Source organism: Silvibacterium bohemicum, from assembly GCF_001006305.1.
Classification (GTDB): Bacteria; Acidobacteriota; Terriglobia; order Terriglobales; family Acidobacteriaceae; genus Silvibacterium; species Silvibacterium bohemicum.
In genome coordinates this window covers 269,853-385,195 of record NZ_LBHJ01000012.1, presented here as the reverse complement: position 1 = coordinate 385,195, position 115,343 = coordinate 269,853, and the positions used below count along the sequence as shown (strand labels likewise).

Below are 115,343 nucleotides of genomic sequence, written 5' to 3'. Positions count from 1 at the left end.
GGCGTAAAGAAAACCCTCATCGAGAGGTTCACCGAGGAGAACAACGGCGTTCCGCTCGCCGGCTGCACCGTGGAGTCGCTGGTCAACGAGATGTACGAGCACCGCGCGTCCCTGAACTTCAACGATTTCGCATCCGATCTCAGTTCGAGGCCGGTGCTGGTCATCACCTCGGATGATGGTCTGGGGCCTGCCGACCAGACCTTTGCCACGGCATTGAAGAAGGCGGGAAATGCGAGAGTTACCGAAGCGCATTTCCCCACCGATCATGCTTACTCCGATCACCGCCTGGCGCTCACCACCGTCGTTCTCAACTGGCTGGCGACGCTGCAATAGCTACTGCTTTTCCATCTCCAGCAATTTCTCTTTCCGCTCCACTCCCCAGCGGTAACCGGTCAGCTTGCCGTCTGAGCCGATGACTCGGTGGCAAGGAATAACGACGGCGACCGGATTCGTGGCACAGGCCCGTGCTACTGCACGAACCGCGGAGGGCTGCCCAATTTCGCGTGCCAGTTGAGCATAGGTCCGAGTCTCGCCGCGTGGAATGCTTTGCAGCGCCTGCCACACACGCATCTGGAAGGCGGTAGCGCGGAGATCCAGTGGCAGGTCCAGAGCTGCGGGGTGCTCGGTGAGCTGCGAGAGCACCTGCGCAAGAACTGATGCGAGCGCCGGCTGCTCCTCGATTTTGGCTGCGGGAAACTGCGCCTTCAACTGCTCTGTGATCTCGGCATCGCTCCTGCCGAGGATCACGGCGCAAAGTCCGCGGTCGGTGGCAGCGATGAGGATGCGGCCCAGGATCGATGAACCGGTGGTGAAGCCAAGGATAAGGTCGCGGCCGCGGCTGCGGTACTCCTGCGGGCGCATCCCGAGCTGCGCTTTGGCATAGGCCCGCGCTGGACCTGAGTACCCCGCGTCGTAGATGGCGTCGGTGATGCGGGTCGAGGGATCGGTCAGGCGAGCGCGAAATGCAGCCGCGCGCTTCTGGGCCTGGTATTGGCTGGGACTGATGCCCAGGACGCGGCTGAAGGCGCGTTGCAGGGCGAAGGTCGAGAGGCCAGCGATCCGCGCCAGCTCGGCCAGCGGCACCGGACGATCAAGATTGCGGTTGAGATGGTTGGTGAGCGTTTCCATCAACTGTGCTTCGGCATGGAGGCCAGCCGGATTGCAGCGTTTGCACGGACGGTATCCAGCACCAAAGGCGGAGATCAGATCGGAAAAGAACTCCACATTCTGGCGGGAAGGCCGGCGGCTCGGGCACGACGGACGGCAGAAAACCAGCGTGGTGCGAACTCCGTAATAGAGCTGCCCATCGGCGCTTGAATCGCGCGAAGAGACGATCCTCCACGCCACCTCGGCGTCGGTTGCCACGTCGGAGTTCAGAGACGGGATTGCAAACTGCTTGGGCATGGAATCACTCGAGAAAATTGTTGCTGCAGCCATGGTACTCACCTCCGAATACAGCTTCGATTCTCCCGCCTGCGGATTCTTGCCGCTATCCGTTTCTTGCCGTGGAAGTTCGATACATCTTCAAGTTTGCTCGAGCGCGATTGCGCCATAGATTCTCCTTCGGGCCAACTCCAGGCACCGGCTATCCATCTCACTGAATGGCAGAAGGTAATTGCCAATGATGGACAAATCGAAATCACCTGAGAACGCCAGCACTACGAGCGAACATGAGCGCCGCAACGAGGGCGGAGGCGAGTTCGGCCACGTTCATCAACCAACTCAAGCGCAGCAGGCCAGCAAAAACCGGGGATTGGCCGACGGTGCAGCTGGGCGGGAAAGCGAACTCAAGAGGGTGCGTGAGGGTGTGAAAAAGACGGCATAATGCCGTCCGGAACGAGAAAGTCCACGGAAAGGCTGCGGAGTTGACCGCAGCCTTTTTGACGTTTGCGTGTTGATACTGCTGCACGAGCTTCTCATCCATTCATCTCGTGCTTCAATTTGCGCTTTTGCAGGCACGCTACGAATTGCATCAAAAGCTTCCGTAGATAGAATGATTTGCGCGTCAGGAATATCGGAGAAAACCCACATGAGCACGACAGACAAAAAAACCACCCTCAAAGCGATCCAGGCGGCATCGGCGCTGGGATTCGCGCTTGCAATCGGGATAGCCGGTTGCAATAAAAATGCCACTCCAGATCAATCGACAAATTCTGCAGCCACCCCGGATGCCACCCAGGTAGCCGACGACAACCAGGATCCCGCATTGCAGGCAAATCTGGCGCCGGCTGTGAACACGACACAGGGCGCACCGGTGCAACAAGCGGCTCCCGTGCGGTCGTCCAGCAGCTCATCCCAGGAAACCGCGCCGCCTCCGCCGCCAGACCAGGAGCAAGCCACTTCGTCCGCAGCGCCCAGCGGGTCGGATTACGACTACAACGCTCCGGACTCCAGCTACCAGGATCAGGCGCAGCCCGTGGAATATGCTCCCGAGCCGCCTCCCGCGCTACCCGAATACCAGCAGCCGGAGTGCCCTGGCGACAACTACATCTGGAACCCCGGCTATTGGGGATACGCGAATACCGGCTATTACTGGGTGCCTGGCGTGTGGGTTGTCGCTCCTTATGTCGGCTCGCTCTGGACTCCGGGATATTGGGGCTTCTACGGCAATCGATACGGCTGGCATCACGGCTACTGGGGCCCGCACATTGGCTTCTACGGCGGAGTGAACTATGGGTACGGTTATGTCGGCGTCGGATACGTCGGCGGGTATTGGCACGACAATTCGTTCATGTATAACCGCTCCGTCACTCGCGTGAACGTGACCGTGGTCAAAAACGTCTACGTGCACAACGTCACCATCATCAACAACACGCGGGTGAGCTACAACGGCGGCAACGGCGGGTTGCGGTCGCGTCCGCTTCCGTCGGAGAACATGGCGTACCGCGAGCAGCATCTGGGACCGCTCCCGGAGCAGGTGCAGCACGCGCGTTCGATGGCAGCCAATCGTCAGCAGTGGGCATCGGTGAATCATGGCCGCCCGGCGCTCGCGGTAGTGGCACAGCCTCTGCAGTCGGCCCGCAGGGCTCCTGCTCCGATGCCGGCAGCGGTGCAGCGCCAGGTCAGCGTGGAAGCGCAGCGGCGGCAGGAAATGGCAAATCACCCGGCCAGCCCGGCGCTCGTGAACCGGCCTGGAAATGAAGCACGTCCCAACGAAGCGCGTCCGAATGTGGCCCGTCCGAATGCACCGGCCAATCAACCTGGCCGCCTCGAGGCACGACCGGCCGTCCAACCCAATCGCCCTGCCGCCGAGCCGAATCGGCCGGCTGCTCAACAGCCACGGCCCCAGACCAGGCCCACTCCTCAAGCTCAGCAGCGGCCTGAGGCCAGGCCGGCTCCGCAGCAAAAGCCCGAAGCAAGGCCAGCTCCCGAAGCGCGGCCGGCTCCTCAGCCGGCTCGTCCCGCATATCAGCCAGCCCGGCCGGAAGCGAGACCAGCTCCACAGCAGGCGCGTCCGGAAGCCCGGCCTGCTCCCGAGCAACGCCCGGCGGCAAGACCCGCCCCCGAACAACGGCCAGCCCCGCAACAGCGGCCTGAGGCTCGGCCTGCTCCTCAGCAGCAGAAGCCCCAACAGCAGCACCCTGCGGAGCATCCCGCTCCGCAAGAGCACCGGCCCAGCTAGCGCAGCGCTACGAAGGCGGGCAAAACACAAAGGCGGAGTGCGCTCACAGCGCACTCCGCCTTTTATTTGAAGAAGAAATCTGGGGTATGGATTGGAAATCCGGTCAAATGGTCGGGACGGGCAGATTCGAACTGCCGACCCCTCGCACCCCAAGCGAGTGCTCTACCAGGCTGAGCCACGTCCCGACGGTAGGAAATTACTGGTTTAGTTTACATCATGACGCCGGTTACCGAACCGAAGCTGCGCATACCTGATGCGGCCGGATCATCGGCGCATCAGTGGCTGGGCGGAACGTATTCCTTGGGCAGCGTCGCACCCTCGCCGAAGAAGTATTGAGTCATCTGCTCGACCAGAAACTCCTGCGCCTGAGGAGTCCACGGCTGGAGGCGGTATTCGTTCAGCAGCATCTTCTGGTGCTCGACCCACTCTCCCCATGCTTTCTTGGAGACGCTTTTGTAGATCTTCTGGCCAAAGTCGCTGTCGAAGGGCGGCTCTTCGAGACCCTCCAGCTCCTGTTTATAACGCGCGCAAAATACGGTGTGGGCCATTCGTTTTCTCTCGCTTCTTATTGTAATTCGGAATGAGCGTACGCTCCGGTCAGACAGGCCGGGTGCCGGTCTGGGCCTGAGCGGCATTCACCGCTGTAGGGAAATTAGAGCTGGCCTCACGCGCGGCATTCGCCATCACGATCGGCTCGGTATTGCGGACCGGAGCCAGACCGCGAGTCTGCTGGTAGGTATAGCGGATGCGATGGATGACGGTAATCGTCGAAAGTATGGCCAGCACCCAGAGCACCGGAGCCATCACGCCCCAGCGATTGCAGAGCGCTCCCAGGATGATCAGAACGATACGCTCCGGACGCTCCATGAAGCCCACCTTGCACTTGCCGATAAGCGCTTCGGCGCGGGCGCGCGTGTAGCTCACCATGAGCGAGGTGATCATGACAAACGCGGCGAGGAATACATAGAAAAGCCGGTTGCCGCGCGCGTAGAAGACCAGCAGTCCGAAGAACAGCACCACATCGGAGTAGCGGTCGATGACCGAATCGAAGAACGCCCCGAAGATCGTTACCTGGTCGGTCTGCCGTGCGACGCGGCCGTCGACCATGTCGAAGATTCCCGCGCCGATAATCACCAGGCCCGCGTAGAGAAACATGCGGACGTAGTTATTTTCGTTGGCAAAGCCGAAGAGCACCGCCGCGCCGGTATTGATGATGAGCCCAACGAAGGTAAGAACATTCGGCGAGATCCGGGTGAGCGCCAGACCATTGACGATGGCCTGCAGCAGCACACCGCAGGCGCGGCCAAAGGCGCTGGTCCACGTATGGGAGTGGGTTTCGGGATGTGTGTTGGCCGGCGTCGACATGCAGCTATTCTTCAGGAGCGTCGTGAATTGTCGTTAACTTGAGAATTTCGAGGTCCCGCTTCCCGCTCGGCGTAACCACCACGGCCATATCCCCAACCTGCTTGCCTATTAGACTCCGCCCAATAGGCGAGGTTGTAGAAATCAGCCCCTTGTTCACATCGGACTCTTCGCTGGTCACCAGCTTGTACTCGATCTTCTCGTCCTTCGACGAGTCGTAGACCAGAACCGTGGAACCAAAGGCTGCGCGGTCGTGAGGAATGTTGGCGAGGTTGACGAGGGAGAGCTCGGCCATGCGCTTCTTGAACTGGCCGAGACGCGCGTTGACAAACTCCTGGCGCTGTTTTGCCATGTGATACTCGGCGTTTTCGCTCAAATCACCGAGGGCCGCAGCCTTTTTGATCTCGGCGGGAAGTTCATGGGCGAGTTCGTGCTCGAGCTTACGAATTTCTTCCTGGAGCTTCTTCTTAATGTGTTCAGGCATTCGACAAATCCGTTACGCGGCTCAGTGGGTGTGAGCCGTTGCAACCATCGGCTAAGACCATGGAGACCGCAAAGAATCATTATAGCTAAGTGGCAGGCCGCCATGGCCCGGGCGGCTAAAAAGCGGATCGCTGAGAAGCGGGTCGCTCAAGGCCGGACAGCTAAAGTGCGGGTGGCAACTTCTTGACGCCCGGTAGTCAGCTTCACTGTCAACCTGCAAAGTGCCCCGGCCGGCCGGAGTTTAGCTGACCGCTTTTTAGCCCCCCCGGGCCAAAGCGGCCCGCTACTCAGCGACCCCGCCTCTTCGCGCCTCAAGAAAACTTTCCAGGGTCAATACAGGCTGGACGGTGAAGCCCAGAGGGTCGGAGACGGCGACTCCAACACGGTAATCGCCAACGTCGAGCCCCATAAGTCGCGGGGCAAGCTGATCCACAAAGAGGATGTTGCAACCCCGAACCCGCATTCCGGGAATCGCCTGCTGGAACCGGCATTGCGAAGAAATTCCGTCGGCTGGCAACGACGGCAGGCGCAAAAAAAGACAGCATCATAAAATTGAGGGTTGGAATCTAACCTCAAGGTTCGAGTGAGTGAAACGTCTTTTCTTTCTGCTGGTTTTAGCCGCAGCCGCATGGGCTGTCTTCTCCATCCAAGTTCCCACCGGCCCGGAAAGCGAGAGCTTTCTGGAGATCGCGCCTGGAACGCCCTCGATGAAGATTGCCGCCCTCTTGAAACAGCAGGGGCTGATTCGGAGCCAGTATCTTTTCGAGGTAACGCATCTGGTCAAGGGTGGAACGCTGAAAGCAGGGGAATATCGCTTCGACCACCCGGCAAAGATAGCGGAGGTCTATGACCGTCTGCGGCGGGGCGACGTCTATACGATCAGCCTCACCATCCCGGAGGGCTCGAACTTGTTCGACATCTCGGAACGGGTGGCTGCAGCGCACTTTACGAGCAAGGAACAATTTCTTGCCACCGCGCGTGCAGACGTAAAACTCATCGCCGACCTGGACCCGGCAGCAACCAGCCTGGAAGGCTATCTCTTCCCCAATACCTATCGCTTCGGGCGCAAAACGACAGCCGAGCAGATTCTGACCGCCATGGTGAAGCAGTTCCGCCAGTCGGCCGCCGGACTGGGATTGCACGCCAACTACCGTCGGGTGGTGACGATGGCGTCGCTGATCGAGCGGGAAACCCCTATCGATGCCGAGCGGCCGCTGGTGGCCAGCGTTTTCGAAAACAGGCTGGCCAAGGATATGCCGCTGATGACCGATCCGTCGGTGATTTACGCGGCGCTCCTGGACGGGCGATACCGGGGTACAATCTACGCTTCCGACCTGGAAGCTTCTTCGCCCTACAACACCTACCGGCACGCCGGCCTGCCGCCCGGTCCCATCTGCAATCCAGGCAAAGCTTCGCTCCAGGCTGCAATGAATCCCGCGCAGACGGGTTATTTCTATTTTGTAGCGGCCAGCGCAAACCCCTCGGGAGTCTCCAAGTTTTCGGCGACCCTGGCGGAGCATGATCGCAACGTGCAGGACTACAGGAAGGCACAGCGCGAAGCCGGAACGCGTTGAAGAGACGCGAAGTGCGGGACGCGGTGAAGAACGAGGAACGATATACTCGCAATTTCGTATGTAGGTGTGTTGATTAGGCAGATGCAGAAACGGGTCATTCAGAGTGGGCTGCAGCGGTACGACTGGCTGAAGATGCCGGCGATGCTGCTATTGCTGCCTATGCTGAATGGCTGCCTGGTCCATACCCGTACTCTGAAGCAACCGATTATCCCCAGCGTGGTGATGACCGCGACAGCAGATCAGCTGGTCAAAACCATCAACGATGGCTGCGACGATATTCACTCGCTCACCGCAACAGTGGATTTTCTCGCAACCGAGGGTGGACCCCGCAAAGGGAAGGAGCGGACTTTCACCTCCTTCAGCGGCTATATCGTGCTGCGGAAGCCCGAGTCGCTGCGGGTCATCGGCCTGGTGCCGGTCCTACGCACAAAGGCCTTCGACATGGCGACCGATGGAACCACCTTCAAACTGCTCATTCCGCATTACAACAAGGCGATCGAAGGTCCCAACACGGTAACCAAGGAATCCTCTAATACGTTGGAGAATTTCAGGCCGAACGTTTTCTCGGATTCGCTGCTGATCAAATGCATCAGCCCGGACGATCTCGTTACACTGACCTCCGAGACCAAGACGCAGCTCGATATCAAGTCGAAACAGATGGTCGAAAAGCCTGAATATGACCTGACCGTGGTACGGCGGAAGGAAAATAGCCAGGAGCTGACACCGGAGCGGGTGATCCATTTCAGCCGGATCGATCTCCAGCCATTTCAGGTCGACATCTATGATCCCAAGGGCGCGATCCAGACCATTGCGACCTACGGCCCTCTGCAAACCTTTGGAGCGACGAAATTCCCCGGAACAATCACCATCAAACGCCCGCTGGAAGAGCTCCAGATCGGAATCACATTTTCAAAGCTAACGGTGAATCTACCCCTGCAGGACAACCAGTTCGATCTGGATATTCCCAAGGGAGTAACGGTCCAGAAACTGGAATAGGCCGGAGAGAGCCGGGAATATCAAGACACTTGCAAGGATTCCCGTGCTTCGATCGGAAAATTTCCAGAATCAGAAGCGGTCGAGACCGGCGCGCTGTGCGTGCTCCGCGATGGCGGCGTTAATGTCGAGGGCCAGAGCCAGCGCAGCCTGCCCATCCTGAGCCGAGACTCGCGGCGTCTCTCGTGTTCGCACCGACTCCAGAAAAGACTCGATCTCCAGCAGCAGCGGCTCGCCCGGTTGAACCACCGGCTTGTGGAAGGCCAGGCCTGCGGGCAGTCCGCTGGGATTGGGCGCGGCTTTGGGATCGACATCGATCACCAGCAGGTCCCGGCGGGCGTAATCGATCGAGATGTACTGGTGCGGCTGAAAGAAGCGCAGCTTGCGAACCTTCTCCGTGCTGACCCGGCTGGCCGTGAAATTCGCGACACATCCGGACTCGAACTCAATGCGTACGTTCGCGATGTCCACCTTCCCGGAGAGGATGGGCAGACCCACAGCATGCAGATCGCGCACCGGCGACTGCGTAATGCTGAGCACGATGTCGAGGTCGTGGATCATCAGATCGAGGACCACATCGACATCTAGAGCGCGGGGCGTGAAGATGCTGAGGCGATGAGCCTCGAAGAACATCGGCCGATTCAGCCACGGCCGGATAGCAACCACCGCTGGGTTGAATCGCTCAAGATGCCCCACTTGCAATATCCGCCCGTGCTGTTGGGCGAGGGCTGTGAGTTTCGCGGCTTGCTCCTTGGTGGCGGCAATGGGCTTTTCAACGAGCAGGTCGATGCCCGCTTCCAGCAGCGGAGCAGCCACCGCTTCGTGCTCCGAGGTCGGAACGCAGACCGACGCGGCATCGATTTTGATCTCCCCGTTGCCGCGCGCCTCCAAACAGCCTGCCAGGGTTGCGAAGGCCGGAACGGAAAATTCCTCTTTGAGCGCAGCAAGACGCGAGGCATCGGAGTCGACGATGGCCGAGAGGCGGACAGGCTGCCCGCCCTGCTGGAGTTCGCGATAGATGCGGAGATGGTTGCGGCCGAAAGCGCCGGCGCCGCAGACAACGACATTTACGGTCGGAGAGCTCACTGATCGCTCGCGCTAAAGCGCCGGCTCCTCGCCCTCTACGACCTTCAGGCACTTGGTGTAAAGCTCGAGCAGATGATTGACGTGATCCTCGGCCTTGGCGGCGCTAGGCACGGCGAAGCCAGTGGACGGAGCGGCCGCGCGACCGACACCTGCCGTGGACGCCACAAACTTGAGGAGATCGAGAGCGATGTCCTCGTTGCGACGCGCTCCACTAGGGGAATTTGCTGCCTGTTCCATGAAGATCCTCCGAAGGCGATGCTATCAAAATTCGAGCAGCGGCGTGGCAAGAGCCGGAAGCACTCTTTCCGTCTCCATAGCATCTCTTCGCAATACCACCCGGAAGCGCAAAGCAATTGCGCCAGTTCCCGCCTACAGCTGCGAGATGCAAATCGCCACGCGCCCGACGATGAACTGATACGGAGATCTGCCGTCACCGATCTCAAGCAGTTCTACCGGATATTTCAGCACGTGAGGACGCAGGATGAGACACCGCGGATCGAGCGTCAAATAGCGAAAAACAACGGAGCCATTCAGAGTTACTCCATAGATGGTTGGCTGGTGCGGATCGTGTGGCGTAAGCGAGATGTAGTGCCGGTCGACAATCACGATGGACTGCGGCCGAAGGATCGGAGACATGGGAAGCGCTTGATCGGCACTGAGGCGAAGAGCCACGAAGCGCTGCCAATTCCGGCGAACGTGGCTTAGGCCAGGCCGGAGATCTTCGAGCCTCATGCCGGTAATTTCGATGCTCTCAAGCGTGAGCGAAGGAGTAATAAGCGGGGAGTTTGCTGCGACTGTAGGCGAGACCAGAGGAACATGATTGACGGGACCATCGGAAAAACCCGGAGCTCCCCGCGAGTGGCTCGGCTCGCGAGACGGAATAAGGTGATCGACGTCCATCGACAGCGCCTCCAAAACCCGATCGAGCGCGGATGAACTCAGGTTGCGCTTCTTATGAAGAAAGTTGGATATGTGGGATGGTTGCAAACCTGTTCGAGCAGCAAGCGAAGTGCCGGTAAGGTCTCCGCGATCGATGGAACGTTTGATTTCAGAACGAAGACGCTCATGGAGTTGTGTGAAATTCATGGAGGGAGTTTTCTTTGAGCTATACACCGCAGTCTGCGGGTTTGCTCAAAGAAAAGCAGCCGGCGCAAAGCCTCAGAATTTGAGGAGTAACCAAAGATTTTTCCCTCTTTAGCCGCCCTGCTGCCACTTCCCTTATTGACTTCGAAAATCCTCTCTCTATAGAGTCGGACAACTTTGCCAACAAACTCCGTCGCTTTCCTCATGCATGCCGAGAGAGGCGCTTCCGTTCTTTTCAATAGCCCGGAAATGCTCCTCGCTGGAATCCCCTGCTTCTCTTCTAAGGCGAAGAGATCGAGCATCGGCGAACAGCTTGTAAAAAAAAGAGGCGGGCGAGGACAGGACATCACGCAAGCTATGCGTTCATCGATAACCCATCAACCCGGAAACTACCCGCCACATAGACAACGCAATCAAAGTCGTGTCGGTGGGACATCCATTTCCCGCGAATAGAAATCATCGATCGAAGCTTCGCGGCACCGTATTCGTTGGGAGGTAAGAATGACTTATCTAAGAGTGTACTTAAAAGTCTGCGAAGCATGCGGCTGCCTATGGTTTCGTAGACAAGACAGGATGGACATCTACTGCGCCGCCTGCGCCGGTAAGTTGAGTAGCTTTCCCCGCATGATAAAGCGAAGACGCGGCAGGCCGTGCAAGCACACAATGCAAGCTACTCCCGCACGGGGAGGTGTGCAATGAGCACGGCGCTGACGCTCCCCCACGTGTGGGCCAGCACAAATTCATGCGTCCGGCCGACATGTCTACGGCCAGCTCCGCTCAGCGGCGCGGCCTTTTATCGCAAGCATACCGAAGCGCTGCTGCGACGGTATCTGCGTATATCCATGGACATGGGAAGAGTTCCTTCCCTGCTGAGTCGAGGCGTCTTTCGAGGCAGGGCATCGTGCAGCCGGGTTAGAAACTTCGAAGACGCGGTTGTCTTTGTGATCGACGTGGAGAGATGCCTGATGCGCTTGGATGCACCATCGCAAGAATTGGTGGCGCGGATCACTCTTCAGGAGTACACGCAGGCCGAGACCGCAGAACTAACAGGCCAAAGTTTGCGCTCGGTAACTCGCAAGTACGCCGATGTCCTGGACCGCCTCACCGCGATTTTCATTGAAGCAGAATTGCTGGACCCGGCTTATGGACAAAGCTGTCAAGATAGTTGACCACCGAACTACCACCGCAAGTAGCGGATAGTTAGCAACTTATAGGAATAAAAATGATTGGCCTAGAATTAGGTAATAACTTGATATTCTAAATTTAAGAGTGAGAAACAAACTAAGGGAGACGCAGAGCAGGCGTCTCCTTTTCTTTTGTCGTGTAACGAACGAAGGAGCCACCTTGACCACAAGATCGCAACGACGCGCATGGACAACAATGAGCCTGGGGCTAGCGTTAGTGATGTCGATGTTGCCCGAAAGGCTCAGCGCACAAGTTATGACCACGTCGGTACAGGGGATCATCTATCGCGCCGACGGATCTTTGGCACAAGGCACCTTAGTCGTGAGTTGGCCGGCCTTCTCGACAGCCACCAACCAGGCCGTGGCAGCGGGCAGCGTAGCGTCGACCATCGGCACGAATGGATCCGTAACGCTCAATCTTGCGCCGAATCAGGGAGCGTATCCCGATGGCACCTACTACACCGCGGTCTATCACCTGAACGACGGGACAGTGACCAAGGAATATTGGGTCGTACCAGCAGCAACCGCCGCCTCAATCTCTTCGATTCGCGCACAACTTGCTCCGGCCACCGTTGCCGTGCAGGCGGTGTCGAAGTCCTACGTCGACAACTCGATCAGCGGTATCACAGGCAGCTATCTCTCGCTTGGCGGCGGCACGATGAGCGGATCGCTGTTACTGAACGGCGATCCAACAAGCGGCAGCCAGGCCGCCACCAAGCATTACGCTGACACGCTGGCGGCCGCGCAACTTCCGCTCACGGGAGGCGCACTCACTGGGGCGTTGAATGCGCCCAGCCTGTCCGTCACCAGCAGCGCGGAGATACGCGGTCAACTGAATGCCGCAACCCTCAACGGCGAGATCACGGTAGACGGCGCGACTTATTCGACATTGAACTCCGCATGGAGCGCGGCACTTGGTGCTGCGACCTCATCGGGGAAGAATTCGACGGTGCGTCTCGGGCCGGGTACGTTCGCGGTCACCTCGACATTGACGGAGCCGACCAACGGAGCCTGCGTCAATCTAATTGGCTCCGGCGGCGCAACGGTGAATGCCGGAAGTGCCGCAGCCACAACATTGAGTATCACCACCAATCTCAGCGGCGATCTGTTCTACCTCGGAAATGCCGCGCAGGCCCAAAGTTGCACCTTCAAAGATTTCGTCGTCCTGGCCGCCACCAATGCCACGCACGGATTCGAGATGCAGTGGTTCCGCGGCTTGCTCATCGACAATGTGACGGTGAACGATACGACAGCCGAAGGCATTCTGCTCGGCGAGGAGACGACAAGCAGCGGGCATCAGTCGAACTTCCTGCTGAGAAATGTAACCGTCAGCTATAACGCCTCCCTCTTCACACCATCCAGCCGCCCGGCCTACGGCATCCACATGCAGAAGACTGCGATTGACAGTCATCTCGACGATATCGTCGTCCGCAATGCGCTGACCGCTGCGGTCTACAACGAGGGAACGGGAATCACCGGCTACCTCATTCACGGGTTCGGATATCCCTATACCTGCACGACGGGCCCCTGCGTCAACAACGCGTCTTCAGGCTCCGCTGCGAATGCTTCCTACGCTACGAATTACGTGATCGACGACGTAGGCGGATCGGGCAGCGTCTGGACCGACACCTACGCCGACAGCCCCGCGATAGCCGGCTTCTACATCGGCGCGAATGGCATTGCGATTCACGGCGGGCATATCCAGTGGCCGGAGTTGACCAGCTTTCCCGGCGCGAACCTGGCTTATGTAGCATCCACGGTTACGAATAACATGCTCATCGCCGATGTCGACTGTCTGGGCATGAATTCCGCAGTCAATTGGATCACCTACGGCGGCGCTTCCGGCAATCCCCCCACCTTCACCAGCGTTCATCACCTGACCGGCTGTGGCAATTACTTCCAGGCGCTGGAGCCGGCCGAGGTTACGGGTTTTTCAAGCGGAGGCGCGAACATCAACGACACTTCGAGCGCGGTGCCGCGGGTGTGGTCGACACCCATCGCCTCCGCTTCTTCTTATCCAGCCTTCGCCGCGCAGATGTACACGGGCTATCAGGGCGACATCTTTCAAGGGCACTTTTCCGGACTCAACCCCTTCTTCAACGTGACGTACCAGGGGACGATCAAGAGCAACGGCGGCATTGCCTTGAGCACGATCTTGAACACGGCCTCCACTCTCACACTCACCAGCGCCAATAAGAATGTAATCGCCAACGCAGCGAGCGGAGCGCAGACGCTGACCCTGCCGAGTTGCTTCACAGCGTGGCCGGACAAGGCTTCACCGGCGGGACTCGAATTCACCATCATCAAGTCCGACACCTCGGCGAACGCGGTAACGCTGCAGACGGTCAGCTCGCAGGCCATCAACTATGCGGGAGCGACCGCGACTACGTTGACGATTTCCGCCGCCGGTAAGCGGACCCTGGTCTGCGGCACGGACTACAACTGGTATGCCTTCTAATGCGAGACACAACCCGCCGAACGATGAACTCGACCAGCTTTTGAAGCTGGGAAAGCTACTGGATTACCGGACGGAAGCCACGACCGCGGGAATCATCCTCGCCGAAGCTCTGCTGAGGATAAGAGACCGCTCGGGCAGAGACGTCCCGCTGCTCCCCAACCGCGTTCAGCGCGAATACGAGCAGCGGCGGGGAACGCGCAACATCGTGCTGAAGGCGAGGCAGATGGGGATCAGCACCTGGGTTACGGGGCGCATGTTTTTGAAGACCATCACTCAGCCGGGTACGTTAACCGTGCAGGTGGCGCACACGCAGGAGGCGGCGGAGTCGATCTTTCGCATCGTGCATCGTTTTGTGGAACATCTGCCCAATCGAAAATGGGGAGCGGCGCTGCGCACCGCCCGCTCGAATGTGCGGCAGATCACCTTCCCCGCCCTGGATAGCGAGTACCGCGTCGAGAGCGCCGCCGACTCCAACGCGGGGCGCGGATTGACGATTACGAATCTGCACTGTTCGGAGGTAGCGCGCTGGAAGGGCGACGCCACCGAGACGCTGCAGGGACTGCGCGCGGCCATGCCTCCCACCGGTGACGCAGCGGGTCCGTGCCTACTTCGCTCCCGTGAATCGCGCGGGTGAGACACCAACCGTCTTCGATCCTTCTGTGAACGGACAATTCCCACTCGACTCACCACCTGCGCCGTGGATCGATCTCGGCTGGATCGAAGATTTCAGCCGGAAATCGCTGAGCAAAACATCGGGACTCGTCACCGGCTCGCCCGGCGTCACGCAGTTCCAGGTGAAAGAAACGCTCGATGCGACCGTCTCTCTGCGCTTCAAGACCTGGAGCAAGCTCACCATGGCGCTCTCCGCAGGCTCGCAGCACATGAACCTGCTGGCGCCCGCAACTGGCGTGGCTCCCAATGGATCAGGCTCGAAGGCCGCAACCGCGGTCAACCTCGCCGCTTCAGGATCTACGGCCAATTTCCTCTACATGAGCAGCACCACCGGATTTTCCGCGGGCATGATCGTCGCCGTAGATGCCGATTACGCGGGACAAACTGGCTTCGTCGGAAGCGGCGTCTCCGCAGCCTATGTGCAAAGCGCCACGGCGGTGAACAGCGATCCCGATTACATTCGCCGGGTCACCTTCAACGTGGCTCGCGTCTCGCAGGCCACATCGAGTGGGCTGCAATTAGCGGAGCCGCTCATCGCAGGCGTGCCGGCCGGCACCATGCGCGTGCAGCAGGTGTTGGGATTCGTCGACCGCGAAGGTGGAACCTTCTTCCAGGAGTGGTCCGGACTCTTCGTGATGCCCGGGGAACAGGGCGAGCGCATTCTCTTCTACTATCCGCGTCTGCAGGCAACCGGCGGCGCAGCGGAGGCAACCACTTCGCTGGTCGCGCCGCTGGAGCGCGTTGCATTGAGCGCGTCTTTCCGTGCGCTGCCCGTCGTCGACGCGAACGATGGCCAGCAGGCCGTCTGCTTCCGCAGCTTTTTTCCCAGCGCCATGACGCTGGCTTAGGAAGGAATCGAGTGAAGCTGACCATTGACAATCTGGACGGCCATGGGGCGGTCGATTATTCCTCCGTCGTTGTTACAAATGCAAAATTCAGCATCGCGCGCAAGCTCAACGAGCCGTCTCTCTGCAGCTTCACCGTTGCGCCGGCCACATCCGTCCTGCCCACACCCGCCCGCAATGGCCGCGTCATCGTGAGCGACGACAGCGGCATCGTTCTGTTCACCGGCTATATTCCCACCGAGCCCGCGCTCCAGCTGTTAGGCCAGAATAGCCAGGGAGCAGCCTACCAGGCCTACGTCGCAGCGGTTAGCGACGAAGTACTGCTGAGCCGATTGCCGACTCCACAGTCGCAGGCCGCATACTCCCAGCCGGCCAGCCAGCTGCTGCAGACGCTTAATGCGGGCGTGACATCGACCGCGATCTCGTTTGCTACCTCGGCATCCAGCGGCACCATCGGCGAATTCCAGCCCGATCCTGCGCAGACCTGGTCGGAAAACGCAGGCGCGCTGGCATCCATAGCTCGAAGTGCTTATCGCGCGTTGAATAACCAGGTGACGATAACGCCCGTCGGCAGCGTGGTTCACACGCTCAGCGAAGCCACCGGCACGCTGAGCCTCGCGCAGCTCGAAGCATCACAGGTGAAGGCATTGGCCAACGACGTCACCGTTTGCGGCCCCAGCGAGCCCGCAGCCTACGTCACCGAATTCTTCGAGGGCGACGGCATCACGGTCCTCTTCAACTTCACCCAGCAGCCCTACTTCCCTCCCGCATCCAAGAGCAAGCCGCTCATCGATCTCTTCCAGGAACCCACGATCAATCCACAGCTCTGGCAGGTCAGCGATCCCGGCTCGCATCTATCGATCACCGCTGCGGGCCTCACCTGCACCGGCGGCGACGGCATCATGGGCGATACGCTGGTGTCGACGGTGAACCAGCTCGAGCTGGGAGGCTCGCTGGTGCTCGAAGCCGGCGGCGTCCAGTTCGGATCGATCACGTCGGGAATACTGAATGGCCTTTACAGCGGCGCATTCATCGCCGCCGATTGCCTGGCCGGCTTCGAGATCACCACTGCAAGCGGAGTGGCATCCATCGCACCTCTGGTCAACGGAGTAATCGCGGGAAGCTCGTTCACTCCGACCGCCGGACATATGTACACGCTACGGTTACGTATTGCGGCGAACGAGATACAGCGCGTCCTGCAGACCTACAACTCGGTCGATAACACGGGCGCGCATACCTACGGCGGAACCTATCTGCAGTTAGCGATGAACCTGCTATTCGAGGTCCAGGACACCACCGGCGGAGTGGCCGCCGCGCCGGTAATTCTCTACTCCGGCTCGATCGCCGCTACGCCCGGAGTATGCACGCTCGCCGTCTTGAACAGCAGCAGCCTGCAGTGCAGCATCGCCAGCATCGAAGTCTCGCAACAAGGCCCGGTGTGGGTGGAGAGCACGCCGCCCGGCGCGACCACCATCGTGCACCGCATGGGAACCACCGCCCAGGGCGCGGACTGCAGGATCGAGCGCACCGGCCGCGTTCACTTCTACACCACCAGCATCCCGCAGATAGGCGAGGTCATCGCCGTCTCCTATCGCACCACGCATCGCGCCGTGGCTCGTCTCGCCAACGCAGCCAGCATCGCGCAGGAGAGCGTGAGCGGCGCCATCCCCGGCACCGCGGCATGGATCGGCGCCGTCACCAGCCCCGCCGCGCGCAGCTCCGTCGATTGCGAGAACGCCGCGACTGCGATTCTCGATCTCGCCACCAATCGCGCCGCCGCATGGAAGGGCACATACACCGGATGGAACCTCGAGACGCAGAGCGACGTCTGGCCCGGCGATGTGCTGGCCATCGATTCCGCCTCGGCCAATCTGAATGCCGTCCTCGTAGTGCGCTCGGTCGCCATCGAGCTCCTCTGCACCGCGCCGGGAGTGGTCAAGTACGTCATCGCCTTCGCCAATGATTGGGCCGATGCCCTCGCCATCAAAACATCGAGCGCGATTCCAGCCGACGTCTGGCTGCCGCAGCAGGCGGAGACCACGCTCCCACTCGCCAATCTATCCAGCCTCGCCATCACTGGAGTCAGCACCAGCGCGATTGCGGTTAGCGCGAACGCCACCCCACCCACAGGCGGCGGCTTTGAAGTCCGGCGCAGGGACTGGGCCTTCGGCCCCGGCACCAACTCCGATCTCGTCCTGCGCAGCCCCGTGGCAAATTTCAGCATTCCCCGCGAAGCCGTCACCGAGCAGTACTACATCCGCACGTACGACGCCTCGACCCCGCCGAACTACTCCCGCTTTTCGAGCGCCGTCTTTGTGAACATGCCGCTGTAGCTCCAAGGCCGCGGATCGGCCTGTTGATTTGCCCCATCAACGGCTTCCGCACCCGCTTCACGCACAGATTCTTCATAATCTTGTAAAAATGAAGGAGCAAGTGTGAGAGGAAATCCATGGCCGCTACCAAGCCCATCGCCATTTATTACGAGCAGCAGAACTGGTTCAAGCCGCTTTTCGCCGAGCTCGACCGTCGCGGAACGTCCTACGTAAAGATCGACGCCACTGCGCACGCCTACGCCATCGAGGAGCACCCGGAAAAAAGCTTCTCCCTGGTTGTCAATCGCATGAGTCCTTCGGCGTGGAACCGCGAGCATGGAGATTGCATCTTCTACACGCTCGGCTTCCTCGATCATCTCGAACGGCGCCGGGTGCGCGTCATCAACGGCCAGAAGGCATTTCGCACGGAGCTGTCCAAGGCAGCACAGCTTTCTCTGCTCGATTCTCTCGGGTTGGCCTATCCCAAGGCGCGCGTCATTCACCGCCCCGAGCAGGCTGTCGCCGCGACGGAAGGTCTTCGCTGGCCCATCGTGGTCAAGCCGAATATCGGCGGCTCCGGAGCAGGTGTGAAGCGCTTCGATAATGCCGAATCGCTTGACCGCGCGGCCCAAGCCGGCGAGCTCTCCTTCGGCCTCGACTCCACCGCGCTCGTGCAGGAGTTCATCCCCGCGCGCGACTCGCACATCGTTCGCGTCGAAGTCGTCAGCGGCAAATATCTCTACGCGATCAAGGTGCACATCACCGGCGAGACCTTCGACCTCTGCCCCGCCGATATCTGCCGCACCACCGATGGCGTCGACCTGAATCGCGCGGCCTGCCCGGTCGATGCGCCGAAGAGCGGCATCAGCGTCGAAGGATACGACGCTCCTCCCGAGGTAATTGCCGATGTCGAACGCATCATGAGCCATTGCGGCATCGAGCTCGGCGGCATCGAGTACATCGTCGACGACCGCGACGGTCAGCGCCTCTATTACGACATCAACGCGCTGTCGAACTTCGTTGCCGATGGTCCCCGTGTGATCGGTTTCGATCCCTTCGTGAAGCTGGTGGATTGGCTCGAAGCCGAGGCCGCCGCAGCTCAGCCCGCGGAGCCGGCTCTGGCAGGGGCCCGCTGATGCGCTTCGGTTTCTGGCTTCCGGTCTTTGGCGGTTGGCTTCGCAACGTAGAGAACGAGCAGATGGAGGCGACCTGGGACTACGCGCGTCGCCTCGCCCTGCGCGCCGAAGATCTGGGCTACTCGCTCTCCTTGATCGCCGAGCTGAACCTCAACGACATCAAGGGTGTCGAAGCTCCATCGCTCGATGCGTGGTCGACTGCCGCAGCGCTCGCCGCCGTAACCAAAAAGCTTGAGCTGATGGTCGCCGTGCGTCCCACCTTCCACAATCCCGCACTGCTGGCCAAGCAGGCGGCGAACATCGACCACATCTCGAATGGACGACTCACGCTGAATGTCGTCTCCAGCTGGTGGGCGGATGAGGCTACTAAGTACGGCATCGCCTTCGATCAGCACGACGACCGCTACGCGCGCACCTCTGAGTGGCTCGACGTGATCGACGGCTGCTGGTCGCGCCAGAACTTCAGCTATTCAGGCGGCTACTACAAGATCGCCGACAACGTTCTGTCGCCCAAGCCGGTATCGCAGCCAAGGCCGCGGCTCTACGCCGGCGGCGAATCGGAGACGGCAAAGAACCTCATCGCGCAAAAATGCGACGCCTACCTGATGCACGGCGACGATCCTGCAACCGTGGGCAAAAAGATCGCCGACATGCGCATCCGGCGCGAAGAGCTTGGACTGCCGCCCTTGGTGTACGGCATCGCCGCATACGCCATCGTCCGCGATTCGGAGGCGGAGGCGAAGAAGGAAGTCGAGCGCATTACCAACGTGCAGCAATCCGCGCGCGGGTACGCGAACTATCAGCAGTGGATCACCGGCTCCAATCTGGAGCAGAAGATCTCGCTCGAGGATTACTCCGTTTCGAATCGCGGCCTGCGCAGCGGTCTGGTAGGCACGCCAGAGAAGATCGACGAGCGCCTCCAGGAATTCGCCGACGTAGGCGTCGATCTCGTCCTGCTCCAATCCAGCCCGCAACTGGAAGAGATGGAAAGATTCTCCGCACAGGTCATGCGCCCAGGCATTTGAGAATCCACCAACCCGGGTGCCCCATATCTCGATGTTGAGATGTGGGATTCCACTTCCGGGAGGGAGCAGGGGCCTTCAGGCCCCTGAATCCTGCCCTGCAAAGAAGGGGCTTCAGCCTCGGGCTCTCCCCCGCCAGCAGCATCACCGCAACAGGCTTTAATTATTAAAATGCTCCTCAGCCATCAGCAGGTGAAACTCCTGCGTCTCTCGCAGGCTGGCGAGCTCCTTATCCGCCATCAGCTTCTTGCGGTCATCGAAGCCCTCGCTGAGAGCCGTGCGCAGATAGAGCAGCGCAGCCTTCATATTCCCCGCCTGGGCATAGATCTTGGCCAGGGCATAGTTCAGCTTCGCCTGCTCCTCGACCGGACCTAATTCCGCGATCCTCTCCAGCGACTCGCGGATAAATACCTCCGGGTCGATTGAGAAGGCGTGCTGGTAGGCTTCCACGCCCTGCTTGTACTTGCGGTCGGCGAAGTAGGCGGTGCCGAGATTGCTGTAGAACGACGCCGTCTGCGGCTTGTAGCGAAGCGCCTTGCGATAGCAGCTTTCCGCCTTGTGATAGTTCTTCTCTCCGTAGTAAATCGTGCCGAGATTGTTGATGGCCTCGGCATACTTCGGATCGAGAGACACCGCTTTCTCATACTGCAGCTTCGCGAAGTCCAGCGCGTACATGTGCTGGTAAGCGATGCCCAGCTTGTTCCACACCACTGGCGAGTCCTGCGGAGCATGCTTGTAGGCGTCGATCGCGGCTAGATATCGCTCGCGAACCATCAGCAGGTCGCCCTGCGTCTCCGGGCTCAACGAGGAAAGACCGTAGCTCACAGTGGAGACAGTCTGGAATTGCGGCTGAGCCGCAATATGCGTGGGAAAATCCTGCGCGACATCCGCCGAAACATAAGTCGATTCGGAGACTCGATCAAGATAAGGGCCGGAGCCCTGGGCGGAAATGCTGGGGATAGGACTGCACGCGGTAACGAGAAGGACAACCAACACGCGTGGTGTGATCGGTGAAACTGGATGCCTGGTGAGCATACTCACCTCCTTCGAGCATCGAGCAACTTTTGTGGCCGTATTCTCCCTCTTTTCGCCTAGAACTGCCAAGTCCCCATTTGCGACCGCATGAAACTTTAGTGTTACTGCATGAAATTGAGACATGCCGAGGCGAACCGCTTCCCAAGCGAAAACCGGAAGGCAGGCATGTCTTTTTTAAAAATGTCGGATGAAACTGGCCCGATGGACTATCTGCGCCGAGAGCCGATACGCGCTGCAATCCCCAGGAAATTGTCTTCTTCGGGCTCAGCCAGCGCTACCGCCGAGCTGCGGCCGTGTGGACCTCGCCTCAAGGGAACTCGAACACCAGCATAAGGATCCTGCGGTTCGGCATTGCGCCGCCACAGGCGTTGAATCTTCTTCCACAGATGAGAAATGGTATCGAGCACCGGGATCCTCCCGAGTATTGCCTGGTCTAGGTTTTATCTGGCCCGCTCTTGTCGTCATTGGAAACCACGTCAATGCCCGAATCAAGTCTCTTTTCTGCGGCAGAACTGCAAAAGTTCTTCATCCCGGCTCGGTACAATTGGCCGAATCAAACTCACGAAAAGGGGTTCGACGGATGGAGATGGCGCGGGTGATCCTGTTCACCGGGCAGATGGACGAGATGACCCGATTCTATGGAGAAGTGCTCGGCCTTCAACAAGTTACAAGCGAGAAAGGCTGGCGTGACTTCGCCGCCGGCGGTGCGCGGATTGCGCTGCACTCCGGCCCCGCCTCACCCGGCAGCAAGGGACCTAAAATCGTCTTTCACGCCCAGGATGTCGCAGCGACCCGTGAAATCCTGGGCGCACGAGGCGCACGCTTCGGGAAGGTCCGGCAGGGTGAGGTCTTCTGCCTGTGCGACGGAAAAGATCCCGACGGCAACCCCATCCAACTGTCTAACCGCTGATTTCACCACTGCGATGGAATCGTCTATGAACCTGGCGAGGTTAAAGAGAACGGCAAGATTGGGTTCTGGGCGGAGGCCAGCCAACGGTCGTGCATAGCCTCAAACGCCTCCTCCAGGGCTCGCGCCAATCCCTCTCCGTCGCATAATTCACTAGCCAGCATCGAGGCGCGAAGGCTCTTTCGGAGCTTCGCGCGACCTTCGGTATCATTCACCAGCTCGCTTACGATGGCCACGTACTCTTCCTCTGTTTGAGCAACCCACTCAGGCTTCCCCAGGGCTTTCAAGATCGAAGCCGCCATCCTGCCACTGACCCGACTCCCCTCTAAGGCCACCAGCGGGACTCCCATCCACAAGGCGTCAAATGCCGTTGTGCCGCTATTCGTGGGTAGGGTGTCGAGTGCGATGTCGAGGCGGTCGTAAAGGCGCATGTGGGTGGGAAAATCGGTGTTCAAGACACAAGGTAAAAAGGCGATGCGATCCGAGGCGATCCCCATCTCCTGGAAAGCCTTCCGAATACGCTCGTGGGTTTCTTCCTGAAACTCCGCTCGATCCTCAAGCAGTAATTTCACCTTGGGAATCGCTCGCAGAACTTTGGCCCACAGAGATAAAGTCTCGTTCCGGATTTTGTTGTAACGATTGAACGACCCCAGCCAGATAGTTCCGTCCGGGTCAGGAGCCCATGCGCTCTCAGGCAGAGACTCATCCCCCTTATAGCAATGAGCGACGTGGGGCAGCTTCCATAGCCCCTCCGTGAAATGACCGTCGCATTCGTCAGCATAATTCTCGTCGGTGATATACCAATCCATTTCAGTCAGGCCGGTTGTGCTCCAATACCCGATGTAGGAGCACTGCACCGGAGCCGCACGGTGCGCGAAGATGCCTAGGTGGCAATGCGAGGTGTGGCCCGTGGTGTCGATTAGCACATCGATCCCTTCCTGCCGTATGCGATCCGCCGCCAGGCTATCTGGGACTTCGATCAAGGGAACATAGGCGTCTGCTTGGGAGCGAAAGTGCTCGGCCAGGACGTCATTCCTCATCACCGTAGGAAAGAGTGTGAGGTGTATGCGACGGTGATTCAGATGGTCGAGAAAGGACTGGAGAAACACCGCTACCGCATGTCGTCCTAACTCAGCCGATACGATTCCCACGCGTAAGGAGCGGCCCTGACGCGGATCGGTGGAGAATACCCCACCCCTCACCGAAGCGCGGGAGCGGGCCAACGCGCGTTCCCCGTCGCTGAGCAGCGCTCTTTCCCAACCTCTCGCGGCCTCGATTTCTTCCTGAGGGGAAAGGAAGTGAAATGTGGAGTACATGTATAGCATGTTGCTATACGCATCGTTTCTACCGGTCCGAAGCGCGATCGCCTTCAGATAATTTTCATTCGCTTCTTCCGGCTTATCCTGCTCGGCCAACGTTCCCGCAAGATTGGTGTGGGCGAGTGTGCTTTGCGGATTCAGCTCCAGGGCGTTCCGGTAAGCGTCGACGGCTTGCTGCAACAACCCCTGATCCTGGTAAACGTTCGCGAGGTTGATATGGGCGGAAGGGAAGTCGGGTCTTAGGGCGATTGCCTCCTTACAGCGAAGGATCGCCTCTCTCAACTCACCCTTTTTCCGCAAAACCTCCCCAAGATTGTTGGTAACTTCGGCGGAGCTGGGATTATGTACCAGGGCCTGCCGGTAGCAGTCAATTGCCTCGTCAATCCGACCAAGCCGGGAAAGTACAACTCCGCAGTTGTTGAGCGAGGAGGCGCTGGCAGGCCTGATCGCGGTGGCTAGTTGAAAGCAAACAAGAGCCTGCTCGAACCTGCCTAATTGTTCGAGCGCCCTGCCCAGGCCATTGGCGGCGTCATACGACCTTGGCTGGAGCTTTAAGGCGGCCGTGTAGATCATCGCCGCCTGGTCGTGCAATCCGCTCGCGGCCAGAACCTGGCCGAAATTTTCATAATGATGAACGCTGGTAGCTCCCATCTCCCGGGCGCGCCCCATCAGCGTGATGGCTTCCTCATTATTCCCTGTCTGGTGAGCCGCCAGTCCTGCGAAATGCAGGGCCTCGGAATGAGCGGAGTCGTTCCTTAATATCTCCGCATATATTGCCTGTGCCTCACGAACCTGACCCGCTTGGTGTTTTGCGAAGGCTTGCGCCAGGAGCTCATTTTGTGCCGACAGTTTCAATAGCCTCCAAAGCGCAGTGGCATGTCAGTTTACGTCTTGCGCGGCATGAACTACATCACTCGGAGGATGCACTCTACAGAGCGCAAAGGATCATCAAAAAACCACCAAAAACATGTCCGACAGCTGATTCTCAACTGTGGGAAAAGATTTTCTGCCAACAGGCACAGCCGGCCCCGGACTGGCTTCGTTGCCCCGCCCAGCCCGATAAGATATACTCAATCTTTGTCCGGAAGTGGCATTTTGTCCTGTGCCTGCCGGCTTATTACTTCTTAAAAGCTATAGGAGCGCAGTTCCATGCCGAAGCGCACATTTCAACCCAATCGCCGCCGTCGTTCGAAGGTTCACGGCTTCCGCACCCGCATGAAGACCAAGAGCGGAGCAGCCGTCCTTTCACGCCGTCGCGCCAAGGGCCGCAAGCGCGTCTCTGTCAGCCCTAGCTACCGCGACTAGCCCCTCACTTTCGTTTCTTCCCACCCTGAAAGAGTCTGCGTTCTATGAACAACGGCAGTCAGGCAATCTGGACTGCCGCGGTCATTCCTGTCTGGAGTGCGCCTCCCGACTTGCGCGACAATAGTCCTATGCCGGACGACTCTCCCGATCAGCGCGGCAGCCGCCTGCGAAAGCATGCTGACTACCAGTGTGTCTACAAGGAGAGCCGCAAGCACTTTTCCCCCTCCATGAGCTTCTTCTTCCGCAAGCGCGGAGTGGACCTGGCCGGGAACAGTGCGATTTCAGCTCCGCGTGTGGGCCTCACCGCAGGCAAGGTGCTGGGCAAGGCCGTTGATCGCAATCGCATCAAGCGGCGCATGCGCGAAGCGGTGCGGATGAACCTGGCACGCCTGCCGCAGTCCGTCGACGTCGTCCTCCATCCGCGCAAGTCCGTCATCGACATGGAATTCGGCAAGCTCTCCGACGAGGTCGCCCGCGTCTTCTCGACCGTCTCCTCGCATATCGAGAAGCCGCCTGCAGGGGCCGGCAAGCGGTCTTCAGCGGCGGCCGACAAACGTTCTTCAGGAAACAGCCCAGCCCGGAAACATGGGGCCCAGCGATGAGCCTGCGCGACCGCTCCATCTCATTCGTCTTCGGCGCCTACAAGCTGGTGGTTTCGCCCCTGCTGCACGCCCTGAGCGGACAGTCGGGCGCATGCCGCTTCCGGCCCACCTGTTCGGAGTACGCAGCCACGGCCGTCAGCCAGCACGGCTTTCTCCGCGGCGGATGGCTGGCCCTGCGCCGCCTCGCACGCTGCCACCCCTTCGGCCAAGGCGGCTTCGATCCCGTTCCCAACACCCTTTGCCGGCATCGGGAAGAAAGCGATGACTCGCTCTCCCACGCCGGCGCACCAACATCCACACCCAGACCCGCGCATTGATCGCGCCAATTACCATTGGAGTGCGGTCGTTTCGATATTTACCGATCGGATAGGACAGTAGTTTGGCAGAGATAAAAAACCCGAATCAACAAGGTGCCGGCGGCGGTCAGGACTCGCGCACCATCCTCGTTTTCGCCGGCCTCTTCATCCTGATTTTCTTTGGCCTTCAGTATTACAAGGGCAAGAAAGCGCCGGAGCAGCCGACGACCACGCAGCAGCAGGCGCAATCGTCGAGCTCCACGTCGCCAGCTTCCTCGGCCCCAGCCGAGGGTGCCGCGATGATGATGATGACCGCCGCTCCGTCCGCCGGAACCGTCTCCGCAGCCTCTGAAAGCCAGAGCGTCATCGAGAACGAGCTCTATCGCATCACCTTCACCAATCGCGGCGCCCAGGTGAAGTCGTGGGTTCTCAAGAAATACACAGACGACGAGGGAAGACCTCTCGACCTTGTGAATCATGAGGCCGCGGCCAAGTTCGGCTATCCGCTCTCTCTCTACGCCTACGACGCGAACCTGCGCGGCAAGCTGGCCAGCGGACTGTATGTTCCCTCGGCAACCGGCTCCATCGCCGAGCCCGGATCATTGAGCTTCGACTACTCCGCCGGCGGACTGACTGTTCACAAGACTTTCAGCTTCGATTCCACCTACGTGATCCACGCCACCGTGACCGTGACTCAGAACGGCGCACCGGTCACTACGCTTCTCTCGTGGCCCTCCGGCTTCGGCGACCAGAGCACGCTGCCGCAGTACGCCAGCGGCATGCTCGATCTCTCGCAGAGCGGCAAGGACGACCAGCTGCCCGCCAAGAAAGTCGTCGGCAACGACACGCTGCACGGACCGTTCGACTATGCGGGCATCAGCGATCTCTACTTTGCGACCGTCTTTCTTCCCGACACCCCGTCCGATGCGACAGTGGTCAGCCTGCATAATTCACTGGCCATTCCACGCAACCGCAAGAAGCCGGATCCCAACGTGACCGACTCCGCCTCGGTGCTGGGCGCGGCGATCGGCGATAACTCGGGTCAGATCAATACCCGCATCTTCGCCGGACCCAAGTCTCTCGACGTCTTAGGCTCGATCCACACCACCAGCGGCCTGAACCTCGAAAAGGTTGTGAACTTCGGCTGGTGGGGAATCATCGCCAAGCCGCTCTTCCTCTTCCTGCGCTTCCTTCACGAGCACGTAGTGCCGAACTGGGGATGGGCCATCCTGCTGCTCACCATCATCCTCAACCTGGCCATGCTGCCCACCCGCCTGCAGATGATGAAGTCGTCGCTGAAGATGCAGCGTATCCAGCCGCAGATGGACGACATCAAGGCCAAGTACGCCAAGTACAAAACCACCGACCCGCGCAAACAGGATATGCAGAAGGAGATCTTCGATCTGCAGAAGCGCGAGGGCGTGAACATGTTCGGCGGCTGCCTGCCCATGCTCATCCAGTGGCCGCTGCTCTTCGGCTTCTACCGCATGCTGAGCAACGTGATCGAGCTGCGCCACGCGCACTGGCTCTGGCTGCCCGATCTGGCCTCGCCCGATCCCTGGCACATCCTGCCTATCTTCGTGATCGTCTCCATGTTCCTGACGCAGTTCCTCACGCCCTCACCCGGCATGGACCCGGCGCAGCAGAAGATGATGGCCTTCACCATGCCCGCCGTCTTCGGATTCATGATGTGGAACTTCGGCTCCGGCCTGTCGCTCTACTGGGCATGCAGTAACTTCATCGGAGTAGCCCAGCAGATGGTGATGAACCGCACCAGCCTCGGCCGCGAAATCCGCGAGATCGCCATTCGAAGAGCGGCTAAAAAGAACGGCAAGATCATCAACGCTCGAAGATAAACGCAAAGAAAGTCCACCCCAAAGCGCCCGGATTCGTCCGGGCGCTTTTGCTTTTCAGAAGCGACCTGACGAAATCCGGACGGAGTGAGATACTAAGTCGATGCCCATCGAGGACTATTCTGCTGCGGCACAGAAGATAGCCGCCTTTCTCAAGACCCTTACCACCACAGGCGGTCTCAGACTGAAATACAGGATCACCGCCGGAGCTGGCGCGGCCGATCCCGATCAGCTGGAAGCGCGCGAGATCTACGTTGAGCTCGTGGGTCCCGATGCAGGATTGCTGACCCAGCGCGGCGGCGAGTTGCTTCGCTCCCTCGAGCATGTAGCCGCGAAGATCATCCGCCTCGAAAACGAAGAGCACGACAAGGTATCGTTCGACGCCAACCACTTCAAGGCCATCCGGGCGCGTGAATTGAGACTGGCCGCCGAGACTGCTGCCGAAAGAGTGCGCCACACCGGACAGCCTTATAGCTTCGCTCCGATGAGTTCGCGCGAGCGCCGTATGCTGCACCTCGCCTTCCGCGACTATGACGATCTCGCGACATCGTCGACCGGCGAAGGCCTGCGCCGCTTCGTAGTCGCCCATCCCAAAGGGTACGACACCAGCAAACTAGCCGCGCTAGCCGGGCCACCCGCCCCGTTAACCAGCGGCCGCGGCCGCCGCTAGCCTCGCGCCTTGCTCATGAAGAAGCCGGTTTCCGCAGGGAGCGTGAGGCTTCAGCCTCACGAATAAGTCGCAAAGTTCACGGGGCTTTAGTCCTCGGCCCTTTGCATCCGCCCTCTAACCTCGAACATCTCAATGCAGCCTCATCCCCAAGTCGCCGAACAGGAATCGATTGCCCACGAAACTATCGTGGCTATCTCAACCCCGCCGGGACGAGGCGGCATCGGCATCGTGCGCCTCTCCGGCCCCCACGCGCTGGAGATCGCCAACGCGCTGCTGACCCTGCGCAGTCCACTCGCGCACGCACTCGCTCGCTTCGCCGAGATTCACGACCCCGAATCCAACAGCAAACTCGACGAAGCCATCGCAACCTGGTTCGCGAAGCCGAAATCGTACACCGGCGAAGACCTGATCGAGATCGCGGCCCACGGCTCTCCCGTCATCCTCGAATTGCTGGTGCGCCTGGCATTGCAGCATGGCGCCCGCCTGGCGCGGCCCGGCGAGTTCACCGAACGAGCCTTCCTCTCCGGACGCATCGACCTCACGCAGGCCGAAGCGGTGCGCGATCTCATCGAATCGCAGACCCTCTACCAGGCGCGCACCGCGGCCGAGCAAATGGATGGCGCACTCTCCCGCCGCATCCGGCCGGTGAAACAGACTCTTGTAGAGCTGATCGCAGTGCTCGAAGCCGGCATCGACTTCGCCGAGGACGATGTCGATCTGATGCCGGATGCGGAAATCGTAACTCGCATCGATACAATTTCGGTGGACCTCGAAAAACTCGCCCGCTCCTTCGAGCACGGCCGCATCGTCCACTCAGGATTGACCATGGCCATCGTAGGCCGCCCGAATGTCGGCAAGTCGTCGCTCTTCAATCGCCTCGTCGAGCGCGAGCGAGCGATCGTCACCGCAACGCCCGGCACCACACGCGACCTGGTGACCGAGCGAGTCTCTCTGGGCGGCATTCCGCTTGAGCTCGTGGACACCGCGGGACTGCGCGAATCGACCGACGAAGCAGAATCGATCGGCATCCAGAAATCGCGCGAGGCATTGGCCGATGCGGATCTGGTCCTGGTCGTGATCGAAGCCGGAGTACCGCTGCGCGAAGATGAAGCGCAGATCATCCAATCGCTCGCCGGACGCAAGGCTCTGATCGTTCGCAACAAGATCGATCTGGATCTGGAAGACAATGCGGTAGGCGAATCAACAATGGCCGTAGTCGGCACATCCGCAAGAACCGGCCAGGGCATCGACGATCTCCGCGCCGCGCTGCTGAGCATGGTGCGCGCACCAACCGGAGAAAGTGAAAGCGGAATCCTCACTAACCTCCGCCAGCACCAGGCAGTGACCGAGGCATTGAGCGGACTGGTAGCCGCGGAAGAAGCCGTCGCCAGGAAGACGCCGCACGAGATGCTGCTCCTTGACCTCTACAGCACGCTCCGCCAGCTCGACAGCCTGACAGGAGAAACCACAGCCGACGACATCCTCAACCGCATCTTCTCCACCTTCTGCATCGGCAAGTAATATCGCGTGGCCGCACCCAACCTGCACGACTAATCAGCCCAGCAGGAAAACGGAAAAGGCCAGAGCGGATAACCACTCTGGCCCTTCGCGTTCCAAGACGATGGTTGTCGCCTTGGCTCTTTCTTTGCAGGACTAGCTCATGCTCAACAGTGTCGGCTCATCGTGAACTAGCCTGCAAAAGCAAAGCTATTTCTCGGTCAAAACCGTCACACCGGTTCTTCCCGTCACGTAGACCTTCGCGGTAGCGAAGTTCAACGCTACATAGTTTGCCGGAACACCCTGGATGGTCGCCGTGACAGTGTTGTTAGCACCGCTGATCACGTCAACGGCATCCTGCGCCGTGGCGGCCACAAAGGCAAGGTTCGTGACCGGATCCACATCGACGCCCAACGGAGCGTCACCCACGGTGGGGCTGGCAAGCAGGGCACCTTTGTGGCTGAGCACTCCGGTCATCGACAGGCCGGAGGGCTCCTGATCCGTTACGAACACGTTGCCGGTGACGAAGTTCGCCGCTGCGCCCATAGTCGAGGATCCAAAAACGGTGTTAGCGATGATCTTTTTCGCTCCGGCTTCGATAACAGCGGTCAGGTCAGAGCCAAAAGGAACATAGAGACGGTTGAGGATTGGATTAATGGCGATCGCGACCGGCTGGTTGCCATGCAGATCGATGGAGTCGCGAAGCTTCGCCGTAGAACCGTTAATGATGTTGATGACGTTGTCGCTGCCGTTGGCTACATAGACCTTGCCGTCCAGCGGGTTGGCCACGATTCCGGTGAGTCCGAAGCCGGGGGTGGTCGTAACCGGAATCGTGCTCAGCGTCTTATTGCTCTTGCCGTCGATCACGGTTACGGTGCAGGGCGAGGGGTTCAGGTTGGTGTTGCAGCCGGCTACGTAAACGCGATTGGCAAGATAGTCGACCGCAACAAACAGCGAGCCCGAGGGAACAGAAACGGTTTGGGCCAGCGTATCGGTGCTTCCGTTAATCACCCCGAGGTTGTCGGTGGCTGCACCGTTGTTGGGAGCGACAGCGTACACGGTGTTCGTGATCGGGTTCACCGCTACACCCTGAGCGCCAGAGGGAAATGCGATGGAAGTCTTGATGGTCTGCGCACCTGCCATCGCAGAGAGGCTGGTAGACAGTGCGGCCATGGCCAGAAGTTTGCACAGTTGGTTCTGCATCGAAATCTCCTTATCGGGGTTGAGGGCACGCATATCTCTATGCGAATCGGCTGCGAGCGCATGCAAGCGGGTAGGAGTGTGGATAAAAAAGACAACCGGGCCCGGTGGTTGTTCGGTGCTCCTTGGCGGCGCTGCACAAAAGATGAAGAAGCTGGATCATGCGAAGTAATGTTTGCGAAGAGCCTTCGGGGTAGCGGCTCTTATCTGTACTGTTGACTGCCGGGGCCACCTCTCTTCAACGCGCCGCGGTCAATATTCGATGAAACGCGCGGAGAGCTGCGGGGTAGCCAATCTCGTAGACAGGAACATCAGCTCGATCTCATCACCGCGAACTGAAATTTCCCGGATTGCAACACTCGGTTCCCGGAGCCGGCCTTAGTTCGACTGCAGCAGATAGATCGCCCATGGCTGCGTCGAGTCTTCTCCAATCACGAAGATCGCGTACTTGCCATTGAGCTGTCCGGCGATCGCGACTGCCGGGAAAGAATCGGTTGCGCCGGTGGCGTTAGCCGCGTACCCGCCTTCAACTGTGACCTTGGCATTGGGATACAGACCAGCGTTGCTGGAATCCTGGCTGCCGAGATCGATGGCGAAATCGCAATTCGGCGGAGCCGAGGGATTGTCCTGTCCGTTGAGCTGCGGGAAGTCGCCGCCATAGATCACGGTGCTGGTGCTCGGGGCAACCGAGGTGCAGCCGATCTGAGTGGGAGGAAAACCAAACGACGCCAGGTGCGAAGACACGATCGGAGTAGGGACGGTGTACTGACCCGCGCCATAGATGAAGCCGAGATACTGCGCGCCGACCACGGTGCCGGTGTCCAACGCGGCGGAGGGCTTGGGAAGCCCCACCGCACCGGTTCCCGCTCCCAGGGCATTCTCATAGGGCAGCGGAGGGGATGAGTTGGCAAGAATATCCTGCGGGTTGGATCCATTGCCTTCCACCAACAGGCCGGAGGGACCGATCCCGATGGTGGCCTGGGGGGAGTCAACGTTGTTGCCGCTACCTCCTACACCAGGAGTGGTAACAACTTCCGTTCCTGGAACCTCGATGGTCGAGCCGTAGGCGGAAGGACCGCAGACGCCCGTAAGCGAAGATGGCGGCGGCTGGAGGGGCGCTGCGCTTCCACCCGGTCCGCTTCCATTGACTGAGGCAGAGGGCAAAAGGAACTGCTGGATGTTCTTGAAATTGACGGTGCTGCCGCTGGTGCTGATGTCGACGCTTCCGAACGCGGTTTCGCTGGTCGGATCCCAGCCGAGGGTTGCCGGCATCGCGCCGGCAGGCAGTACCCCTGCGGGGATGGTAAGGAACTGGTAGGTTTGCGCTGTGGAGAAATTCGGGCATGCGTTCGCTGCCACCAGAGGCGTGACCGGCTGTTGAACCAATTGCGTTTGGTTCTGCAGCACGACAGGGACTTGCACGAAGCCGCCGGCCTGCCCCGCAAGTTCCAGCGCAAAACCGCCGGTTCCCGGTGTCGGGCTGGTGGGAACAAGCCCGAGCGAATTACCGCTGGAATTCTCAACGTAAAGCGTGGAGATGCTCAGGCTGCGCAGGCCCCGCTGCGACACGCTGAACGTACCGGCGCTGAGGATCTGCGGCGGCACGCCACCGATGGTTTGCGAGAAGCTCGGCATTTTCACGGGAGACTGCGGCGCGTCGTCAAAGGTGTAAATACTCAAGCCTGTGTTTCCGGCTACAGAGCCGGCGAAGTAGTTCTGCGGACCCGTCGGCTGCGCCGCCGAAGCAGGCGCAGTTGCAGTCGACGGAGAGGTCGTTGTCCCGCAGCCAGCGAGGCAGAGCAGGAGAAGGATAGCGTTCACAGCGGCGGACGATCGGGCATGATCGCGAAACGGACGCTTCAGTGGTTTCGAGTTCTGCATCAAGCATCCTCCAGGAAAGTGAATGGGTTCGAAAAACAACCGGGAAACGAAGGGGCGCACCCCCATCCGCCCCTAAAACGTGCCCTTGAGAGCGAATTGCAGGATGCGTGGATCGTGCGCATCCACCGGATGCAGAAACGAATTTCCCTGCAGGCATCCCGAGGCTCCGGCAGAGTAAAGCTCCGTCTGGTCGCCGTAGCAGTTGATGACATTGTTGCCAACATTGCCGGGGTTGGCCGGATCGGTAATACGGAACTGCGTGTGATTGAAGACGTTGAAGGCCTCGGCGCGAAACTCGATGTCGAGGTGCTCGGCAAACGGCTTGAAATGCTTGAAGAGCGACATGTTGAAGTTGACCCGGCCGGGATTGCGAAGATAGTTGCGGCCGGAGTCGCCGAAGGTCAGGCCGCGGGGCGCGGCAAAGGCGCCGGGATTGAGCAGCAGCGGGCCGACATTGTTTTTGCCCTGCGCAACGAAGGGCTTGCCGGTATGTGCCGAACCTATGATGTCGGCATAGGAGCCCACACCCAGCCCGTCTCCCACTCCGGCGTTGTCGGCCGCCCCGGTGCCGTTAGCGCCGCCTGCGTTGATGACGCTGAACGGCGTGCCGGTGTCAACCGTGGTGAGGCCGCTCCACTGCCAGCCGCCTAACACCGTCTTTACGATAGGCGCGAATTCCGCCGCCGGCGCCGCGGCCGCGGGAGTGGTCCCCGCCTGCTCATCCGCGTCGCTGCCGCTGCCCACCAGGTGCGTAAAGCCGCCCAGCAGCCGCAAAATCGGCAGGTCGTAGATGTAGCTGAGATTGAAGATGTGTTTCTGGTCGAAGTCCGAGCTGGCATGGCTGGAATGGATATTGAGAGAGTCCGCGAAGTTCGCGCTGGCGCGGTCGGAGGCGTCGTCCAGAGAATGGCTGTAGGTGTAAGCCACAGCGATAGTGAGCGGCCCCGTAGTCTCGCGCAACGAGGCCTGCAGAGCGTTGTACTCGGAATCGGCGGTGTTCTCTACCGAGATAATGTTGCTGAAGCCAAGATAGGGCCGCTGGGTATCGGCGCTCACCCCGAGTTTCCCACCCCCGTTGGCGAATCCCGGATTGCCGGTGCAGGCAACAAAGATATTGATGTAACCCGGATCGTTGGACGCAATCGCAGAAGAGCTGGGGATGGTCACCGGCGCTCCGGGATTGGAATTGTTGAGTCCCTGCGTCGAGAAAACACCTCCATTGGCCCCGCTGGAGCACACGCTTGCGGTGATCGGCTGTCCCGGAGCAAATGGGTTGAGAGCGTTGCTGAGAGGCTTGAGCTGGTTCAGGTCGCGCACCGCGGTCAGATGCGTGCCCTTGGTGCCCACGTAGGCAAGCTGTCCCACCAGGCCCTTGTGCAACTCGCGCTGGAGACCCAGGCTCCACTGCTGCACGTAGGAATAGGTTGCCTTCGTCGGGATGGAGGTCACGTTCAGCGGAAATGTGGACCCACCACTGCCGGGTGGCGGAGTGAAACTGCCGCACTGCGCCGTTCCCCCCTGGCAGGAGAGGCCGATCAGTCCATACGAGTTGTAGGCGGGTGGCGCGGTCGGGGTGCCGGCGATTCCTTTAATATTCGATTGCGTTTCGCTGAGGACGAGCGGGGCGCTCCCGGTGAGAGAAGCCACGTTCGCTTCGTAGCTGGTGCCATGCTCCCAGAAAAGACCGTATCCGGCGCGGAGAGCGGTCTTGCCGTCACCCCACGGGTCCCAGGAAAGTCCGACCCGAGGCGACGGATGAAACAGCTTGTTCGACATGCAGGAGTCGGAGACCACCGCACTATTGGCTCCGCCGCACTGCACCAGTCCGTTTGTGATAGCGGGATCGAGCGCATTGGCCCCAGTCAGACTATAGGGTCCGGTATTCTTCAGTGGAACCGGCAGGCCGCCGATTTTGTTCACCAGCTCGCCGTTGTTCGGATCGATAAAAATCGAAGCGCCGAGAGATTGATTGAATTCCTCGGGGCGCCAATTGTAAGCCGTGCCATTCGGGTTGTACCACGCTCCGAACAGGTTCGCGCGAAGTCCCGCGTTGATGGTGAGACGGGATGTCGCACGAAAGTCGTCCTGCATGTAGAGATCCGCCACCTTGTTGCGGTTGTAGTACTTGGCCTGCCCGCTGTCCTGGGTATAGCTCTTGATCCCGCCCGTAGCGGTCTCGGCACTGAAAATGCTGGGCACAAAACCAGAGCCGCCAAGAAAATCGGCAAATGCGTTTCCAGATGTAAACGTGGACTGCTGGTTGCTGAAGGTCAGCAGGCCCTGCTGGTCGCCGGAGTTGGCTCCGGTCACGCCGCTCAAGGCGTTCTGCTGGGTATAAGCTCCCCAGAAGCCCCATTGCAAAGTGTGCCTTCCGATGGTCTTGCTGGCGTCATCCCTCAGTGTGAACGTCGGGTTGGCTTGGTTCCAGGGCGCATAGCCGGTATCGGCCGCAAAGCCGTGTCCGCCATAGGCGCCGTTGTTCCCCTGGAAGACAAGCCCGGGAAGAAGACCCTGGGGAGTTCCCGGAATCTTGCTGCCGCCGTAGCCGTTGTTGAAGATGAACCCCATGGGACACTCGGTGATGCTTGGGGGATAGGAATTCGCGGGAGGCGTGAACAACGAGCAGCCTGCTCCCCCCATAGCCGTCCCACCGGTCGCCGCGGGATCGTCGAGCACGGTCGGCCGCCCCAGCGAGGTAACACCCGGCCCCGCCTGCGGCGTCAGCGTGATGTGCTGGACAACATAGCCGGCCGAGATCAGGTTGATGAAGTTGTGCGGCAGCGTCTGCGACAGGATCACAGCCATGTCGAGGCCGGGGCCGGTGAGCTGATTCTCTACCGTGGGAAAGCTGTTGTGAACGACTCCCCACTGCGGAACCAGCGTCACCGTGTCCCAAGCGTCGTGCACATAGCGAAACGACAGACGTTCGTGATCGTTGAGGTTGTGGTCGATGCGAAACAACTCTTCACGCCAGTGCGTGGCCGGAGAGACCGAACCGACGAAGCAGTGCGGCAAAGGCGACGGATTGGTGGAGTTGCATCCGCTGCTTGCGTTCGGCTCCGGAATCAGTCCCGAGTTAAGAATTGCGGCGCTGGTGTAGTCCACAGGCACTCTGCGGCCAATGTTGAAAGCACCGGAGCCGGCGGGCGTGCCCTGCGGACAGTCCGAAAATCCCTGAGAAGGATTAAAGGTGGCGGAGCTGTTGGGCAGCAGCGTCGGGCACACGTCGGAGAAATCTCCCGATCTCTCTGCCATGGTGGGCACCGCCTGGTTGTAGTCCACCGGCGTCTTCTCGCGGCGCACCTCTTCTGAAAAGAAGAAGAAGGTTTTCGTCTTCGTCGTGTTGTACACGTGTGGAATGTAGAGCGGGCCGCCGATGGTGCCGCCAAAATCAAGTCGCCGATACAGCGGGGTCTGGTACTTCGGCTTTCCCTGGAATCCTGGAGGCTCAGGATTGGGTTGGTCGAAGAAGTTCCTGGCATTGAACATCTCGTTGCGCAGAAACCCATAAACATCGCCGTGGAAGTTTTCCGTGCCCGACTTGGTAGTGATCAGCACGCTTCCCGAAGCGCTCTTTCCGTACAGGGCACTGTAGTCGGCCGTAAGCACCTTCATGTCCTGGATGGCATCGATGCTGGGATACACCATCAGCGGCTCGCCCTGCCCGCGGCTGGCGTTGATGCTGGTGTTCAGCACGTCGCTGCCGTCCACCTCGAAGGTGTTGTACTCCACGCGTCCGCCATTGACGCTGAACTTCGCGCTTCCGGCGACGCCTACCTTGGCCTCATCCTGGCCGGTCTGGTTGCTTACACCGGGAGAGAGAGTGATGAGTTGCGAGAAGTTCCTGCCGTTGAGCTGGTAGCCGGCAATTTCCTTGCTGCCGAGAGAAGTGGAAAGCGACGCGCTGCCTGTGTCCACGGTAGACGGCACGCCGGCATTGACCTGAACCTCCTCGGTGACCTTGGAGACTTGGATCTGCGCATTGAACACGATGGTGTGTTCCGCGGTAAGCGTCAGAATTTCGCTTGACCGGCGGGTGAACCCCGGAGCTTCCACGATTACCTGGTAGCGTCCGGCAGGCAGACCGGGAACGTTGTAGGAGCCCTGGCTATCGGACTGCACCGACCGCTTGACGAGCGTGTCTTGATTGATGACTTGAACTGCAGCGCCAGGAATGACGCCGCCATCCGGATCGGTAACCTCACCGGAAATGCGCCCTTGGCCGGCTTGACCGAACGCTGCCGGGAGACCCAGCAGCGTGATCAACGGCAGCACCAGCATCAATCTTGAGAGAACTCGAATCAGCTTCACTAATTACTCCTCGGTTCGGTTTCCTGACCGCTCATCGGCGAACGTTGCCCACTACTGCGGGAGGTAGTAGCGAAAGGAGGTAAACCACATGTTGTCGATCGCCTTGGGCGAGTTGGTCAGGCCAGCCGCGGGGTTGCCGATTCCCTGCCAGCTGCGGCGTTCGGCGTAGGAGTATTGAATGCCCTGCTGCAAAGTTCCGTGCGTGCCGCGATAGAAGCGAAACCAGTAGCCGAAGGTCCCTTCCTGCACATTGCGCGTATCGGAGTTGCAGTTCGCCGCCGCTCCGGGTACGTTGCCGCCGCCATTGGGCGACGCGACCGGAAGCACTTCGACATAGCAGCCGGAAACGATATTGGTAGGAGCGCCGTAGCCGCCCAAAATCGGCTGGCCCAGTGTCGGCCCGGCCGTGGTGTTGGTGAACGGCGTCGCATACCAGGCGCGCTTGTCGTACTCGCCGCCATAGTAGGCATACACATCGAGTCGCGGCGTGCTGTGCCACTCCATCGAGGCCAGGCCCGAGCCGCCCGCCAGCAACTCGAGCGATCCGTCGGGATGAGCGGTAGCGTCAGGCAGCGTGGCGCTGCTGTAACGGCCGATTCCATCGCCGATCAGCGCATGCGCTCCGATATCGAGCTTCTTTGCAAACAGCGAAACCCGCGCATTGGCGCCAATGCCCCCGCCTTGCGTCTTATTGGTAAAGGCTCCGAGCGCCGAGACCGTGGCAGGCTGCGTTGCTCCCGGCGGCACGGGGCCATTGGGGAACACGCGGTCGCGGAAGAACCGGCCAACGCCGAATACTTCGAAGTGTCCGAAGTTGGTTTCGTAAGCGGCCTTGGCGATAAGATCAGGCGCGTAGTTGAAGCTGTAGTTTGCTGTGGGGTTATACAGTCCGCCGGCATTGCCGGCCTGCTGATACAGGATTGTCGGCAGATTGTGGCCACCGATGTTCAGCGTCTGCGCTTCTTCAACCGAGCCGCCGATCCAGAACTTCGGGGTGATGTGCTTGACGACGCGGAAGCCGTACTGCCGCTCCCAGCTGAAGCCGACGTTGTACTGCGCGTCGATGGTCAACGGAATCGCTTCGGAGTTGTTGTCCAGGCCGTGCCGGTACTCGGTGACCAGCGACCACATCTGCCCGCCGGTCAGTGTCCATCCGCTCTGCAATTGCGCCTGAGCCCATGCCTGGCGCAGACGCAGCGTGTAGCTGTTGCTCTGATTGTTGTTCGAAGTGGTTCCTGCCGAAAGGAAGTCTGCCTCGTAATATCCGCGCAGCGTAGCCGAAGGGAGTTTGCCATCCGCCTGCAACGAGATGCGCGACTGGCGGCCGCTGGCATTGAATTCCGACAACACCCCAGCCGATTGCCCGCCAAACGGAATCGAGTTGAAGGGAGTATTCACATCTCCACCGACTGCGCGCTGGCGATCGACCGTTTCTGCAGCCAGAAAGCCGCCCGGCTTGAGATCGACACCTTTGAAGTGGATGGTATCCCCGTTCTCGAGTCTCTTCGTCGCCTGCTGCGTCGTATCCACGCGCGTAGCGAGGGCATCGGAAGAAGACTTCAGGTTCGCAACCTGCGTCTGCAATTCCGTAACGGCTGCATTCTCCGGACCGGACGCCTGCTGCGTCGCCTCCTGCTTTTGCTTCGCATCCTCCGCATCCTTGCGCGCCTGTTCGAGCTCCGCATCGCGGGCCGAAGACCGCTTCTCCAGAGCATCGAACCTCTGCTGCAGCTCGTCGTACTTCTGGTTCAGCTCGTCAAGCTTGTGGAACTTGTCGTTCAGTTGCTCCAGCAGCATCTCTTCCTGGGTCTTCGCTTTCGCCCGGACATGCTTGGTCGTAGTTGCGGTGGAAACGGTTTGGGCCGGGGCACAAAAGCAAATAGCCAGAAGCGTGCCGGCCAAGCTCGTTTTCAGAAGAGTGTGCATCGAATCTCCTTCGGTGAATGCGGGTAATGCAATCGGATCGTTGCGGGGAATGTCGCTCGCTACATGATCGAAATCGTTGCGCTGGCAGCCTTGGTCGGGTCTGTAACCGAAGTCGCCGTCACCTGCACGACGCCATTCACGGGCGCAACTGCAGGAGCGGTATAAGTCGTCGCAATGCCGCTGCCGGTCTGCGCAGGCGCAAACGAGCCACAATCGGTCGATCCGCAGATCACCGTCCACTTCACCCCTGCGTTGGCCGGGTCATTGTTCAACACCGCGCGCAACTGGGTGCCGGTTCCGGCGGTGAGCGACCCCGGAGGCGGAGGAGCAAGGCTCACCGAAATCGGATTGCCGTCGATAGACAACGACACACTCGAGAACTTGTTCGCAGCGCTGGTCGAGGCGGCGTACAAGGTCACCGTGCCATCCTTCGGCGGAGCGGACGGCGCGACATAGAGCGCGACATAGCCGGTGGCGCTGGTGAGGAAGGTGGGAATCGGGCCGCTTAGGGTGTGCGCGGGCGTGAAGGTGCCGCAGGTCTCATCCTGCGTCTGTCCTGGAGGCACCGGAGTGCCCGGAGCCGGGGCGCTCCCGCAATAGACACTCCAGTCAGCGCCCAATTCCTGCGGATCACCGCTCAGCGTCACGTCGACATAGGTGCCCTGTCCCGCAGTCAGCGAACCGGGAATCTTGTTCTTAGGCAATGGCGCGCCGTTGACGTCAGTGAAGACGATCGGCCCCACCTGCACATTCGAGGGAGCATGCCCCGAGGAACATGCGGAGAGCATCGTCAGAACAGCGGCACAACCTGCCACCGCCATCCGCCGCAGCGAATAAACCGGCAGGGCAAGCCGTATCTTAGGGAACCTGGCGTGTTTCATCGCTGGTGTTTTGTCCCAACGCAGAAGAGAGTGATGCAAGGCCGGATGTCCGCCCTTTTTCATGGTTTTGCTCCAAGTTTCATGTTCTTCAGCGCCAGAGCGGTCGGATTCGCCGTCGGAGCCGCGGCGCCGATGTATTCAGTAACGGTGTGATTCGCAAGCAGCACCCACACATTGCCGGAGCCGTCTATGCCCACACGGACAGTGCCCGCGGCGAGACTCGGCGATACGTAGAAGTTTGTTGGAGTAAAAGCGCCCTTTAAGATGACCGGGAGTAAGCTGGGCGGAATTGTGGGCGAACTCCCGCCGCCCGCACTCGCCAACCAGGCCGTGCCAGCGCCGTCCAGCGCGAGACCTTCGGCGTTGAAAAAGGGAAACGCGTTGCTATTCGGGTTGGGTCCGTCGCCTGGCGTGCACGAGGCCGCCCCTACCAACTCCGATCCCCTTCCGGCGTAGGGCGGGATATCGCAAACAAACCCAGCGCCATTGCCCTGCACAGCCCACATGTCGCCTGCCTTGTCAGCGGCCATCTGCGGGGCGACGGTGTTCTCATCTGAAGCTCCGCCGGCAGCGATCAACTGACCGCCGGGATTGCTAAGAACGGCGAAGGCGCTCCCGTCAGCCACGCCGGGCGTGCCCAGCCAGACGTTGCCGGAACTGTCGACGCTAACTGCGCTGACGCCGGAGTAGGCGCTGTTGGTAAATCCACCAGCCGGCGAAAGCAACACGCCGACATCGCTGAACTCGCTGACGCCGGCTCCATTGGCGATCCAGAGGTTGTTCTGCGCGTCGATGGACATATCGCTGCCGCCGCCTGCCACACCGGCAAAGGGACTTCCCGGTATCGGCATCCCCAGGCTGTTCAGTTCGCTCAGCGATCCATTGCCGGAGATCCACACGTTGCCATTCGCATCGATGGCAATGGGTCCACCACCCGCCGCATAGCCTGCCGAGGGCGAAACGGCTGCGCCGGTCGAGTTCCACTCGATGACCGTGCCCGCGGTCGCATCGGTGATCCACAGGTTTCCTGTGGCATCGAGAGCGAAGGAGCCCAGTGTGTCCGCGGGAAGACCGCCCACCGTGTAGTTGAGCGAAAGCGACCAGTCGTTGGGAGTCGTGGACAGGATGGGCTGGAAGGGAGAGCTCAGCGAGGCCAGGCTGGAAGAGCCACCCAGCGGTGGAAGAAGCAATTGATAGCCATAATTTGTAACCGGATGCTCGGCAATGTTGAATGCAGCCTGCAGCGTGTCCGTTGGGGCTACCGAGTTAAAGAGGGTGTGCTGCGAAAGGACATCCGCACCGGTAAAGAGGTTGCCGCAGGCGCTGCCATCCCCTTCAACACCACCCGATGTTGCGGTGCAGGCGTTGAGCATGTCGGCGACGGTGTTGATCTGAACGTATGGTGCAGCCCCGTTTCCGGCCGGAACGAAGAACCGTGCCTGACCGGTAGTGATGTCAACCAGGCTGCTGGCCGTGGCGAACGCATTGGCGAGACCAGCACTGTTCCCGCTGCTGGTTCCCAGATAGAGATAGCTGTTATTCCCAGTGAGAGCGTCGTTCGCCGCGAACGCCGAGGTGGCGTAGGCCGCAGCCACGCTCGTCACTTCATTCACGACCACCGGCGCGGAACCGAGATTGCTGCAAGCGCCCAACACGGCCATCAGCGCCAGATTGGGATTGTTTGAATTCGTTCCCACCTTGCCGCCCGTGGCCACCACGTAAATCTGGCTTGCGGGCGATGGGCAGGAGTATGTACCGGCGATCGTGAAGCCTCCGTTCTTGTCGGTGACGGCTGTACCTATCGCAGTCGACGCGGAAGCATAGCCGCTGGTTCCGGCGGGATAGAGCGCAACCGATGCTCCAACCACCGGCTGCGTGCCCGTCTGCACTACGCCCCCGACGGGCGGCCCGAACAAACTGGAGCTGATCGTGATCGCGCCCGACATAGCCTGCGCATTGTTGGCGTGAGCCGCGGCAAGAATTGCCACCGTGCCCGTGGAAGGCGCTTGCGGCGGAGCGGTATACGGAATGGGCAGATCGTTGGACCACGCCGAGACGCTGGTCGCCGTCACCGCTGGAACCGCAGGAGTAAACGGCGTCGTCGCAGTTGCGGGAATGGCGGGAATCGCAGGCTGGATCGTGAAGAAGCCGCAGCCGCTGGAGCAAACCTGCCAGTCGATCCCCGCATTTGTGGAATCGTTGGCCACGGCTGCAGTCAGGTTCACAGTTGCGTTGGGCTGCATCTGCGACGGAAGCGAAGGAATAAAGCTCACCGTCGGCGTGGTCGCGGGATTGATGGTGATGGGATTGGAGCTGGCACTTACGCTGGGCTCGGCGACCGAAGTGGCGGTGAGCGTGACAGAGGTTCCTGCCTGTGTTACCGGAGGCGCGGTATATGTGGCGGCAGCTTCGCTGGCCGTCTGCACCGGCGCAATCCAGCCGCAGCCGCCTGGAAGTGTGCTGCCGCACACCACCGACCAGGTCACTCCTCCCGGCGGAACATCATTTGTAACTGTGGCGATGACAGAAGCTTGCGTCGCCGCCGTCATCGTGGAAGGCGGAGCCTGCTGGAACGACACCGACGGCGGCTGCGGCACGATCGTCGTGAACGCGACTCCGGGATTCGACGGCGTAGATGCCGCAGAAGAAGCCATGATCGTGACGACTCCACCCGTGGGAACCGCGGCCGGAGCGGTGTAGATGATCTGTCCTCCGCTTGCCGTATGCGCGGGAGACAAATTGAAGCTGCCGCATCCGCTGGAGCCTCCGCAGCTCGCTGTCCAATTGACACCGAGGTTGGCCGTATCGCCTGTCGTTGTTGCCGCCAGCGTTGCCTGCGCTCCAACCGTTTGCGACGGAGCGGGCGGCGTGGAGATGGTCACCACGATGGGCGCTGCGGTCACGATGTTCGCGGTCGCTGAAGCAGTGGCAGCCGGATTCGCCGTCGAGCTTACCGTAATTGACACCGTTCCGCCCGGCGGCACTGTGGGCGGAGCCACATAGGTGGCAGGACTGCCACTCGCAGTGTGCGCGGTAATCGTCCCGCATGCCGCTGCGCCGCAGCTCACCGACCAGTCGGCACCCTCAGCCTGAGGATCGTTGGCGACAATGGCCGTGACATGAGCGGAGTGCACCGATCCCGTCGTCTGCGCATATAGGTTCGTTGGCGCGACGCTCACCGTCACCGGAGGCGGCGCGGGCGGCGGAGCAGACGGCGGCGTGATGGTCAACGTCGCACTGGCTGATTTGCTGCTGTCGGTCACTGACGTGGCCGTGATCGTGACTGTATTTCCGGCTGGAATCACGGAGGGCGCCGTGTAGGTGGACGTAACCGGATACCCGGACACAACAGCTGTGCCCGCTTGCGCCATGACGGGGTTAAACGATCCGCAAGCGCTCGACCCGCAAGTGACAGTGAAGTTCACTCCCCCATCCGATGGGTCGTTGGCGACCTGGACATTAATCGATAACGTCGCGTTCACAGCCAGGGAACTCGGCATCGGAGCGGTCGAGGCGAAGGTCACGCCGATGGGTGTCGACACAATGGTCAGGCTCACGCTGCTGCTCTGCGATGGGTTGCTGGTCACTGTCGCAGTGATAGTGACAGACGTACCGATAGGAATAAGCGAAGGAGCTGTGTAGGTAGTAGGCCCTCCGTCAGGCGTGTGCAGCGAAGATAGACTGCCGCAGCCGCCATTCGTGATACTTCCTGAGACAGGATTGCCGCCGCACGCGATCACCCAATCCACGCCACCGTTGATGCTGTCCCCGATCGGCATCATGCTCAATTTCACCGCCGAGGTTATGGCCAGCGAAGCGATTTTTTCCACGGCGCCGCTCGAATTCGTGAAGGTAATCGGCCCAGCCTTCGCCTGCTCGCCGGAGTGGCCGCCGCAACCAATCAAAATCAAGCCGGGCATCGCAAAGCACAGCAGAGAGAACGCGCTCACCGCGCCGCGATGCCGCAGACGCAATGCTCCGCGAATCGCTCCGGGCGCCTCTGCTCTTCCCGTCAACCATCCGCTCACCAGGGTCTTTGCCATGAACAGTACGCCGCTCATTGCTTGCTCCCTGCGGCCGGGTTCACTTCCCGATCCATGTAGGCCTCACGCGCAGCGGGAAACAAGGCATCCAGCACGCCGGTCATCTCGGCGAAAATCTCTTCCGCGCTGCGCGGATGCTCCAGATTGGTCTGCGTCAACTCCCGGGCAAGCGCCAGGTTGGTGCCCGCCGCCGCAGCCAGAGAAGGCGCGCCCGCGGCTGGCGCGCCCGCGGCTGGCGTGCCTGGAACGAACGAACCGGCGCCGGCCACCGGCACTCCCTGTACCTGGGCCAGCAGCGCCCGTTCCTCGCGCAGAGCCTTCTCCATGCGCTCATGGTGGCTGTAGAGCAGCTCCTCCAGAGTGGCCAGCGTGAGCACCGGCATCGAACCGGAGTGCGCAAAGCGGATCTTCAACTCAGCGATGAAGTGGCTCTCCTTGCTGATGACGAGAGCTCCCTCAAAGAGCTGCCGCTCCACAGCATTGATCTCCTCGACCGGCCGGCCGCGGTGGCGCAGATAGTTATCCAATGCCGATGGGTTGTCAGGCAGCGCCGCTGCTTCGACACTTACAGATTCCATAGCGCTCGGCGGAGTCTTGCTTAAATCCGCCTCGCTGCGAATCGAGATCTTGAGCCCCGGAACCGTCATCAACTGCGTGGTGAGCTCGCGTTTGCGATCGTCGGTCGCAACTAAGCCCTCGACCTCCACCTCTTGCCCCGACCGGCGCACCTCGATCTGCTCGTCCTCATCGGCGTGCAGCTGATTCAAGATGAGCCGCGTATTCAGCTCCGTCTCATCAAGCTGCTCCGGGCTGCGGGATTCGGGCAAATCCAGCGTCATGCGGAGATGCGGCAACGCCGGCGCTTCGTGCAACGGCACGGTCTGCAGCGGCTCAAAGGCTTTCGCGTCCACCGCGCTCCAGGGAAGAACGCTGTAATCAAGCTCTGCGATCTCCACCGAGTCGCTGTCACGAAACCCTACGGTCCGCCGCACAGCATGGAAGTCGGTGTCGCGCACAGTGATGGATTGCTGCGCAAGGATGCCGTCGGGCACAGTCGTGGTGAGTGTAAGTAGATGACGGCCCGTCTCCGCAATGCGGTCCACGCGCACATGCTGATGATCGTGCCAGTCCTGATAAGCAGAAGCCGAGATGGGCCGGTCCCAATCCACTCCCGCGCGTCCCAGCTCCAGCTTGAGCTGCTCCTCGCGGCCGGCCAATGCCACACGCTTGGCATGGCGCTTTCCCTGCAGATCCCAATAGAGCGTGCGATCCATGCTCTGTCCGGATGTCTTGATCCGGATGGTCTGATGGGCGACTCCCGCATCGGTAGTGGATGCGGAGACATCCCACGCTTCCGCATGCACCAGGAGGCTATTCGCGCTGATACTCGGGACTCGCCGCCATGCGAGCGAGAATGCGATAGCGCCAACCGTCAATCCAAAGGCCACGCCGATCGAAACTGCAGGCATCGCTGCGCGCAGCCTGCGCCCTTGCTTCAGAATCCGCCGCTCCGGCCTTTGCAATGCGGCGCGGCGCACCTCATACTGCAGCCACTGCGCGAACGCGGCGCGCGGCTCCTCCGAAAGTTCGTCATCCTCCCCGCGGCTTGTCTCTGCCCGGCTTGTCTCTGCATAGAGCTCGATCATGCTCGCGGCGCGCGGGCCTTCCAGGCACCAGCGGCGGCTGCGGCAATGCCGGCACATCTCCAGATGACGCTGCGCGATCCACACCTCGACGAACGACAGTTCACGACAAATCAGATCCGCGAGCTTCTCGTCGGAAAGATGTTCGTTCCAAGATAGATCGAACCGTCGCAATAACTCCTCAACCAACTTATTCACCGCCATTTATGTGCTCTTCACCATCTATGTATTCGCCGCTATCTACCCGCAGATTGTCGCCAGTCGCATTGCCACCTGCTTAACCACGAAAGCCGCCCGCTGCGCGCTGATTCCCAGGGCCACACCGATGTCCTTGTAGCGAAAGCCATGGGCGCGCATCTGAAAACATTGGCGGTGCTGGGGCTTCAGCTCCCACAGCGCGAGCGTCATTCGTATCGACCGTTCGTTTCTGCAGTACGCTTCCTCGGGGTTCAAGGATGGATCGGCGCGGTTCTCAATCAGGAAAGGTTCATCGTCGCCAATGATCTTGCGGCATTCTTCCTTCAACACATCCACCGCCAGGTTGTGTGCCACACGAACCACCCAACCCTGCACGTTCTCGATATCATCCTTTTCCAGCAGCTTGGACGTGAGACGCATGAATGTTTCCTGGATAACTTCCTCGGCCCACTCCCGTCCCAGTCGCATGCTGCGCAGATAGCGATAGAGATGAGGACGATATTCGTCGTACAACGCCAGAATCCGCTGCTGCGCGTCTCCGCTCAATCGTGGCTGGGTCCATTCGTCGCGCACCGCTTCGCCATCCGCGGAGATACCGAACTGCGGCTCCGTCCTCGCGCCGAGATGAATCGCCTCTCTCGAGAGAACGCTCGAACCCGATACCTCTCCCAGGCTCGCCTCTGGTCTGTAACAAATACCCATCCTCGTTACCTCTCCCGTGGTAGCACTGTGCGCGGTCGACATGAACTTTCGCTGCCTCGTACCCAGGTACATTTCGGCTCCTCTTCCACCCCGGGCAAAACCCGGGAGGGGGCGTAACGAAAGCGGAATCGAGTTTTGCGCACATCTCCCTTGCGGTCGCTGTGCTCACGCGGAACTTTCTCTCGGTTGTTCGATCGGACAACTTGTATCGATCCGCTTCGCTCACGGACGCGTTCCAAGCTGTCCGTTTTGCAGTGCAAGCGATGTAGGAGTAACCACGGGCGCCGCGAGGCCTACGAATTCCACCAGCACATTGCCGGTGGCAGCGCTCCCAGAAGGTCCCCCGCTGTTGGACGTGTCGATGTTGATCAGCCACAAGTTGCCCGATCCGTCGATGGCTCCGGTCGTGGGGTTGAAATCTAAAAAAGCGGACAGATTGCCGTCGATTGTTATCGTTGTCGGCTCCGCGCTGCTGGTCCCCGTGTAGCCGCCGGCAGGCGAGATGACGGTCCCCGTGGTGGTGTACACATCGATCGTGTTATCCGTGTTGAGAGGGAACCCGTTGGTGATGGCGAAGAGATGCCCCTGTCCATCCAGCAGTAACTGCTGGCCGCAGCCGCGGCTTCCGATCGTGAACGTATTCGCGATGGTGCCGGGAGTGAAAACATCCAGGATGTTTCCAGCCGGATCCCCGCATCCGTAGACGTTGCCTGCATTGTCAGCGGCGAGTGATATCGGAGCGAACCCCCCGGAAGGAAATGCATTGTATAAGAGGCTAGCGTCCGTGGTGGAGATTTCTTCAACAGTGTCGGTGAAGTCGGCCGGGAAGTCTGCGTCGGCCCACAGGTTGAAGGATGAGTCGAAAACCAGGTTGAGAAAACCACTGTAATCGGCCTGATTCCCGCTCAAGGGCTGCGCCTGGAGAGCAGCGTTTCCTGCCGAGTATGCATACTCGACAAGAGCCTGGCTGAAAGAACCAGCCCATGCGTTGCCGTTATTATCGATAGCGAGGGCCGCAATGCTGTGCGTCGTAGTTACGTTAGCTAGTAGGGAAAGGCCCGGGCTTATGGTGGAGAGCACGCCGTCAGAATCGAAATTCCCGACCCAGATATTTCCGCCGGTATCGATGGCTATCGAGCCGGGTTCCTGTCCGCCCGATATCTGAGATCCTCCGTAGCTAATTAGCGGCGTTGGATCGCTGCTCTGCGTGGTGGCCGGCGTCACCGGCGTGCCCTGATTGGTGAACTCGGCAAGAATCGGGGTCGTCGCCTCTGGACTTTCCGATTGATATCCAAATTCGCCGAAACCCGTCACCCAGATGTTTCCGGTGGCGTCGATAGCCAGCCCCGTGCTGATCGTGGGACCGACGTCCGCATCGTTGTGCGAGTCGGTTCCCGATGTGGTGGGCGAGATGCCGAATCCGCCGCCCGTGAAGGTCAGCGCCAGAGTCCAGTCTCCCGGAGCGGACGTCAGCGCTGGCGCGAACGGCGGCGTAGCGGGCACAAGCCCGAAAAGCGTAGCTACGTTTACGCCCGGGTTTTGCGCGATGTCGAGAATGGCCTGCAGTGTATTCGCAGGAGCGGTGCCCGAAGGCGGCGTGGCGGCACTCAAGAGACTGTTGCATCCCGAGCCGCCGGTGCTCGCGCAACTATTGAGGATGTCGGCCAGCGTATTCACGCGCATCTGCGGCGCCGTGCTGGTGTTGAGAAACGGCACCGTACCGTTCGCGTAGGCCGGAGTAATGCTCAGGGCAGTCCCGTTGGCGGCATTCACCAGATTATTCACGGTGGCAAATGCGTTGGAGAGGCCCTGATAATTGGTCGCCGGAGCTCCCACATTGGGAGCGGTGGTCATGAACTGTGCAAGCGAATAGGCCGAAGCAACCGTGGTCACCTCGTTGATCGTGGCCGCCGTTCCGGCCGTGCTCAGCCCTCCGCATGGCCCCAGGGCTGTCATGAGAATCACGTCGTTGCCGGTTCCGGTGGCCACCAGGTACAACAGATCGCCAGGTGGCGGGACAGCAGAGCAGTCGTAGCCCACTGAGAACGCCCCGGTCTGAGGATCAGCGGTAACCGGACTGCCAAGAGCCGTAGCTGGCTGGCCGTAACCCGCCGCTCCGGTAACAGTCGAGCCGGCCGCATAGAGCTGCACCGTCGCGCCACCGAGCGGCACAACAGATGCGCCGGCTCCGCTCAACACGGCTCCGGCAATTTGCGGCAGCGGCACCGTAATGTTGTATGTCGCAACGCCGGAGGTTCCGGCGGACTCCGCCACAGTTATCGTGGTCGAACCTACGGTGGCAATGAGGTTAGCCGGCACCGTCGCCGTTAACTGCGTCGCACTCGTCAGATTAGTAGAGAGGACAGTGCCGCCCCAGCTCACAACCGCACCGGAAACGAAATTCGTTCCGTTCACAGTAAGCGTAAACTGTGGTCCGCCTGCTGAGGCCGTACCCGGCGATAGGCTGGCAATGGTGGGCACGCCTGGCGCGCTGACAGTGAAGCCCGTTCCCCCGGAAGCTCCAGCCGGCTCCGACACTGTGATCGCGGTCGAACCCGTACCCGTAATCAGATTGGCTGGCACATTCGCTGTCAGCAGCGTCGGGTTCCCGAAGCTGGTAGTGAGGGCCGTGCCGCCCCAGTTCACAACCGCTCCCGAGACGAAATTCGTTCCGCCGACCGTGAGGGTGAACGCCGCACCACCGGCCGAAACCGAGTATGGCGCAAGGCTGGTGATGGTAGGAGCGCCCGGCGCGCTGACAGTGAAGTTCGCCGCGGATGAGGTGCCTCCCGAGGTGGCCACCGTGACAGCCACGGTGCCTGCTGTCGCAATCAGGTTAGCGGAAACGGATGCCTTCAGCTGGGAGGGGCTCTCGAAGGTGGTGGTGAGCGCCGTGCTGCCCCAATTCACGGTTGCGCCTTCAACAAAGTTGCTGCCGTTGACGGTAAGCGTGAACCCCGCCCCGCCGGCCTGCACGGAAGAGGGAGAAAGACCGGTAATGCCGGGCGTTCCGGCGGTAACCGTAAATGTCGCAGCCGGCGACTCGCCACTCATCGCCGTGGCGACCGTTATCGGGACAGCGCCTGCATTCGCAATCAGGCTGGCGGGGACGGCTGCCGTCAGCTTGATTGCACTCACGAAGGTTGTGACCAGCGGCGTATTGCCCCAGCTAACAGTTGCACCCGAAGCAAAGTCTGTGCCGTTCACCGTGAGCGTGAAGGCCGCGCCCCCGACTAATGCTGACGACGGAGAAAGGCTGGTGATGGCAAGGGAGCCAGAGGAAGGCGGGGACGTAGAGCTAGCTGGGTTGATCGTAAAGCTGGCTCCCGATGAGGTGCCAACCGAATTTGCCACCGTGACGGTTGCAGTACCTGCTGTCGCGATCAGATTGGCAGGAACAGCCGCCGTCAATTGCGTCGCGCTCCCGTAGGTAGTAGTAAGCGCGGTGCCGCTCCAGCTTACGATCGCATCCGATGTAAAACCCGTGCCGTTCACCGTAAGAGTGAACCCTGCACCGCCGGCAGAGACCGACGACGGCGACAGGCTAGTAATCATCGGAGCGATCCCCGTCGGTGACGATCCCCCCTCCTGAATCGTGTAGGCTGCACTTTCGACTCCGCTCTGGTCATAGCCAGATGCCGTCGCGATGGCGCTGAGCGTTGCGGTTACCGAGATGGCGACCGGCCCGGTATACAGCGTCGACTGCGTGGTCGGCGTGGTCCCATCCAGCGTGTAATAGATATTTGCGCTGGAGGTCGCATCCTTGACGGTTACCATCTGCGTTCCCGCATAGGTGCCGCCGGCGGGAGAAAAGGCCGGCGTCGCAGCGGCCTTCAGATTGATGGTGTATCCCGCCGACATAACCGCACTCGCGGTCTTCCCCGGCGCTACCGCGATGGCCTGCAGAAACTCCGACTGGAAAACCGTAGTAGGTTGACCGCACTGAGGAGAGGAGGATGTAGGCGTGGTTCCATCGGTCGTGCAATAAAGAACGGCGCCCTGCATTGCATCCGATATCGTCACCGTCTGCGAGGAGTTATAACTTCCCGCACCAGGACTAAATGAGGGCGTTGCAGTTACATTGCTCGCCGTTGAAGAGGAACCGCCGCCGCAACCAGCCGCTAATAGAACAAGTGCCAGACCCAAAGGCAGGAATACCGTCCGCCAACCAAACTTCGCTGCCATAAAATCCGCACCGCCTCCTGAAAAATTCAATAACCTCAGTAATCATTCGCCTGGACACACAAAGCGGGTACGATGCTGAATGCACGCATCGCTGCCCAGGTAAAGATGAAACCGGGAATCACCCGTAAGAATGACTGTCAGGGGTAGCGATTCTCAACGGCGCATATCAATTTTTTTTGGAGGGAGATTACTTGAGAAAACAATTGGCGAGCACATAAGAAACACCTAACTGCTCATACACAGAAGGTACGTGCTAAAAAAAAGCATCGACAGATCGCTTTTGTAACACAACGCTCCGGGGCTGCAAGTTAAGGCCATATAAAATTTGGCTCGGCCATTCTGCGCCTGTCAGAGTGCGGCTGTTATCTCCTTATCTTCGCTGAAGCAGGTGTATGCTCTGTGACGATTGGATAACAATCCGGTGCAGCCCTAACTCGTTGAACCGTGCTTCCACTTAGTATCTTCGCAACCTGAATTTCTTCTCCCGGTAACATTTCGCGTGATCCGAGCTGCTCTGTTGGGCGGCCATGAACCCCTGGTTGCATTGCGGTGAATTCAATTTCGCGCTGTTGAGATCGAAGCTGTGTTCCTGTCTACCAAGTCAGGAACGCATCGTTGCGGACCCTGACGATTCCTGCATCTCGCACCACATATATCTCCGCACGTAGTACCAATTCACAGCCACCGGCGTGCGCTCTTCTGTAGCAATTGAGTCAGCCGGATAAACGGCTTCGGATCGTGGTCAGCTTGAGTTCTGCTGCCGGCCAGTATGCGAGGCCATCCCCCAACACAAGCAGCATCCAAGAGCAATCTTAGGAGCAATCGCATGTTGAAGAACTTCCTGAAAATGTCGTTTGTCATGGGCCTGGCAGCAGCGTCTCTGTCGCAGGTCCATGCACAAACCGTATCGCTGCAGATCGTCGGCTCTTCGGCCTACTTCCTCGAAGCTGGCCTGGGCGCGCACCTGAGCACCGGTCCGATCAACGCATCGTGCCTGTGGAGCGCCTCCTCCGGCGTTTCCGCTACCGACACGACCGTGACACCCAACGCCGTCGATAGCGGCAGCGCATGGGTGGCCTGGACGCCGGGTACCGGCGGCACCTGCGCCAGCCCTGCCTCGACCAGCGTCATCTATGCTTATTTGAACACTGACTCCGTGGTCGGCAACCGTTGCCTCTTCAATGGATGCACGCTCACCTATCCCACCACCGATCCAGCGTCGGCCGGCTTGATTCTCGGCACCAGCAGTGAAGTTGCTCTGCCTGAAACGGTCGCCGCGAAGCTGAATGCACAAGTAGCAAATGTGGCTGGCTCGGACATCCGTCCCGAAGACGCTGAGTTCGCAATCGCGCGTGCGCTGGCCACACCGTGCGGTGCCACCATCGGAAGCACGCAGTATCTCGGCCTGGGCTACTCCAACGGCGGTGTCATCAACAGCGCGATTTCGACCAAGAAGTTCAACGTGGTCAAATTCACGCTTCCGTCCACTGCTCCTAACGTGACCGTTGTCGGCGCCACGGCGATTTTGGTCGCGATCCACAGCAGCGACGACGCCAATGGATTCGCTACCAGCGGTAATCTCACCAGCGCGCAGTTGGCTCACTACCTGGACGGAACCACCAACACCACCCCCGCAGGCGAAGCCGCGAACGTGCTTGTCCGCGAGCCACTGTCGGGAACCTATAACACCATGGAATACAACGTTCCCAACACTACGGTGAACCAGACCTCGCAGGATGTAGGTAAAAATCAGCTTGCAGCCCAGCAGAACTGCATCCTTTCCGGCGGCGTTGAGGTTGCCAACCCCACTCTGAAGTTCACCGCCTCCAATGGTGCGGAACGTCTGCGCGCAATCGGCACCGGCGAAGAACTGGCTGAGGTAGGCTCCTTCGCCAACGGCAATACCACCGATAACAACAACAATCTCGGCTACGGCTTCTGGAGCGTCGCCAACTACGCCGGCCTCGGCGCACTGGCCAACACCGGTTACTACACCATTGACAGCATCGATCCCCTCAACAGCACCTCATGCTCTTACAACGGTGTGATTCCGACCACCGGCTCCTCTGAGCTGGCATGCGTGGATATGCACAACGTAGCGAACGGCAGCTATCCGATCTATTCGCTGCTGCGCATGATCAACACCAACACCGCTATCTCGACCACAGTATCGAATCTTGCCAAAGCCGCACAGGACTTCGTCAGCTTCGGCACAACCACCTCGCGCCCCGACTTCATCGTTCCATCCAGCATGACCTCGATCCGCGAGCACTTCACTCCCCCGCTCGGCCTGTCGGGCTCGACCTATCCCACCACCAATGTCGACGGCGACAAGCAGTTCACCACATTGACCAACTGCACCGCACTGCCTGAGGCAGGCGGCGATGTGGGCGGTGTCGTGGTTCCGCTGCGCACTGGAACAGGGAACAACAGCACCTTCTGCTCCACCAACCACGTCACGAATGGCCAGGTCAACGGCCGTCGCTAATCCTCCGCTCTTCACTTAACCGAACGTGAACAACAGCAGGCCCGGCTCATAAGCCGGGCCTGCCGTTATTCGCTGAATCAAACAATCGGCTGTGCAGCTCCTTTCTTTTCCGCCGAAACCGACCCGCCAAACTCCACTCCAGGAGCAACAATGTTTCGCAGCCTCTTCGTATCCGTCGCCGTCTTCGCACTCGCATCGACAACCATCCACGCGCAGAGCGCCGCCTCACCGGCACCGCACCAGCCCGCCTTGACAACAGCGCCGGCACCGGTTTTCCCTCCGACGCTCTCATCGACTCACAACGGTGAAGACTGGACGGCTATCGATCTGGCCAAGAGCGGGCTTCCGCTCGAGACGCCCGGCGCCATGCTGGTGAATAAGGTCAATCTGCCGGGAGGATGCACCCGCGAGTTGCTGCGTCTTCAGTGGCGCCCCAGCGACCCGATCGATCTCTACGTAATCCGCCCTGCCGGAGCCAACAAGCTCCCTGTCGTTCTCTTTATGTATAACTACATCTTCGACGACGATGTGTTCCAAGAGGGCCGCTGGTGCGCACGCGCGGTCGAGAATGGCTTCGCGGTTGCTGGTTTTCCCTCTGCGCTCTCCTGGGCTCGACTGCATGCTCCGCGGCCCATGAAGCAGTGGTTCGTGAGCGAATTGCAAGAAGCGCTGGTAACTTCCACGCATGATGTGCAGATGATTCTCAACTATCTGCAATCGCGGAGCGACCTCGATGTTCATCGCGTCGGCATCTTTGGGCAAGGCTCGGGAGGAGCGGTCGCCATTCTCGCTGCTGCTGCCGATCCTCGCATCGCCGTACTTGACCTGATGGATCCATGGGGCGACTGGCCCGATTGGTTGAAGGGCTCTGCACAGATTCCTGAGGCCGAGCGCGCATCGTATCTGAAGCCGGAATTTCTTCAACAAGTCTCTGGACTCGATCCTCTCGACTATCTGCCGCAACTGAAAGGAAGAGCGATCCGCATCGATCAGGTTTTAGCCGATCCAGTAACACCGGCAGCAGCAAGAGACAAGATCGCCGCAGCAGCACCAGCAAGCAGTGATATAAGCCGCTATCCCACCAGCGCCGAGGAAGCCAAAGCACTAGGAGCCAACGGCATCATGGGTTGGCTAGGAACCGAACTGCATGCACCGAATCAAAGTGAACCAAGCCCAAGCGAAACCGCCGCGCGCCAGCGATAGAATTTCTGATGCAAAGTGCCGGACGGACCGGTAAATGAAAAGAAGCTCTTCGGTTCGATAGAACGCGTTTCATGAATCGATTGTTTTCAACACGACGATGCAAGAAGAAATTGCGCGCCCCCGTCTTCGAGGGCGCGCAATTGGGTAATCAGTACCAAGACAGGGTGCTTCCCTGAGTTCTGCTAAAGGCGCAACCTTGCGGATAACTGAAGTTAACGCAGTGTCAATGCGTTCACGAACTACTCTTCATAACAGCGAACGCAGGTTGAGCAGATTCTCTCGTCTGCACAAACTGAATCACTGACTCCGCGATGAAGTCGAGCATTGGCTTTGTCAATCCGGGAAAAACTCCTACCCAGAACACATTATTCATAACGAAGTTTGTGTTGGGTAAGTCGCCGATGACTCGAAACTCGGAACCCTGATAGGCGGGTTGTCGCACCAGGTTGCCGGCAAACAACAGCCGGGTGGCAATCTTGTTGTTTTCCAATGCGCGTGTGAGATCATCGCGCGTGAATGGCGCGTCTTCGCGAACGCCTATTGGAAAACCAAACCATGAGGGATCGGAATGCGGCGAGGCCTCGGGGAGGAGCAAGAATTCCTCCACCGGCTTAAGCGCGGCTCTGAGATGGGTGAAATTTTCCTTGCGCCGCTCAATGAACTCCGGCAGTTTCGCGATTTGGGAAACTCCCAATGCGGCCTGCATGTCGGTGGCTTTGAGGTTGTAGCCAATATGCGAGTAGGTGTACTTGTGGTCGTAGCCACAAGGCAGCGCGCCAAGTTGCCAGTCGAACCGCTTGCCGCATGTGTTGTCCTTGCCCGGCTCGCACCAGCAATCGCGGCCCCAGTCGCGGAACGAATCGATCAGCACTTGCAGCGCAGGCTTATCCGTGAGCACGGCGCCACCCTCGCCCATCGTGATGTGGTGCGCGGGATAGAAGCTGACCGTCGCGATATCTCCGAATGTACCCACATTCCGCCCGCGATAGGTCGAACCCAGCGCGTCACAGCAGTCTTCGATTAGCCAGAGGTTATATTTTTTTGCGAATGCGACAACCTCATCGAGGTCGAATACATTGCCCAGTGTGTGAGCAACAATAATCGCTTTCGTCTTCTCACTTCGCGCAGCTTCCAGTTGCGACGTGTCTATCTCATAAGTCGGCAGCGTAACGTCAACGAACACCGGAACGAGACGATTCTGAATAATCGGATTGACTGTTGTCGGAAACCCAGCTGCGACGGTGATGACCTCATCGCCCGGCTTGAGCTGGCGATCGCCCAGCTTCGGCGAGGTTAGAGCACTGAGCGCAATCAGGTTCGCGGAAGAGCCGGAGTTCACCAGCGATGCGGACCGAACCCCCACAAAACGAGCCAGCTTGCGTTCGAAATCGCTGGCAAAGCGGCCGGTTGTAAACCAACCGTCGAGCGCAGAATCCACAACCGAACTGATATCTTCACCAGTGATGACTTTCCCCGAGACCGGAACCGGCGAGACGCCTGGATGAAAGTCTTTCGGAGGGTTGGCCTCAGCGAAATACTGAGCCGTCAATTCGAGAATCTGTTTGCGCAATTGTGTTGATTTTTCAGTCATAAGAGACATGGAACCTTGCAGTAGACTACTATACCGGGACGACGCAGCGTAGTGTCCCTGGCAGGCGCGGCGACGGCCATCCCCCTCCCATGAATCTCCACTTCCACCAATACGCCTGATTGCTGACGCGATAAGATACTGCAAGGAGCGGAAATGAAAGCGGTAATTCTGGCGGGAGGGCTTGGTACCCGCCTCAGCGAAGAGACCACCCTGCGCCCCAAGCCAATGGTCGAAATTGGCGCGCGGCCTATCCTGTGGCACATTCTTAAAATCTATTCTCAGCACGGCATCAACGACTTCGTGATCTGCTGCGGGTACAAGGGCTACATCATCAAGGAGTACTTCGCGAATTACTTCCTTCATACCTCCGATGTCACCTTCAACATGCAGGAAAACAAGATGACCGTGCATCAGAGTGTCGCGGAGCCATGGAATGTCACCCTGGTGGATACCGGCGACAACACTGGCACGGCAGGACGCTTAAAACGAGTCGCAAACTACGTCTCCGATGAGGACGCCTTCTGCATGACCTACGGTGATGGACTCAGCGACATCGATATCGGCGCTAGCATCGCTTTTCATCGCTCCCACGGGAAGAAGGTTACGTTGACTGCAGTCCAGCCCACAGCACGCTTCGGCGGCCTGGGCTTAGACGGAACCAATGTCTATGCCTTCCAGGAAAAACCAAAAGGTGAAGGCGGTTGGATCAACGGTGGATTCTTTGTCCTGTCTCCTGCAATCTTCGATGAAATTCAGAATGACGCCTGGATGTTTGAACGCGAACCAATTGAAAACCTGACCCGGCAGCAAGAGGTGCAGGCTTTCTATCATGAAGGCTTCTGGCAGGCGATGGATACACTTCGGGATAAGCAGCGGCTCGACGAGCTCTGGGCTAGCGGAAAGGCACCTTGGAAAACGTGGTAAATACATGGCGCGGACGACGCGTCTTTTTAACGGGACATACTGGATTTAAGGGTGGGTGGCTATCTCTCTGGCTGACAAAACTGGGTGCGCAGGTTCGTGGATATGCGCTTGAGCCTTTGGCTCAACCAAGCATGTTTTATGCAAGCGAAGTTGGCAAGCTGGTCGACGACATCCGGGGCAACGTTTTGGATAAAGCCCACCTGGAAGAGTCAATGGCGGAATTTGCTCCCGAGGTTGTCTTTCATCTGGCCGCTCAGCCGCTGGTCCGCGAATCGTATTCCGATCCTCTGACGACCTACGCAACCAACGTGATGGGTACGGCGACCATGCTGGAGGCCGTTCGCAAGACGCCCAGCATACGAGCGGTTGTTTCGATCACCACGGACAAGTGTTATGAGAACAGAGAGTGGGTCTGGCCCTATCGTGAGACCGATGCGCTCGGCGGATATGATCCATACTCATCGAGCAAGGCCTGCGCGGAAATGGTCTGTGCGGCATACCGGAGTTCGTTCTTCCCGGTAGACGCTCTCGACCAGCATCACGTAGCCTTGGCCACGGCTCGAGCCGGCAATGTAATCGGCGGCGGAGACTGGTCGAGAGACCGGCTGATTCCCGATTTAATTGAGGGCTTCCGCACGAATCAACCGGTACTGATCCGGCGGCCGGCCTCCATTCGGCCATGGCAGCACGTGCTGGAGCCGCTGCACGGCTACATTCTTCTTGCAGAAAGACTGCTTGAGGCAAAGCCGGAATTCGCGACCTCATTCAATCTCGGCCCATCGGATGACGATGCGTGGCCTGTAGACCGGGTAGCCACCAAGGTAGCCGAGCTGTGGGGACCGGGCTCCGCGTGGACGCAACCCGACGATCCAGGCGCACATGAAGCCAGGTATTTGAGATTGGACTCGAGCAAGGCTCGCGCCGAACTACACTGGCAGCCGCGCCTGAGAATAGAAACAGCTCTGGAATGGACCGTAGCCTGGTATCGAGCCTGGAACGACGGCCAGCCCATGCAAGAATTCACATTGAAGCAGATCTCTGCATACGAGAACCGGGCACAGTGAACTTCTGATGGCGTTTTGGGGAATGTTGTTCTCCCGTAAGCGCAATTTGGCAGATGAAAAACAGGTCTCTCCTCTGATCCTGGTCTATTCCGAGACAAGCGATAGGGAAGAGAGAGTGCTTTCTGGAGTCGTAGGCTTGTCGGTAAATGTAATGCGTTGCTTTGGCGCCGCTTCAAGAGCTATCGCGCCAAAGCAACGCGGCCCGCAGGCTCGAAGGGACCACGGTGTCGCCCGGAAACCCTTGTGAGCTTACGGTTCAGCTAAACTTTGAGATATGGCACAGAAATCTTTTGAAGACTTCCAACACATCGAGTATGTATTTCTTGATCGAGATGGAGTCATCAATCGGAAGCCGCCCGAAGGACAATATGTTTCGAACTGGAAGTACTTCGATATCCTTCCCGGCGTTGAAGAAGCAATTGCCCGGCTAAACAAGACAGGCCACAAAGTGATTGTGGTGACAAATCAACGGGGAATCTCTCTTCGCCACTATACCGAGCAGGATCTGGCGGAACTTCATCGTCAACTGCTCGAGCATTTAGCCTCTCGCGGCGCGCGAATCGATGCCATCTACTATTGCCCACACGACCGGGATCAATGCAACTGCCGTAAGCCAGGTCCAGGGATGTTTTTGCAGGCATTCAAAAAATTCCCAGAAGCCTCCGGCTCGAACAGCGTAGTAGTTGGGGATTCCATTTCCGATATCGAAGCCGGGCTTCGGCTAGGCATGATGACCATCTTCATCCACGGAGATCCAAGCGTCCAGAAGCCCGGCGTCGACCGCGCCGCCGCCATCGCCACGGTTACTTCTGATTCACTCCGCGATGCAGTGTTTAAATACCTGGCTCCAAATCGTTCTGCAAGTAATCTCGAGCAGGAGCCGCCGATTACCGAAAGTTAAGTGTTATAGGTGCGCTAAAGTAGATGGCCTATATCGATCTGCTGAGATCCGGTGAATTTCACAACCAGTTCTGACAGTTACTGCACCATGACACTAACCGTCGATGAAGCAGTGATGCTGGAATTGGTCGAGTCCGTCGCAGTCACGGTAAAGACATAGGAGCCCGCTGTTGTCGCCGCCGTCGTGGGCGGAGGATTGGGGCTTCCGCTACCGTTCCCATTCCCGCCGCAGCCAATTCCCGCACCGGATATGCCAATCGCGAGCATAGCTAGCACTGACAGCCAGCGGCGACGACGGAGGGAAGTTCCGAGCATGACAAGCCCGGCAAGGGCCAGCCCTCCCCCGCCCATACCCCGCAGTCTATCGAATGGCTGTAGCAAGGCAGTAGCGGCAGCGGTTGTTTTCACCGTCAAACTGGTGGTCGCCGTCGCGCCGGTCATAACTGTCGCGGCCGCCGGATTTAATGTGCACGTGGGCAGGCTCTGTGCGTTCGCGGGGGGAGTGGTCAGACTGCAGCTCAGATTCAGCGTTCCACTATAGGAGCTGCCGGTATTTAGAGTGATTGTCGATGTTGTACTGCTTCCCGGAGTCACAGGAGAGGGAGTAGTGGCGGAAACCACTACATCGGACACATTTACCGTGGCAGTCCCACTCGACGCCATATATAAGCCATCGCCGGAGTAGGCAGCTGTCAACGTATTGGAACCAGCGCTTAATGTTCCCGCTGATATGCTGAATGCAGCGTTAGGAAGCGTCATCTGCGCGCTATACGACCCACTCGTCAGCGTAATTGCGCCTGTAGGTGCAGGAGACCCACTGATTCCCGCAATTGCCACCGCGACGGTGAGACTCTGCTGGTTGGTAATCGAGGTCGCTGAGGGAGTGATGGTCAAGGTAGGAGCTCCCGTGCCAGTCACTATAACCACAGTCCTTCCGGAAGACGCAGCATACAAGCCGGCGCTGGTGGCATCAGGAGTGTAAGCGGCCACGAGTGTGTCCTGTCCGGCGCCGAGCGCAGCTCCCGAGACCGTGAACGTTGCACTTCCGCTGACGAGAGTCATTGGCGCGGAGGCATAACTGGGCGAGGCCGCATTGATGCCGCCCCCACTTAGGATCACCGTACCGGTAGGGCTCGGGCTGCCGGCGGCACCGCTGACGGTGACGGTCACGTTGAGCGATTGCGCTGTCGATAGGCTCGACGATGATGGCGTTATCGTCACGTTTGCATTAGCTGGCTTCACCACCAGCGGGAAGACTGAAGAGGTGCCCGAGGTATAGTTAGCATCCCCTGCATACTGTGCAGCAATGGAGTGTGTCCCTACTGAAAAGTTCGCAGAGGTATAAGTAGCCACTCCGTTCTGGAGCTGACTTGCTGCCAGCTGTCCACTGCCGTCATAAAACGTTACCGTGCCGGTGGGAGTCGCCCCGGCGCCGGTGAGAGTTGCGGTGAATGTGATCGAAGTTCCATAAGAAATCGGACTCGCTATGGAACTGGTAACGCTTATCGTCGCAGGGCCGGCGAGAGCAGTCAGGCTCACGGGTGCGGAGGCGCTGGCGCTGAAGTTGCTGTCACCCGGATAATTGGCGACTACTTCATTCATGCCACTACTGGGCGGCAGCGCGATTCCACTTGCCGTCGCTGTTGCTGTTTGATCGAAAGTCACCAAAAGATTGACTGAGCCTGGGTCAAAGACTGTTTGATCGTGAAATGGTGTTGCGAGGTCGGGTATGCCATCCCCATTAAAATCGCCGGCTATGAGGGGAGCGGGAAAAAGGCCGGTTTCCGATGAGATCGCCGTCGTCGTGAACATGCTGCTTCCGGTGCCCAACAACACAGCGACGGAATTGGGAAACCTTACCTCGGCTTGGCTCAACAGATCGACAGCCACATCCGGGATGCCATCATTATTGAAGTCTGCTACCAGTAAGGCGTCAGCACTCGCTGACTGGCTTTGGAAGCTTACGCCGCTCTCCGCTTGAAACGTTCCATCCCCGTTTCCCTGGAGCACCGAGACCGTCACCGTCACGGTCGAATCTAATCCAGCTCCATTCACGACGTAGTTCTCGATCGCAATGTCTGGAATGCCATCGCCGTTAAAGTCCGCGATCGCGATTGCGGCCGCGGCTGTACCCGCGCCGGGACCGGTAGTGACGAGCGTGAAGCCGCCTGCTCCGTTACCCAGGTAAATTGTCAGAGTGTCGGTTCCACCGTCGCTGTTGAGCAATGCCAGATCGGCGATACCGTCGCCATTGAAATCTGCTGTGGCAATGAAATACGGCGCGGCACCTGTCTGTTGGGTGTTCGTTGTGGGAGTAAAGCTCCCATCGCCATTTCCAAGCAAAATGGTGAGAGTATTGCTGGTTCCGTTTACTATTGCGAGGTCGGGGATGCCATCCCCATTGAAATCGGAGGCAATCATCGCGTTGGGGCCGCTGCCCGTGGCAGGAGAATTTGGTGTCGCAGCAAACGTTCCATCGCCATTGCCCAACAGTACGGTGATATTGTTAGTCGTTCCGTTTGCCACTGCGATATCGGGGATGCCGTCTCCGTTGAAGTCGGCTGTTACGATGACACCCGAACCTTGACCCGTTGCAGGATTGGCTGCAACCGCCTTGAAGTTTCCCCCTCCCGATCCCAGCAATACTGTGACCGAGCCTGCGGCGGTGCTGGACGTTCCGCTGTTCAGCACTGCCAGATCAGAAATGCCATCTCCGTTGAAGTCCGCGGTAGCAATCCCGACAGCCGCGCCTCCACCTGGAGCTATGTTGGGGGCGCCAATATTTTGCAGCTCCAGAAAATTCAATCCCGCCGTTCCGGCACTCAATGTCGCGGTGCCCAGAACCGCGCTGGCATCGCTAAGATTCGTGAATGAAATGCTGCCTGTTAGCGCTGCGCTTCCGAAACCGGAAACTGTTGCCGTCAAGTCGTAAGTTCCGCTCGACGGGGACGAGGTTTGCAGTAACGTCGTGGTGGGAGCCGTGCCTGTAACCGATAGCGCCGCAGCAGCCGAGGTGCTTCCCAGGCATGAATTCGTCCCGGCAAAGATCGCCTTATAGCTGTGACTTCCGAGCCCAGGCTGGAATTTGATGACCGCGGTCCCCGCGCTCGTCAGCTGCGCCGTGCCGATCCGGTGAATGTCAGTGCAATAGGCAACGGATGCATCGCAGAAATTCACCTGGCCGATCTTCACTGGCGCCGACGCTGTCGTCACCGAAGCTGTCAACGTCACCACGCTGCCGGACGCTACACTCGTCGCCGGCCCAGTTCCCGAAGCGATGACAAGCGTTGTCGATGTCGCAGATTGCGCTTGCGCAGCATTGCCTCTCCAGGATCCGCACAGAATCATGCAGAGGACGAGAAGGAAAATCCCGCTTCGCACATTGCAAAACCGCAAACAGGAGTCGATAACAGGTCGCGCCACTGCAGAGAGACGAAGTACGTCGGCCATTGAAGCAGCTCCAAGCATAGGGGGAACTTGCTTTCGAGTGTTCTGCCTCGAGTATGAAAACCGATAACCATCGACTAGCTCACATCTCGGCTGCTGAACAAATCGGAGCATAGCTCTCAAGATAAGTTGGGGGGAGATGATCATAGCATGGCCCTTACGAGTCTTCGCGGGATCAATTGCGATTTATGCATCGAGCGGTTATTCTGCGCCTCAACCCCCTAAAATGATGGCAGATACAGCCCAGAGTCATAGATCGGGCGCACAGGCAGGGCGAGAGACAGTGGCAAAAATTCGCAATAGAGGCGCCATTTCAATTGACAGGCGCCGCTTTTTACAGGGGGCCGGCTTGTTGGCCGCCGGTTCAGCCTTTGGTGGCTCGCTTGTGGGCTGCGGTTCGCAATTGAATATTCCATGCCTGGGTCCGGCAGCCGCACCGGTGCCTGTTCCCGGAATGACTTATATCCGCGCATCGGAGATAGGCTGCGCCTTGGATTGCAAGTTGGAGGACGGCAGCAATAAGCACCACGGCGGCGCCGCCACCGATGATGGACCGCGCATCAATGCGGCGATGGCTGCCGCTACCGCGGACAACCCTATTACGCTCATCATCGACGGAAGCGCTCTGATCTCGGGTCTATTCCTTCCCGCTGGCGGTCACTGGAGTATCGCCGGTCTCGGCTGTGGTACGGGTTTCTTCATAAAGACGGGAACAAACAATGACGGCATCCATAATGGAGCGCCAAACGTGGCCGTCCCGTCCGATATGGGGCCGCCGGCCCCCCCTCGAGGGATGAATGTTTCGCTCAGCAACTTCACCTTGAATGGGAATCAGGGAAATGGGCGTAACGGCGATTCAACCAGCGGGTTGAATCTGGGGATTACCAATAGCGTCTACTACTTCGGCATCAACTTAATGAACCTGGATAACATCGTTATCGAAAATATCGTGATGGTAAACAGCCCTGCATATAACTTCCGGTTCACAAACGTCGGCAATGTTGCCGTCTCCGGATGCGTGCTATGGAGTTTTGGTCTGGGTACCGACGGCCTTCATTTCGATGGGCCGGCGAATGACATCACGATCTCAAACTGTAAGTTTATGACTGGGGACGACTCGATCGCATTGAATTGTCCGGAGGGCTATTCCGGAAATATCTCACGGGTCACGGTAACCAACTGCACGTTCAACAGCTGGTCCCTTATGCGCCTCTACACGGTTGACCCGGTCGGCAGGTTCACGATTGACACGGTGACGGTGACCAATTGCAACGGCACGCTTACGGAGGGAGGGTTTTTCATCGGCCAGAACAACGGAAGCCTTCCAAATTCCATCGCTTCGCTGACAATCTCGGACTGCAATCTGACAGCTCCAGCGGTTCTGGCAATGGGCGAGAACTTCGGAGTTATCACGGTGAATAATGTCACCTTTACCCCTTCCAGAGCAGGGATCATCTGGTTCATACAGCAGGCAAATGAAACTTTCGGATTCTTGAGGCCCTCGCCGATGAATGGTAACCAGACCTGGGTTGGGTCGAACCTTACACTCAACAACTGTAAGATCCTGAGAAAATCAGGCGCGGATGTCTCCGCTATTATCCTCGAAAATAATTCGACGATTGAGAATCTGACATTCAACGGATTTTCCGTGGAGGATTCAGGTTCCTATCCACAGGCTTCGGAACTGTTGAACATCGGGTCGCAATCCATTGGGCAATTGGTTCTCGCCGCTCTTGATAGCAGCAATATCAAGGCTCCCGTGGCCGCCGGAGGATTCTCGAAAATTGGCTCCGTTGCCGGCGCAGGTGTTCTGGCGACAGGCTGGGAGTTTCCCGACGCGGTGATGGCCAACGAAGTACCGTATATCTCGGCAACCACCGATTCGCCTTCGATCAAGGTCAATGGCGTGGTCGAGCCTTATGTTCAAAAGTGAGCGTATTCGCCGTGGGAGATCCGCAGCGAAATTTCGTCGCTGTTTCAGGCTGCTGATTTAACCGGAATCGCCGCTTGATTACGATAACTATAGATCAGGCCGCCGGTTACACCCAGGAACTGCGCGCATGCCCGCGCGGCGAGTAGCAGTGGAGAAATCAATCCAACTACCGGGTCTTTCATCACCGCTCGCAGCGCAAAGGGTAACGTACTAAGCAGGAACGCAGCCAATACGAATACTGAGGCAACCAACCCTGGCCGCATGGCTATATCAAAAGCTACAGCCATGAGCAGCGCCGGAGGAAACAAAAGCTGAAGCTTCATCACCTGCGGAGTGTGGCTGTCCTTGACACCCTTGCCAGGATTTTTGCGGACCGCGACCACCCGCCAAAATGCGAACTTGTATTTCTTTTTCAGGTAGCGCCATAGACTGTCGGGGTGCGTGTGGTAGACGATTGCGGCGGGAGCAAACTGCATCTTCCAGCCGCGCGCGGACATGCGGTAGGAAAGTTCAATGTCTTCAGCGCAGGCCACCGGGAAGGAGGTATCGTAGCCATTCATCTCCAGAAACCGGCCGCGGCGAAAGGCTGCGGAGTAAGTATCGATAAAGTCGATATCAGGCTGGCTGGACATCAGGCGATAGCGATCTTCATATTCGATCTGGACAAAACGCGCTGCCATGCTTTTCTGATGGGTCCGGTAGATACCCTTTGCTCCAACCACTTTTGGATCGTTGAAGGGAGCCAGCATCGCGTCAAGCCAGTCAGGCATCGGCACACAATCGTCGTCAGTGAACAGAAGGATTGTCCCGCGCGCCTCTCTGGCGCCGAGGTTCCGGGCCGCCGCAGGGCCCGCGTTGGGTTGGGTGATCAATCGAACGCCCGGATAACTCGCAACCACCGATCCAGTTTCATCGGTTGAACCGTCATCGACCACCAAAATTTCAACGTCCCGCCCATCCACCTGCGCCAAGAGCGCCTTCAGGCAGTTGCCGATACGTCGAGCCCCATTGAACGTGGGGATAATGACCGATATCGACTCAATGGACTGTGATCTGATTGACGAATTCCGACTGCCCGCTTCCATCGCTCCCACTGACTTGAAACCCGATTAGGTTGTTGCGCCCTGGGTTTTAGCAGGCCCTCCGGCAATCGGGGAGGCACCATCCTTCTGATGATCGCTGCCCTTCACCAGATATTTAGCAAGCGTGAGGAATCCTTTGAGATTACGCTGTAGCTCCCGGCGGTCCTTGAGCGACTGCTTCAACTTGTAGAGAAGATACGGGGGTGCGAGATAGAAGCTACGCCGCGCCCGATCACAGAAACTGACCAGTTGCTCATGGGAGATGTTGGGCAGCGTCACGACACTGTTATGAAGACCGTCCTTGGTCAGCCACGCGCCCCAATCCTCGATCTGGATGTAATCCCGCTTCTTGGCCTCTTGATATGCGACGGTGCCCGGGTAGACCATGATGGGAAAGAACTGCGCGGTATCGGGCCGCAACGCCTTCGCGAAGCTCAATGTCTTCTCCATGCTGGCCGGGGTCTCATTCAGATTACCCACCATGAAGCAGCCATGAACCATGATCTCCGCTTCCTGGCAGCGGCGGACAAACTTGTGAGCCTCATCGTGGTATTTGGCATCCCGGCGGTCGTCATTGTTCTTCTTCATGCCGTTGATTACTTCCACGTCGCCACTCTCGAAGCCTACGCAGAATAAACGCGCTCCCGCTTTGTGCAATGTAGACAGCAACTCATGATCGGCGCCAATGTCGGCGCGGCAGTTCGCATCGAAGGGCAGCTTGTTTCCGCGGCGAATGAGCTCGTTGGCCAACTCCAGCGTGCGTGGCTTGCTGACGATGAAGGTGTCATCCTCCAGCATCACGGTCTTAATTTCCGGCATTTCGCGAGAGACAAACTCAAACTCATCCGCTACGTTGGCAACTGACCGGTAACGCATCGTATGGCCGCTGAAGGTCTGCGGATAAACGCAGAAGGAGCAATGGTATGGGCACCCGCGGCTGGTGTCGAAAACGACTAGAGGCCAAAGTGAATGGCCGTAAAAGTAATCCGGCGTATGCAGGAAGCGCTTATAGACCTCGGACACAAACGGCAGCTCATCGAGGTTATGAATCGCCGCGCGCTGCTTATTGATGATGATCTCTCCGGTGCCGGGCTGACGCCACGCGAGTCCGTCCACCTGGGAAAGATCGGCTCCGCAAGCCTTTGCTTCGAGCCAGTCGCGAACGGTGTATTCATACTCTCGGATCGCGACCGCCTGCAGCGAATCAGACATGGCAAGCGTCTCTTTGGGGAGAGAGGACACGTGACGGCCAACCATCAGAGTATGCAACTTAGGATTAGCCGCCGTCAGCGATTCAATGACACTGACGTCATTGAGAATGCTGGGAGTGGAGGTGTCGCAGACCACGGCCTCGATGTTTTTGGACGCAATACGATCAATGACCGCCTGCACTGAAAACCCACCGGCTGGCGCATCCACCAGGTCCACTTCGTGCCCATTCTTAATCGCAACCCCAGCCGCGGTCGCGAGCCACTTGGGGTAATACAGAGTTCCGCTCTTGGTAACTGCGGGGCTCCGCTGCTCGCGGGAAAACCGTGGATGAAAAGGTGGATTAAGGAAAAGCACGCGCATTCGAAAAAGCCTCCGAAGATGGTTTTAAATGAACATCTTCTAACTCGTTGCTGGCAGCGAATTCTATTCTTCAATCTACCATAGACGATAGGATGCAGTCGCGACTTAGAACGCCGTAGCCGCTTCGGATGAACTCTGATTACAACTGCTGCTAATGGGTTACCGCCGTCCGATCAATTTTCATCCGGAAACGCGATCCGCCAAGAGTTTGGCAGCCCTCGCGAACTGGCGTCCAGGAGGCGGTCCAGCTCCCGAAGTACCCTCGATGGAGTCACTTGGTGCATGCATCCATTGAATTGACAGGGAGCGAAATTTGCACCGTCGTAACATGGCCTGCAGGCAAAACCCTGCCCTCCCCAGATTCCCACGGAGAGCGCGCGCCTGGGAATGCGCGTCGAAGGATCGGTAGGCCCGAAGATGCCCACCAGCGGAGTCTCGCTCAGACCGGCCAGGTGGAGGGGGCCGGTATCGTTGGAAACGACTGCGTCGCAGGTGCCGCAAACACTCACAACTTCGGGGAGAGTGAGTTTGCCAATGCAGTCGGTCATCGCAATTCCAAGAAAATGCGGCTTGACCCAGCTTTCGTCCGGACCGCCAAGAAGAACGACCTCCCAACCGCGGTCGACTAGACGCTGCGCTAGAACTCTGTAGCTCTCCACTGGCCAGCGGCGCAGACTCTCCGGCTCCATGCCCAATACCTGGCGATGAAGCAAGTTGCTCGCTGCGCCGGGAACGATCGCGATGCGGCGCGGGGCGGTTTTGGGTGTTAAAGGAGAGGGCGGAAGGCGATCCGGGCAGACTGGTGTCGCACTCCCCTCCTGGCAGCCGTCTTCCCTCTCCAACACAAAGCGGACGAATTCGTCGCTGTGATGGCGGCCTGGAAGAAGTGTCGTTTCCCTGGACTGCCTTGAAAGCATCCGTTTGCTGCGGGCGCGGACAGGCAGTGTCAGTAGATGGTAGCGGCGATCGTAATAGAGTGTGGCGCAGAGATCATATCGCTTCCGGGCGATTGCGCCCCATAAAGCTGCAATCGCCCGGACTCGCTTCAGTGTGCTGCCGCGGAAGATCGCCCGGTCATCCGCAAGAATCGGCCGTATCCACGAGTAGCAGGCGAGAAGCGGCAGAACCGACCGGCCGCAAACCCAGTCGATTTCGAAGCCTCGCTCGTGAAGAGCGTATGCAGCGGGGATGGCCATGATGACATCGCCGATCTGGCCGAATTTAACGATAAGGGCAGTTTTGCGAACCAATTACTTCTCCTGACAACGAGGCGCGGCGGCGGAATACTGAGGCTACTTACAGAAAACCCGCGCGAGCTTGCTCCATCTCCGCCCCGACTTGATGCCCATTCCATTATCGAAGTTCGAGTGTCAAAGGGAACTCGGCATCAGGTAATACAATACGAGAGATGCCCACTGACAGCGACCGCATTAAAATTAGCTTGCGATTGGCTGCGCGCAAGCTGGCAAGCCTCACGAGAGCACGTAGGACGATGCAATTCCCGTCCTATCCCGCCGCTGTAGCCCAACGAATCGAAGAATATCCTGATGACGTACGCTATTCGACGCTCGCGCTCGCTGTCCAGAGACTTCAGGATGACCACATACCAGGCGCCTTCGCCGAAGTAGGCGTATATCGCGGAGTCACCAGCGCCTTTCTTCACCGGCAGGCACCGGAGCGCCGCCTGTACCTCTTCGATACATTCGAAGGCTTTCCCAGCCAGGATCTGGAGGCGGGTGAAGACACGCGCTTCAAGGATACCTCGCAGGAATTGGTCGCAGGGGTCATTGGTGACACGCAGAATGTTGTATTCAGAAAGGGCTATTTTCCCGAAACCGCGTCTGGCCTCGAGGGCGAGAGTTTCTCCCTGATCATGCTGGACGTTGACCTGTATCGCCCAGCGCTCGAAGTTCTTCGCTTCTTCTATCCGCGCATGGCGAGGGGAGGATACTTCTTCATGCACGACTATAACTCGCCGGAATCGGATCGTGCTATTTCGAGGGCGGCCCACGAGTTCATGGCCGACAAGCCTGAATCGCTAATCGAAATCCCCGACTTCCACGGTTCAGCCCTCTTCCGCAAGGTCTAGAGAGGGATCTCTGATTTCCATGTGCGCTATGGAATCTTAGTAAAGATGAAATCAGCCGTGCAAGGAAGCCATCGGCAGAGAACTGGGAAAATCGAGAGCAGCTTGTAATACACGCCTTCGACAACACCGCGGTTGACGGTGTTCGTGCTGTAATTGAGTTCGAACTTAAGCCCGAGAGTGGCAGCTGCATCACGCATACGCTCGACGACGAGGACATCTTCGGACACTCAGGGCGCTTCCGGTTCACCCTCCAATAGGCAACCTTATATAGGTATTTCCTGCAGGAAGGCTCATTGAGATACATGCAGACTCCGCCGGGCCGTAGAATGCGCACTGCTTCGCGCAACGTCTCCTCATGCAGCCGGAAGTGGTGAGCCGCCTGGAACGCGAAGATGAGGCCGACGCTTGCATCCGGCAATGGCACCTCATAGCTTTTGCATGCGATCCGGGAATCTACAGTGGCCTCGAATATCCTTTCCCACCTACCGATGCCCTCGATTGCAGCTGGGCTTATGTCCGAGGCGACCACCTCCAATTACGGATAGAGGTGCTTGACTACGCAAGACGACCACCCCTCCCCAGCCCCTAACTCAAGTACTGAACCCGCTTCGCGAAACTCCCGATCGTGGGCTGGGAATTTCGGCAAAAGCCACCGCAGCTCCGAAAGCTTGTTCGCAAGATTTGCAAGCCAGTCCTGCTCGCTGAGCCTCTCCCAAAGGGTCAACTCTATGCTTTGGATTTCATCTAGGCTTTGGGCCATATTTCTCCACCCTGACGCAGTCGCTATCGCGACCTATCAATAAGATAATTCGTGTTTTTGTACGATTGAAACATAACTTGCTCACTCCCGAGTACTCCCCCGTATTAGCGAGCGCCAGCAATCCGAACCGAGTATATATCAGCCACTGTAAGCGCATCACGTAGAGCCGACAGAAAAGATTTTCGGCGGACGGATCAGGTGCTCCACGCGAAGACAAAGCCACGTAATGAAATAAACCCCTAACAGCACGTAGAGGGCGGAGACGCTGGCACTAACGGAAAAGCAACCCGCGACCGCCCCCATCATGGTGAATGAAAAGGCCTTCGCTATCGAAGGTCGCGCCGCCGTGAGGGCTTGCTTTGCTTCAGCATCGGCAAGTCGAGCGAAGAGGCCGAGAATCAACCCTGCGACGACCACCCCCAACAAGCCGAAGTTGAAGTAGGCCTCTCCAAAAGAGCCGGGCCGCAGTCCGGGATGATTCGTCGGATCAACACCGGCGGTCAGGTCCATCGCAACGCCAGATCCCCAGGTGTCGCGAAACTCCGACGCCACTCTCGGAACGAATGCGATGACGGCTGCAAGATATGTCTTGCCGAACCAGGGTACATGGTTCCAGCCGGCGTAGACCCAACCGAAGTCTCTAAGATCGGAAAAGTTACTCCCGTACAACAATAAGAAGGCCAGCGAACCAAGAAAATCCGGCAAGGAAGCTACGCCGTCCCGCACGCTTCCCAGATACAACGCACCCAGGATCATCGCCGCTGCAAGACCAAACAGACGCAGTAAGCTGACCTTATCTCTTCGCTTAACCAGGTAGCACAACAGAACGCTAAAGTAGATAGCCAGGATGCTGGCCCTTGCGCCAAAGAAGACTAGGCCTCCGCTTATCAGCAAGGTGCAAAACAGAAGAACTTTTTCGCGTGTATCGGCATATCTCGCAAAGCAGTGTGAGGCAATCACGATCGAATAATTGGAGATGATCAACGCCACTGGACGCACCCACGGGTGCGCAAATGTGTAACCTCGAAGATCGAATCCGAAACCGCTAGTCGCAAAATAGATGGCTAGGATTGCAGCTTGCGACACTATGCACATCAAGGCCTGGAGCACGAGCAGCTTCCGAGACGAGATCAGCATCATGGAGCATCGGGGGACAACGTTCATGATGTCGGCCGCCCTCTTGCGCAGGCCGAGCCCCACCCGAAGATGCCATAAGCTTCCACCCGCCAGCAGGGAGAAATATCCCACCATTGCGATCAGGAAGACGTTCGGCAGCACCGTGACAACGGAAGGGAAATTCTCGCCCACAACGATCGCATTAAGATCGTTTGTGGAAAAGGGAAGCATCAGCATGTTCGGCAAGACGCAGCTTAGAAACAGGCCGAGATGCCAAAAATCGATGCGGTAGCCACGCCGATAGCAGTTCCGGTAGTAGGAGATGAGAAAGAGTGCGATCCCGACCACATCAAGGACGTAAAGTGCGTTCCAAGACACGCTAAATCTCCACCATCAATAAAGCTTTCCGCTGAAGCTGGCTAACGCCCCGCGGAGAATCGCGGCAGCGCTCTTAGGCTTGCCGATCAAGAGGCGCTGCAGGAAACTCACAACTACGGTGGCAAACACTGAGGGCCAGAACCAAGGATAATGCCACCAGGTAAAAAGGAGCCGGTTCCTAGCCAGATAAAACTCCTGGAGTATGCTTCGATGCATCCTCAAAGCAGCGGTTCCAATGCTCGCGCCCTCCTTATGGTAAATGACGCTGTCTGGCGAAAATCCGAAATGGAACGCAGATCGTGCCCGGACCACGTAATCGATCTCCTCTGAGTACAAGAAGTAGCGTTCCTCCAACAGCCCTATTTGCTCGATGCACCTTCGGCTTATCAGCATCGAGGCTCCCTCAATGTAATCTGGGGCTCCCGGCGAGGTTGAGATTTGCGGCGTAGCGATATCGACTAACGGCCGTGTGCGCCCACTCCACCGGCTGTATCTCCTCCCGCCTGCCGTCAGAATCTCGCGGGGAGGAGCATAGCTACGAAGGAGAGAACCACACACGCCGAGCCCCGGATTTGAATACATCATTCTGAGCATTGCCGACAACGCATCCGGATCCACAATGGTGTCGTTGTTCAGAAGCCATACGTAATCGCAGTCGCTGCGCTCCAAGGCATGTCGGATCCCGACATTATTACCGCCAGCGAAGCCCCGATTAGATCCCGTTTGAATGAGCGCAAGACCAGGGCAGTCCTGCGACGAGGAACCAAAACCTACTAGATTCTTTCCTTCTGCCCAATCCCTGATCTTCTCAAAAGAGCCATCAGACGAGGCATTGTCGCACACCACCACATTGAAGCGCCGATGATTCAGCCGAAAAACAGATTCAAGACATTCAATGGTATCGCGCCATCCATTCCAGTTCAGGATGATGATAGACACGTTGAGCTGGTCGATTGCCCTGGTCTTAATCACGGGGCGTGCGGCTCGCTTGGCGGCTCTGGTCTTCTGTCATGGAACTTCCCTTCAGGTCGAACCGAGCGCCATCGAAAATTGCTCAAAACCTCGTATCCAACCCTGGCTGCTGGTCTCGCCGGCTTCTTCTTCGCGGCGCAAGGCCCCCCGCCTGTACTCCCGCGTCAGAGAATCCTGCTCGAAGAGGCGAAAATTTGCCGGTCATTCATAGAGAGGCTGCTCCTTCATACTAGAAAAGGACAGGCCCCCTCGAACCTTCTGCCAGAGAGATGACACCTTGATTTCAGAAACTACATGAAGAGACTGACTCGTGCGATTACAGATCGAATCTCAATCTTAGCAAAGCGTCTTCCCTCGATTTAATATGACGCGCTGTGCCAACGTATCGAGCGTATCAGCGGTGAACTTGCCTGGTTTGTCGAGCCGCGCACATCTGGTATAGATTAGACTTCGATGTTTCCGGAACACGCCCAACCGCGGATAAAACAACCTAACCCAGCCGCCGGCGAAAGGGTTTGACCATCACGCCTTTCGATTCTCCCCTTCTGACAATTGCGATACCAACCTATAACCGCAGTCGCTATCTCGTGCGGCTGCTCAATTCGCTAATGCCACAACTGGCAGAGGAGTCTCGGGTCGAATTGTTGGTCTCCGACAATGCCTCCAGCGACGGGACGCCTGTCGCCGTTGAGGAGTATCGCAGCCGCGGGCTCTCGATTCGCAGTATCCGGAACGAGACGAACATCGGACCTGACGCGAATTTCGAGCAATGCTTCGCCCAGGCGTCGGGAAAGTATGTATGGATCATGGGCGACGACGATGTCGTCCTGCTTGGCGGAATCGCTACGGTCTTGGACCTGCTCAGCGAGGGCGAGCGAAGCGGCGAGTATGACATCGTGCATCTCCACGGCAAAGAGATCAGCTTCGAAGACACCCTGCCGGCGATTCACCGGCAGCCGAAGTTCGAGGTCATCTACGACGCCAGAACATTCGCGCTCAAAACCCATGTATTTCTCACTTTTATTACGGCAAACATCATCAACAGGCAGCGAGTACTGTCCCTGCCGCATCGGCCGTTCTCCGAATTGACGGGGACTTATCTTGGACAACTGAGCTGGACGTATACTGCTGTGCGTTATCTCCGGAAAGGCGCTTACCTCCGCGAGCCGATTATCGCCGCAGGCGGCGATAATCGCGGCGGCCTTTCGCTTTTCACCATCTTCGGCGTGAACCTCAAGCGGATCACCGAAGAGTGGCTTGTAGAGCCCGCCCTGGTGAGAGTTATATTGAATGGAACGCTTCAGGTATTTTTCCCGCCCTGGGCGCTCCAGACAAAACTTGGACTTAGCCGTTATGAGGGGGAGCAACTCGACACCCTTCTGCACTCTCTTTTCCCGAATAACCTTCGTCTCTATTTTTTTGTATATCCTGTGTTGCGGCTGCCGAATGGTCCGGCCCGGCTGTGGCTGCTGCTTTGCAGAGTTATAAATCGCCTGGACCGGGCGATAGGCAACCCCTTACTTCGATGAGCCCGATGCCCACCGTTGGCGAATATGCCTTTGATGCTCTCCGTTATGATGGAGTAAGCTCGTAGGGTTTGAACCAAAGCGGCTGCAACCCAGCCAAAAGGACCAGAAACTTGTGATCGGCGATGCCGAGAGAGTGGCGAACCAGGACTTCTTGGCGCCAGGCGAAGAAGAGACGTCCCTGCTTGAACTGCTATTAGTCCTCGCGCGACGGCGCCGATTGATCGTCCGCGTGACGGCGGCGCTGGTGCTGGTCGCCATTGCAGCTTCGCTGCTCCTGCCAAACGAGTACACCGCGACGACATCGCTTTTGCCGCCCCAGCAGGGCGGCTCTACCTCCGCAGGTTCAGCGCTGATGGCTCAATTAGGCGGCCTGGGATCGGTGGCCGGGCTGGCGGGCGGAGCACTCGGGTTGAAAAATCCCAACGACCTGCAAGTTGCCTTGCTGAAAAGCCGAACGGTTGAAGACGCGATGATCGATCGTTATCACTTGATGGATCTCTATCATGTTCGGCTGAGGTCCCAGGCCCGGACCAGGCTTGAGAAGGCCGTCGACATAGAGAATGGGGCAAAAGATGGGCTGATTCGCGTTTCGGTCACGGATCGAAGTCCGCAGCGTGCAGCGGAGTTTGCCAATGGTTATGTAGCTGAATTCAAGAAGTTAACCTCGACCCTTGCAGTCACCGAAGCTTCCCAGCGGCGACTCTTCTTCGAACAGCAGCTCAGCCAGGCAAAAGATAATCTGGCTAACGCCGAAGAGAACCTGAAGAAAACGGAGCAGAAGACGGGCGTGCTTCAGCTAGACAGCCAGGATCGGGCACTCATCGAAGCCGTGGGCCAGGTTCGGGCGCAGATCGTGGCCAAGGAGGTACAAATCCAGGCGATGCAGTCCTTCGCTTCCGGAGAGAATCCTGACCTCACGATGGCGCAGCAGGAGTTGCAGGGCCTGAAGGCGGAAGAGGCCAAAATGGGGGCAACGCCGAACGGTACTTCGAGCGCGCCGCTCGTTCCCAAAGGCGTCATGCAGGAGTCGGGTCTCGAATATACGCGTAAGCTCCGGGACGTGAAATATTCTGAGACCATCTTAGAGCTGTTGGCACGGCAGTACGAGGCGGCGAAGGTGGATGAGGCCCGGCAGGGCGCAGTGGTGCAGGTGGTTGATCCCGCAGTGGTACCAGATCGCCATTCGTCGCCTAAGCGCGCTTTAATCGTGCTTGGCGCGCTTATCCTGGGAGTATTCTTTGGCGTGGTCTGGTCATTCATTTCCGAGGCATTTGCCAGGATCGCCAGCAACCCAGCCGAGCAGCCGCGGCTGCTGGCACTGCGGCAAGCGCTTTTTTCGCGCAAGTAAATCAGGCTGTTCCACGGCAACTCTTTCCGGACGCTTTTGATCTCCACGGCTGGTCCTCGAAAGTAGCTCCGCCCTATCGGAACTTTTCTTCCGTGACATCAGTTTGCGTGCCATTCGCGGCGGTACTTAACAAAGAGATAGGTGCTGTACCATATTCCTCCGAATAAGCCTATACAGAGATAGCCCCCCACCATTCCCGCGGCACCATAGGTTCTCCCAAAGAAGTAAGTTGACAAGCTTACCAAGATCGCCGAGCCGATCGAGCTGGCCATATATTTTTCCTGCTTGTGCGCTCTCAGGTAAATCGACTGCGCAAACACAATCACATTGAGCAGCGTCGCCAGAAAGAGAAGGCCCAGCACGGGTGGACTAAGTACCCGTTGAGCCCAACGCATGTGTTGAGCATTCAAATAGACCACACCGAGCCACACCAGCAACGCGCCAGCACAATACACGGAAATCGAATGTCGAAACGCCCGGAAAAACACCCTATCGAGTTGCTCATAATCCTTGCGGGCGATCAGTGCCCCGAATGGCGCAGCCTTGGTATTGACCCAGGCAATCGCAACCGACTGCAATGCGGTCGCGATCGTCAGAGACATTCCCATCTGGCCCGCTGCCACCGCGCCTTTATAAGCAAATAGGACAGGATTAAAGAGCTGGTAGATAAAATAGCCGCATATCCAGCTGACAGCGATTCTCCATTGAAATGGCCATACCTCCCGGCTCCAAAGGATGCGGTTCTCTGCGGTGCGATAGCGAAGCAGCCCGAGCAGCAAAGACCTGCGGCCATACAGCCATACCCCTCCAGCAATGACCTGGGCGAGGATCATCATGGCCGGAGCGAACAGCCCGTGATGCGTCGAAAGAGCTAACCACATCAATACGCCGCCCAGCATCGCCTGCGTGAATCGAAGTCGCGCGATGTTGGCCACATATCCGCAACCCTCCAGAAAAGAGAGCACGGGATCGATCTGAAAAGTCAGTGTCGCGGCCAGCGCGACAAAGCACCAGGGCATTTGCCAGGCGACCGCCGGTCCTGAATGTCGCTGATGAGAGAAGAAGAGGAACCCCGCCGGCATCAAAACGCACGCCATGATCATGGCCGCCACGGTGTACCATCGCACAGACTTTTGCAAAACGGATGCAAGCCGCTCATGCGCGACCGGGTCTCCGGTGATGACTCCACCCGGCGAGATGGTTACATGAGCTCTCTCATGGCTCGCAAGCTGCAATATTACGATCGAGAATCCCAGCTCGAAAACGATTTGCAGGGCGACCAGGCTTCCGAACGTATAGTAGTAGCCCTGCTCGGCGGGAGAGAGAAATCTTGCGATCAGCAGAACCGTGATGACCCCGGCTGCGCTCGACCAAACGCGTGCCAGAACAGTGAATGCAATTGCGTGATCGAGTCCAAGGGTATGCCGTATCCAATTGCGAAATTCAGTAAGCTTCATTCGCTCTTTCGGCAGAGCTGCATCACTACGGACGAAACCTCCGCTGCCTTGACGATAATCATGATTCGCATCTTTCTCCTGGTGCTTCGTAAAAGCTTCAGCGGTCTGCGGAGTGGGCCAGCTTGCGCACAATATTCGTTGTGCTGAAGCCTTCCACGGTGGGTACGATCACAACACGTCCACCCCAGCTTTTGACTTCGTGCGCCCCAACCACCGATTCTTCGGTGTAGTCGCCACCCTTGACGAGAGCATCCGGACGAAGGGCGACAATCAGGTCGATAGGGGTGGGCGCGTCGAAGATTGCGACCGCGTCGGTTGCCGCAAGGGCAGCGAGAATGCGAGCACGCTCGCGCTCCCCGACGATGGGACGGCTCGGGCCTTTGAGTCCCGAGACCGAGGCATCGCTATTGATACCAACGATGACCTTGGTGCCGAACCGGCGGCAATCCTCCAGCAGCGCGATATGACCGACATGCAGGATATCGAAGCAGCCGTTGGTGAAGACGACAGTGTGACCGGATGCGCGCCATTCCGCGACACGCACGAGCAGGCGATCCAGATCGAGGATTTTTTCTGGTGTTTCAGTGCCGGAAAACTCGGTTAGCGCGGCGACCAGCTCATGACGCGCGATCGGGACCGTGCCAAGCTTGCCGACGACGATACCGGCGGCGACGTTGGCAAGACGTGCTGCGTCTTCTGTCGTAACCCCGCAGGCGGTGGCGACAGCCATGGTCGCAATGACGGTGTCCCCGGCTCCGGAGACGTCGAAGACCTGGCGAGCGATCGCGGGAGCGTCAAATTCGCCCTCCTCGTCAAGGATTGCGATGCCTCTCTCTCCCAGGGTGACGGTGAGGTACTCAAGGCCAAGTTCCGCCACAAGGGATCGCCCGCTCTCTAAAACATCTTTCACCTCGCCGACTGTATGTCCGGTGACGAGAGCCAGCTCCTTCAGATTGGGACTGATGGTTGTCGCGCCGCGATAGCGCAGGAAATCGCGGCCTTTTGGATCGACCATAACGGGGACTTCAGCCTGGCGAGCCGCAGCAATGATGCTCCGGCAATTCTCCGCCGTAAGCGTGCCCTTGGCGTAGTCAGAGAGGATGACGCCATCGACATCGGGGAGTAAGGAAATCAATCCTTCGAGCAAAGCCGTATACGCCTCCGGCGGTCTGGGAGTTGCGGTTTCGATGTCCAGCCGCATCATCTGCTGGCTGCCGCCGAGGATCCTCAGCTTCGACGTAGTTGGCTTACCGGGAACCGTGACGAGATGAGCTTCGACTCCGCTGGCCTTCAGCATGGCAGCGAGGATGGAACCGTCTTCATCATCTCCAGCGAAGCCGACTACCGTGGCACGCGCTCCCAGTCCGGCGACGTTCATCGCAACATTGGCCGCGCCTCCTGGTTGTTCACTCCGCCGCGTAGCCTGGACGATAGGGACCGGTGCTTCCGGGGAAATGCGGTCTACGCTGCCGTGGATGTACTTGTCCAGCATCACATCGCCAACCACGAGAATATGCTTGTCGGCCCAGCCGCTCTCCAGCAGGCGAACGATTTCGTGAAGATGAACGATACCGCTACGCCCCTCGGAACGGTGCACGCCTGAGTTATTGACCTTCGAAATCACTCGTGATTCACCTGTCGAAGATGGCAGCAATCCGGATTGAGATAATTCTCAAATCTGAGACCAAATACTGTAGAAGATAGGGCAGACGAGGTCATTGGCCTTTTACGCGGGTGCAGCAACTTCACGGCTTATTATATAGGCCGGTGTCGGAACAAAGTCGGGGACGTCGGACAGCTGCTCGATCGAAATTGTGCGGTCAGCTTAGAAAGCTAGCGGGGCTTCTCAGCCCAGGATCTCAGTTCGGCTGCGGTTTCGACCTTGCTTCTGATGACCGCATCCAGAAGCTCTCGAGTGTGGACGGCCGCGAATGGAATGTCCATTTGCAAAGCATTTTGCTGCATTGGCATCTTGACGATAAAAGCAGGGCGATCGTCGAACTTGCCACCGTGGCTGGCTTGTTCATCCTCTAAAGTCCAACCCGGCGATCGCTTCCAGATCAGTTCCGTACGCCAAGAGTGGTCCCCCATGACGATTACAACCGAAGAATCCCATTGATGCTGTTTCTCTAACAGTAGACGCACATGTGCGAGATATTGATCGGCGAGGGAAAGGTTGTCGAGATAGGATGCGCCGGCGGTTGCGAAAATCATCCGTTTGCGATCGTAAATACCCTCGGGGTGAGGCAATGGCAGGTGCAGAAAGACGAAGTCGATTGCGGGATCGGCGAGCAGCCTATCAGCTTCGTCCCGAATTTCAACGTAGTCGGCGATGTGCATCTCCGAAGCCGTCCTGCCGAACGCCCCCCCCCTGGCGCCAAGCCCAAACGAGTCCGGAAAATAAGAGGCAAGAAATCGAAAAGGGCTCGTCATTCTTGCTTGCCAGGTGTGATCTGCTTGCAGATCGTTAGTCTCAGGACTGCGGTAGGTCCAAAAGCACCGATCCAGTACTCCCGCCAACAGGCGACAGTAAGGATTCATCCATCCCACAACACCCGTGGCATAGTTCGCAAAGTGCGCATCTTGAAAGACAGTGTTGTATTGATTGAAGGGTTGCCAAACTTCGCTGGTAGGGTTGTGGAGGGCGCGCAACTGACCATCCGCCGAAACGCGGATCGCGTCGACAGGTAAGCCAGAGAACAGGGACGGGATGACGCGCTCAGTCAGAATGCCCGCCGGAACCACATGGGTAAATTCAAGAGATTGATCCGCCAACCGATCGAAGGCGGGCAAGCTTAGCCCGGGATACCGCTCTCCATAAACTTGCTGCTGTGAAAGCTCGTCAAATAGTATCCAGATAATTCTGTGGTGAGCCGCACTCCTGGCAGGGGAAATGCTTCGTGCGTTCGCCGTAAACCGTGGGTTTAGGTCTCGCGCGGCCCAGGCTTCGTAAGGCAATCGGACCAACGTTGCCAAACCAGCGAATGCAGCAAAACCGAGTACAACGGAGGCAACACTCTGGATGGACGGGAACTTCTTTCTCAAGATAGCGGGACGGAACAAAAGGGCTACCAAGTACGCCGCAAGCGTTCCAAGAAAGAGGTGCACCATAGCCCGGTGGGATATTGGCCACAGGGTAAGCATGATGCAATTTTTCAGGACGACCCAAGGAAGAAACCATAGGACGCCGAGCCAAACGGGGAACCAAAAAATCCGGTATTTCTCTGCGATCAGAAGTACACCAGAAAGCAGTAGCCATAGATAACCGAAATAGATCCCCACCAAAATGAACACCGGAGTTGCCGTGCCGCTTAAATGATAGATCGCCTCGTGGTTGGGTGAGACGAAAGGCCCTATCAGAAAAAGAAGGCTTAGCGTGGTTATTCCGAGCGCAGTCGTGATCGGATGCTGGAGTATCCTCATGCTTTTTCAAACAGCGACGGCAAAGCATCCCTCTGACCGGGCTTTCTCGCGCAAGTGCTATTCAAGAAAGCACTCGTCAGACCTATGCTCATTGCCGGTCGATTGAGAAAGTCGGTAAATTGGTCCGATGTTCATTTCGGTTATAACAAGAAAGTACAACTTGTCCAAATTGAGAAAACCTGAAGACCCGGGAGGTCTTTGGGCGGGAATCACACCTTCGATATTTGCTCTCACAACCTAAAGAGCGCGGTGAAGCGATGCGCTATCATCGAACAGGTATTGTTGCAGCTTCTGCCATGGGCAAGTTGCTGGACATTTCAGTGTTGAAGCCCGATGGAGCCTAAGAAACAATGAAGCTTTCGGACTACGTTTTCCGCGCTATCGCGGACAGCGGCGTGAAACATGTATTTCTAGTGCCTGGCGGCGGCGCCATGCACCTGAACGATTCCTTGAGCCGCTGTGCTGAGCTTGAATTTGTTTGCAATCTCCACGAGCAAGCCAGCGCTATCGCGGCCGAAAACTATTCCAAGGCCACCAACCACTTGGGCGTTGCTCTGGTCACCACAGGCCCCGGCGCCACGAACGCCATCACTGGCCTGGCTGGTGCATGGCTGGATTCGACTCCCTGTCTTTTTCTTTCTGGCCAAGTCAAACGCGCAGACCGGATGTTTACTTCGGACGGGGTGCCACTCGGCGTTCGGCAGGTCGGTATGCAGGAAGTCGATATCGTCTCGATCGTGCGGCCTCTATCGAAATACGCCGTGACAATAGACGATCCAGAGTCCATCCGCTATCACATGGAGAAGGCCCTGTACCTTGCTAAGTCGGGACGTCCAGGTCCGGTCTGGATCGACATTCCACTCGACGTGCAGGCCATGCCCATTGAACCGGAGCAACAGCCGGGTTTTAATCCTGCCGAGTCCGCGACTGGGTCTACAGTTGATCTGGAGTCACTGGTCGGAGAAACGATCCAGGCGTTGAACGCCTCCGAGCGGCCGATGCTCCTGGCCGGCAATGGCATTCGCTTAGCCCGTGCGGAGAAGGAATTTCTCGAGCTCGTCGAGCTGCTCGATGTCCCTGTCGAAGCAACATGGCTGGCAATTGATCTGATCTCAGACGATCATCCCCTGTTTGTGGGGCGGCCAGGCTCGCTCGCGCCGCGGGGGGCGAACTTCGCCATTCAAAACTCCGACTTCCTGCTGACCCTCGGCGCTCGATTGGACCGCGTCATCACCGGCTATTCTCCGGAACGTCTTGCGCGCGCTGCCCACAAGGTCATGGTGGATATCGATCCCACCGAGTTGGGCAAGATGGGGGATTCGGTCCAGACCAAAGTGCAGGCTGACGCAGGCGAGTTCATGCGCGCCTTGCTTCGCCGCAAGTCAGAGATTCAAACAAAGGACCGCTCCGTCTGGAAGCAGCGCTGTGCCGATTGGAAGACCCGCTATCCGGTTATCCAGGTCGAACACCGGAAGCCGGAAGGGCCGGTGAGCATGTATCACCTCGCCGAAGCAATCCAGGATGTACTTCCGGACAACACTCCGATCGTCTCGGGAAGCTCGGGGAGTGCAATTGAACTCTTCCTCCTGGCTCTGCGCGTGAAGCCCGGACAGCGAGTCTTTCACACCACAGCCCTAGGAGCAATGGGCTTTGGTATCGCTGCGTCGATTGGAGTCTGCATGGCCAATGGCCGCCGACCCGTCGTATGCGTGGATGGCGATGGAGGATTCCAGTTCAACATTCAGGAGCTGGAGACGGTGTCGCGGCTGCAGTTGCCTATCACCTTCTTCGTGCTGAACAACGATGGCTATGCCTCCATTCGTATTTCACAGACCGCCTTCTTCGGCTCCCCGCGTATTGGCTGTAACCGGGAGACCGGGCAGAGCCTGCCGGACATCGGCAAGGTCGCACAGGCCTATGGCCTGAAGACGGACATTATTCGCGATCAGTCGGATTTGCGCGCCGATTTGCGCAGGGTGCTTGCCCGCGGCGGCCCGATGGTTTGCGACACGCATGTCCTTCCGGATGAGTTCCGCGGCCCGCGGCTTTCTTCAGTTCAGCGCCCCGATGGCTCCTTCGTCTCCAAGCCGCTCGAAGACTTGTTTCCCTTTCTTCCGCGAGAGGAATTCCTCTCGAATATGTTGATCCCGGTCGAGGAGGACTAGGGAGGATGAGACTTGCGGTAATGCAGGGCAGACTTCTACCGCCCTACGATGGCCATTTTCAAAGCTTTCCACTCAGCCGCTGGCGCGAAGAGTTTTCTCTCGCTCAGCGGGCGGGCATCGACGCAATCGAGTGGATATACGACTCTGTCGGTGAAGATGGCAATCCACTTAACACCGATGCCGGTTTGGCCGAAATGGCGCAGTTGAGCGAGAAGCATAGCATTGCCGTGGTCTCGGTCTGCGCAGACTACTTCATGGAGCACCCCTTTCTCCGCGTGAGCCCCGCGGAACTGGAAGTGCGAATCGACAAACTCCTGTGGCTCTTGGAGCGATGCAAACTGGCTGGCATCCAACGTATGGTGCTTCCCTTTGTCGATAACTCCAGGATTGAAAACGAGACAGACCAGGACGAGGTAGTCCGGATATTATCCGGAGCCTTGATGGCCGCGGAGAAGGCAGGCATCGAGCTGCACCTGGAAACTTCGCTTGGTCCGGAGCAATTTAGTTTGTTGCTTGCCAGGCTCCCGCACCCCTTCTTGAAAGTGAACTACGACTCGGGGAATAGCGCTTCCCTGGGGTACGACGCTTCGGAGGAAATTGCCTCATATGGGGAGCGCATCGGCAGTGTCCACATCAAAGACAGGATTCGCGGCGGGGGGACGGTCCCGCTTGGATCCGGAAACGCGAACATCCCGGTTTTGCTTTCTAATTTGTCGCGCACAGCATACAAGGGCGACTTCGTGATGCAGATTGCCCGGGACGAACCGGGCATGGAGCTTGACTGGATCGCGAAAAATCGCGAACTGGTTAGGAGCCAATTGCAGGAAGCCGGTTTTGGCCGGGGAAAGAACCGATGAAGATATTGATGATCGGGCTGGGCGGCATCGGACAACGTCATCTTCGTAATCTGCGATCCTTGCTTGGCAATGATATTGAGATCATCGCGTACCGCGTTCGCAGACTGACGTCAGTCATCACTCCGACCTTGCAACAAAACGACGAGCTCGATGTCGAGAACGAATACGGACTCCGCGTTTTCGGAGACCTCGGATCTGCACTGGCGGAGAGACCGGACATCGCCTTCATTTGCAACCCCAGCAGTATGCATGTCCCGGTGGCGCTGGCTTGTATCGAAGCCGGCTGCGACATCTTCGTGGAAAAGCCTTTATCGAACGACCTCGCGGGATTGCCTGAGCTACAGGCTGCAATCGAAAAGCATGGCCGGATCGCAATGGTCGGCTACCAACTCCGCTTCCATCCATGTTTTCTCCGCATGCAGGAGATCCTGCAGCAGGGGCTGTTAGGGAATCTGCTCGGGGTCCGCTCCATAGTAGGGGAATATCTGCCAAACTGGCATCGTTACGAGGATTACCGGACCGGCTATGCCGCGCGAGCAAGCCTGGGCGGCGGCGTAGTGCTCTCGCAGATCCACGAATTCGATTATCTTTATGCTTTGTTTGGCATGGCGAAGCGCTTGTTCTCGATCGGCGGCCACTGGAGCAATTTGGAAATCGACGTCGAAGATATAGCCAGTACACTGATGCAATGCGAGCATGATGGAAGACCGCTGCCTGTGCACTTACAACAGGATTATCTTCAACGTCCGGCATATCGCCAGTGCGAAGTGGTGGGGGACATGGGCAGAGCCGTTATCAACTTCCCCGAGCTTTCCGTTACTCTGCACAATTTCGAAAACGGCACGGAAGATCAAGTCAGTTACAAGGATTTCGACCGCAATCTCCTCTTTATTCGCGAAACCGAACATTTCCTGGACTGCGTGAAGACCAGGAAGAAACCACTGGTAGATCTGAATGAAGGCATGAAGAGTCTGCGTCTCGCCTTGGCCGCTAAGGAATCGGCCGCAAGTGGGCAATTGGTGGAACTGTCGTGAGAATTGATCAGGTATGACCAAGCTTACCAACCCCTTCGATCTATCTGGCCGCGTCGCGGTGATCACGGGCGGCGCAGGTCTGCTCGGCGAGCAGCACGCCACCGCGATAGCTGCAGCCGGAGGCATCCCGGTGCTGGTAGACATTCACGAGCAGCGCGCTCGCGAGAAAGCGCAAGCGCTCGCTGACACCTATGGCGTTCCAGCCTTTGGCTGCGCCGCCAATATCACGAAGCAGCAGGAGATCGAATCGCTTCGCGATGAGGTCCTCTCTCGCTACGGTCGTCTCGATATTCTCATCAACAACGCAGCCAATAATCCCAAAATGGAGGCCAGCGGAGAGATAGACTTTTCTCGTCTGGAGAACTTCCCCCTGTCTCAATGGGAGGCCGACCTCGCAGTAGGATTGACCGGCGCCTTCCTTTGCAGCAAGGTTTTGGGAAGCCATATGGCAGCGAATGGCGGAGGCGTCATCGTCAACGTGGCGTCCGATCTGGCTCTGATTGGCCCCGATCAGCGTATTTATCGACAGCCCGGTTTGCCGGAGCACCTGCAACCGGTTAAACCTGTCACTTACTCTGTCGTGAAATCGGCTCTCGTGGGTCTTACGCGCTATCTGGCCACCTATTGGGCCGCGAATAAAGTTCGTGTGAATGCTATTTCGCCCGGCGGCGTAGCCAACGGCCAGCCGGAAGACTTCGTTGAGCGGCTGACCAACCTGATCCCGCTGGGACGCATGGCCGCGACCAATGAATATCAGGGCGCAATTTTATTTCTGTGTTCCGACGCATCGTCGTACATGACCGGCACAAACCTCGTCATCGACGGCGGACGGAGTTGTTGGTAAACGAATTTTCATCGAGCTATAGGCTGCGATGTGGAGGTGAACGAATGGCAATTGCGACAATCGGGCTATCCGGAAACGAATTGACTGCGGCCTTGGACGGCCTGTTCGCTGAAGGCGAAGCGGGCGCACGCGACCGGCAAAACGTGGCGTACGATCTGGAAGCGGGGCTTGTAAAGAAGCCTCTCGTCCTGTTCGGCGCTGGACAGTTGGGCCGCATTACTCTAGCCGGCCTGCGTAGGTTAGGCGCGGAGCCAATCGCCTTTACCGACAACAACTCGCAACTCTGGAACACCAAGGTCGATGGCGTACAGGTTCTTTCACCACAAGAAGCCGCACGCCTTCATGGGAACCAGGCGATCTTCATCGTCACGATCTGGAGAGGCAAGAGCGCCGATCGAATGCCCGACCGCGAGGCCGCGCTGCGAGACCTCGGCTGCCAGCATGTAATGACGTTCCAGCCGTTATTTTGGAAGCATCCGGAGATTTTCCTGCCTCACTATGCCGTCGACCTCCCTCACAAGGTGCATCAGGAGGCTGATAAGGTTCGACAGGCTGGGCAACTCTGGGCCGACGACGCCTCTCGCGGCGAATACCTGGCGCAGCTGCGGTGGCGTGTGCTTGGAGATTTTAATGCCATGCCCGATCCCGTAGAGCACACTATCTACTTTCCGCTGGAACTTTGTCCGTTGACCGATTCTGAAGTTTTCGTTGACTGCGGCGCGTTCGACGGCGACAGCATTCAAAGCTTTTTGGAAGAGACCAAGAATAATTTCACCCACATCTACGGATTCGAACCGGATCCCGCCAACTTCGCCAAGCTCCAGGAATATGTCTCCCTGCAGCCAAAACGAGATTCGATCAGCGTTCGGCGCGCCGCGGTCGGCGCGACTGCCGGGGTTGTTACTTTTTCCGGTGAGGGAAGTGAGGCTTCTCGGGTCGGAAAGGGCGATATGGCGGTCGATTGCGTTGTTCTCGACGAAGTTCTCGCAGGAACGCAACCTACTTATATCAAGATGGACATCGAGGGCTCAGAACTAGACGCATTGACGGGTGCACGGGGTATCATCGAGCGGCGCACACCCGTTCTCGCAATCTGCACTTACCATCTACAAGATCATCTCTGGAAAATTCCGCTTCTCATAAAGTCGTTTAGCGACAATTATGCATTTTTCTTGCGTCCTCACCTTTTAGAGGGCTGGGACCTTGTCACTTATGCAATCCCCAAACATCGCCTTCGGCCGCGGTAGGGAGTATTGCGGAAGCTTGCCGCGTTTGCGGATTCGCCGGAAACGCCGGAGGTCAGGCTATTCCTGGAGAGGTTTCCGCCGCGGGATTTCTATGGCGAGCGGTGAACCGGTCCTTCAATCCCAGGAATGGCGCCTCCAACAGGTGGTAACTGCACGCTGATACCGCAAGCACTATCAGGAAATAAAGCACCACTGATAGCGTTGCATGGATGATATATACAATCGGCGGCCAGGACTTGTTAGCTGGCCATACATAGTATTCCAGAAATGGCGCGAGGAGTACGTGGTAGACGTAGATACCGTAGCTATATTTTCCGATCATTCGCATAGGCTGGGAAGCTGTGAGTCTGTAAATCACAGACTGTGACTGCAAAGAGCAAAGAATCAGTCCTGCGGCGGCCATATTCACGAGCGTGAATCCGTATGTGGACATCCAGGCGGAGGAAGCCGATAGATCGCGAAAGTGAAGGCCGTTGTTCGCGACATATACGGCCATGAGAAAAGCCAACGATAGATAAAGAATTTTATTGGCGTGTGATAACAGTTTCTCCTTCTCACTACCCCGCATCAGGAGCGCGAACAGCCCGCCAAGCAGGAACGCGTCGCACTGCGTGGGAGTGATCATGTACAGAAGCAGGATAGATAGGAGCTTCTTCGAAGCCGTCGCCCAGAGCAGAACCCTCAACAAAGGGGCGAGGGCGACGACCGCGATACAAATCTGGATCAACCTTCGCCTCTCGCGAACATAAAAGACGACAAGAGGCCATAAAAGATAGAACTGCTCTTCAACAGCGAGGGACCAGAAATGACCGATCTGTAGCGGAAGCGCCGGCGAGCGTAGTGTATAGATGTGATCTAGGGCTTCGGTGCCAGCGATAAAGCGAACGTAGTTGCCGAGATACAGTGGCCAGAGAATCTGAATCGGGTGCCATTGAGCCCGCAGAAACAAACCCGCTATCAGAACAAGAAGCCACACAAAATAGAAAAGTGGGAAAATTCTGAGTGTACGGCGGACATAAAAGTTGCGGAAGCGATGAGGCTCGTTGCGATTGTCGTAGAGAATGCCGGTAATTAAAAAACCGGAGAGCACAAAAAAGATGGGTACACCCGTCCAGCCGATGAAGCGGGTTCTGTAACCAATAAAATGCACGGTGAAGACGAGGATGACAGCAATCGCCCGAACCCCATCCAACCCTCGATACCAGACTCCAGTTTGAAAATCCTGCTTGCGAGCGTTTTTCATTCGCTGTGAATCTAAATCGCTCTCCATTTTCAAACTGGCGCTACTCGGGAAGCCGGCGTTGTTTGGGCCAAGAACTCCGGCCCGAAGTAGCAGCGCTCCACCAGCATGCAGAAGATGTGCTCGAGGGCCAGGTGGGATTCCTGGATATTCATCGTAACGTCGCAAGGGACGACGACGTTATAGTCGCAGAGCTCGGCCATCTTGCCGCCGCCGTTGCCGCTGAGACCGATGGTGACCACACCCAGCGTCCGGCAGAGCGCCAACGCACGCAGCACATTGGGAGAGTTGCCTGAAGTGGAGATGCCTAGAAAAACATCCCCTTGCTGTCCGAGCGCCTCAATCTGGCGTTCGAAGCATTTTTCATAGCCGTAGTCGTTTCCGACCGCTGTGAGAATGGAGGAGTCTACTGTGAGAGCGATGGCGCGCAGGGCCGGACGGTCTTTTACCAAGCGGCTGACAAACTCCGCCACCAAATGTTGCGAGTCTGCCGCGCTGCCACCGTTACCGGCCACCATCAGCTTGCGGCCGTTGAGCATCGCCTCTGCCGTCACTTCCGCAGCCTGCGACACAACCCTAAGGAGAGTGTCATCGGCCCGAACTTTCTCCAGTACCGCAATCGTTTTTCCGAGTTGTTCGTGAATGATGTGTTTCAAGATTTGTCTCTAAATAGAGTTGGCGAAGACGGTCGCCGAATCCGTTTCGTGTGCAGCGAAGAGCGCCTCGATGAGTTCACGAACCGCGCCCCGGCCGCCTGGACTGGTCGCGGCAAAGTCTACCTTCTCGAGCACTGCCGGACGAGCATCCGCAGGGGCTGCCGAAAATCCACAGATGCCCATGGCGGGAAGGTCGTTGACGTCGTCACCCATGAAACAAATCTCGGCGAGATCCAGGTTGTTCCTTCCGGCAAACTCGCGAAGTGCAGACGCCTTATCGCGGCAACCTTTAGTTACATCGGCAATCTTCATCTTTGCGGCGTACCGGTCAACCAGCGGGCTGGCTTCGCCGGAGATAAGAGTAAGTGTAAATCCGTGTCGGCGGGCCAGCGAAATCCCCATGATATCGCTGAACGAGAAGCGCTTGAACTCTTCGCCATCAGCGCCCCACCACATCCCGCCGTCGGTCAACACACCATCTACATCGAAAGCGATGGCCTTAATTCTCCGCAGCCTGTCCTGAATCTCAGGCGAGGCATTTTTGTGCGCCATTCGCTAGACCGCCGCTCCCACCCTGCGTAACTTCTTGATGATGGGAACCTCGCGTTCATAAACACGCTTGATTCCATCACCCATCGACTGCTCACAGAGACGTATATCGCGCACAAGTCGAGAAATGCCATTCGGCTCCAAAGATGCAGCCTGATCGCTTCCCCACATCGCACGGTCCATGGTGATATGCCGCTCTATCATGCAGGCTCCGAGAACCGCAGCCGCGACGCTGCTCGGAATGCCCGTCTCGTGGCCGGAATATCCGACTGGAACTCCATAACGATCACGGATAGTCGGAATGGCCTTGAGGTTCAGCTCATCGTAGTTGGCAGGATAGGTGCTGGTCGCGTGCATCACGATGAGATTCTCTTTGCCGAGTACTTCGACTGCATGGTCGATCTCGGCGTAGGTGCTCATACCCGTCGATAGAATGATTGGCTTCCCGGTCTTCCTGGTGTGGCGCAAGAGATTGTCGTCGGTCAGTGAGGCCGAAGCGATCTTGAAGCACGGAACATCGAAATTCTTCGCAATCAAATCGACAGAAGCTTCATCCCACGCAGATACAAACCATGGCATCTTCGCGGATTTGCAGAATGCGTCGATTTCCGCAAAATCCTCTTCGTCGAACTCTAACCCCCACTTCAAGTCCCCATTTGTGGGGCCGAATGGATTTTCGCGGGGCTTAGCCAACTCTTCAGCCGTGTAGACCACATCCACGCTACGCTTCTGAAATTTCACCGCATCGCAGCCTGCCGCAATGGCAACGCTGACGAGCCGCTTGGCCAGATCGAGGTCGCCATTGTGGTTTATGCCGATTTCGGCAACGACATAACAAGGTTGCCCGTCTCCGACAAGCTTATTTCCAATTCTGATGGCTGAATCGCCGTTGTGCATAATACCAATTCCCCCTACTGTCTTTTAGAGCACTTAAAAGTCGCAGATCCCGATCTAGTGAAATCACTATACGCTGGCACGAGTTTTAGCGTCTATCGGCGCGACCCGGCCCTTTGTTCGGTCCCTTTTATGCCCAGTGCTTCCGATTTTATTTGCCTTCCTCGCAGTATCTTATCGCGTCAGCAAACCCGGGGTATCTGTGGAAGTAGAGAGCAACGAACGGGCACTGTAGGACGCTGCCCTCACAAGGCGCGCCGCCACGCCGGTTGTGTATTCTACTGAAAAGCTCCACGGCCACAATCGATGAAAATTCAGGCTGCTTGTGTTAGCAGAACCCCGCCAGCCCGATTATCGACGCCACTCGGGGTCCGATACGGGAGCTCGCTCGAAGTCGAAATGACTGCTAATGGCGAGCCGCGCAATGAAATCTTCAGGTTGATCATTAGGGCTGTCTGCAGATCTCATTTTGTAACTATAACGGTCACCCTCGGAGACTCCTCCTTATGAATTCCATCGTTCAAGACGACATGAAAGGTATTGTCCAGGAGCCCCTACCCTGGCAGTCTTTTGAAGATACGAACGTGCTTGTGACCGGCGCTGCTGGCTTCTTGCCCGCCTACATGGTCGAGACACTCATGTTCCTCAACCAATTTGTGCTCTCAAAGCCAGCCAAAGTAACCGCTCTCGTTCGCAATGAGGCAGGGGCCATCAAGCGATTCGCCGATTACGACGGCCGCGACGACCTCCGGATGCTCGTACAGAATGTCTCCGATCCACTCGGTGTATCGACGCGGTTCGACTACATCATCCACGCGGCCAGTAATGCAAGTCCGGCGGCTTACCTCGCAGATCCCGTAGGAACATTTTCCGCGAATGTGCTCGGCACCTATCATTTGCTGAATGCCGCCATGCTGGATAAGGTCTGCAGGGGATTTCTATTTTTCAGCAGCGGCGAGGTATACGGAGCGGTAACGGGAAGGTCGGCCACTCTCACCGAGCATGAAGGGGGATATCTTGACCCCATAGATGTCCGCTCATGTTACGGCGAGAGCAAAAGAGCGGGCGAAACCATGTGCGCCTCCTGGGCGCGACAATATGGAGTTCCCACACGCATAGTGAGGCCAGGTCACACCTATGGCCCCGGGATGAGGTTGGATGATGGTCGCGTCTACGCCGACTTCGTTCGGGATATCTTGAATGGCGGCCCCATTACTATGCTCAGTGACGGGACCGCACGAAGACCGTTCTGCTATTTGGCGGACGCGACAGCAGCGTTTTTTACCGTGCTCCTAAAAGGAGAGGTCGGGCAGGCTTACAACGTCGTCAATTCTGCTGCCGAATGCAGCATCGCGGACCTCGCTGACCGGCTCGCTGCGCTTTACAAGAATGAGGGAATCTATGTTGCGCGTAAAGAGCGTCCAGCATCAGGCTATGTCCCTAGGTCCGACGAGGGAGCACAGGTGAGCGTGAAGAAGATTCAATCACTGGGATGGCGAGCTACGACGACAATCGAGGAGGGTTTTCGGCGCACGGTAGATAGCTACCGCGTTTAAGCTATACCGGCAAACTCTTATCCTTTTAAGTCGCTCAGAGGAAGATTCTGGAGAGAGGAGGGGAAAAAGATCTTGACGATAGCCGGTGAAAAGATCAGAGCTCGCTTTCTTCATCTTCTTTATTCGAAGGACTGAACATCGAACCAATCATCCGGCCTTCCGGTCATGGGATCATTACCGCCTTCCATGTGTTTGCCGGGTAGCAAAGATATTTCACTGTGCTTGCACTAGTCGCAGCAGAGTTGTTGTATTCGTCGCCTACCGAGCAAGATCCGGTGGGCACACCGCTTCCCGAATAAAAATGCACTCTTCCTAGAGTGAAGTACTGGGAACCGCTCGTTCCCGAAACAAGCATCGCGTCCGTGCAACTGGTGACCGGCTGCTGCTCGCCTAACTGCAGAATTGAACCGGCGCATGACGGCGCAGACACTTCCGTCGGCGTACCCGTCGCCTGACCGGAGGAATCAATCAGCAACAGCGAATCGAACAATCCGCCCTCAAATACATACGGTGGCGTGTTGGATTGTCCTGGCCCATAGAACTGCACGTTTTGCAGGCGCCAATCCCACGCTGGGGAGCTCACATTCACAACCTGGCAAGTTCTGCAGGCGTTCGCCTCGATATTTACCGTGTCCATTACGATGTGGCGAAGCGCATAGGAATGGGTCGTTCCCGTATCCGAAAGAAAAACGCTCCCGGGCGCGTCGAAGGCAACGTAGAAGTCGCGAAAAGAGATATTGTAGGTGGAACCGCTGTTTGCATCGTCCAGAACAACGCACTTCCCCGTGCACGCCATCGCCGTGCGCCCACCAGAAAAGTTGATCTTGGTCATGGAATTTGTCGGGGGCTGCACCATCACATAAGGAGAAACAAAACCAGGCGTGTTGGCCGCGGACATATAGACCGTTCCGTCATTGACTGAGCCGTACGATTCGAAGTGGGAATTGTGGAAATCGGAATCCTCGTATCCGTAAAGGACTAGATTGTAAGGTCCAAATGTATTCCAGTAATCACTCTCAAATACGTGGTGTATCGAGAAGTAATTGGGCCCAGCAGAGGAAGCAGCGCGTGCGGCTAGAACGTTGATTCCTGGAGCAAGGTCGGGAAAGCCTGAATAGCCACCCATAAAGGCGATGCGATCGATTTCGTTGTACTGCGAACTTGAGATGTCCACACCCACGCCGCCTGAGATTGGCGTATTCACACGGCCGGGATTAGTCACCGCCAAGGCCCACAGGAATGTGCTGCCATGTGCATCACCCTCGACTTCTGTATCCATATTCGTCCAATTCAGACCATGATGTAAGTAGATCCCTGCCGGGATATAGAGCGCTCGCTGCTGGGAAACCGCGGCGTCGTGAGCCTTCTGCAAAGCTGCGGTGTCATCACTCCCATAGATGACCGTTGCCTCGCTAACGGTGGTAGCTGCCGCGGCTCCCAGCGTGACCTGAGTCGAACTGGCATAGGCCGCAATGGAGGTGGAGAGCGTATTCCCTCCCGGACCGGCGCCACGAACGTATGCAGTTTTATGTGCGTCTTTCGAGGCGAAGGGGCCGCTTGTGCACGTGAGTCTCACGCTACCCGCCGTAATAGCACAACGGTTGGCAAATCGCAGGTCTCCCATTGCGCCGTAGCAGCCTTTTGCGTTTATTCGATCAGTCCCTGAGCACACTGACGGCGCCGACAATCCTCCCGTAAGCGCTCCGCCCGCTAGAGGCAGCATCGCGACACACGCATTATTGCCGGGAATATATGAACAGCCTGTCGCACCGGCCGGCCAACGAATATCTGTGGCCGGGTTCCCCTGTTGCGCGCCAGACGAAAGGGCTGAGACGAAAAACAGGTAGATCGCAAAAAGAATGGCTTTCATCTGCATCTTCCACCGCCTGTGGATGAGGATCTCGTCTGACGCCCATTTACGTCAAAGCAACCCGTAGTCATTGACATCATCAGAATCGTGCTTGCAATGCTGTTGGCAGAAAAGCCTCCAACCCCAAGGCCAATTCAATCACGGACCGCCTTTCCGGGGCTGTTATAACCTGGGCTTTCCATCACGAAACGATGTTTTGAAGCGCGATGAAAGTTGATCTTCAAATTGCGAAGAGCTGTAGTCTTTTCTAAATCGTTGCAGTCTAATTTGATCGCGATCGCAATCACCTACGACATAATTCTTCTTATGCGCCCACTTTAACGCATGGGCTGTTGCCCAGGCACTGGATGAAGACTGTCGGCACCAACGCGAGAATTTGCCGTGAAGATCGGGCACTCGCTTAGAATGCCTTCATGGACTTCCTCCAGACAATCGCCGAACAGCGCGAAGTCACAAAGACGGACCCCACACCTGAAAGGAAGATCCGTTACCGGCGCGACATCGACGGAATGCGTGCAGCAGCTGTCTTGTCGGTACTTGGGTATCATTTCGCACCAGCTAAATTTCCCGGCGGATTTGTCGGTGTCGATATCTTCTTTGTGATTTCCGGTTTTTTAATTTCTTCCATCATCTACCAGGAGCTCCGGTTTCAAACCTTCAGCATCGTCGAGTTTTACACTCGACGAATCAGGCGGATTTATCCGGCACTCCTGATTGTCCTGTGCTTTGTCTGTGCAGGCGGTTGGATGCTGCTTATGCCTTCTGGCTTTGTGGCGCTCGGACAACAGGTTTTAGGGGGCAGCGCTTTCGTGGCGAATTTCGTCATGTGGCTGCAGTCCGGATACTTTTCTCCCGACGCTGCCCTGAAGCCCTTGCTGCATCTTTGGTCGCTGGGCGTCGAAGAACAGTACTATCTCATTTTTCCTCTGATTTGTATGGCAATGTACCGAGCCGGCTCACGCCATCCGATGGCCATTGCGTTCATCACAATTGCATCTTTGTCGATGCTTGTAAATGTTCTGCTTGTTTCCCGCTTCGGCGCGGCAACATACTTCCTGCCGTTCTCTCGATTCTGGGAACTCTTGGCAGGCGCCGGTCTGGCGCTTTGGATGCACGGCTCCGAACAATCGGATGAGCCAGATAAAAGGACCGCTTTCTGGCGTCATGCCGCCAGCATTGCAGGCATGGCGCTACTACTGACGTCCGAGTTTGCGATCAATCAGTTCGATGCTTTTCCGGGCTGGTGGGCATTGCTCCCAGTAACTGCGGCAGTGGCATTGATCGCCGCAGGCGAAACCGCATGGGTAAACCGGACCATATTTTCGTCTAAGCCGGCGGTACTTATAGGTCTAATCAGTTATCCACTTTATTTGTGGCATTGGCCACTTCTCTCTTTTACTCGGATTGCCAGCGATACTTGGGGAATTCCGATTTACCGTAGCGAGAAGATAGGGCTGATTTTTCTGGCGTTCATCCTTGCCGCGCTAACCTATCGTTATATTGAACTTCCGATTCGTCTTGTCAAAGACAAAGGACGACGACGGAGAGGAGCTTTGTACCTTGCCGGCGCTATAGTCCTCACTGGCCTTTTTGGCGTTTTAGTTATAGCGGCAAATGGTTTTCCTGCAAGGTTCCCGAAAAACATTGTGGCCCTGGACCACGATGCTAGCGACAGCCTCAGCAAGGCATGGCGCGACGGCGTTTGTTTTCTTCGCCAGGACCAGTCCCCTTCTTCTTTTGCTGGAAGCTGCATAGATTCCAACGATAGCCCCTCGAAGGAACCTCTGGTAGTCCTGTGGGGAGATTCTCATGCAGCGGATCTGTTTCCAGGCTTCAGGGCACTTCAAGGGACATCGAATGTGCGTCTCGCCCAATTCACTGCCTCCATGTGTCCTCCCATCATGGAATTGCCGATACGGGAGCGGCCCCGGTGCCTTTCGATCAACCAAGCCATTTTGGATCGGATCAGAAACCTGAAGCCTGATGTCGTTGTTCTGTCTGCGGACTGGGATCAAACTGCGCCTGACCAAAGCCGCCATGATCGGATGGAAAAACTTTCGCGGACAATTGAACTCGTTAAAGCAGCCGGGGACCCGCGAGTCATTGTCATCGGTTCCGTCCCCCTTTGGAAGCGGCCCGTAGCTGGGCTGCTGGCAGGCGAAATTCGCCGCAATCCAAATGAAGCTGTTCCGCTTCGCCTAGGACGCAGTCTCCTCGAAGCCCACGATGATAGTGCGCTAGTTGCAGCATCCGTAGGTGCAGGAGCGGTCTATGTATCGATTTTTGACCAGCTATGTGATCAAACCAGTTGTTTGGTCACAACAGGGCCAACGTGGAACGACTTGATAACATACGATCAATCTCATTTTACGATCTCCGGATCTACGCTTGTAACACGAACTTTTTGGCAATCCGTTATTGATCACAGGGACTAGTTCGATCATGTATTTATTTCGCGAAGTAAAATTACTGCGAGGTGTGAAAGCAGTAATTGCCGGGTTCTCGATATTGACTCCTCTTTTGATCGGCTGCGGTGTTTCGCCAGGCCGTGTTCCGGCCGCCATAATGGCTGCATTACAGAGTCCAGTGGCGACTTCTGCGGCACAATACCGCGCCTACGGCGACTCAATTACGTTCGGCGAAACACTGAGTGGCTCCCAGAGGCCCTATCCTGCTTTCGTTGCCGAAAATGAGCAAGTAACCTATGCCGACAATGCAATACCTGGCGATCAGGCTTGTGACGTTTCAGCGAGGCAAATTTTCCCTAACGAGGACGCGCCCACTCTTGCATCACATCCGACATATAGCTTGCTTATTGGGACGAACGATGTCTTTGACAAGGGTGTCGGTCCCTACGAGGCGGTCTTTAAAGCTTGTCATCTGGCCGCTGTTTCATGGCTTGCCATCCCTGCCGAGCATAAAATTCTGGCTACCTCTAATGCAGTCACAACTACCGGCGCCAACACGATTGACAATTTGAATCATTGGAACGCATGGACCGGCGAAGCCAAAGGAGCATCCATTAGCTTCACAATTACGACCCCGCAAGACGGTCCGATCTATGCATGGCCCCTCATCATCGACGGCAGCAATGGGACGTACAACTACTCGATTGACGGATTGATCGTTGGTTCGGGCGAAGTTGGGACAAACCCCGAGATAGCCACTAGAAATGGCACCTCCACGTCCCTAGGTTTTCTTCGCCTGCCACCGGTGCCGGCAGGAATACATGTGGTCACATTCACTCAAACGAGTGACGGTGTAAGTGGTGTCTCCGTTGTCGGCGTTGGATTCCCGGCCCAGCCCTCCTCCAACCAGCTTCCCACTGTATTGGCCGGGACGATTCCTTACCAGTTGCCGGGGACTGTCTGCGATGCTTCTGACGGTCCGTGCCAAAACTATATCAACGATATCGAGGCCGACGTGGACCTGCTCTCTAAAGATGGACTGACAGTTCGGATATTTGATACTCGGCAATTCATGCTTGGCACAGCACCGGAGATGAATGATCAAACCCACCCTAATGAGCTTGGGCAATATGAGCTAAGCAAATCCGTAGAATCCGTCTGGCTGGTTGCTTCTAACTGAAGCCGAATATGTAGGACTGAAGACTCGCAGGTCTTTTACCCACCAAGCTATGATGGAAGGCCGAAGACGCTCCCTGGTGGCGGATGATGGCATTTCGACTACGGATGTCCGGCCAGCGGTGCGCCCCAGCTTGTCTTCTAGCGGTCGTCATCCAGTTCCTCGTCTGTAACCGAGCCTTCGCCGCCCCAGCGGACGCTGCTCCCGACCCCAACGCTGCCTGCGCCTCGTGCCATCGAGCGATCTACGAGCGTTATCGCCGCACTCCCATGGCGAACGCCAGCGGCCCTGCGGCTGATAGGTTGACATCTGTTGATGGGTTCACTCCCGCGGATTTTGTCCATCAAGCTTCCGGCATCCACTATCGCGTTTACGAGGACGCCGGACGTGTGTTCCTGTCCTATGACCGCGATGCCTCGACGCCGGGCGGCGCTTTGCATGGGCAGCAGCAGTTGCTCTACTTCCTCGGCTCCGGCAGGCGCGGCCGGACCTACCTTTTTGAGCAGCAGGGCTATTGGTTCGAGCTGCCCATCAACTGGTATGCAAAAAAAGGCATCTGGGATATGACCCCGAATTATCTGTCTGCCAGGCAGATGCCTCTCACCCTGCCGGTCGACGTCAGCTGCCTGCGCTGCCATGCCTCGTCGCTGCAGCCCTCTCTGCCCGATGCGCGCAACCACTTTGCCGCGCAGCCCTTTCTCGCCGGAGGCATCACCTGCACCGCCTGCCATGGAGAGGCCTCCGCGCACATCGCGGCCAAGGGCCACGCACCCATTCTGAACCCGGCATCGTTCGAACCTATCCGCCGCGATTCGGTCTGCCTCAACTGCCATCTCGAAGGCAAGGTGATCGTCGTCCGCCAGGGCAAGTCGCTGGGCGCATTCAAGCCCGGAGACAGCATCTTCGACTACGCGCTTTTCTTTGTCCGCGCTCAGGAGTCGGGCTCCGGAGGCCGCGCCACCAGCCAATGGGAAGCCCTGCAGCAGAGCGCGTGCAAGCGGGCCTCGGGCGATAAGCTCACCTGCACCACCTGTCACGATCCGCACAGCTCGCCTGCTCCGGAAGAGCGCGTGCAGTTCTATCGGAAGAGCTGCCTCGGCTGCCATTCGCAGCCGACCTACGCAACGCAGCACCATCCCGAGCAGCAGGATTGTTCGTCATGCCACATGCCGCGCTCGTCGACAACGGACATCGCCCACGAGCAGGTGACCGATCATCGCATCCAGCTGCCGGCCGTGGCCGTCGCGGCGGCTCCGCGCAGCGATGCTCTCGTGGCCCTGCACGAGGCGAAGGTCTCCGATCGCGATATGGGCCTCGCGTATGCCCAGCTCGCAACTCACGGCGACGAGCAGGCCGCGCGTCGGGCCTATAAGCTGCTGCTCTCCGCAGAGCAGGCCGAGCCGGGCGAAACCGACCATGAGCTGCATACCGAGCTTGGCTTTCTCGAACAGCTGATGGGGCAAACAGCAGCGGCCCAGACCGAATACCAAGCCGCGCTCAAAGCCGATTCCTTCGATGCCGTAGCCGAAGGCAATCTCGCGTTGATTGACGCACGCAATCACGATTTGCCATCGGCGCTTCGGCTCTGGCAATCCGCCTTCGCTCACGATCCCACACAACTGGCTGCGGGCGAAAACCTCGCCGAAGTTGAATGCGGTCTCGGCCAGCGTGAGGCAGCGCTGGCAACGCTCGACCGCGTGCTGCTCTTTTCTCCGGACGACCAGCGCGCGCGTTTGCTGCAGAGCGCCATTCGCTCGGGAGTAAAGCCGTGCGCGGCGCATTGAAGGTTCGAACGCGGTCAGCTTTTCTTTGCCGGAACCAGCATCTCCGATTTCGCGATTTTGCTGCCCTCTTCGAGAATGTACAGCCGGTTCACGGCAAGCTTCTCGAAGGTATCCACCTCCCCCGAAGGCCAGCGAACCTCGATCAGGTCGACCACCATGGCCTCGTCCAGACCGAAATGCAAACGCAGATCGTTCTGCGAATAGTAGCTGCCGCCGCTGCGCACTTCATCGATCTGCGTGAGCGCGGCATCCTTCTGCGTTCGCGCTACCACCTTCACCCGCGCGCCGATGCCGGTCCTGTTCGACTTCACACCGACGGCCTTCACCTTGATCCAGCTGCGCTTCCATGTCGAATCGCAGCGCAGCAGCTGCGGCGCTGCATTCACACAATTCACAACAACATCCAGATCGCCGTCGTTGTCGTAGTCGCCGAAAGCGCAGCCACGCGCGGGTGCCGGTGTAGTGATGCCCGAACCTCCCTGCGACGAAACATCCTCGAAGCGTCCATTGCGAAGGTTGCGGTAGAGATACTTCGGCTCGGCATAAGGAGCTTCGGTCTTCGAGCTACTGACCTCGGGATAGACGTGTCCGTTCGAGACCAGCAGATCGAGCCAGCCATCGTTATCCATGTCGAAAAATCCAATGCCCCAGCCGAGATAGCGTGTGTTGATGCCCAGACCGGCAAGGTAAGTGCGATCTTCGAAGCTGCCGTCGCCCATGTTCGCGTAGAGCGAGTCGGTATCGCCGGCGAAGTTGGTCTTCGCGATATCCAGGCTGCCGTCGCGGTTGTAGTCGCCGACCGAGACACCCATGCCCGCCTGCGGCTTGCCATCGGGCGAGAGCGCAGCGCCTGACTCAATCGCAACATCGCGAAAGGTGCCGTCCTTCTGGTTGACATAAAGCGTAGCCGCGGTGGAATCGTTCGCGACATAGATATCGGGCCAGCCATCGTTGTCGAAATCGGCGACGGCCACGCTGAGCCCGTAGTTGCCCAGCGTTCCCCACATGCCGCTCTTCTCGGAAACATCGCTGAACGTGCCGTCTCCATTGTTGCGATAGAGAATATTCTTCCCGCCGGGCAGGCCGGGTGGACCGCAGGCCACGGGGATGCCCTTATAGGCGCAGTTCGCCGACTCCGGTGTGGGCGCAGTCTTCAGGTCGAGATCGATATAGTTGGCGACGAAGAGATCGAGGTGGCCGTCACGGTCATAGTCAAGAAAGGCGCAGCCGGAATTCCAGCGCGTCTTTGTTTGCGCCAGCCCCGCTTGAGCCGTGACGTCGGTGAATTTGCCACTGCCGTTGTTACGAAAGAGCGCGTTCTGCCCGTAGTAGCTGACGAAGAGATCGTCGAAGCCGTCGTTGTTGTAGTCGCCTACGCAGCACGCCTGCCCCCAGCCGCTGCGCAGCAGGCCTGCCTTGGCCGTGACATCCGTGAACGTGCCGTCGCGGTTGTTATTAAAGAGATGGCAGGTGGGCTCCATTCTTTTTGCAAAGCCCTCCAGCCGCCAGCCATTGACCAGGAAGATGTCCAGCCAGCCGTCGTGATCGTAGTCGTAGAACGCCACTCCGCAGCCGGTGGTTTCGAGAAGATATTTATTCTTTCCCTCGCCGCCATAGATCGTTTTCGCGTTCAATCCGGCTTGTGCAGCCACATCGACGAACTGCAGTCCAAGCGGAGTTCCCGCAATCGGAGAGACAGGTCCCGGCGGTGGAGGCATCGGCTTCGCCTCATAGACCGGCTGCGCTCCACCCATCTGGCTCTGCGCGGCATCGATTGCGCCCTGCACGGCAGAGCGCTTCCCGCGCATCCATGGAGGTGTAGCCAGCCATAAGAGATCGGCAAAGGGCAGCACCAGAGCCGTGCGGCTGAGCGAAGAAAGAAAGCGTCGTCGATTCATGCCGGCCCACGTCCGCATCGCGCAACTGTCCTTCGTATCGCATGGGTGCTCACGCGGGCGGAGTAGTTCGAATAGCTATTCGATCTGTATCTACGGATGATTGCCCCCCAGCTTCTCCGCTGCCGCGCGTTCGTTCGCTGCGTCCGCGCCGCGACCCTCCCGATCGTATGCGATGGCCAACTGAAGATGCGCGTCCACATAACTCGGATCGCTGGTAATGGCGTCACGATAATGCGCAACAGCGTCGGCAATCTGCCCTTTCTCGAGGTAGGCGTTCGCCGTATTCGTTGCGAACTGCGCACGCTGCCGGTTCACCGCGACTCGGGTGAGGTCGGCGGCCTGCTTGCGTTCCACTGCAGCTTCGTCGCGCTTGCCTTCTTCCTGCAGAACGCTGGCCAGCGTAATGTGCGGCCCCGGCTGATTCGGAAGAAGCTCGATAGCCTTCCGCAGAGCCCGAGCAGCATCATCATTCTTTCCCTGCTGGCGATAGACGCTGCCCAGCACGGCCCATCCATCGCCATTGCCGGGCCTCCGATCGAGAGACGAGGTAAGGTTCTTCACTGCATCATCGAAGCGCCCCGCCTGCATATACAGGATGCCCAGGGTGTAAGGCGCGTCGGGCGACGCCGGATCGAGCCGCGCCGCCTCCTCCAACTCCTTCACCGCATCCGGAAGATTGTCCTTCAGCTTGAAAGCTAAACCAAGGTTGTAATGCAGCTGCGAATTATCAGGCGTCGCGGCAAGAGCGCTGCGAAATTCTCGCATCGCATCGTCGATGTCGCTCTCCTGCAAATATGCGGCGCCGAGAATCTGATGAGCGCCCGCATCGCCGGGGGCAATCGTCAGAACTCGCTGGCAATAACCGATGGCATCCTTCGCCTTCCCCGTCTGGATCAGCGCGACCGCGAGATTCGAGAGCGCCGCCGTGTTCTGCGGCTGCGCGCTTACGATCTGCTCGAAGAGTGGAATCGCACGGCTCACCGCTCCAGTTCGCTGCAGAGCCATGGCCAGCTGGTTCGTCGCCTCAATCGCTGCAGGGTCGAGCTTCCGCGCCTGCTCGAAGTGCGGAATAGCCTCTTCATCGCGGCCTGAATTCGTAAGCGCTCGACCCAATTCGACCTGCACAACGGCATTCTCTGGAGCAAGCTGCGCGGCGCGAGTCAGCTCATCGATCGCTCGCTGCATCCGTCCGGCATCGGAGAGTGATGCATTCCCAAGCGCCACCCCGAGATGCAGGTGCGCTGTCGCTAGCGAAGGATCGATCTGGATGGCCTGCGAAAACGCATCCTGCGCAGGCTGCCATTGCTGCTGCTGCGCATAGAGGGAGCCCAGCTCGTCGTAGAGCTCCGCAGGCTTCGGAGTCGCAGCAATGGCCTGCTGCAGATGGGCCGCGGCTGCCCCATATTGTCCGCTCGCGGCTTCCGCTCGTGCATACGCGGACAGCAAATCCGGTGGAAGCGGCGAGGAATCCGCCTGCAGCCCATCGAAGACGACGAGAGCATCTTTGAGATCGGCGGTCTGCACGTAAGACATGGCGAGATTCTCGAGCGCAGACTGGTCGTCCTTCTTGATGCCCAGCGCCAGGTTTAACTCCTCGATAGCCTCTCGATACGCGCCAAGCTGATAGAGCACGGCTCCGAGCGCGCTGTGGCCTTCTTCGACGTCGGGAGCAAGCTTCACTGCGGCCTCAAAGTCCTGTCGCGCTGTAAGCAGATCACCCTTTCCCGCCGCTTCGTAGCCCGCGTGAAAGGCCGCATCCGCGCGTTGCAGCGCATCCGTCGCCGGTTGAATCTGTGCGAACGACGCGGGCGCGAAAGCGAGCGAAGATGCACCGAGCCCGAGAATGAAGAGAGCACGCATCGACCAAATCTCTACGGCTTCGCCGCCGAGGCCGGGGTCCCCGACCGCAATTGTTGCGCCGCCTGAAATTCCTTCATCGCCTCTTCTTTGCGGCCCGTGGAACGGTACGCCTGTCCCAGAAGCATGTGCGTGGTGGAGTTTTCCGGATCCATCTGCGCCGCCCGCTCCAGGTACATCGTCGCCGTCACCGGCTGCTCCTGCTGCAACAAAACTCTGCCCAGAAGAATATACGGCCCGGTGGTGTTCGGCTCGAGAAGAATGGCCCGATCCAGCGCCTGGCGGGCCTCGGGATACTGCGAGTTGCGGATATAAGCATCCCCAAGACGGTCATAGACGCTGCCATTCAGGGGATTCAGCGCGCGCTCCTTCTGCAACTCGGCGATGGCCGCGCTCGCGTCGCCTCTGGCCAGAGCGATTTCTCCCAGCAGTTGATGTGCGAGCGGCAGCCGGGAATCCAATTGGACGGCCTTGCGAGCCGCTTCTTCCGCAGCCTCCAGCAGTTGATGGCGCAGCAGCATGCGCGCAGTGATCAGATAGGCGGGAGCGGAGTCGGGAGCGAAGCCGTACTGCTCGGCGAAGGCATGCCGCGCATCGTTGTATCGCCCCGCCACCACGTAACAGCTGGCCAGCACGTAATCAGGATCGACATTGACGCTCGCGACGGCGGTATGCGCTTTTTCAAGCAGTGGGATAGCTTCGGCCGGTTTGCCCATCCGATAGAGAACGACGCCGCGCATCTGCATGGACTCGAGATCGGCCGGGTCCTGTTCCAGCGCCTTCGAAAAGGAAGCATCGGCATCAGCCATTCGGCTCTGCTGATAGCTGATGAATCCGCGCAGCCGTTCGATGCCTTGCGGTTCCGGATGAACCGCTGCCAGTGCATCAAGGTCGTGCTGTGCCTCTTCCAGCTTTCCCTTGCTGATCAGCTCGCGCACGCTCCCAACCGTCGGCTGCTGCTCGCTTCCGGCGGACGACGCCTGTAACGATGGGTGCGCATAGGCCCCAGCCTGTGCCATCGGCAGCAACAGTGAGCAAAGAAGAAGAAATCGACGCATGATTCGAATGAAGAGAGTCTACTCCCGAAATGCGAAGAGGGGAGCCTGTCTCCCCTCTTCGCAAGTAGGAAGCTGCGTGCAGTTTAGAACTGCAATCGCAGCGAGAATTGCAGCTGCCGCGGGCCCTGTCCGAACTCCGCCGTACTGGAGCCGACGTAGATCGGTCCCTGGTCGATGTTGAACGTCGCGCCGCTGCCTCCGAATCCGGAATTGATATGGTTGAAGGCATTGAAAGCGTCGACGCGGAACTGCGCGAAGAGCGACTCGTGAATCGGGAAGTTCTTCTGCAGCGACAGATCGGTGTTGAAGAAGCCCGGTCCATTCGCATCGTTGCGCCCGGCGGTTCCGATGGTGTCGAGCGTCGGGTCGCTGAACCCGATGGGAAGCGTCCCGCCCGCGACGTTGCCGTTGAAGTACAGCCTCTGGTGCGTAACCGGGTTCAGCGATCCTAAGTGCGTTCTCAGGAAGCTGCCCTTGCCGTTGGGATAGCACGGAGCCGAGCCCGGAGCGTAGGCCGAGCAGTTGCTGAGAGTCAGGGTAAAGGGAAGGCCGCTCGCCCAGTTCAGCACCGGACTCAAAACCCAGCCGCCAAGGATCTCGTCCGTCCATGAGGGAAGGTTCGAGCCGAACATCTGATTGTGCCCGAAAGGCAGCTGATAAAGCCCATAAAGCACCAGCTGCTGCTCGCGGATGTCATTGTTTCTACCCTTGACCGCATCCCTGCTCCAGGTCGCGTAATTGTTATTGAAATCGAAGCCACGCTGCCACGCGTAGTTGATATTGCCCTGCAAGCCCTTGCTGATCTGCTTGGCCAGGGTGACTTGAAGCGCATTGAAGTGGCTATCCTGATCGTCGCCGTAGTACGCGATGCCTTGCGTCCATCCGCATGAGCCGGCGGGTACCCCGGGCTGAACCGCATAGGCGGGATCGGAGCAGGCGGCAAGCTTACCGCCGTAATATCGCTGCAGGTAGTTCTGATTATTCGTGCCTCCGTCCGGATTGATCCCGGTCGCGGATGTAACATCGGCCGCAGGAACATAGTGCAGCGTCTGTCCCGTAATGCTGTACGCCGCGGGCAGGAAGATACCCGCCTCATTGGGATTGGTATTGTTGCCGTCGCCGGCACTCAACGTGTGCGTCCCTTTATTTCCGACATAGGCCATGGTCAAAGACAAAGTCGGAGTAAGAGAGCGCTGCAGGCTGAGATTCCAGGCATCCACCGTTGGCATACGCAGATCATTGGGCCGGGCCTTCGGACTCGACGCATAACCTTGCGCTGGCAACAGCCCATTCGCAGGAATTGTCGGGAACGGATAAGCCGCGGGACCGCCCCCTGCCGGAGCTGCCTGACTCGGTGTCGCTCCCCCCTGGGTGCATCCGGGAGTGTCCGCTCCCAGGCAGAAGATATAGCCGTTGGTGTTGCCAGTGGAGATACTCTGGTTGACCAGGACCGGCAGGTTTTGCGTAACCACGTGCCCGAACATCGAGCCGAACACTCCGATGTCGAAGCTGCGTCCGTAGCCGGCGCGGATGACCGTCTTCGGATCGACCTGATAGGCCGCGCCAAGCCGGGGATTCAGAGGGAATGCGGCTCTGCTCCAGTTCATATTGCTGTTGATGTTGCCGTAGCCAGCGACACGCAGGTAGCCATCGGTAGTGACGTCGTCGTTCATCTGCATCAGCGAGCCATTTCCTTTGCCGTTGACCGACTCGGGGAAATAGAACTCGTAGCGCAGCCCGTAATTCACAGTGAGGTTCGGCGTCGCGCGCCAGGTGTCCTGGACATAAAAGAAGTCGCGCTTCTGGAATTCCTTGGCGTTGGTCGATGTGCTTACGTAGCGGTTAAAGCCGGTAACTTGTCCCAGGACGAAGGTCGCATACCCCAGGCCGCCTACGCCGCCATTCGAAGTAGGACCAGTCCCGAAATCGAGTAGCCCCGTACGATCGCTGTCGCTCGGTACGCGCAGGTTGCGCGCATAGCGCAGATCGCCGCCCACCTTGATGGAATGCGTGCGCCAGATCTTCGTCCAGTTATTTACGATCTGGAACTGGTCTTCGCGCTCGGTGAGTGGGCAGTTGCAGCGGTTGATATTCAGCCCGGAACCATACTGCGGGCCGCCCACGGTCGGGTTGTTCGGATTGGTCGCACCGACGTTGGTCGCGCCGAGATCCGATATATTGAAGCCGGGTGCGCCCGTGGTGATAGCGTTCAGATTGAGGCCTGGAATGCCCAGGTTCGTCGCGAACGCGGTTCCAGCGTCGTACTTCCCATCGCCGATGTTGTAGCGGTAATAGCCGACACGGAAATCGGTGAGCAGGGTCGGGCTGATGGCGATATCTGTGCCCGCCGCCAGGCTGTCGTTGGCTCCCTGCGAGTTGCCGCCGTAGTTGTTGATGCCGAAACCGGCTCCCCCCGCCGGACCGAAGATCGTGGTTCCGCTTAACGTGTCAGTGAAGCGGCTGAACCGCTCGAAGACATGGATCTTCTGGGAAAGCGTGTAATCGAGCCGCTCGTCCCATTGATCGTTGTTGAAGAGGCCCGTTCCGCTGGCCGCGTAGTTCGACGGCCCCAGCAGTCCGTAGGTGCCGCTCTTGTTCGGAGCATACGGCTGAAGCAGTTTCAGCAGTCCCAGAGCCTGAGGCGATACCTGGGCTGCCGGAATGACGCTGTTGGGATAGGGCAGGCCAGTCGTTGGGTTATAGATCAGTTGAGTAGTGCCGTTGTTGGTAAGACCCGGCTGCGCCTGGTATTCGCTGAAGTCGCAACCGGCCACCGTGCCGGCATAAGGCATCGCCTGGCCGAGGCAGGTGGCAATCAGGTGCGCCGACGGCACGCTCATATTGGCGGCAGTACCCACCTTCTGGCGAACGCCCTGGTAGTCCCCGAAGAAGAACAGCCTGTCCTTCAGGATTGGGCCGCCGACAGAACCGCCAAATTGGTTCTTGAGGCCCCCTGGAAATGCTCCCGACCCGGGAAACTGCGTGTAAGGATCGGTGGCCAGATTCGCATTGCTCTCGCGATAGTCGAACGCGCTGCCGTGGAAGCTGTTGGAGCCGGACTTGGTCTGGGCTGAAATGACGGACGAGACAGCCTTGCCGAATTCCGCGTCAAAGTTTTGCGTCGTGATCTTGGTTTCCTGGATCGCGTCGAGTGGCGGATTGATGACGATGATGCCCAGAATCGGATCCTGATTGTCGGTGCCGTCCAGGTTGAAGGCGACTCCGCCGAAGGCCTGGCCATCCACCTGAATCTGCTTGCTGGCCTGCGGATTCTCGTCGGCGGCATGGCTCCAGCTCAGCTGCTGCGCACCCGGCAAGAGCAATTGCAGGTTGGTGAAGTTGCGGTCGCCGATCGGAAGGTTATCGACCGTCTGCGAATTGAAGACCGTGGAGACATCGGCACGATCCGTCTTCAGCACCGGCACCGTATCCGCATTCACCTCCACCGTCTCCGTCGAGCCGCCCACCGCGAGTTGGCCATCCACCTTGGGAGACGTATCGGCGGCGACGACAATGCCCTTCGCTTCAAAAGTCTTGAAGCCGGCAGCAACTACCTTCACGTCGTATGTGTCGGGGATAAGATGCTCGACGGTATACTCGCCGGCCGCGCTCGTGGTGATTGAAACCGATGTTCCCTTGGCCTCGTCGGTGACGGTGACGGCGGCGTTCGGAACAACCGCTCCGGTGTTGTCGGTCACCGTTCCGTAGATCGAGCCGTAAACAGCCTGGGCTTCCGATCTCAGAGGGGAAAACGCCAGGAGCGCAACTGTTGCGCTCACTGCAAGCAAGCAGCGTAAACGGTGAAGCATGACTTACCTCCCAAAAAGTGATACAGCTGTCTGCGTTCAGCCTGCGCTCGTCTTCTCCTTTTTGAATTCCTGGCGGGAAGACTCAGGAGCGCGGGTGGTTTTTTTCTTGGTTCTCTTCATCGAGGATGAGGCGTGGGAACGCAATACGCTCCTATCTCAAATATCAATGCAATGGTTCCGATAATTACCGCCGGTTCCCTATACAACTCGCGACACATAATCGATGAAACATCGATGACAAAGAGATCTCTGGTTCGATAAGTGCCAGCTTCCTGCACCATGAGGTAAGAGCGGCATGGAACTGTCAGCCCTGCGATTCCGGCCACCGTTCTAGTAGCTCGAAGGAATCATTGTCAATATGTCTACAGTCATCTCAACCGAAAAGTTGACTAGCCATTTCCAACAAGGGAACGGCTTTCGCGAACGACCCCGCAAGCCCTGGAGGCCCTTGCAAGATCGCTACAACACTCCACAAATGGCTGTACAGAGTGAGCGAATCGCGCGCCGGGAGTTAGATAAATTGATTTAGTCAGAAGGGCCGGCCGATATCTTACTGACGCGCAAGCTAGCTCAACTCCTTGTGAGTGCGAACTCAGATTGGCATAGCCCAGCCGACCCGGAGAGGTTATTGCGGATTGTGGTTCCGGCTGCAAACTACACAACGACTAGGGTGGAGGTGAGCTATGTGACATGGCGTAGGAGAGCGACCAGGATCAAACGTTGCAGCAGAGGCTGTCATGCTGCCTGGTGGCGAGTCTAGCGTAAGAATCGAAGCCACGTATCTCTATGCGTGAACCTGCACCGTGCGCGCAAGCTCAGGCCCAGCAAAAAGCACCCGCCAAATTTCCTTCACTGCTCTTGATCGTTGACTTTGGTGGCATTCGGACCAGCTAGTAGCGAGGACGGATCAGACGCGGCACGATCCCGCTGCTGAAATCTAGAGGTGTGAGCCCCCCAGGTCGCATGAATGAAGGAGTCTAATTTCTGATATTCCTCTTGTCCTAAGGCTTGTCGAAGGTTCGCCATAGTGTTACCCACCAGTTGCCAGCGTTCGTCATTTAGGTGTTTGAGATTTTCTGGCGTTTTCATTTTGGCTATCTGAGCATTTGTATATTGTTCATGCAGTAAGCGAATTCCGTCTTGGACTTCCTGCTCCTTTGCCTCGATTGCGCGGTACCCTTCTAAGGCAACGCTTAGCATCTGCTTCGTTTCGTCCTCGCGTAAATGCACCGTATTCTGGTAGTCCCAGCGTATTTCGGAGATGTCCTTTCCCTCCGCCAATGCACGCTGAACTTCCTGATCCTCACGGCCAATATGCTGAAGAAAGAGGTAGTAGTAAATACGGTCCGGTACCGGCTTTGGGACAGCCTCACATCCTAAACACGGTTTCCTTTGCGTACCTGCTGCACCTGTTTGTGCCTGGATCTCAGGCGAAGAATTCTGCGTCACGCCTAAGGTAGATTGAGCGTACGCGATGCCGCTTATGAGCAGCAGTAGCAAGGTTGACCGCCGGAAAATCAGCCTCACTTGATCTGCTCCTTGAGCGCTCAACGTTTCTTGTCGCCCCATTCTCCCAATTTGGTCAATCCATTCAAAGCGAAATATAACTGTCAGCCCTGCGAATCCCCGCGTTGGAGCCAGTGAAAATGGGCAGTCGAGAATCCTCAACCGCCCATCTCCAACCTAAAACCTTTCGAAGACAACCTACAACGCCGTAGTAACCGCCTTTACCTCGGTGTAGTTATTCAGCACCTCGGAGCCCATCTCCCGTCCCCAGCCCGACTGCTTGTATCCGCCGAAGGGCAGCGCCGCGTCGAAGACGTTGTGGCAGTTGATCCAGACCGTTCCGCTGCGGATCCGCTTGGCCAGCTTGTTGGCCGTCGAGATGTTGCTGGTCCACACGCTCGCCGCCAGCCCATAGATCGAATCGTTGGCCTCGCGGGCGATGAGGTCGATATCTGCGTCGCTGAAGGGTTGCGCGCAGACCACCGGCCCGAAGATCTCCTCCCGCACCACCTTCATCTCGGGCTTGGTATGAGTCAGAACGGTGGGCTTCACGAAGTAGCCGCGCTCCGCGCCGCCGTTGCCGCCGGCCGTGGCCTTCGCGCCCTCTTTAAGTCCCGAGTCGATGTATCCGGTCACGCGCTGGTACTGCTCCTCCGAGACCAGCGGCCCCATCTCGGTCTGGGGATCGAGCCCCGGTCCGACCTTGATCTTCCCCGCAATCTTCGACACACCCTCCACCACCTGGTCGTAGACGCGCTCATGAACATACAAACGGGAGCCCGCGCAGCAGCACTGTCCGTGGTTGAAGAAGATGGCCGACGCGGTTCCGGCGATGGCTCGATCCAGATCGGCATCGGGGAAGACAATCGCCGGCGATTTCCCACCCAGCTCGAGCGTCACCTTCTTGAGATTGCCGGTCGCGGCTTTCACGATCAGCTTGCCCACCTCGGTCGAACCCGTGAACGCGATCTTATCCACCAGATCATGCGCCGCCAACGGAGCGCCCGCCCCCTCGCCATAGCCGGTGAGCACGTTGACCACGCCCTCCGGGAAGCCGGCCTCCATGATCAATTCCGCCAGCCGCAGCCCCGAAAGCGGCGTCTGTTCGGCCAGCTTGAGAACCACGGTATTGCCGGCCGCTAGCGCCGGTCCCAGCTTCCACGCCGCCATGAGCAGCGGAAAATTCCAGGGAATGATCTGCCCCACCACGCCGATCGGCTCGCGCAGCGTGTAAGTCAGGTATTCGCCCCCGGCCGAGATGGGAAAGGTGTTGCCGGTGATCTTGGTCGCCCATCCTGCCATGTAGCGAAAGAGATCGACCGCCAGCGGCACATCCGCCGCGCGTGCAACGGCCAGCGGCTTGCCATTGTCCATCGATTCCAGTTCGGCGAATTCTTCCAGATGCTGCTCCAGCAGGTCGGCCAGCCGGTTGAGCAAGCGGCCGCGCTGCGAGGCGGAGATGCGGTTCGCCGAGAACTGCCCCCACGGCCCCTCGTCGAAGGCCCGGCGCGCAGCCCGGACAGCGCGATCCACGTCGGAGGCTTCGGCCTCCGGCACCTGAGCCATGACTTCTCCGGTTGCCGGGTTGTAGACGGGCAACGTCTTGCCGGAAGCGGCATGAACGAACTTGCCGTCGATAAGCATGCGGTGGTCGCCGGAGATGAACTGGGAGGTGTTTTTGTCGAGACGAGGGTCGAGCGCGAGGGTGGCCATAGAAGGCTCCTTTTCCTGGGGATTCTTGGGCCAAATCACGCTACTCCTAAGCAAGGACCGCCGTCCAGAGCAGGAGAAAACGGCCCGAACCTCGCAGGAAGGTCCGAACTGCGGAGGGAGCCCCGGACTTCACACACGTCACAACATCAGAACAGGCGCCAAAGGCGCAATCGCCTGGACGGCTAGTCCCGCCAAAGGCGCAATCGCCTGAACGGCCAGTCCCGCCAAAGGCGCAATCGCCTGGACGGCTAGTCCCGCCAAAGGCGCAATCGCCTGGACGGCCAGTCCCGCCAAAGACGCAATCGCTGGACGGCTAGTCCCGCCGAAGGCTCAATCGCTGGACGGCCAGTCCCTACTCGCCCCAATTCAATCGCAATCCCACCCGCGCCGTACGTGGAGTTCCCAGCGTGGTAATCGGAGTCTTGCCCACCTCGATGCTGCGATCGAACAAGTTCTCCCCAGAGACATACATCTCCATGTGCCGCCCCACGCTGCGCGAAGCATAGGCGTCGAAGCGAAAGTAGCTGTGCAGCAGATACTGATTCGCATCGTCGTCGAACTGGTGTCCGCTCGCCCGCTCCTGCAGGCTCAGCAGCCCCAGCTTGGGATGCGACAGCCGCAGCTGCGCTGTAGCCATGTTGCGAGCTACCTGTGGAATCCGGTTGCCCACCAGCTGCGGCTCCTGCACGAATTTCGTAACCGTGGCGATTGCATATTGGTAGCCGCCTTCGAGCGAGATCCACCGCGCCGGCTGCGTAGCATAGTCGAGAGACACGCCGCGGCTCTCGATCTGGCCCAAGTTTTCGCGCTTCAGCGTGGTCAGCGTCGGAGTCGTGCTCAAAGTGAGCGCGGTGATGGGCCGGTTCACCTGCGTCCAGAAGTAGCTCACGCGCACCGTCGAGGCCAGGCGGCGCAGATCGGTCTCCAGGCCCGTCTCCCAACCAGTCGCGCGCTCCGAGCGTAGATTGCTGTTGGGTTGCGTCAGCTGCTGACCAACCTGGCCGGTGCGATAAAGCTCGTTCTCTGTCGGCGCGCGATAAGCTCGAAACGTCGAGGCGCTCAGCGCAACATTGGAAGTGATGCGACGCGTAACGCCCAGCCGTGGATCGAAGACCGTCTCGCTGAACGCCGGCAGCACCTTATGCGCCGTCGGGCTCGTATATTGCAGCGCATCGAAATTGGAAAAGTGATCCACGCGAGCCGAGCCGCTTAAGGTCCACTGGCGCGGCGTGTAAAGCGCTTCTCCATAAACGCCGGTCTGCCGCTGGCGCGCGGTCGTCGTAAGCAATCCGTGGCTGGTGAAGAGCGTCTCGTCATCCGAGGCGCGGACATCGTGCGTGTCGGCCCCGGCGAGAGCGAGAAGATGCGGATTCAGCGAATGGTGCCAGTGCAGCGCGGCTCCCAGCTCCGCCGCCGGATCTTCGGCATAGCGCGTCAGCGTCTCCGACGCCCGGCCCGTGGCGATGCTCGAAAAGTTCTGCCGGTAATGCTCGTTGTCCCCGTAGAAGCGAATCGCCAGGTCGGGAATGTCAGCGCCCGCAACATAGCGCCACAGGCGCGTGCCATTCGTGGTGAGCAGCGTGCCGTTGTGGCGCGCCTCGTTGAGCACATCGCCGCGCAGAAAAACACGGCTCTGGTTATCGGCGGAGAGCGACCCAAGCTGGCGATCGATCTCGACCAGCCCATTTTGCGCGTGGACATTCGAAGGCTGGTCGACCGGCCCGCGCAGGTTGGGCGCGACGAGAGTATAACCATCAGTCGCGATCAGCCCCGCGGTTCCCATCGCCGACCATCTCCCCGCCCGGATCGACGCCAGCGCGGCATTGTTGGATGTTTCGAGCGAGCCGTAATCGGTATCGAGCTGAAAGGTGCGCGCAGCCTGCGGCCGCACCGGCACGATGCTGATGACCCCGCCGATCGCGCTCGATCCATACAGGTCCGACGCACCGCCGCGCACCACCTCGACCGATTTGATGGCCATCGCCGGCAGCTCTTCCCAGTGAATCCAGCCGCCGTAGGGATCGTTCATCGGCACGTCGTCGAAGACCACCAGCGACCGGCTGGCCGCCGTCGATCCCAGCCCGCGCAGCGAGACGCCTTCGGTCGTGGGATTGGCTACCAGCGAGCTTGATCGCCGGAACAGCTCGAAGCCCGGAACCTGCCGCAGCTTGCCGTCGAGCGCCGGAGTGGTCGACTCTTCGAGCTGCTGTGATGTCAGCACGCGCGTGCTGGCCGGGCTGTCCATCGAAGGCAACGGCGAGCGATAGGCCGACACCGTGACCGTCTCGAGCGGCCGTTCCAGGACCACCTCGAGCGGCGCGTCAGATGTATTTTGCTTCCCAGCCGCGCTTTGCGCCGCCGAAATTGTCACCGTGACAGGTGCAAAATGCGCATCCGAAATCTGGATGCTGGGAATGCTTCGAGAGACCGCGAAGTTCCCATCGCCGTCGGTGGTGGTGAGGATCTTCCCTGAGCTATCCAGGATTTCCGCCCCGGCAACGGGCTTGCCCGCTGCATCGGTGACCCGGCCCCGAACTTGGCCAGCCCGGATTTGGCCGGCCCGGATCTCCCCAGGTGAGATTGGCCTCGATTGGGCAGGCAGGCCAGCAGGCAGCAGGAGTGCCGCGCAGAAGCAAAAGAGCAGTATCCAGCGAGCGATGCGGTTCATCTTCCCTTTCCCGTAATGCTTGCGATATTTACGGTGTTTCCAAAACAACGGACCGCGCCGATGGCGTTCGAGCCCTCATCGGGCAACTCGGCCAGCAGCTCGGCGATGGACTTCTGCGAGACGGGATGCCGAAGTCCCGGTGCGATCTCGGCCAGAGGCGCGAGCACGAAGCGGCGGCGCGGCGCCTCCGGATGCGGAAGTGTCAGCGTAGGCGAGTCGAGAGTAATCGGCAGGCCGTCGCAGGCCATGAAAAGCAGGTCGAGATCGAGCGAGCGCGGACCCTTGGGAACGCTCAGGGAGCGATTCCGCCCATACCGGCGTTCGATCTCGATGAGCGCCCCGAGCAGCTTTTCCGGGCCGGTCACAGTCTCAAGCTCAACCGCCGCATTGATAAAGGATGGCTGATCGGCAAAACCCACCGGCTGGGTGGCGTAAAGCGACGACACAGCGCGGACGCGGCCAATCCCCTCCAGCTCGCGAACAGCCGCCGCAACCAGCTGCTCCGGCTGCCGGTCGCCGAGCGGCTGGTTCGATCCAATCCCGATGTAGGCCACGCACTGCATCGCTTTCAGAATAGCCGGGACGTCGCCATCGCGGAGAGTTGCTCGGGCCTCAAAGCCCAAGCGATGCCCTAGGATGGAAATAGGATGAAAGTCGGTTTCTTTGGCGGAAGCTTCGACCCTCCCCACCGTGGGCACATCGCCCTGGCGCGGCTGGCCATCGAGCAATTGGAGCTCGACCGCGTGCTGATCGCGCCGGTGGGCACGCAGCCCTTGAAGCGGGATCAGGGCGCAGCCACGCCCTTTGATGATCGGGTGGCGATGGTGCAGCTGGCCATTGCCGGCGAGCCACGCATGGAAGTGTCGCTGGTCGACGCGCCGCGCAAAGACGGTCGTCCGAATTACACCATCGACACCGTGAACGAGCTGCGCCAGACCCTAAGTCCAGACGACACTCTGTATTGCCTGATGGGCGCCGATTCCTTCCTGACCATCGGAAAGTGGGACCGCGCCGGGGAGCTGCTCCTGCTCTGCAATTTTGTGGTGGGATCGCGTCCCGGCTTCAACCTGCAGAAGGTGGCAGCGGCCTTGCCGGAGAGCGTCTCCCTGGCGGCGGAGACGGGCAGCGCCCCCGGACGCCTGGTCATCGGCCTGCGCGGGCAGAATGGAAAAGAATCCCGGCTATGCCTGCTGCCCGATCTGGCCGAGGACATCTCGGCGACCGAGATCCGCTCCGAGCTGCGCATGGGCCGCCCTACCTCCATTGACCCCGCGGTAGCCGCCTATATCCAGCGTCACGGCCTTTATCCCTCGAAAGAAGCCGGCAGCTCGGTTTTCCCAGGGAATAGAAAGAGTTAGAGCATAATCTTATGAATTATTGGCGCTACAATGCCTGCTCACGCTAACATAGAACGTTCTTCCGGAGAAGAAACCAATCGAAATGGCGTCGAAAGAAATCCGCAGCATGGTATTGGCGGCAGCAGCCGCCTGTGAAGACAAGAAGGCTGAAAACACGCTGGTTTTAGAGCTGGATCCGGCGGACTCAGGCTTCACCGATTTCTTTCTCATCACCAGCGGGACCAATGAGCGCCAGACTCAGGCCATCGCCGATGAAGTGGAAGTGCGGCTGAAGCGGGATTTCGGCACCTATCCCAACTCCGTCGAAGGACGCCGCCAGGGCGAGTGGGTGCTGCTCGATTACGTCGATTTTGTGGTGCACGTCTTTCTCGCCGAACGGCGCGCCTACTACGATATAGAACGGCTTAGGAAATCGGCGCGCAATGTCGACCTGGACGAGTTGAAGGCTGCTCTCACCAAGAAGACCCTCGCCGTCCGGAAAAAGTCCGCTGCTAAAAAGGCCCCCCTGCCTGCAGCCAAGAAAGCAGTTAAGAAAGCGGCCAAGTCGCCCGCGAAGAGAGCCGCCAAGAAGGCTCCAGCAAAGCGGGCACAAAAGCCATAGCGGTTGGATGTTGGAAGTCCCATTGCAACATTCTCCAGTTCGAAAGTGACCACGCTGTCCCAGTTGAGGGACCAAAAAGTACGTATTCGGTAGAAGTCGAAGCCCAGCCTTGACCGGGGAAAGCTTGGATGGCTTGCGTTGGCATCCGCTTACAGGCTGCGTGAAAGAGTCAGCGCTGAACTCCAGGCCTCAAATGGCCGAAGAGATAGGGCTGAAGACTTTATTACTGACGAATTGCAGTATTTTTCTGTCTGGAGATCGAACCGTTATGAACAAGGCCCCCGCGTCGGAGCGACGAGTCGGAGAACTCTTAAGGGAACGCGCAGATTCTGCACTTTGGCCCGCTGAAATGTGCAAGCGGGTGCTCGAGTCCTCCCCGTGGCCGATGTTCGTCCTGGATTGCGAAAGCTGCAAAATCGTGGAAGTCAATGATTCCGCGATTAGAAAGTATGGCCACAGCCTCCAGGTTTTTCGAGAACGAGGCGTGGAGGAGCTGATTCCGGCCGAATATCAGGACGACCTGCGCGAGCTGCTGGCTCAGGGATTGGACGGCCCGCCCCGCGACTACACAGCCGAGCATTACCTCGCTGACGGCACACGAATCCCGGTAGAAATTACATCCTTCCCGGTGCCCTGGAACGGAAGGCCCGCGCGATTCTCCATGGTTCGCGATGGACAGGAGACGCCCCGCAGATCGACGCCTCCAATGTCGTCTTCGCGGTCGGATGTCCCGCAGATGACCGATGGCATCCCGCCGGTCGCCGGCACCGCCGCACACGATTTCAATAATCTTCTTACCGTCATCCTGGCCGTCGCCGAACAGATGCAGGAGGGCGAAGGCAATCCCGAACAGCAGGCGGAGCTGATCGCGAAGACCGTCCGCAATGCCCAGGACATGGCCCAGCAGAGATTGCTGCTCGGCTACCAGCAGCAGTCGCGGCGCGAACAGATCCAGCTCAATGCTGTCCTGAGCGAACAATCGGACATCCTGACTGCCGTGCTCGGCAAAGACATCGATCTGGAGATGGATTT

The 115,343-nt window shown here is 58.4% G+C and carries 84 protein-coding genes, 1 tRNA gene and 1 pseudogene (2 of these 86 cut by a window edge); 39 read left to right on the top strand and 47 right to left on the bottom strand.

Features of this window, described 5'->3' with window-relative positions; all coding sequences use genetic code 11:
• A protein-coding gene (locus tag XX99_RS17990) for an alpha/beta hydrolase family protein (protein WP_184085051.1) crosses the window boundary here: on the top strand, positions 1–333 show its 3' end. Its footprint begins 573 nt before the window's first position; 333 of the gene's 906 nt are visible here — the last part of the coding sequence; the start codon falls outside the window, past its left edge; its stop codon occupies positions 331–333.
• Here XX99_RS17990 and ada read toward each other — a convergent pair whose 3' ends face one another.
• Positions 334–1,437 carry a bifunctional DNA-binding transcriptional regulator/O6-methylguanine-DNA methyltransferase Ada gene (ada, locus tag XX99_RS17985; RefSeq protein WP_231581469.1) on the bottom strand — a complete coding sequence of 368 codons (1,104 nt, stop codon included), beginning with the start codon at positions 1,435–1,437 and terminating at the stop codon, positions 334–336. It lies immediately after the preceding gene.
• Positions 1,438–1,639: 202 nt separating this feature from the next.
• Positions 1,640–1,924: a hypothetical protein gene (locus XX99_RS17980; RefSeq protein WP_050060772.1), complete on the bottom strand. Its 285-nt coding sequence runs from the start codon at positions 1,922–1,924 to the stop codon at positions 1,640–1,642.
• A 105-nt stretch (positions 1,925–2,029) separates the two neighbouring features.
• On the opposite strand from XX99_RS17980, the gene XX99_RS27775 reads away from it, so the two are divergent.
• Complete coding sequence (locus tag XX99_RS27775; RefSeq protein WP_050060771.1) at positions 2,030–3,622, top strand: YXWGXW repeat-containing protein; 1,593 nt, start codon at positions 2,030–2,032, stop codon at positions 3,620–3,622.
• Positions 3,623–3,730: 108 nt separating this feature from the next.
• Here the strand turns inward: XX99_RS27775 and XX99_RS17970 are convergent.
• From XX99_RS17970 to XX99_RS28145, 5 genes are all read right to left on the bottom strand, one after another.
• A tRNA-Pro gene (locus XX99_RS17970) sits at positions 3,731–3,807 on the bottom strand.
• 90 nt (positions 3,808–3,897) lie between these two features.
• Complete coding sequence (locus XX99_RS17965; RefSeq protein ID WP_050060770.1) at positions 3,898–4,170, bottom strand: oxidative damage protection protein; 273 nt, start codon at positions 4,168–4,170, stop codon at positions 3,898–3,900.
• A gap of 49 nt (positions 4,171–4,219) precedes the next feature.
• A complete protein-coding gene (locus tag XX99_RS17960; protein WP_050060769.1) occupies positions 4,220–4,987 on the bottom strand; it encodes a CDP-alcohol phosphatidyltransferase family protein in 768 nt (255 codons plus the stop codon).
• A gap of 4 nt (positions 4,988–4,991) precedes the next feature.
• Positions 4,992–5,468: a GreA/GreB family elongation factor gene (locus XX99_RS17955; RefSeq protein ID WP_050060768.1), complete on the bottom strand. Its 477-nt coding sequence runs from the start codon at positions 5,466–5,468 to the stop codon at positions 4,992–4,994.
• 282 nt (positions 5,469–5,750) lie between these two features.
• Positions 5,751–5,930: a RuvC family protein gene (locus tag XX99_RS28145; protein WP_050060767.1), complete on the bottom strand. Its 180-nt coding sequence runs from the start codon at positions 5,928–5,930 to the stop codon at positions 5,751–5,753.
• A 124-nt stretch (positions 5,931–6,054) separates the two neighbouring features.
• Here XX99_RS28145 and mltG point away from each other — a divergent pair, with 124 nt between their 5' ends.
• Together mltG and XX99_RS17940 are read left to right on the top strand one after the other, a co-directional pair.
• On the top strand, positions 6,055–7,041 hold the full coding sequence (mltG, locus tag XX99_RS17945) for an endolytic transglycosylase MltG (RefSeq protein ID WP_050060766.1): 987 nt from the start codon (positions 6,055–6,057) through the stop codon (positions 7,039–7,041).
• An 81-nt stretch (positions 7,042–7,122) separates the two neighbouring features.
• The gene (locus XX99_RS17940) at positions 7,123–8,037 is read left to right on the top strand and encodes a hypothetical protein (RefSeq protein ID WP_050060765.1); all 915 of its coding nucleotides are present in this window, start codon (positions 7,123–7,125) and stop codon (positions 8,035–8,037) included.
• Between the two features lie 69 nt (positions 8,038–8,106).
• On the opposite strand, the gene XX99_RS17935 is transcribed toward XX99_RS17940, so the two are convergent.
• The 3 genes from XX99_RS17935 to XX99_RS17925 all read right to left on the bottom strand — a co-directional run bounded on the left by XX99_RS17935 (position 8,107) and on the right by XX99_RS17925 (position 10,206).
• Positions 8,107–9,120 (bottom strand): Gfo/Idh/MocA family protein, encoded by a 1,014-nt coding sequence (locus XX99_RS17935; protein WP_050060764.1) that lies wholly within the window; start codon positions 9,118–9,120, stop codon positions 8,107–8,109.
• Positions 9,121–9,132: 12 nt separating this feature from the next.
• Entirely contained in the window at positions 9,133–9,357 is a 225-nt protein-coding gene (locus XX99_RS17930) for a hypothetical protein (RefSeq protein WP_050060763.1), read from the bottom strand.
• Positions 9,358–9,489: 132 nt separating this feature from the next.
• Positions 9,490–10,206, bottom strand: a complete 717-nt coding sequence (locus tag XX99_RS17925) for a helix-turn-helix domain-containing protein (protein WP_050060762.1) — start codon at positions 10,204–10,206, stop codon at positions 9,490–9,492.
• Positions 10,207–11,168: 962 nt separating this feature from the next.
• On the opposite strand from XX99_RS17925, the gene XX99_RS28140 reads away from it, so the two are divergent.
• The 7 genes from XX99_RS28140 (at position 11,169) to XX99_RS17890 (ending at position 19,835) form a co-directional block, all read left to right on the top strand.
• Positions 11,169–11,372: a hypothetical protein gene (locus XX99_RS28140; protein ID WP_231581467.1), complete on the top strand. Its 204-nt coding sequence runs from the start codon at positions 11,169–11,171 to the stop codon at positions 11,370–11,372.
• A gap of 271 nt (positions 11,373–11,643) precedes the next feature.
• Positions 11,644–13,845 carry a hypothetical protein gene (locus XX99_RS17915; protein ID WP_050060760.1) on the top strand — a complete coding sequence of 734 codons (2,202 nt, stop codon included), beginning with the start codon at positions 11,644–11,646 and terminating at the stop codon, positions 13,843–13,845.
• Positions 13,835–14,479, top strand: coding sequence for a hypothetical protein (locus XX99_RS17910; protein WP_156186061.1), 645 nt, complete (start codon positions 13,835–13,837; stop codon positions 14,477–14,479). The genes XX99_RS17915 and XX99_RS17910 overlap by 11 nt, the downstream gene beginning before the upstream one ends.
• Complete coding sequence (locus tag XX99_RS17905; RefSeq protein WP_050060758.1) at positions 14,430–15,365, top strand: hypothetical protein; 936 nt, start codon at positions 14,430–14,432, stop codon at positions 15,363–15,365. The genes XX99_RS17910 and XX99_RS17905 overlap by 50 nt, the downstream gene beginning before the upstream one ends.
• An 11-nt stretch (positions 15,366–15,376) precedes the next feature.
• Positions 15,377–17,695 (top strand): hypothetical protein, encoded by a 2,319-nt coding sequence (locus XX99_RS17900; protein WP_050060757.1) that lies wholly within the window; start codon positions 15,377–15,379, stop codon positions 17,693–17,695.
• A gap of 116 nt (positions 17,696–17,811) precedes the next feature.
• Positions 17,812–18,810, top strand: a complete 999-nt coding sequence (locus XX99_RS17895; protein WP_050060756.1) for an ATP-grasp domain-containing protein — start codon at positions 17,812–17,814, stop codon at positions 18,808–18,810.
• A complete protein-coding gene (locus XX99_RS17890; RefSeq protein ID WP_050060755.1) occupies positions 18,810–19,835 on the top strand; it encodes an LLM class flavin-dependent oxidoreductase in 1,026 nt (341 codons plus the stop codon). The genes XX99_RS17895 and XX99_RS17890 overlap by 1 nt, the downstream gene beginning before the upstream one ends.
• 156 nt (positions 19,836–19,991) lie before the next feature.
• On the opposite strand, the gene XX99_RS17885 is transcribed toward XX99_RS17890, so the two are convergent.
• Complete coding sequence (locus XX99_RS17885; RefSeq protein WP_050060754.1) at positions 19,992–20,867, bottom strand: tetratricopeptide repeat protein; 876 nt, start codon at positions 20,865–20,867, stop codon at positions 19,992–19,994.
• A gap of 595 nt (positions 20,868–21,462) precedes the next feature.
• Here XX99_RS17885 and XX99_RS27765 point away from each other — a divergent pair.
• The gene (locus XX99_RS27765; RefSeq protein ID WP_184085048.1) at positions 21,463–21,777 is read left to right on the top strand and encodes a VOC family protein; all 315 of its coding nucleotides are present in this window, start codon (positions 21,463–21,465) and stop codon (positions 21,775–21,777) included.
• Positions 21,778–21,800: 23 nt separating this feature from the next.
• On the opposite strand, the gene XX99_RS17870 is transcribed toward XX99_RS27765, so the two are convergent.
• Positions 21,801–23,948: an O-linked N-acetylglucosamine transferase, SPINDLY family protein gene (locus XX99_RS17870; protein WP_050060751.1), complete on the bottom strand. Its 2,148-nt coding sequence runs from the start codon at positions 23,946–23,948 to the stop codon at positions 21,801–21,803.
• A 294-nt stretch (positions 23,949–24,242) separates the two neighbouring features.
• Between XX99_RS17870 and rpmH the strand changes: the two genes are divergently transcribed.
• The 6 genes from rpmH to mnmE all read left to right on the top strand — a co-directional run bounded on the left by rpmH (position 24,243) and on the right by mnmE (position 29,340).
• Positions 24,243–24,398 (top strand): 50S ribosomal protein L34, encoded by a 156-nt coding sequence (gene rpmH, locus XX99_RS17865; RefSeq protein ID WP_050060750.1) that lies wholly within the window; start codon positions 24,243–24,245, stop codon positions 24,396–24,398.
• 44 nt (positions 24,399–24,442) lie between these two features.
• Entirely contained in the window at positions 24,443–25,000 is a 558-nt protein-coding gene (gene rnpA, locus XX99_RS17860) for a ribonuclease P protein component (protein WP_231581466.1), read from the top strand.
• On the top strand, positions 24,997–25,317 hold the full coding sequence (yidD, locus tag XX99_RS17855; protein WP_082125684.1) for a membrane protein insertion efficiency factor YidD: 321 nt from the start codon (positions 24,997–24,999) through the stop codon (positions 25,315–25,317). The genes rnpA and yidD overlap by 4 nt, the downstream gene beginning before the upstream one ends.
• Positions 25,318–25,379: 62 nt before the next feature.
• The gene (gene yidC / locus XX99_RS17850) at positions 25,380–27,152 is read left to right on the top strand and encodes a membrane protein insertase YidC (RefSeq protein WP_050060749.1); all 1,773 of its coding nucleotides are present in this window, start codon (positions 25,380–25,382) and stop codon (positions 27,150–27,152) included.
• Positions 27,153–27,252: 100 nt separating this feature from the next.
• The gene (locus XX99_RS17845; RefSeq protein WP_050060748.1) at positions 27,253–27,819 is read left to right on the top strand and encodes a Jag family protein; all 567 of its coding nucleotides are present in this window, start codon (positions 27,253–27,255) and stop codon (positions 27,817–27,819) included.
• A gap of 132 nt (positions 27,820–27,951) precedes the next feature.
• Complete coding sequence (mnmE, locus tag XX99_RS17840; protein ID WP_050060747.1) at positions 27,952–29,340, top strand: tRNA uridine-5-carboxymethylaminomethyl(34) synthesis GTPase MnmE; 1,389 nt, start codon at positions 27,952–27,954, stop codon at positions 29,338–29,340.
• 186 nt (positions 29,341–29,526) lie between these two features.
• Here the strand turns inward: mnmE and XX99_RS17835 are convergent, their stop codons facing one another.
• From XX99_RS17835 to XX99_RS17795, 9 genes are all read right to left on the bottom strand, one after another.
• Entirely contained in the window at positions 29,527–30,519 is a 993-nt protein-coding gene (locus XX99_RS17835; protein ID WP_156186060.1) for a YncE family protein, read from the bottom strand.
• Between the two features lie 375 nt (positions 30,520–30,894).
• Positions 30,895–32,397 (bottom strand): hypothetical protein, encoded by a 1,503-nt coding sequence (locus XX99_RS17830; protein ID WP_050060745.1) that lies wholly within the window; start codon positions 32,395–32,397, stop codon positions 30,895–30,897.
• Positions 32,398–32,469: 72 nt separating this feature from the next.
• The gene (locus XX99_RS17825) at positions 32,470–36,708 is read right to left on the bottom strand and encodes a TonB-dependent receptor (RefSeq protein ID WP_050060744.1); all 4,239 of its coding nucleotides are present in this window, start codon (positions 36,706–36,708) and stop codon (positions 32,470–32,472) included.
• A gap of 51 nt (positions 36,709–36,759) precedes the next feature.
• Positions 36,760–38,634 (bottom strand): coiled-coil domain-containing protein, encoded by a 1,875-nt coding sequence (locus tag XX99_RS17820; RefSeq protein ID WP_050060743.1) that lies wholly within the window; start codon positions 38,632–38,634, stop codon positions 36,760–36,762.
• A gap of 59 nt (positions 38,635–38,693) precedes the next feature.
• Positions 38,694–39,578: a hypothetical protein gene (locus tag XX99_RS17815; RefSeq protein ID WP_050060742.1), complete on the bottom strand. Its 885-nt coding sequence runs from the start codon at positions 39,576–39,578 to the stop codon at positions 38,694–38,696.
• Entirely contained in the window at positions 39,575–43,576 is a 4,002-nt protein-coding gene (locus XX99_RS17810; protein ID WP_050060741.1) for a hypothetical protein, read from the bottom strand. The genes XX99_RS17815 and XX99_RS17810 overlap by 4 nt, the downstream gene beginning before the upstream one ends.
• Positions 43,573–45,405 (bottom strand): hypothetical protein, encoded by a 1,833-nt coding sequence (locus XX99_RS17805; RefSeq protein ID WP_050060740.1) that lies wholly within the window; start codon positions 45,403–45,405, stop codon positions 43,573–43,575. Before XX99_RS17805 ends, XX99_RS17810 begins: the two co-directional genes overlap by 4 nt.
• Positions 45,406–45,441: 36 nt before the next feature.
• Complete coding sequence (locus XX99_RS17800) at positions 45,442–45,972, bottom strand: RNA polymerase sigma factor (protein ID WP_184085045.1); 531 nt, start codon at positions 45,970–45,972, stop codon at positions 45,442–45,444.
• 351 nt (positions 45,973–46,323) lie between these two features.
• Positions 46,324–50,286 (bottom strand): beta strand repeat-containing protein, encoded by a 3,963-nt coding sequence (locus XX99_RS17795; RefSeq protein ID WP_082125681.1) that lies wholly within the window; start codon positions 50,284–50,286, stop codon positions 46,324–46,326.
• Between the two features lie 826 nt (positions 50,287–51,112).
• Here XX99_RS17795 and XX99_RS17790 point away from each other — a divergent pair.
• Positions 51,113–52,774, top strand: a complete 1,662-nt coding sequence (locus tag XX99_RS17790; protein ID WP_050060737.1) for a hypothetical protein — start codon at positions 51,113–51,115, stop codon at positions 52,772–52,774.
• Between the two features lie 150 nt (positions 52,775–52,924).
• On the top strand, positions 52,925–53,977 hold the full coding sequence (locus XX99_RS17785; RefSeq protein ID WP_050060736.1) for an alpha/beta hydrolase family protein: 1,053 nt from the start codon (positions 52,925–52,927) through the stop codon (positions 53,975–53,977).
• Positions 53,978–54,209: 232 nt separating this feature from the next.
• On the opposite strand, the gene rfbH is transcribed toward XX99_RS17785, so the two are convergent.
• The gene (gene rfbH / locus XX99_RS17780) at positions 54,210–55,568 is read right to left on the bottom strand and encodes a lipopolysaccharide biosynthesis protein RfbH (protein ID WP_050060735.1); all 1,359 of its coding nucleotides are present in this window, start codon (positions 55,566–55,568) and stop codon (positions 54,210–54,212) included.
• A 153-nt stretch (positions 55,569–55,721) separates the two neighbouring features.
• Between rfbH and rfbF the strand changes: the two genes are divergently transcribed.
• The 3 genes from rfbF to XX99_RS17765 all read left to right on the top strand — a co-directional run bounded on the left by rfbF (position 55,722) and on the right by XX99_RS17765 (position 58,457).
• Positions 55,722–56,492 carry a glucose-1-phosphate cytidylyltransferase gene (rfbF, locus tag XX99_RS17775; protein ID WP_050060734.1) on the top strand — a complete coding sequence of 257 codons (771 nt, stop codon included), beginning with the start codon at positions 55,722–55,724 and terminating at the stop codon, positions 56,490–56,492.
• Positions 56,486–57,556, top strand: a complete 1,071-nt coding sequence (gene rfbG, locus XX99_RS17770) for a CDP-glucose 4,6-dehydratase (protein ID WP_311732240.1) — start codon at positions 56,486–56,488, stop codon at positions 57,554–57,556. Before rfbF ends, rfbG begins: the two co-directional genes overlap by 7 nt.
• Before the next feature lie 274 nt (positions 57,557–57,830).
• Positions 57,831–58,457 (top strand): D-glycero-alpha-D-manno-heptose-1,7-bisphosphate 7-phosphatase, encoded by a 627-nt coding sequence (locus tag XX99_RS17765; RefSeq protein ID WP_050060732.1) that lies wholly within the window; start codon positions 57,831–57,833, stop codon positions 58,455–58,457.
• A gap of 77 nt (positions 58,458–58,534) precedes the next feature.
• Here XX99_RS17765 and XX99_RS17760 read toward each other — a convergent pair whose 3' ends face one another.
• Positions 58,535–61,906 (bottom strand): FG-GAP-like repeat-containing protein, encoded by a 3,372-nt coding sequence (locus XX99_RS17760; protein WP_184085042.1) that lies wholly within the window; start codon positions 61,904–61,906, stop codon positions 58,535–58,537.
• A gap of 280 nt (positions 61,907–62,186) precedes the next feature.
• On the opposite strand from XX99_RS17760, the gene XX99_RS17755 reads away from it, so the two are divergent.
• Positions 62,187–63,836, top strand: coding sequence for a glycoside hydrolase family protein (locus tag XX99_RS17755; RefSeq protein WP_184085039.1), 1,650 nt, complete (start codon positions 62,187–62,189; stop codon positions 63,834–63,836).
• Between the two features lie 44 nt (positions 63,837–63,880).
• Here the strand turns inward: XX99_RS17755 and XX99_RS17750 are convergent, their stop codons facing one another.
• From XX99_RS17750 to XX99_RS17740, 3 genes are all read right to left on the bottom strand, one after another.
• Positions 63,881–64,921, bottom strand: a complete 1,041-nt coding sequence (locus XX99_RS17750) for a glycosyltransferase (RefSeq protein WP_082125679.1) — start codon at positions 64,919–64,921, stop codon at positions 63,881–63,883.
• 24 nt (positions 64,922–64,945) lie between these two features.
• Entirely contained in the window at positions 64,946–66,490 is a 1,545-nt protein-coding gene (locus XX99_RS17745) for a B12-binding domain-containing radical SAM protein (protein WP_050060728.1), read from the bottom strand.
• Positions 66,491–66,663: 173 nt separating this feature from the next.
• Positions 66,664–67,740, bottom strand: coding sequence for a glycosyltransferase family 9 protein (locus XX99_RS17740; RefSeq protein ID WP_231581464.1), 1,077 nt, complete (start codon positions 67,738–67,740; stop codon positions 66,664–66,666).
• Between the two features lie 242 nt (positions 67,741–67,982).
• On the opposite strand from XX99_RS17740, the gene XX99_RS17735 reads away from it, so the two are divergent.
• Positions 67,983–68,579 (top strand): TylF/MycF/NovP-related O-methyltransferase, encoded by a 597-nt coding sequence (locus XX99_RS17735; protein WP_050060727.1) that lies wholly within the window; start codon positions 67,983–67,985, stop codon positions 68,577–68,579.
• Positions 68,580–68,605: 26 nt separating this feature from the next.
• On the opposite strand, the gene XX99_RS28135 is transcribed toward XX99_RS17735, so the two are convergent.
• From XX99_RS28135 to XX99_RS17715, 4 genes and pseudogenes are all read right to left on the bottom strand, one after another.
• Positions 68,606–68,806 carry a hypothetical protein gene (locus tag XX99_RS28135; protein WP_050060726.1) on the bottom strand — a complete coding sequence of 67 codons (201 nt, stop codon included), beginning with the start codon at positions 68,804–68,806 and terminating at the stop codon, positions 68,606–68,608.
• A gap of 86 nt (positions 68,807–68,892) precedes the next feature.
• Positions 68,893–69,108: pseudogene (locus XX99_RS28695) on the bottom strand (methyltransferase domain-containing protein); the annotation flags it as partial.
• Between the two features lie 387 nt (positions 69,109–69,495).
• Positions 69,496–70,692 (bottom strand): O-antigen polymerase, encoded by a 1,197-nt coding sequence (locus XX99_RS17720; RefSeq protein ID WP_231581514.1) that lies wholly within the window; start codon positions 70,690–70,692, stop codon positions 69,496–69,498.
• Positions 70,693–70,848: 156 nt separating this feature from the next.
• Complete coding sequence (locus XX99_RS17715; protein ID WP_050060723.1) at positions 70,849–71,805, bottom strand: glycosyltransferase family 2 protein; 957 nt, start codon at positions 71,803–71,805, stop codon at positions 70,849–70,851.
• Between the two features lie 515 nt (positions 71,806–72,320).
• On the opposite strand from XX99_RS17715, the gene XX99_RS17710 reads away from it, so the two are divergent.
• Together XX99_RS17710 and XX99_RS17705 are read left to right on the top strand one after the other, a co-directional pair.
• Complete coding sequence (locus tag XX99_RS17710) at positions 72,321–73,334, top strand: glycosyltransferase family 2 protein (RefSeq protein WP_050060722.1); 1,014 nt, start codon at positions 72,321–72,323, stop codon at positions 73,332–73,334.
• A 112-nt stretch (positions 73,335–73,446) separates the two neighbouring features.
• Positions 73,447–74,682: a GNVR domain-containing protein gene (locus XX99_RS17705; RefSeq protein WP_231581463.1), complete on the top strand. Its 1,236-nt coding sequence runs from the start codon at positions 73,447–73,449 to the stop codon at positions 74,680–74,682.
• A gap of 98 nt (positions 74,683–74,780) precedes the next feature.
• Here the strand turns inward: XX99_RS17705 and XX99_RS17700 are convergent, their stop codons facing one another.
• The 3 genes from XX99_RS17700 to XX99_RS17690 form a co-directional block, all read right to left on the bottom strand.
• Positions 74,781–76,139: a lipopolysaccharide biosynthesis protein gene (locus tag XX99_RS17700; RefSeq protein ID WP_050061136.1), complete on the bottom strand. Its 1,359-nt coding sequence runs from the start codon at positions 76,137–76,139 to the stop codon at positions 74,781–74,783.
• A gap of 97 nt (positions 76,140–76,236) precedes the next feature.
• Entirely contained in the window at positions 76,237–77,763 is a 1,527-nt protein-coding gene (gene rfaE1 / locus XX99_RS17695; RefSeq protein ID WP_311732239.1) for a D-glycero-beta-D-manno-heptose-7-phosphate kinase, read from the bottom strand.
• A gap of 209 nt (positions 77,764–77,972) precedes the next feature.
• A complete protein-coding gene (locus XX99_RS17690) occupies positions 77,973–79,562 on the bottom strand; it encodes a sulfatase-like hydrolase/transferase (protein WP_050060721.1) in 1,590 nt (529 codons plus the stop codon).
• A gap of 350 nt (positions 79,563–79,912) precedes the next feature.
• Between XX99_RS17690 and XX99_RS17685 the strand changes: the two genes are divergently transcribed.
• From XX99_RS17685 to XX99_RS17665, 5 genes are read left to right on the top strand one after another with little or no spacing between them, the layout of a single operon-like run.
• Entirely contained in the window at positions 79,913–81,727 is a 1,815-nt protein-coding gene (locus tag XX99_RS17685) for a thiamine pyrophosphate-binding protein (RefSeq protein ID WP_050060720.1), read from the top strand.
• A 5-nt stretch (positions 81,728–81,732) separates the two neighbouring features.
• The gene (locus XX99_RS17680; protein ID WP_050060719.1) at positions 81,733–82,584 is read left to right on the top strand and encodes a sugar phosphate isomerase/epimerase family protein; all 852 of its coding nucleotides are present in this window, start codon (positions 81,733–81,735) and stop codon (positions 82,582–82,584) included.
• An 8-nt stretch (positions 82,585–82,592) separates the two neighbouring features.
• Positions 82,593–83,618 (top strand): Gfo/Idh/MocA family protein, encoded by a 1,026-nt coding sequence (locus XX99_RS17675; RefSeq protein ID WP_231581461.1) that lies wholly within the window; start codon positions 82,593–82,595, stop codon positions 83,616–83,618.
• A 13-nt stretch (positions 83,619–83,631) separates the two neighbouring features.
• Positions 83,632–84,462: an SDR family oxidoreductase gene (locus tag XX99_RS17670; protein WP_050060717.1), complete on the top strand. Its 831-nt coding sequence runs from the start codon at positions 83,632–83,634 to the stop codon at positions 84,460–84,462.
• 44 nt (positions 84,463–84,506) lie between these two features.
• Positions 84,507–85,709 (top strand): FkbM family methyltransferase, encoded by a 1,203-nt coding sequence (locus XX99_RS17665; protein ID WP_050060716.1) that lies wholly within the window; start codon positions 84,507–84,509, stop codon positions 85,707–85,709.
• A gap of 52 nt (positions 85,710–85,761) precedes the next feature.
• Here XX99_RS17665 and XX99_RS17660 read toward each other — a convergent pair whose 3' ends face one another.
• Genes XX99_RS17660 through XX99_RS17645 form a run of 4 tightly spaced genes read right to left on the bottom strand, consistent with a single transcriptional unit; the run spans position 85,762 to position 89,051 of the window.
• On the bottom strand, positions 85,762–86,952 hold the full coding sequence (locus XX99_RS17660) for an acyltransferase family protein (RefSeq protein ID WP_184085036.1): 1,191 nt from the start codon (positions 86,950–86,952) through the stop codon (positions 85,762–85,764).
• A gap of 29 nt (positions 86,953–86,981) precedes the next feature.
• Entirely contained in the window at positions 86,982–87,605 is a 624-nt protein-coding gene (locus tag XX99_RS17655) for a D-sedoheptulose 7-phosphate isomerase (RefSeq protein WP_050060714.1), read from the bottom strand.
• Positions 87,606–87,614: 9 nt separating this feature from the next.
• On the bottom strand, positions 87,615–88,157 hold the full coding sequence (locus XX99_RS17650) for a KdsC family phosphatase (RefSeq protein WP_050060713.1): 543 nt from the start codon (positions 88,155–88,157) through the stop codon (positions 87,615–87,617).
• 3 nt (positions 88,158–88,160) lie between these two features.
• Positions 88,161–89,051, bottom strand: coding sequence for an N-acetylneuraminate synthase family protein (locus XX99_RS17645; RefSeq protein ID WP_050060712.1), 891 nt, complete (start codon positions 89,049–89,051; stop codon positions 88,161–88,163).
• 503 nt (positions 89,052–89,554) lie between these two features.
• On the opposite strand from XX99_RS17645, the gene XX99_RS17640 reads away from it, so the two are divergent.
• Entirely contained in the window at positions 89,555–90,604 is a 1,050-nt protein-coding gene (locus tag XX99_RS17640; RefSeq protein WP_050060711.1) for an NAD-dependent epimerase/dehydratase family protein, read from the top strand.
• A 163-nt stretch (positions 90,605–90,767) separates the two neighbouring features.
• Here the strand turns inward: XX99_RS17640 and XX99_RS17635 are convergent, their stop codons facing one another.
• Complete coding sequence (locus XX99_RS17635) at positions 90,768–92,180, bottom strand: hypothetical protein (protein ID WP_156186056.1); 1,413 nt, start codon at positions 92,178–92,180, stop codon at positions 90,768–90,770.
• Positions 92,181–92,887: 707 nt separating this feature from the next.
• Here XX99_RS17635 and XX99_RS17630 point away from each other — a divergent pair.
• The 3 genes from XX99_RS17630 (at position 92,888) to XX99_RS17620 (ending at position 97,843) form a co-directional block, all read left to right on the top strand.
• Positions 92,888–94,909 carry an acyltransferase family protein gene (locus XX99_RS17630; protein WP_050060709.1) on the top strand — a complete coding sequence of 674 codons (2,022 nt, stop codon included), beginning with the start codon at positions 92,888–92,890 and terminating at the stop codon, positions 94,907–94,909.
• Between the two features lie 7 nt (positions 94,910–94,916).
• Entirely contained in the window at positions 94,917–96,062 is a 1,146-nt protein-coding gene (locus XX99_RS17625; protein ID WP_050060708.1) for an SGNH/GDSL hydrolase family protein, read from the top strand.
• An 83-nt stretch (positions 96,063–96,145) separates the two neighbouring features.
• A complete protein-coding gene (locus XX99_RS17620; RefSeq protein ID WP_082125675.1) occupies positions 96,146–97,843 on the top strand; it encodes a tetratricopeptide repeat protein in 1,698 nt (565 codons plus the stop codon).
• A 14-nt stretch (positions 97,844–97,857) separates the two neighbouring features.
• On the opposite strand, the gene XX99_RS17615 is transcribed toward XX99_RS17620, so the two are convergent.
• The 9 genes from XX99_RS17615 to folK form a co-directional block, all read right to left on the bottom strand.
• Positions 97,858–99,741 carry a CRTAC1 family protein gene (locus tag XX99_RS17615; protein ID WP_050061134.1) on the bottom strand — a complete coding sequence of 628 codons (1,884 nt, stop codon included), beginning with the start codon at positions 99,739–99,741 and terminating at the stop codon, positions 97,858–97,860.
• Between the two features lie 90 nt (positions 99,742–99,831).
• On the bottom strand, positions 99,832–101,601 hold the full coding sequence (locus XX99_RS17610) for a tetratricopeptide repeat protein (RefSeq protein WP_050060706.1): 1,770 nt from the start codon (positions 101,599–101,601) through the stop codon (positions 99,832–99,834).
• A gap of 11 nt (positions 101,602–101,612) precedes the next feature.
• On the bottom strand, positions 101,613–102,656 hold the full coding sequence (locus XX99_RS17605; protein WP_156186055.1) for a tetratricopeptide repeat protein: 1,044 nt from the start codon (positions 102,654–102,656) through the stop codon (positions 101,613–101,615).
• Positions 102,657–102,739: 83 nt separating this feature from the next.
• Complete coding sequence (locus XX99_RS17600) at positions 102,740–106,465, bottom strand: outer membrane beta-barrel protein (protein ID WP_050060705.1); 3,726 nt, start codon at positions 106,463–106,465, stop codon at positions 102,740–102,742.
• Positions 106,466–107,314: 849 nt separating this feature from the next.
• Entirely contained in the window at positions 107,315–107,992 is a 678-nt protein-coding gene (locus XX99_RS17595) for a hypothetical protein (RefSeq protein WP_156186054.1), read from the bottom strand.
• 177 nt (positions 107,993–108,169) lie between these two features.
• A complete protein-coding gene (locus XX99_RS17590; protein WP_050060703.1) occupies positions 108,170–109,684 on the bottom strand; it encodes an aldehyde dehydrogenase family protein in 1,515 nt (504 codons plus the stop codon).
• 138 nt (positions 109,685–109,822) lie between these two features.
• Positions 109,823–109,978 (bottom strand): hypothetical protein, encoded by a 156-nt coding sequence (locus XX99_RS27340; protein WP_156186053.1) that lies wholly within the window; start codon positions 109,976–109,978, stop codon positions 109,823–109,825.
• Between the two features lie 58 nt (positions 109,979–110,036).
• Positions 110,037–112,352, bottom strand: a complete 2,316-nt coding sequence (locus XX99_RS17585) for a TonB-dependent receptor (protein WP_050060702.1) — start codon at positions 112,350–112,352, stop codon at positions 110,037–110,039.
• Positions 112,349–112,906, bottom strand: coding sequence for a 2-amino-4-hydroxy-6-hydroxymethyldihydropteridine diphosphokinase (folK, locus tag XX99_RS17580; RefSeq protein ID WP_375782549.1), 558 nt, complete (start codon positions 112,904–112,906; stop codon positions 112,349–112,351). The genes XX99_RS17585 and folK overlap by 4 nt, the downstream gene beginning before the upstream one ends.
• Before the next feature lie 93 nt (positions 112,907–112,999).
• Here folK and nadD point away from each other — a divergent pair, with 93 nt between their 5' ends.
• From nadD to XX99_RS17565, 3 genes are all read left to right on the top strand, one after another.
• Positions 113,000–113,710, top strand: a complete 711-nt coding sequence (gene nadD / locus XX99_RS17575) for a nicotinate (nicotinamide) nucleotide adenylyltransferase (RefSeq protein ID WP_050060701.1) — start codon at positions 113,000–113,002, stop codon at positions 113,708–113,710.
• Between the two features lie 82 nt (positions 113,711–113,792).
• Positions 113,793–114,311, top strand: coding sequence for a ribosome silencing factor (gene rsfS / locus XX99_RS17570; protein WP_050060700.1), 519 nt, complete (start codon positions 113,793–113,795; stop codon positions 114,309–114,311).
• Between the two features lie 193 nt (positions 114,312–114,504).
• A protein-coding gene (locus tag XX99_RS17565; RefSeq protein WP_082125673.1) for an ATP-binding protein crosses the window boundary here: on the top strand, positions 114,505–115,343 show its 5' portion. Its footprint extends 802 nt past the window's final position; only the first 839 of its 1,641 coding nucleotides appear in the window; the start codon lies at positions 114,505–114,507; the stop codon falls past the right edge of the window.

Coding starts and splice junctions, on each gene's coding strand:
- XX99_RS17835 (WP_156186060.1), bottom strand. CDS start 30,519: ATGCAGAACCAACTGTGCAAACTTCTGGCCATGGCCGCACTGTCTACC.
- XX99_RS17805 (WP_050060740.1), bottom strand. CDS start 45,405: ATGGCGGTGAATAAGTTGGTTGAGGAGTTATTGCGACGGTTCGATCTA.
- XX99_RS17750 (WP_082125679.1), bottom strand. CDS start 64,921: ATGGAAGCGGGCAGTCGGAATTCGTCAATCAGATCACAGTCCATTGAG.
- rsfS (WP_050060700.1), top strand. CDS start 113,793: ATGGCGTCGAAAGAAATCCGCAGCATGGTATTGGCGGCAGCAGCCGCC.
- XX99_RS17670 (WP_050060717.1), top strand. CDS start 83,632: ATGACCAAGCTTACCAACCCCTTCGATCTATCTGGCCGCGTCGCGGTG.
- ada (WP_231581469.1), bottom strand. CDS start 1,437: ATGGCTGCAGCAACAATTTTCTCGAGTGATTCCATGCCCAAGCAGTTT.
- XX99_RS17915 (WP_050060760.1), top strand. CDS start 11,644: ATGACCACGTCGGTACAGGGGATCATCTATCGCGCCGACGGATCTTTG.
- XX99_RS17685 (WP_050060720.1), top strand. CDS start 79,913: ATGAAGCTTTCGGACTACGTTTTCCGCGCTATCGCGGACAGCGGCGTG.
- XX99_RS17590 (WP_050060703.1), bottom strand. CDS start 109,684: ATGGCCACCCTCGCGCTCGACCCTCGTCTCGACAAAAACACCTCCCAG.
- XX99_RS17675 (WP_231581461.1), top strand. CDS start 82,593: ATGATCGGGCTGGGCGGCATCGGACAACGTCATCTTCGTAATCTGCGA.
- XX99_RS17765 (WP_050060732.1), top strand. CDS start 57,831: ATGGCACAGAAATCTTTTGAAGACTTCCAACACATCGAGTATGTATTT.
- XX99_RS17665 (WP_050060716.1), top strand. CDS start 84,507: ATGGCAATTGCGACAATCGGGCTATCCGGAAACGAATTGACTGCGGCC.
- XX99_RS17690 (WP_050060721.1), bottom strand. CDS start 79,562: ATGAGGATACTCCAGCATCCGATCACGACTGCGCTCGGAATAACCACG.
- XX99_RS17650 (WP_050060713.1), bottom strand. CDS start 88,157: ATGGCGCACAAAAATGCCTCGCCTGAGATTCAGGACAGGCTGCGGAGA.
- XX99_RS17845 (WP_050060748.1), top strand. CDS start 27,253: ATGCCCATCGAGGACTATTCTGCTGCGGCACAGAAGATAGCCGCCTTT.
- XX99_RS17735 (WP_050060727.1), top strand. CDS start 67,983: ATGCAATTCCCGTCCTATCCCGCCGCTGTAGCCCAACGAATCGAAGAA.
- rpmH (WP_050060750.1), top strand. CDS start 24,243: ATGCCGAAGCGCACATTTCAACCCAATCGCCGCCGTCGTTCGAAGGTT.
- XX99_RS28145 (WP_050060767.1), bottom strand. CDS start 5,930: ATGCGGGTTCGGGGTTGCAACATCCTCTTTGTGGATCAGCTTGCCCCG.
- XX99_RS17815 (WP_050060742.1), bottom strand. CDS start 39,578: ATGAAAAAGGGCGGACATCCGGCCTTGCATCACTCTCTTCTGCGTTGG.
- XX99_RS17885 (WP_050060754.1), bottom strand. CDS start 20,867: ATGCTCACCAGGCATCCAGTTTCACCGATCACACCACGCGTGTTGGTT.
- XX99_RS17795 (WP_082125681.1), bottom strand. CDS start 50,286: ATGGCAGCGAAGTTTGGTTGGCGGACGGTATTCCTGCCTTTGGGTCTG.
- XX99_RS17785 (WP_050060736.1), top strand. CDS start 52,925: ATGTTTCGCAGCCTCTTCGTATCCGTCGCCGTCTTCGCACTCGCATCG.
- XX99_RS17600 (WP_050060705.1), bottom strand. CDS start 106,465: ATGCTTCACCGTTTACGCTGCTTGCTTGCAGTGAGCGCAACAGTTGCG.
- XX99_RS27775 (WP_050060771.1), top strand. CDS start 2,030: ATGAGCACGACAGACAAAAAAACCACCCTCAAAGCGATCCAGGCGGCA.
- XX99_RS17640 (WP_050060711.1), top strand. CDS start 89,555: ATGAATTCCATCGTTCAAGACGACATGAAAGGTATTGTCCAGGAGCCC.
- yidD (WP_082125684.1), top strand. CDS start 24,997: ATGAGCCTGCGCGACCGCTCCATCTCATTCGTCTTCGGCGCCTACAAG.
- XX99_RS17790 (WP_050060737.1), top strand. CDS start 51,113: ATGTTGAAGAACTTCCTGAAAATGTCGTTTGTCATGGGCCTGGCAGCA.
- mnmE (WP_050060747.1), top strand. CDS start 27,952: ATGCAGCCTCATCCCCAAGTCGCCGAACAGGAATCGATTGCCCACGAA.
- XX99_RS17645 (WP_050060712.1), bottom strand. CDS start 89,051: ATGCACAACGGCGATTCAGCCATCAGAATTGGAAATAAGCTTGTCGGA.
- XX99_RS17660 (WP_184085036.1), bottom strand. CDS start 86,952: ATGAAAAACGCTCGCAAGCAGGATTTTCAAACTGGAGTCTGGTATCGA.
- nadD (WP_050060701.1), top strand. CDS start 113,000: ATGAAAGTCGGTTTCTTTGGCGGAAGCTTCGACCCTCCCCACCGTGGG.
- XX99_RS17830 (WP_050060745.1), bottom strand. CDS start 32,397: ATGCAGAACTCGAAACCACTGAAGCGTCCGTTTCGCGATCATGCCCGA.
- XX99_RS17940 (WP_050060765.1), top strand. CDS start 7,123: ATGCAGAAACGGGTCATTCAGAGTGGGCTGCAGCGGTACGACTGGCTG.
- XX99_RS17820 (WP_050060743.1), bottom strand. CDS start 38,634: ATGCACACTCTTCTGAAAACGAGCTTGGCCGGCACGCTTCTGGCTATT.
- XX99_RS17605 (WP_156186055.1), bottom strand. CDS start 102,656: ATGCGTCGATTTCTTCTTCTTTGCTCACTGTTGCTGCCGATGGCACAG.
- XX99_RS17925 (WP_050060762.1), bottom strand. CDS start 10,206: ATGAATTTCACACAACTCCATGAGCGTCTTCGTTCTGAAATCAAACGT.
- XX99_RS17630 (WP_050060709.1), top strand. CDS start 92,888: ATGGACTTCCTCCAGACAATCGCCGAACAGCGCGAAGTCACAAAGACG.
- XX99_RS17585 (WP_050060702.1), bottom strand. CDS start 112,352: ATGAACCGCATCGCTCGCTGGATACTGCTCTTTTGCTTCTGCGCGGCA.
- XX99_RS17620 (WP_082125675.1), top strand. CDS start 96,146: ATGATGGCATTTCGACTACGGATGTCCGGCCAGCGGTGCGCCCCAGCT.
- rnpA (WP_231581466.1), top strand. CDS start 24,443: ATGAACAACGGCAGTCAGGCAATCTGGACTGCCGCGGTCATTCCTGTC.
- XX99_RS17625 (WP_050060708.1), top strand. CDS start 94,917: ATGTATTTATTTCGCGAAGTAAAATTACTGCGAGGTGTGAAAGCAGTA.
- XX99_RS17930 (WP_050060763.1), bottom strand. CDS start 9,357: ATGGAACAGGCAGCAAATTCCCCTAGTGGAGCGCGTCGCAACGAGGAC.
- XX99_RS17895 (WP_050060756.1), top strand. CDS start 17,812: ATGGCCGCTACCAAGCCCATCGCCATTTATTACGAGCAGCAGAACTGG.
- XX99_RS17980 (WP_050060772.1), bottom strand. CDS start 1,924: ATGGATGAGAAGCTCGTGCAGCAGTATCAACACGCAAACGTCAAAAAG.
- XX99_RS17745 (WP_050060728.1), bottom strand. CDS start 66,490: ATGCGCGTGCTTTTCCTTAATCCACCTTTTCATCCACGGTTTTCCCGC.
- XX99_RS17965 (WP_050060770.1), bottom strand. CDS start 4,170: ATGGCCCACACCGTATTTTGCGCGCGTTATAAACAGGAGCTGGAGGGT.
- XX99_RS17720 (WP_231581514.1), bottom strand. CDS start 70,692: ATGCTGATGCTTCCCTTTTCCACAAACGATCTTAATGCGATCGTTGTG.
- XX99_RS17700 (WP_050061136.1), bottom strand. CDS start 76,139: ATGAAGCTTACTGAATTTCGCAATTGGATACGGCATACCCTTGGACTC.
- XX99_RS17955 (WP_050060768.1), bottom strand. CDS start 5,468: ATGCCTGAACACATTAAGAAGAAGCTCCAGGAAGAAATTCGTAAGCTC.
- XX99_RS28140 (WP_231581467.1), top strand. CDS start 11,169: ATGCGCTTGGATGCACCATCGCAAGAATTGGTGGCGCGGATCACTCTT.
- rfbH (WP_050060735.1), bottom strand. CDS start 55,568: ATGACTGAAAAATCAACACAATTGCGCAAACAGATTCTCGAATTGACG.
- XX99_RS17610 (WP_050060706.1), bottom strand. CDS start 101,601: ATGCGTGCTCTCTTCATTCTCGGGCTCGGTGCATCTTCGCTCGCTTTC.
- XX99_RS17890 (WP_050060755.1), top strand. CDS start 18,810: ATGCGCTTCGGTTTCTGGCTTCCGGTCTTTGGCGGTTGGCTTCGCAAC.
- rfbF (WP_050060734.1), top strand. CDS start 55,722: ATGAAAGCGGTAATTCTGGCGGGAGGGCTTGGTACCCGCCTCAGCGAA.
- XX99_RS17810 (WP_050060741.1), bottom strand. CDS start 43,576: ATGAGCGGCGTACTGTTCATGGCAAAGACCCTGGTGAGCGGATGGTTG.
- XX99_RS17960 (WP_050060769.1), bottom strand. CDS start 4,987: ATGTCGACGCCGGCCAACACACATCCCGAAACCCACTCCCATACGTGG.
- XX99_RS17760 (WP_184085042.1), bottom strand. CDS start 61,906: ATGGCCGACGTACTTCGTCTCTCTGCAGTGGCGCGACCTGTTATCGAC.
- XX99_RS17680 (WP_050060719.1), top strand. CDS start 81,733: ATGAGACTTGCGGTAATGCAGGGCAGACTTCTACCGCCCTACGATGGC.
- XX99_RS17910 (WP_156186061.1), top strand. CDS start 13,835: ATGCCTTCTAATGCGAGACACAACCCGCCGAACGATGAACTCGACCAG.
- XX99_RS17615 (WP_050061134.1), bottom strand. CDS start 99,741: ATGAATCGACGACGCTTTCTTTCTTCGCTCAGCCGCACGGCTCTGGTG.